113 protein-coding genes and 4 tRNA genes (1 of these 117 cut by a window edge) are annotated in these 110693 nt (G+C 71.4%); 50 read left to right on the forward strand and 67 right to left on the reverse strand.

All coding sequences use genetic code 11. The annotated features are described in order from the left end of the window. Nucleotides 1-1084 carry the 3' portion of a 6-phospho-beta-glucosidase gene (locus ACIG36_RS02230; protein WP_399920458.1) on the forward strand. It extends 266 nt beyond the left edge of the window, so 1084 of the gene's 1350 nt are visible here — the last part of the coding sequence; its start codon lies beyond the left edge, outside the window; the stop codon is at nt 1082-1084. Between the two features lie 65 nt (nt 1085-1149). Here ACIG36_RS02230 and ACIG36_RS02235 read toward each other — a convergent pair whose 3' ends face one another. Continuing rightward, the gene (locus ACIG36_RS02235; protein WP_399920461.1) at nt 1150-2598 is read right to left on the reverse strand and encodes an MFS transporter; all 1449 of its coding nucleotides are present in this window, start codon (nt 2596-2598) and stop codon (nt 1150-1152) included. A gap of 46 nt (nt 2599-2644) precedes the next feature. Here ACIG36_RS02235 and ACIG36_RS02240 point away from each other — a divergent pair, with 46 nt between their 5' ends. The 3 genes from ACIG36_RS02240 to era are packed head-to-tail and all read left to right on the forward strand — an operon-like array spanning nt 2645 to nt 4927. After that, a complete protein-coding gene (locus ACIG36_RS02240; RefSeq protein ID WP_399920464.1) occupies nt 2645-3559 on the forward strand; it encodes a helix-turn-helix transcriptional regulator in 915 nt (304 codons plus the stop codon). 33 nt (nt 3560-3592) lie between these two features. Next, nucleotides 3593-3940, forward strand: coding sequence for a cytidine deaminase (locus ACIG36_RS02245; protein WP_399920466.1), 348 nt, complete (start codon nt 3593-3595; stop codon nt 3938-3940). A 45-nt stretch (nt 3941-3985) separates the two neighbouring features. Then, nucleotides 3986-4927, forward strand: a complete 942-nt coding sequence (gene era, locus ACIG36_RS02250) for a GTPase Era (protein WP_399920469.1) — start codon at nt 3986-3988, stop codon at nt 4925-4927. Between the two features lie 22 nt (nt 4928-4949). Here the strand turns inward: era and ACIG36_RS02255 are convergent, their stop codons facing one another. Together ACIG36_RS02255 and ACIG36_RS02260 are read right to left on the reverse strand one after the other, a co-directional pair. Further along, nucleotides 4950-5222 carry a protealysin inhibitor emfourin gene (locus tag ACIG36_RS02255; RefSeq protein ID WP_399920471.1) on the reverse strand — a complete coding sequence of 91 codons (273 nt, stop codon included), beginning with the start codon at nt 5220-5222 and terminating at the stop codon, nt 4950-4952. Between the two features lie 38 nt (nt 5223-5260). After that, nucleotides 5261-6334 carry a M4 family metallopeptidase gene (locus ACIG36_RS02260; RefSeq protein WP_399920474.1) on the reverse strand — a complete coding sequence of 358 codons (1074 nt, stop codon included), beginning with the start codon at nt 6332-6334 and terminating at the stop codon, nt 5261-5263. Nucleotides 6335-6648: 314 nt separating this feature from the next. On the opposite strand from ACIG36_RS02260, the gene leuA reads away from it, so the two are divergent. The 6 genes from leuA (at nt 6649) to ACIG36_RS02290 (ending at nt 12717) form a co-directional block, all read left to right on the forward strand. After that, on the forward strand, nt 6649-8421 hold the full coding sequence (gene leuA / locus ACIG36_RS02265; protein ID WP_399920477.1) for a 2-isopropylmalate synthase: 1773 nt from the start codon (nt 6649-6651) through the stop codon (nt 8419-8421). A 198-nt stretch (nt 8422-8619) separates the two neighbouring features. Beyond that, nucleotides 8620-9345: a TerB family tellurite resistance protein gene (locus tag ACIG36_RS02270; protein ID WP_399922146.1), complete on the forward strand. Its 726-nt coding sequence runs from the start codon at nt 8620-8622 to the stop codon at nt 9343-9345. Nucleotides 9346-9574: 229 nt separating this feature from the next. Further along, nucleotides 9575-10204, forward strand: a complete 630-nt coding sequence (locus tag ACIG36_RS02275) for a DUF4956 domain-containing protein (protein ID WP_399920480.1) — start codon at nt 9575-9577, stop codon at nt 10202-10204. Continuing rightward, the gene (locus ACIG36_RS02280) at nt 10201-11025 is read left to right on the forward strand and encodes a polyphosphate polymerase domain-containing protein (RefSeq protein ID WP_399920483.1); all 825 of its coding nucleotides are present in this window, start codon (nt 10201-10203) and stop codon (nt 11023-11025) included. Before ACIG36_RS02275 ends, ACIG36_RS02280 begins: the two co-directional genes overlap by 4 nt. Nucleotides 11026-11068: 43 nt before the next feature. After that, nucleotides 11069-11815 (forward strand): DNA repair protein RecO, encoded by a 747-nt coding sequence (recO, locus tag ACIG36_RS02285; RefSeq protein ID WP_399920486.1) that lies wholly within the window; start codon nt 11069-11071, stop codon nt 11813-11815. Between the two features lie 74 nt (nt 11816-11889). Continuing rightward, nucleotides 11890-12717: an isoprenyl transferase gene (locus tag ACIG36_RS02290; protein WP_399920489.1), complete on the forward strand. Its 828-nt coding sequence runs from the start codon at nt 11890-11892 to the stop codon at nt 12715-12717. Nucleotides 12718-12798: 81 nt separating this feature from the next. Here ACIG36_RS02290 and ACIG36_RS02295 read toward each other — a convergent pair whose 3' ends face one another. From ACIG36_RS02295 to ACIG36_RS02310, 4 genes are all read right to left on the reverse strand, one after another. After that, complete coding sequence (locus ACIG36_RS02295) at nt 12799-13218, reverse strand: Fur family transcriptional regulator (RefSeq protein WP_399920493.1); 420 nt, start codon at nt 13216-13218, stop codon at nt 12799-12801. Between the two features lie 91 nt (nt 13219-13309). Then, complete coding sequence (locus ACIG36_RS02300) at nt 13310-14218, reverse strand: metal ABC transporter permease (protein WP_399920496.1); 909 nt, start codon at nt 14216-14218, stop codon at nt 13310-13312. After that, nucleotides 14218-14985, reverse strand: a complete 768-nt coding sequence (locus ACIG36_RS02305) for a metal ABC transporter ATP-binding protein (protein ID WP_399920499.1) — start codon at nt 14983-14985, stop codon at nt 14218-14220. The genes ACIG36_RS02300 and ACIG36_RS02305 overlap by 1 nt, the downstream gene beginning before the upstream one ends. 20 nt (nt 14986-15005) lie before the next feature. After that, a complete protein-coding gene (locus ACIG36_RS02310; protein ID WP_399920502.1) occupies nt 15006-16061 on the reverse strand; it encodes a metal ABC transporter substrate-binding protein in 1056 nt (351 codons plus the stop codon). A 153-nt stretch (nt 16062-16214) separates the two neighbouring features. Here ACIG36_RS02310 and ACIG36_RS02315 point away from each other — a divergent pair, with 153 nt between their 5' ends. Beyond that, the gene (locus tag ACIG36_RS02315; RefSeq protein ID WP_399920505.1) at nt 16215-17597 is read left to right on the forward strand and encodes a glycine--tRNA ligase; all 1383 of its coding nucleotides are present in this window, start codon (nt 16215-16217) and stop codon (nt 17595-17597) included. Between the two features lie 79 nt (nt 17598-17676). Here the strand turns inward: ACIG36_RS02315 and ACIG36_RS02320 are convergent, their stop codons facing one another. Further along, a complete protein-coding gene (locus ACIG36_RS02320; protein ID WP_399920508.1) occupies nt 17677-18282 on the reverse strand; it encodes a Uma2 family endonuclease in 606 nt (201 codons plus the stop codon). A gap of 137 nt (nt 18283-18419) precedes the next feature. Between ACIG36_RS02320 and ACIG36_RS02325 the strand changes: the two genes are divergently transcribed. Next, nucleotides 18420-19601, forward strand: a complete 1182-nt coding sequence (locus ACIG36_RS02325; RefSeq protein ID WP_399920511.1) for a sensor histidine kinase — start codon at nt 18420-18422, stop codon at nt 19599-19601. After that, complete coding sequence (locus tag ACIG36_RS02330; RefSeq protein WP_399920514.1) at nt 19589-20233, forward strand: response regulator; 645 nt, start codon at nt 19589-19591, stop codon at nt 20231-20233. The genes ACIG36_RS02325 and ACIG36_RS02330 overlap by 13 nt, the downstream gene beginning before the upstream one ends. An 18-nt stretch (nt 20234-20251) precedes the next feature. On the opposite strand, the gene ACIG36_RS02335 is transcribed toward ACIG36_RS02330, so the two are convergent. From ACIG36_RS02335 to ACIG36_RS02345, 3 genes are all read right to left on the reverse strand, one after another. Further along, a complete protein-coding gene (locus ACIG36_RS02335) occupies nt 20252-20833 on the reverse strand; it encodes a TetR family transcriptional regulator (RefSeq protein ID WP_399920517.1) in 582 nt (193 codons plus the stop codon). Nucleotides 20834-20965: 132 nt separating this feature from the next. After that, nucleotides 20966-21970, reverse strand: coding sequence for an aldo/keto reductase (locus ACIG36_RS02340; protein ID WP_399920520.1), 1005 nt, complete (start codon nt 21968-21970; stop codon nt 20966-20968). A gap of 99 nt (nt 21971-22069) precedes the next feature. Next, entirely contained in the window at nt 22070-23551 is a 1482-nt protein-coding gene (locus ACIG36_RS02345) for an MFS transporter (protein ID WP_399920523.1), read from the reverse strand. A 103-nt stretch (nt 23552-23654) separates the two neighbouring features. Between ACIG36_RS02345 and ACIG36_RS02350 the strand changes: the two genes are divergently transcribed. From ACIG36_RS02350 to ACIG36_RS02365, 4 genes are all read left to right on the forward strand, one after another. After that, a complete protein-coding gene (locus ACIG36_RS02350) occupies nt 23655-24605 on the forward strand; it encodes a helix-turn-helix transcriptional regulator (protein ID WP_399920526.1) in 951 nt (316 codons plus the stop codon). Nucleotides 24606-24647: 42 nt separating this feature from the next. Then, nucleotides 24648-25784 (forward strand): tRNA dihydrouridine synthase DusB, encoded by a 1137-nt coding sequence (gene dusB, locus ACIG36_RS02355; protein WP_399920530.1) that lies wholly within the window; start codon nt 24648-24650, stop codon nt 25782-25784. Between the two features lie 405 nt (nt 25785-26189). Beyond that, nucleotides 26190-28907: a pyruvate, phosphate dikinase gene (ppdK, locus tag ACIG36_RS02360; protein WP_399920533.1), complete on the forward strand. Its 2718-nt coding sequence runs from the start codon at nt 26190-26192 to the stop codon at nt 28905-28907. Between the two features lie 521 nt (nt 28908-29428). Further along, a complete protein-coding gene (locus ACIG36_RS02365) occupies nt 29429-30478 on the forward strand; it encodes an ArsR/SmtB family transcription factor (RefSeq protein ID WP_399920536.1) in 1050 nt (349 codons plus the stop codon). Between the two features lie 37 nt (nt 30479-30515). Here the strand turns inward: ACIG36_RS02365 and ACIG36_RS02370 are convergent, their stop codons facing one another. From ACIG36_RS02370 to ACIG36_RS02385, 4 genes are all read right to left on the reverse strand, one after another. Continuing rightward, nucleotides 30516-31352, reverse strand: coding sequence for a carbohydrate ABC transporter permease (locus ACIG36_RS02370; RefSeq protein WP_399920538.1), 837 nt, complete (start codon nt 31350-31352; stop codon nt 30516-30518). Nucleotides 31353-31358: 6 nt separating this feature from the next. Further along, nucleotides 31359-32276 (reverse strand): carbohydrate ABC transporter permease, encoded by a 918-nt coding sequence (locus tag ACIG36_RS02375; protein ID WP_399920540.1) that lies wholly within the window; start codon nt 32274-32276, stop codon nt 31359-31361. Next, entirely contained in the window at nt 32277-33539 is a 1263-nt protein-coding gene (locus ACIG36_RS02380) for an ABC transporter substrate-binding protein (RefSeq protein ID WP_399920543.1), read from the reverse strand. Between the two features lie 155 nt (nt 33540-33694). After that, the gene (locus tag ACIG36_RS02385) at nt 33695-35575 is read right to left on the reverse strand and encodes an APC family permease (RefSeq protein ID WP_399920546.1); all 1881 of its coding nucleotides are present in this window, start codon (nt 35573-35575) and stop codon (nt 33695-33697) included. 222 nt (nt 35576-35797) lie between these two features. Between ACIG36_RS02385 and ACIG36_RS02390 the strand changes: the two genes are divergently transcribed. After that, complete coding sequence (locus ACIG36_RS02390) at nt 35798-36388, forward strand: hypothetical protein (protein WP_399920549.1); 591 nt, start codon at nt 35798-35800, stop codon at nt 36386-36388. Nucleotides 36389-36415: 27 nt separating this feature from the next. Here the strand turns inward: ACIG36_RS02390 and ACIG36_RS02395 are convergent, their stop codons facing one another. Continuing rightward, a complete protein-coding gene (locus ACIG36_RS02395) occupies nt 36416-37333 on the reverse strand; it encodes an oxidoreductase (RefSeq protein ID WP_399920552.1) in 918 nt (305 codons plus the stop codon). 123 nt (nt 37334-37456) lie between these two features. Between ACIG36_RS02395 and ACIG36_RS02400 the strand changes: the two genes are divergently transcribed. Together ACIG36_RS02400 and ACIG36_RS02405 are read left to right on the forward strand one after the other, a co-directional pair. Further along, a complete protein-coding gene (locus ACIG36_RS02400) occupies nt 37457-38242 on the forward strand; it encodes a sulfite exporter TauE/SafE family protein (protein WP_399920554.1) in 786 nt (261 codons plus the stop codon). 199 nt (nt 38243-38441) lie between these two features. Beyond that, complete coding sequence (locus ACIG36_RS02405) at nt 38442-39326, forward strand: trypsin-like serine peptidase (RefSeq protein ID WP_399920557.1); 885 nt, start codon at nt 38442-38444, stop codon at nt 39324-39326. A gap of 132 nt (nt 39327-39458) precedes the next feature. Here the strand turns inward: ACIG36_RS02405 and ACIG36_RS02410 are convergent. The 3 genes from ACIG36_RS02410 to ACIG36_RS02420 form a co-directional block, all read right to left on the reverse strand. After that, nucleotides 39459-39532, reverse strand: a tRNA-Ile gene (locus ACIG36_RS02410). 178 nt (nt 39533-39710) lie between these two features. Continuing rightward, nucleotides 39711-39783, reverse strand: a tRNA-Asn gene (locus ACIG36_RS02415). 5 nt (nt 39784-39788) lie between these two features. Beyond that, nucleotides 39789-39861 (reverse strand) — tRNA-Asn (locus tag ACIG36_RS02420). A gap of 189 nt (nt 39862-40050) precedes the next feature. Between ACIG36_RS02420 and ACIG36_RS02425 the strand changes: the two genes are divergently transcribed. Next, nucleotides 40051-40335: a YtxH domain-containing protein gene (locus tag ACIG36_RS02425; RefSeq protein ID WP_399920560.1), complete on the forward strand. Its 285-nt coding sequence runs from the start codon at nt 40051-40053 to the stop codon at nt 40333-40335. A gap of 90 nt (nt 40336-40425) precedes the next feature. Further along, nucleotides 40426-41862, forward strand: coding sequence for an FGGY family carbohydrate kinase (locus tag ACIG36_RS02430; protein ID WP_399920563.1), 1437 nt, complete (start codon nt 40426-40428; stop codon nt 41860-41862). Between the two features lie 21 nt (nt 41863-41883). Here the strand turns inward: ACIG36_RS02430 and ACIG36_RS02435 are convergent, their stop codons facing one another. The 5 genes from ACIG36_RS02435 to ACIG36_RS02455 all read right to left on the reverse strand — a co-directional run bounded on the left by ACIG36_RS02435 (nt 41884) and on the right by ACIG36_RS02455 (nt 48393). Next, nucleotides 41884-43092, reverse strand: a complete 1209-nt coding sequence (locus ACIG36_RS02435; protein ID WP_399922148.1) for a sigma-70 family RNA polymerase sigma factor — start codon at nt 43090-43092, stop codon at nt 41884-41886. Between the two features lie 113 nt (nt 43093-43205). Further along, nucleotides 43206-45107: a DNA primase gene (dnaG, locus tag ACIG36_RS02440; RefSeq protein WP_399920565.1), complete on the reverse strand. Its 1902-nt coding sequence runs from the start codon at nt 45105-45107 to the stop codon at nt 43206-43208. 9 nt (nt 45108-45116) lie between these two features. Continuing rightward, nucleotides 45117-45608, reverse strand: a complete 492-nt coding sequence (locus tag ACIG36_RS02445; protein ID WP_399920568.1) for a GNAT family N-acetyltransferase — start codon at nt 45606-45608, stop codon at nt 45117-45119. A gap of 10 nt (nt 45609-45618) precedes the next feature. Then, entirely contained in the window at nt 45619-46884 is a 1266-nt protein-coding gene (locus ACIG36_RS02450; protein ID WP_399920571.1) for an NAD(P)/FAD-dependent oxidoreductase, read from the reverse strand. Between the two features lie 156 nt (nt 46885-47040). Further along, the gene (locus tag ACIG36_RS02455; protein ID WP_399920573.1) at nt 47041-48393 is read right to left on the reverse strand and encodes a deoxyguanosinetriphosphate triphosphohydrolase; all 1353 of its coding nucleotides are present in this window, start codon (nt 48391-48393) and stop codon (nt 47041-47043) included. Nucleotides 48394-48497: 104 nt separating this feature from the next. Between ACIG36_RS02455 and ACIG36_RS02460 the strand changes: the two genes are divergently transcribed. The 4 genes from ACIG36_RS02460 (at nt 48498) to ACIG36_RS02475 (ending at nt 50844) form a co-directional block, all read left to right on the forward strand. After that, nucleotides 48498-49196, forward strand: coding sequence for a vancomycin high temperature exclusion protein (locus ACIG36_RS02460; protein WP_399920577.1), 699 nt, complete (start codon nt 48498-48500; stop codon nt 49194-49196). A 155-nt stretch (nt 49197-49351) separates the two neighbouring features. Further along, entirely contained in the window at nt 49352-49741 is a 390-nt protein-coding gene (trxA, locus tag ACIG36_RS02465; RefSeq protein ID WP_399920580.1) for a thioredoxin, read from the forward strand. Further along, complete coding sequence (locus ACIG36_RS02470; protein ID WP_399920583.1) at nt 49734-50360, forward strand: histidine phosphatase family protein; 627 nt, start codon at nt 49734-49736, stop codon at nt 50358-50360. Before trxA ends, ACIG36_RS02470 begins: the two co-directional genes overlap by 8 nt. Nucleotides 50361-50418: 58 nt before the next feature. Beyond that, nucleotides 50419-50844: an OsmC family protein gene (locus tag ACIG36_RS02475; protein ID WP_399920586.1), complete on the forward strand. Its 426-nt coding sequence runs from the start codon at nt 50419-50421 to the stop codon at nt 50842-50844. A 22-nt stretch (nt 50845-50866) separates the two neighbouring features. Here the strand turns inward: ACIG36_RS02475 and ACIG36_RS02480 are convergent, their stop codons facing one another. Beyond that, on the reverse strand, nt 50867-51445 hold the full coding sequence (locus ACIG36_RS02480) for a sortase domain-bontaining protein (protein ID WP_399920589.1): 579 nt from the start codon (nt 51443-51445) through the stop codon (nt 50867-50869). A 98-nt stretch (nt 51446-51543) separates the two neighbouring features. Continuing rightward, complete coding sequence (locus ACIG36_RS02485) at nt 51544-52140, reverse strand: hypothetical protein (RefSeq protein WP_399920593.1); 597 nt, start codon at nt 52138-52140, stop codon at nt 51544-51546. Nucleotides 52141-52309: 169 nt separating this feature from the next. Between ACIG36_RS02485 and ACIG36_RS02490 the strand changes: the two genes are divergently transcribed. Then, on the forward strand, nt 52310-52843 hold the full coding sequence (locus ACIG36_RS02490) for an isochorismatase family protein (protein WP_399920596.1): 534 nt from the start codon (nt 52310-52312) through the stop codon (nt 52841-52843). 64 nt (nt 52844-52907) lie between these two features. Here ACIG36_RS02490 and ACIG36_RS02495 read toward each other — a convergent pair whose 3' ends face one another. After that, nucleotides 52908-53357 carry a MarR family winged helix-turn-helix transcriptional regulator gene (locus ACIG36_RS02495; RefSeq protein WP_399920598.1) on the reverse strand — a complete coding sequence of 150 codons (450 nt, stop codon included), beginning with the start codon at nt 53355-53357 and terminating at the stop codon, nt 52908-52910. A gap of 88 nt (nt 53358-53445) precedes the next feature. Here ACIG36_RS02495 and ACIG36_RS02500 point away from each other — a divergent pair, with 88 nt between their 5' ends. The 3 genes from ACIG36_RS02500 to ACIG36_RS02510 all read left to right on the forward strand — a co-directional run bounded on the left by ACIG36_RS02500 (nt 53446) and on the right by ACIG36_RS02510 (nt 55833). Beyond that, nucleotides 53446-54465, forward strand: a complete 1020-nt coding sequence (locus ACIG36_RS02500; RefSeq protein WP_399920601.1) for an NADP-dependent oxidoreductase — start codon at nt 53446-53448, stop codon at nt 54463-54465. Between the two features lie 76 nt (nt 54466-54541). Beyond that, nucleotides 54542-54970, forward strand: a complete 429-nt coding sequence (locus tag ACIG36_RS02505; RefSeq protein WP_399920604.1) for an organic hydroperoxide resistance protein — start codon at nt 54542-54544, stop codon at nt 54968-54970. Between the two features lie 62 nt (nt 54971-55032). Next, the gene (locus ACIG36_RS02510; RefSeq protein ID WP_399920607.1) at nt 55033-55833 is read left to right on the forward strand and encodes an EI24 domain-containing protein; all 801 of its coding nucleotides are present in this window, start codon (nt 55033-55035) and stop codon (nt 55831-55833) included. Nucleotides 55834-55864: 31 nt separating this feature from the next. On the opposite strand, the gene ACIG36_RS02515 is transcribed toward ACIG36_RS02510, so the two are convergent. Together ACIG36_RS02515 and ACIG36_RS02520 are read right to left on the reverse strand one after the other, a co-directional pair. Then, nucleotides 55865-56593, reverse strand: coding sequence for a carbon-nitrogen hydrolase family protein (locus tag ACIG36_RS02515; protein WP_399920610.1), 729 nt, complete (start codon nt 56591-56593; stop codon nt 55865-55867). Nucleotides 56594-56600: 7 nt separating this feature from the next. Further along, a complete protein-coding gene (locus ACIG36_RS02520) occupies nt 56601-57908 on the reverse strand; it encodes a pyroglutamyl peptidase (RefSeq protein ID WP_399920613.1) in 1308 nt (435 codons plus the stop codon). Nucleotides 57909-57998: 90 nt separating this feature from the next. Between ACIG36_RS02520 and ACIG36_RS02525 the strand changes: the two genes are divergently transcribed. Beyond that, the gene (locus tag ACIG36_RS02525) at nt 57999-58796 is read left to right on the forward strand and encodes an MgtC/SapB family protein (RefSeq protein ID WP_399920617.1); all 798 of its coding nucleotides are present in this window, start codon (nt 57999-58001) and stop codon (nt 58794-58796) included. Between the two features lie 309 nt (nt 58797-59105). On the opposite strand, the gene ACIG36_RS02530 is transcribed toward ACIG36_RS02525, so the two are convergent. Further along, nucleotides 59106-59993: an SGNH/GDSL hydrolase family protein gene (locus tag ACIG36_RS02530; RefSeq protein WP_399920619.1), complete on the reverse strand. Its 888-nt coding sequence runs from the start codon at nt 59991-59993 to the stop codon at nt 59106-59108. A gap of 315 nt (nt 59994-60308) precedes the next feature. On the opposite strand from ACIG36_RS02530, the gene ACIG36_RS02535 reads away from it, so the two are divergent. Further along, a complete protein-coding gene (locus ACIG36_RS02535; RefSeq protein WP_399920622.1) occupies nt 60309-60803 on the forward strand; it encodes a DUF3145 domain-containing protein in 495 nt (164 codons plus the stop codon). Nucleotides 60804-60899: 96 nt separating this feature from the next. On the opposite strand, the gene fabF is transcribed toward ACIG36_RS02535, so the two are convergent. From fabF to ACIG36_RS02560, 5 genes are all read right to left on the reverse strand, one after another. Beyond that, entirely contained in the window at nt 60900-62162 is a 1263-nt protein-coding gene (gene fabF / locus ACIG36_RS02540) for a beta-ketoacyl-ACP synthase II (protein ID WP_399920625.1), read from the reverse strand. Nucleotides 62163-62227: 65 nt separating this feature from the next. Next, on the reverse strand, nt 62228-62476 hold the full coding sequence (locus ACIG36_RS02545; protein ID WP_399920628.1) for an acyl carrier protein: 249 nt from the start codon (nt 62474-62476) through the stop codon (nt 62228-62230). Between the two features lie 103 nt (nt 62477-62579). Beyond that, the gene (locus tag ACIG36_RS02550) at nt 62580-63584 is read right to left on the reverse strand and encodes a ketoacyl-ACP synthase III (protein ID WP_399920631.1); all 1005 of its coding nucleotides are present in this window, start codon (nt 63582-63584) and stop codon (nt 62580-62582) included. 14 nt (nt 63585-63598) lie between these two features. Further along, nucleotides 63599-64555 carry an ACP S-malonyltransferase gene (locus ACIG36_RS02555; protein ID WP_399920634.1) on the reverse strand — a complete coding sequence of 319 codons (957 nt, stop codon included), beginning with the start codon at nt 64553-64555 and terminating at the stop codon, nt 63599-63601. A gap of 98 nt (nt 64556-64653) precedes the next feature. Continuing rightward, a complete protein-coding gene (locus ACIG36_RS02560) occupies nt 64654-65829 on the reverse strand; it encodes a PucR family transcriptional regulator (RefSeq protein WP_399920637.1) in 1176 nt (391 codons plus the stop codon). A gap of 80 nt (nt 65830-65909) precedes the next feature. Between ACIG36_RS02560 and ACIG36_RS02565 the strand changes: the two genes are divergently transcribed. Beyond that, nucleotides 65910-66581, forward strand: coding sequence for a pirin family protein (locus tag ACIG36_RS02565; protein ID WP_399920640.1), 672 nt, complete (start codon nt 65910-65912; stop codon nt 66579-66581). Nucleotides 66582-66690: 109 nt separating this feature from the next. Here the strand turns inward: ACIG36_RS02565 and ACIG36_RS02570 are convergent, their stop codons facing one another. Next, the gene (locus ACIG36_RS02570; protein ID WP_399920644.1) at nt 66691-67515 is read right to left on the reverse strand and encodes a serine hydrolase domain-containing protein; all 825 of its coding nucleotides are present in this window, start codon (nt 67513-67515) and stop codon (nt 66691-66693) included. A gap of 118 nt (nt 67516-67633) precedes the next feature. Between ACIG36_RS02570 and ACIG36_RS02575 the strand changes: the two genes are divergently transcribed. Both ACIG36_RS02575 and ACIG36_RS02580 read left to right on the forward strand, forming a co-directional pair. Beyond that, nucleotides 67634-68083: a MerR family transcriptional regulator gene (locus tag ACIG36_RS02575; protein ID WP_399922151.1), complete on the forward strand. Its 450-nt coding sequence runs from the start codon at nt 67634-67636 to the stop codon at nt 68081-68083. A gap of 7 nt (nt 68084-68090) precedes the next feature. Next, the gene (locus ACIG36_RS02580) at nt 68091-69107 is read left to right on the forward strand and encodes an aldo/keto reductase (protein ID WP_399920647.1); all 1017 of its coding nucleotides are present in this window, start codon (nt 68091-68093) and stop codon (nt 69105-69107) included. Between the two features lie 20 nt (nt 69108-69127). On the opposite strand, the gene ACIG36_RS02585 is transcribed toward ACIG36_RS02580, so the two are convergent. The 5 genes from ACIG36_RS02585 to ACIG36_RS02605 all read right to left on the reverse strand — a co-directional run bounded on the left by ACIG36_RS02585 (nt 69128) and on the right by ACIG36_RS02605 (nt 74110). Beyond that, entirely contained in the window at nt 69128-69799 is a 672-nt protein-coding gene (locus tag ACIG36_RS02585) for a response regulator (RefSeq protein WP_399920650.1), read from the reverse strand. Continuing rightward, a complete protein-coding gene (locus ACIG36_RS02590; RefSeq protein WP_399920653.1) occupies nt 69796-71097 on the reverse strand; it encodes a sensor histidine kinase in 1302 nt (433 codons plus the stop codon). Before ACIG36_RS02590 ends, ACIG36_RS02585 begins: the two co-directional genes overlap by 4 nt. A 114-nt stretch (nt 71098-71211) precedes the next feature. Further along, entirely contained in the window at nt 71212-72072 is an 861-nt protein-coding gene (locus tag ACIG36_RS02595; RefSeq protein WP_399920656.1) for a DUF4429 domain-containing protein, read from the reverse strand. A 56-nt stretch (nt 72073-72128) separates the two neighbouring features. Further along, nucleotides 72129-73373, reverse strand: coding sequence for an alpha/beta hydrolase (locus tag ACIG36_RS02600; protein ID WP_399920659.1), 1245 nt, complete (start codon nt 73371-73373; stop codon nt 72129-72131). 98 nt (nt 73374-73471) lie between these two features. Then, a complete protein-coding gene (locus ACIG36_RS02605) occupies nt 73472-74110 on the reverse strand; it encodes a TetR/AcrR family transcriptional regulator (protein WP_399920662.1) in 639 nt (212 codons plus the stop codon). A gap of 113 nt (nt 74111-74223) precedes the next feature. Between ACIG36_RS02605 and ACIG36_RS02610 the strand changes: the two genes are divergently transcribed. Then, a complete protein-coding gene (locus ACIG36_RS02610; RefSeq protein ID WP_399920665.1) occupies nt 74224-75816 on the forward strand; it encodes an MFS transporter in 1593 nt (530 codons plus the stop codon). A 188-nt stretch (nt 75817-76004) separates the two neighbouring features. Next, nucleotides 76005-76364: a peptidase inhibitor family I36 protein gene (locus ACIG36_RS02615; RefSeq protein WP_399922154.1), complete on the forward strand. Its 360-nt coding sequence runs from the start codon at nt 76005-76007 to the stop codon at nt 76362-76364. A gap of 121 nt (nt 76365-76485) precedes the next feature. Here ACIG36_RS02615 and aceE read toward each other — a convergent pair whose 3' ends face one another. Next, nucleotides 76486-79218 (reverse strand): pyruvate dehydrogenase (acetyl-transferring), homodimeric type, encoded by a 2733-nt coding sequence (gene aceE / locus ACIG36_RS02620; protein WP_399920669.1) that lies wholly within the window; start codon nt 79216-79218, stop codon nt 76486-76488. Nucleotides 79219-79710: 492 nt separating this feature from the next. Between aceE and ACIG36_RS02625 the strand changes: the two genes are divergently transcribed. The 6 genes from ACIG36_RS02625 to ACIG36_RS02650 all read left to right on the forward strand — a co-directional run bounded on the left by ACIG36_RS02625 (nt 79711) and on the right by ACIG36_RS02650 (nt 84216). Continuing rightward, the gene (locus ACIG36_RS02625; protein WP_399920671.1) at nt 79711-80139 is read left to right on the forward strand and encodes a DUF3052 domain-containing protein; all 429 of its coding nucleotides are present in this window, start codon (nt 79711-79713) and stop codon (nt 80137-80139) included. 163 nt (nt 80140-80302) lie between these two features. Beyond that, nucleotides 80303-80761, forward strand: coding sequence for a peroxiredoxin (locus ACIG36_RS02630; RefSeq protein WP_399920674.1), 459 nt, complete (start codon nt 80303-80305; stop codon nt 80759-80761). Between the two features lie 159 nt (nt 80762-80920). After that, nucleotides 80921-81496 (forward strand): TerD family protein, encoded by a 576-nt coding sequence (locus ACIG36_RS02635; RefSeq protein WP_399920677.1) that lies wholly within the window; start codon nt 80921-80923, stop codon nt 81494-81496. 142 nt (nt 81497-81638) lie between these two features. Further along, entirely contained in the window at nt 81639-82214 is a 576-nt protein-coding gene (locus ACIG36_RS02640) for a TerD family protein (protein ID WP_399920680.1), read from the forward strand. 48 nt (nt 82215-82262) lie between these two features. Further along, nucleotides 82263-83363 (forward strand): DUF475 domain-containing protein, encoded by a 1101-nt coding sequence (locus ACIG36_RS02645; RefSeq protein ID WP_399920683.1) that lies wholly within the window; start codon nt 82263-82265, stop codon nt 83361-83363. Between the two features lie 100 nt (nt 83364-83463). Next, the gene (locus ACIG36_RS02650) at nt 83464-84216 is read left to right on the forward strand and encodes a Tellurium resistance (protein WP_399920686.1); all 753 of its coding nucleotides are present in this window, start codon (nt 83464-83466) and stop codon (nt 84214-84216) included. A gap of 16 nt (nt 84217-84232) precedes the next feature. Here ACIG36_RS02650 and ACIG36_RS02655 read toward each other — a convergent pair whose 3' ends face one another. Beyond that, nucleotides 84233-85132 (reverse strand): TerD family protein, encoded by a 900-nt coding sequence (locus tag ACIG36_RS02655; protein ID WP_399920688.1) that lies wholly within the window; start codon nt 85130-85132, stop codon nt 84233-84235. A 208-nt stretch (nt 85133-85340) separates the two neighbouring features. Here ACIG36_RS02655 and ACIG36_RS02660 point away from each other — a divergent pair, with 208 nt between their 5' ends. The 4 genes from ACIG36_RS02660 (at nt 85341) to ACIG36_RS02675 (ending at nt 90630) form a co-directional block, all read left to right on the forward strand. Beyond that, nucleotides 85341-86507 (forward strand): HpcH/HpaI aldolase/citrate lyase family protein, encoded by a 1167-nt coding sequence (locus tag ACIG36_RS02660; protein WP_399920691.1) that lies wholly within the window; start codon nt 85341-85343, stop codon nt 86505-86507. After that, nucleotides 86504-89059: a phosphoribosyltransferase gene (locus tag ACIG36_RS02665; protein WP_399920694.1), complete on the forward strand. Its 2556-nt coding sequence runs from the start codon at nt 86504-86506 to the stop codon at nt 89057-89059. Before ACIG36_RS02660 ends, ACIG36_RS02665 begins: the two co-directional genes overlap by 4 nt. 77 nt (nt 89060-89136) lie before the next feature. Continuing rightward, entirely contained in the window at nt 89137-89889 is a 753-nt protein-coding gene (locus tag ACIG36_RS02670) for an HAD family hydrolase (RefSeq protein ID WP_399922156.1), read from the forward strand. 78 nt (nt 89890-89967) lie between these two features. After that, the gene (locus ACIG36_RS02675; protein WP_399920697.1) at nt 89968-90630 is read left to right on the forward strand and encodes an O-methyltransferase; all 663 of its coding nucleotides are present in this window, start codon (nt 89968-89970) and stop codon (nt 90628-90630) included. A 52-nt stretch (nt 90631-90682) separates the two neighbouring features. Here the strand turns inward: ACIG36_RS02675 and ACIG36_RS02680 are convergent, their stop codons facing one another. Continuing rightward, nucleotides 90683-92050: a hypothetical protein gene (locus ACIG36_RS02680; protein ID WP_399920700.1), complete on the reverse strand. Its 1368-nt coding sequence runs from the start codon at nt 92048-92050 to the stop codon at nt 90683-90685. Between the two features lie 74 nt (nt 92051-92124). After that, nucleotides 92125-92901, reverse strand: a complete 777-nt coding sequence (locus ACIG36_RS02685) for a DUF4097 family beta strand repeat-containing protein (protein ID WP_399920702.1) — start codon at nt 92899-92901, stop codon at nt 92125-92127. 244 nt (nt 92902-93145) lie between these two features. On the opposite strand from ACIG36_RS02685, the gene ACIG36_RS02690 reads away from it, so the two are divergent. Continuing rightward, nucleotides 93146-93220: transfer RNA gene (locus ACIG36_RS02690), tRNA-Val, on the forward strand. A gap of 55 nt (nt 93221-93275) precedes the next feature. Here the strand turns inward: ACIG36_RS02690 and xerC are convergent. The 16 genes from xerC to ACIG36_RS02770 form a co-directional block, all read right to left on the reverse strand. Then, a complete protein-coding gene (xerC, locus tag ACIG36_RS02695; protein ID WP_399920705.1) occupies nt 93276-94421 on the reverse strand; it encodes a tyrosine recombinase XerC in 1146 nt (381 codons plus the stop codon). Further along, a complete protein-coding gene (locus ACIG36_RS02700; RefSeq protein ID WP_399920708.1) occupies nt 94421-94609 on the reverse strand; it encodes a helix-turn-helix transcriptional regulator in 189 nt (62 codons plus the stop codon). The genes xerC and ACIG36_RS02700 overlap by 1 nt, the downstream gene beginning before the upstream one ends. After that, nucleotides 94606-95991, reverse strand: coding sequence for a replication initiator protein RepSA (gene repSA, locus ACIG36_RS02705; protein ID WP_399920711.1), 1386 nt, complete (start codon nt 95989-95991; stop codon nt 94606-94608). The genes ACIG36_RS02700 and repSA overlap by 4 nt, the downstream gene beginning before the upstream one ends. Further along, nucleotides 95984-96406 (reverse strand): hypothetical protein, encoded by a 423-nt coding sequence (locus tag ACIG36_RS02710; RefSeq protein WP_399920714.1) that lies wholly within the window; start codon nt 96404-96406, stop codon nt 95984-95986. Before ACIG36_RS02710 ends, repSA begins: the two co-directional genes overlap by 8 nt. Beyond that, a complete protein-coding gene (locus tag ACIG36_RS02715) occupies nt 96403-96582 on the reverse strand; it encodes a hypothetical protein (protein ID WP_399920717.1) in 180 nt (59 codons plus the stop codon). Before ACIG36_RS02715 ends, ACIG36_RS02710 begins: the two co-directional genes overlap by 4 nt. After that, complete coding sequence (locus ACIG36_RS02720; protein WP_399920720.1) at nt 96579-98123, reverse strand: DNA cytosine methyltransferase; 1545 nt, start codon at nt 98121-98123, stop codon at nt 96579-96581. Before ACIG36_RS02720 ends, ACIG36_RS02715 begins: the two co-directional genes overlap by 4 nt. Before the next feature lie 274 nt (nt 98124-98397). Continuing rightward, nucleotides 98398-98724, reverse strand: coding sequence for a SpdD-like protein (locus ACIG36_RS02725; RefSeq protein ID WP_399920723.1), 327 nt, complete (start codon nt 98722-98724; stop codon nt 98398-98400). Nucleotides 98725-98747: 23 nt separating this feature from the next. After that, a complete protein-coding gene (locus tag ACIG36_RS02730; protein ID WP_399920726.1) occupies nt 98748-98933 on the reverse strand; it encodes a hypothetical protein in 186 nt (61 codons plus the stop codon). Nucleotides 98934-98954: 21 nt separating this feature from the next. Further along, entirely contained in the window at nt 98955-99146 is a 192-nt protein-coding gene (locus ACIG36_RS02735; RefSeq protein ID WP_399920729.1) for a mobile element transfer protein, read from the reverse strand. Nucleotides 99147-99160: 14 nt separating this feature from the next. Further along, complete coding sequence (locus ACIG36_RS02740; RefSeq protein WP_399920732.1) at nt 99161-99892, reverse strand: DUF2637 domain-containing protein; 732 nt, start codon at nt 99890-99892, stop codon at nt 99161-99163. An 85-nt stretch (nt 99893-99977) separates the two neighbouring features. Next, nucleotides 99978-100157 carry a hypothetical protein gene (locus ACIG36_RS02745; protein WP_399920735.1) on the reverse strand — a complete coding sequence of 60 codons (180 nt, stop codon included), beginning with the start codon at nt 100155-100157 and terminating at the stop codon, nt 99978-99980. 5 nt (nt 100158-100162) lie between these two features. After that, nucleotides 100163-100354, reverse strand: coding sequence for a hypothetical protein (locus tag ACIG36_RS02750; RefSeq protein ID WP_399920738.1), 192 nt, complete (start codon nt 100352-100354; stop codon nt 100163-100165). Nucleotides 100355-100402: 48 nt separating this feature from the next. Continuing rightward, complete coding sequence (locus tag ACIG36_RS02755) at nt 100403-100606, reverse strand: hypothetical protein (protein ID WP_399920740.1); 204 nt, start codon at nt 100604-100606, stop codon at nt 100403-100405. Between the two features lie 5 nt (nt 100607-100611). Then, a complete protein-coding gene (locus ACIG36_RS02760) occupies nt 100612-100803 on the reverse strand; it encodes a hypothetical protein (protein WP_399920743.1) in 192 nt (63 codons plus the stop codon). Nucleotides 100804-100894: 91 nt separating this feature from the next. Beyond that, nucleotides 100895-102250: an FtsK/SpoIIIE domain-containing protein gene (locus ACIG36_RS02765; RefSeq protein ID WP_399920746.1), complete on the reverse strand. Its 1356-nt coding sequence runs from the start codon at nt 102248-102250 to the stop codon at nt 100895-100897. Nucleotides 102251-102255: 5 nt separating this feature from the next. Further along, a complete protein-coding gene (locus tag ACIG36_RS02770; RefSeq protein WP_399920748.1) occupies nt 102256-102594 on the reverse strand; it encodes a hypothetical protein in 339 nt (112 codons plus the stop codon). Between the two features lie 154 nt (nt 102595-102748). On the opposite strand from ACIG36_RS02770, the gene ACIG36_RS02775 reads away from it, so the two are divergent. Next, nucleotides 102749-103480 carry an XRE family transcriptional regulator gene (locus ACIG36_RS02775; protein WP_399920751.1) on the forward strand — a complete coding sequence of 244 codons (732 nt, stop codon included), beginning with the start codon at nt 102749-102751 and terminating at the stop codon, nt 103478-103480. Between the two features lie 35 nt (nt 103481-103515). Continuing rightward, nucleotides 103516-103986 carry an NUDIX hydrolase gene (locus ACIG36_RS02780; protein ID WP_399920754.1) on the forward strand — a complete coding sequence of 157 codons (471 nt, stop codon included), beginning with the start codon at nt 103516-103518 and terminating at the stop codon, nt 103984-103986. Here the strand turns inward: ACIG36_RS02780 and ACIG36_RS02785 are convergent. From ACIG36_RS02785 to ACIG36_RS02810, 6 genes are all read right to left on the reverse strand, one after another. Beyond that, nucleotides 103974-104534 carry an HD domain-containing protein gene (locus ACIG36_RS02785; protein ID WP_399920757.1) on the reverse strand — a complete coding sequence of 187 codons (561 nt, stop codon included), beginning with the start codon at nt 104532-104534 and terminating at the stop codon, nt 103974-103976. The genes ACIG36_RS02780 and ACIG36_RS02785 overlap by 13 nt on opposite strands. A gap of 116 nt (nt 104535-104650) precedes the next feature. Beyond that, nucleotides 104651-105778, reverse strand: coding sequence for a twin-arginine translocation signal domain-containing protein (locus ACIG36_RS02790; RefSeq protein WP_399920760.1), 1128 nt, complete (start codon nt 105776-105778; stop codon nt 104651-104653). Nucleotides 105779-106158: 380 nt separating this feature from the next. Then, nucleotides 106159-107007 carry a nuclease-related domain-containing protein gene (locus tag ACIG36_RS02795; protein ID WP_399920763.1) on the reverse strand — a complete coding sequence of 283 codons (849 nt, stop codon included), beginning with the start codon at nt 107005-107007 and terminating at the stop codon, nt 106159-106161. 1595 nt (nt 107008-108602) lie between these two features. Further along, nucleotides 108603-108809 (reverse strand): hypothetical protein, encoded by a 207-nt coding sequence (locus ACIG36_RS02800; RefSeq protein WP_399920766.1) that lies wholly within the window; start codon nt 108807-108809, stop codon nt 108603-108605. Nucleotides 108810-108956: 147 nt separating this feature from the next. Next, nucleotides 108957-109343 carry a VOC family protein gene (locus ACIG36_RS02805; protein WP_399920769.1) on the reverse strand — a complete coding sequence of 129 codons (387 nt, stop codon included), beginning with the start codon at nt 109341-109343 and terminating at the stop codon, nt 108957-108959. Between the two features lie 54 nt (nt 109344-109397). After that, complete coding sequence (locus tag ACIG36_RS02810; RefSeq protein WP_399920772.1) at nt 109398-110606, reverse strand: amidohydrolase family protein; 1209 nt, start codon at nt 110604-110606, stop codon at nt 109398-109400. Between the last annotated feature and the right edge of the window lie 87 nt (nt 110607-110693).

Here is a 110693-nt window from a genome sequence, read left to right on the forward strand (position 1 = left end):
CACCGCCGGCCGGGTCATGGACGAGCGGATCCCCCTCAGCGAGGGGGTGTTGGGTCAGGAGACGGTGGGCGCCGGCGGGGTGCTGTACGGGCTGCGCACGGTCCTGGTGGCACTGGACATCGCGGAGCGGGTGGCGGCGGTGGCCCCCGACGCGTGGGTCATCAACTTCACCAATCCGGCGGGGATGGTGACCGAGGCGATGTCCACTGTCCTGGGCGACCGGGTGATCGGCATCTGCGACTCCCCGGTCGGCCTGGTGCGGCGCGCCACCCGCGCGCTGGGCGGTGCCGACCCCGACCGGGTGACGTTCGACTACGTGGGGCTCAACCACCTCGGGTGGCTACGGACGTTGACGGTGGACGGGCGGGACCGGCTGCCGGAGCTGCTGGCGGACGAGCGGGCGCTGTCCTCCTTCGAGGAAGGCAGGCTCTTCGGCGCCGAGTGGCTGCGGGCCCTGGGCTCGCTGCCCAACGAATACCTGCACTACTACTACTTCCGCCGCGAGACCCTGCGCTCGGTGCAGGAGGCCGCCAAGACCCGCGGCGAATTCCTCGACCAGCAGCAGAGCGGCTTCTTCCGGGACGCGGCGGCCGCGCCGCACCGCTCGTACGAGCTGTGGGAGCGCACCCGGCTGCAGCGCGAGGTGACGTACATGGCCGAGAGCCGCGCCGCCAGCGGCGGCTGGCAGCGCGACACCTGCGACCTCGACGGGGGCGGCTACGACCGGGTGGCCCTGGCCCTGATGCGGGCCGTCGCCGCCGACGAGGGCGCGCGCCTGATCCTCAACGTCCGCAACGGCCTGACCGTGCCGGCCCTGGACCCCGAGGCCGTCATCGAAACGGTCTGCGTCGTGGACGCCCGCGGCGCGCACCCGGTGGCCGCCACGCGTCTGCGCGAGGACCAGCTGGGCCTGATGCTGCAGCTCAAGGCGGTCGAACGGGCCACGATCCAGGCCGCGGTCCACGAGGACCGCGACGCCGCGCTGCGCGCCCTGGCGCTGCACCCGCTGGTGGACTCCCCGGCGGTGGCGGCACGGATCCTGGCACGGGCGCAGGGGGCGAAATCGGCGGCCGCGGTGGGGTAGTGACGCTGAGGCAGCGGGCGGGCGGGCCGGGAACACGCGCCGGACCGCCCGCACCGCCCGCCCGGTCAGCGCGCCGCGCGCGCCCGCGCCCCCCGCAGCCCCACCGCCGTCAGCACGGCCACCACCGTCACCACCGCCGCGTCCGTGCCCAGGGCCAGCTTGATGCCGCCGAGGGTGGCGGACGCGAAGGACGAGCCGTCCTCGCGCAGATCGGCGACCTGGGCCGAGGCCAGGGCGCTCAGCAGGGGGATGCCGATCGTCATGCCGATCTGCTGCGAGCTGGTGACCAGGCCCGTCGCCAGGCCCTGCTCCGCGTCCGACAGGCCCGACGTCGCCGTCACCCCGTAGGCGACGATCGCCCACAGGTGGCCGACGCAGCCCAGCGAGACCGCGGCCAGGGCCAGCCACGCGCCCGAGGAGACGCCCAGGCCCAGCAGGGCGGCGGTGAAGACCGCCTGCACCACCAGGCCGGTCACCAGCGTGCGGGTCGCGCCCAGGCGGGCGATGACCCTGGGCGCCGTCATTCCCGCGACCGCCGCGAGGGCGCCCTGGACGCCGAAGACCAGGCCCGTGCGGAAGGCCGACAGCTCGAGCACCTCCTGCAGGTACAGGGTCAGCAGGAAGATCACCGTGCTCATCATCGCGAACGTCATCAGCCCCGCCAGGTTGCCCCACGCCACCGTGCGCCGCCGCAGCATCGGCAGGGAGACCAGCGGCTCGGCCGCCCGGGACTCCACGACGACGAACGCGACGAGCAGCACCGCCCCCGCCACCAGCGTCACCACCACGTCCGCGCCGCCGAAGCCGCGCTGCGCCGCCGTGGACAGCGCGTAGATCACGGCCAGCAGGCCGCCGGTGACCGTCACCGCGCCCGGCACGTCCAGCCGGGGCCGGTGGGCGGGGCGGGACTCGGTCAGCAGCCGGGGCGCGGCCAGCAGCACGCCCGCGCCGGCCACCGCCAGCAGCCCCATCGTCGAGCGCCAGCCCAGCGAGTCGGTCATCACGCCGCCGAGCACCATGCCGACGGTGTAGCCCAGAGACATCAGCGTGCCGCTGATGCCCAGCGCCCGGTCGCGCGCGGGGCCCTCGGCGAACGTCGTGGTCAGCAGGGACATCCCGGTCGGCACGATCACGGCCGCGCCCAGGCCCTGCAGCGCCCGTCCGGCGAGCAGGGACGCCGGGTTCCAAGCCAGCGTGGCCAGCACCGAGGCCACGGTGAACAGCGCGAGCCCCGTCAGGAACAGCCTGCGCCGCCCGTACAGGTCGGCGATCCGGCCGAAGAACAGCAGGAAGCCGCCCGACGGCAGCGCGAACGCCGTCACCGCCCACTGCAGGTCGGCCTGGCCCATGCCCAGGTCCCTGCCGAGGACGGGCAGCGCCACGTTGAGGATGGAGAAGTCGAGCGCGACGATGAACTGCGCGGCGCACAGCACCAGCAGGATCAGCTTCGCGCGGGGGGAGAGGGAGGGCGGGGTGGTACCGGGTTCGGCCCGGACGGGGGAGTCGATCGCCATGCGCACACCCTCCGCTCCACGGAACAACCGTGGGGAGTGAGTGCTTATGGTGGTGGTGACACCACCACGAGGGGGAGAGTTGAGCGTCAGGACTCGCCGGCGGCAGGAACTGCGGGACTTCTTGATGAGCCGTCGGGCCAGGGTGTCCCCGGCCGACGCGGGCCTGCCCGACGGCGGCGCCCGCCGCCGCACGCCGGGGCTGCGCCGCGAAGAGGTCGCGGTGCTCGCCGGAGTCGGCGCCTCCTGGTACCAGTGGCTCGAGCAGGGGCGCGAGATCACCGTCTCGCCGCAGGTGCTCGACGCGGTCGCCCGGGTGCTCAGGATGGACGGGCCGGAGCGCCGCCACCTGTACATCCTGGCCGGGCTCAACCCGCCGCTGCCGGAGTCCGCGCACGACCCGGAGTACCTGTGCGACGGGCTGCGCCGGCTGATCGACGGCTGGCTGCCCGCACCGGCGCACATCATGGACCCGTACTGGAACATGGTCAGCTACAACGAGGCCGCCGGGCACGTCATGGGCTTCCGCCCGGAGATCCGGCAGAACTGCCTGATCGACTTCTTCACCGACCCCGTCTACCGCTCGCGCGCCGCGAACTGGCACGAGAACGCCCCGCGCGTCGTCGCCACCTACCGCGCGGCCTGCTCGGAACGCCCCGACGACGAGGGCTTCAAGGAGATCGTGGCGGAGGTCTCCGCCGAGAGCCCGGAGTTCGCCGAGCTGTGGGCGCGCGGCGACGTACGTCCCGGCGGCCTGCTGGTCAAGGAGTTCGAGCACCCGCTGGTCGGCACCCTCCACCTGGAGAGCACCCAGCTGCGGGTGCCCGCCCGGCCGGACCTGACGATCGTGCTGCACAACCCGGTGCCCGGCACCGGCACGGCCGCCAAGGTGAGCTGGCTGAGCACGCCCGAGGGCCGGCGCGGCAGCATGTACTCGCTGGGCGGCCTGCTGGCATCCGGCTGAGGCCCGCCGGGGCGCCGCCCCTATGCTCCGGGTATGACGGATGCCCTGGACCCCGAAGACCGCAAGCTGATCACCCTCGCCCGCGCCGCCCGCGCCCGCAACGCCGTCGCCGAGGGCGCGGCCGTCCGCGACGAGACGGGCCGTACGTACGTCGCCGGTACCGTCGCCCTCGACTCGCTGCGGCTGAGCGCGCTGCGGACGGCCGTGGCGATGGCCGTGGCCAGCGGCGCGAAGTCCCTGGAGGCCGCGGCCGTGGTCTCCGAGGAGGACGCGGTCCCCGACGCCGACCGCGCGGCCGTACGGGATCTGGGCGGCCCGGACACCCCGGTGCTGCTCGCGGGCCCGGACGGCACGCCGGGTCCGGTCGTCACCGCGGGCTGAGGCCGCTGGTCGGCAGGGGCCGGACGATCGGGGAGAATATGAGGCATGGACAACGCCTCCTCCCCCTCCCAGGCCCCCCACCGCGCGGGCTTCGCGTGCTTCGTCGGCCGCCCCAACGCGGGCAAGTCGACCCTGACCAACGCACTGGTGGGGACCAAGGTCGCGATCACCTCCAACCGTCCGCAGACCACCCGGCACACCGTGCGCGGCATCGTCCACCGCCCGGACGCCCAGCTCGTCCTGGTGGACACCCCCGGTCTGCACAAGCCGCGCACCCTGCTGGGCGAGCGGCTCAACGACGTCGTACGGACCACCTGGGCCGAGGTCGACGTGATCGGCTTCTGCCTGCCGGCCGACCAGAAGATCGGTCCGGGCGACCGCTTCATCGCCGGTGAGCTGGCCGGGATCAAGAAGACGCCCAAGGTGGCCATCGTCACCAAGACCGACCTGGTCGACTCCAAGGCGCTCGCCGAGCAGCTGATCGCCATCCAGAAGCTGGGCCAGGAGCTCGGTATCGAGTGGGCGGAGATCATCCCGGTCTCGGCCGTGGGCGACAAGCAGGTCTCGCTGCTGGCCGACCTGCTGGTGCCGCTGCTGCCGGAGAGCCCCGCGCTCTACCCCGAGGGCGACCTCACCGACGAGCCCGAGCAGGTCATGGTCGCCGAGCTGATCCGCGAGGCCGCCCTGGAGGGCGTCCGGGACGAGCTGCCGCACTCCATCGCCGTCGTGGTCGAGGAGATGCTGCCGCGCGAGGACCGGCCCAAGGACAAGCCGCTGCTGGACATCCACGCCAACGTCTACATCGAGCGCCCCAGCCAGAAGGGCATCATCATCGGCCCCAAGGGCTCGCGCCTGAAGGAGGTCGGCATGAAGTCCCGCAAGCACATCGAGGCCCTGCTGGGCACGCCGGTCTACCTCGACCTGCACGTCAAGGTCGCCAAGGACTGGCAGCGCGACCCCAAGCAGCTGCGCAAGCTCGGATTCTGAGCGTCACGCCCCTTCTTCGGCGTCACGCCCCTTCTTTGAGGACCGTGCGGATCAGCTCCCGCTGGTCCTGGGTGAGGTGCGGGTCCGCGAGGTGCACCGAGCGGCCGTCCACGTCGATCTCGTAGTGGAAGCCGTCCGGCACCCCGCGGTGCCGGGGCGGGACGTCCCGGCCGGGCGCGAGCGCCCGGTGGGCCAGGGCCTCCAGATGCGTCGCGTCGGGCCGGCCGCACGTGTCCAGCTCGGCCCGGCGCTCGATGCCGGCGAAACCGCCGGTACGGGTGATGACGATACGCATGGCCTCATCCCTACCCCGCCGGACGGCGTCCACCGCCCCTACGAGGTGGCGACCCCCACCTGGCTCCACGCCTTGAGTACCGCCTGCACCTCGTCCCTCTCCCCGAACAGGGACCGGGCCGCCGCCACCGTCAGCCGGGCGAAGTCCGCGAACTGGGCGTCGTCGGCCAGCTCGCCGCCGGTCAGCGTGGCGTACCAGATCTTTCCGGCCCGCTCCCAGGCGTTGCCGCCCAGGGCGGTGGCCAGCAGGTAGAAGGCGTGGTTGGGGATGCCGGAATTGATGTGCACCCCGCCGTTGTCGCGGTTGGTGCGGACGTAGTCGTCCATGGTGGCGGGCTGCGGGTCCTTGCCGAGGACGTCGTCGTCGTACGCGGTGCCCGGGGCCTTCATGGAACGCAGGGCCGTGCCACTGTCCACGCCCGGCCCCAGCAGCCCGGCGCCGATCAGCCAGTCGGCCTGGTCGGCGGTCTGCCCCAGGGAGTGCTGCTTGATCAGCGCGCCGAAGACGTCGGCGACGGACTCGTTGAGCGCGCCCGACTGGCCGTAGTACTCCAGGTTCGCGGTGTGCTGGACGACGCCGTGGGTCAGCTCGTGGCCGATGACGTCCACGGGGATGGTGAAGTCGAGGAAGACGTCGCCGTCCCCGTCGCCGAAGACCATCTGCTCGCCGTCCCAGAAGGCGTTGCCGTACTTCTCGCCGTAGTGGACGCTGGCGTTCAGCGCCAGCCCGCTGCCGTCGATGGAGTCCCGGCCGTAGATCTTCGAGAAGAGGTCGTAGGTGGCGCCGAGGCCGGCGTAGGCGCGGTTGACCGTCGCGTCCTTGCCCGGCTCGTCGCCCTCGCCGCGCACCTTGGTGCCCGGCAGCGTCTCGCGGTGCCCCGCGTCGTAGATCGTGCGGCGCGGGGTGCCGGAGCCGGTGGCGGCCGAGGAGTCCGCGAAGGCCATGCGGCGCGAGGTGACGCGGCGGCGGGTGCGCAGGAAGCCGTCGTGCTCGAGGGTGCGACGGGCGGGCTCGTGGAAGAGGGGGTCCTCGGACTGGGCGAGTCTGTCGAGGACGTGCGGCGGAACGATGGTGCAGAAAACCGTCTTCTCTGACTTCTCTGATTCGTCCATGCGTGCAATCTGGCACCGGCCCCCGCCCCTGTCATGGGCCGTTACTGCGATTAACACAAACGAGTGGGCGGGTTCCTCTCCCGGCCCGGCCGGCAAGAGCACCCCGTCCCGCATGCTGGAACGCCCCTGCAACGCCTCCCGGGCCTCGCGTAGTGTGCTGCGCATCATGCGTGACGTGCTGCTTCTTCTTAGCCGCCGCGGCGAGGGCCTGCAGATCTAGGCCGACCCCCTCCCCGCGGAGTTCGGTGTTGCCCAGACGCCAGGAAAGAAGCCCGTCGGCCGTATCACGCGGATCACCGAGGAGCCCTCCGCAGATGTCTTCCCCGATCACCCCCTCCGTCGGCCGTCCCACGCCCGTCACCGCGGCCGGCGTCACCCAGCGGCCCTCCGGGATGCCGGTCCACAAGTACCGCCCGTACGACGCCGTGGACATCCCCGACCGGACCTGGCCGGACAACCGCGTCACCGCCGCCCCGCGCTGGCTGTCGACGGACCTGCGCGACGGCAACCAGGCACTGATCGACCCGATGTCGCCAGCCCGCAAGCGCGAGATGTTCGACCTGCTGGTGCGCATGGGCTACAAGGAGATCGAGGTCGGCTTCCCCTCCTCCGGGGCCACGGACTTCCAGTTCGTGCGCTCGATCATCGAGGAGGGCGCCATCCCCGAGGACGTGACGATCTCCGTCCTGACGCAGGCGCGCGAGGAGCTGATCGAGCGGACCGTGGAGTCGCTGCGCGGCGCGCACCGGGCCACGGTCCACCTCTACAACGCCACCGCCCCGGTCTTCCGGCGGGTGGTCTTCCGCGGCTCGCGCGAGCAGGTCAAGCAGATCGCGGTGGACGGCACCCGGCTGGTGATGGAGTACGCCGACAAGATCCTCGGTGACGACACCGTCTTCGGCTACCAGTACAGTCCGGAGATCTTCACCGACACCGAGCTGGACTTCGCGCTGGAGGTCTGCGAGGGCGTCATGGACGTCTGGCAGCCCGAGGCCGGCCGCGAGATCATCCTGAACCTGCCGGCGACCGTCGAGCGGTCCACCCCCTCCACCCACGCCGACCGCTTCGAGTGGATGTCGCGCAACCTCTCCCGGCGCGAGCACATCTGCCTGTCGGTGCACCCGCACAACGACCGGGGCACCGCCGTCGCCGCCGCCGAGCTGGCGATCATGGCGGGCGCGGACCGCATCGAGGGCTGCCTGTTCGGCCAGGGCGAGCGGACCGGCAACGTCGACCTGGTCACCCTGGGCATGAACCTCTTCTCCCAGGGCGTCGACCCGCAGATCGACTTCTCGCAGATCGACGAGGTCCGCCGCACCGCCGAGTACTGCAACCAGATGGAAGTCCACCCGCGCCACCCGTACGCGGGCGACCTGGTCTACACCGCCTTCTCCGGCTCCCACCAGGACGCCATCAAGAAGGGCTTCGAGGCGATGGAGGCCCAGGCGGCCGCCGCCGGGAAGACCGTCGACGACATCGAGTGGGCCGTCCCCTACCTGCCCATCGACCCCAAGGACGTCGGCCGGTCGTACGAGGCGGTCATCCGCGTCAACTCGCAGTCCGGCAAGGGCGGCATCGCCTACGTCCTGAAGAACGACCACAAGCTGGACCTGCCGCGCCGGATGCAGATCGAGTTCTCGAGGATCATCCAGAGCAAGACCGACGCCGAGGGCGGCGAGGTCACCCCGCAGGAGATCTGGTCCGTCTTCCAGGACGAGTACCTGCCCATGGCCGGCAACCCGTGGGGCCGGATCGCCCTGCGCACCGCCCACACCTCCACCAGCGGCGAGGGCATCGACGCGCTGACCGTCGAGGCGGTCGTGGACGGCCGGGAGACGGTGCTGACGGGTACCGGCAACGGCCCGATCTCCGCGTTCTTCGACGCGCTGGGCGCCGTCGGGGTCGACGCCAGGCTGCTGGACTACACCGAGCACACCATGAGCGAGGGCGCCAGCGCCCAGGCCGCCTCGTACATCGAGTGCGTGATCGACGGCCAGGTGCTGTGGGGCATCGGCATCGACCCCAACACCACCCGTGCCTCGATCAAGGCCGTCGTGTCGGCGGTGAACCGGGCGTACCGCGGCTGACGCCGGGCGGCCCCGGTCGTCGGACGGTCCGTCCGTCAACGTCGCGCCACCGAAAACACCGCATCCGGTGGGCCCGGTGGCGCGTACGGCGGCCGGGTGCCGCGATGTACCGGACGAGGTACTGACGCCGCATCAAGGATGTGGCTAACATCACGTCAACGCGGCGACGAGGCCGTGGCGTTATGGAGGTGCGCCGTGATGCACGCGCAAGGCCGACACAGCCCGGACCGGTGTGTGGTGGGCGTACGCACCGTTTGGCGCACCGTCGGAGACGGCGACTTCTTCTGCCCCGGCTGCGGCGGCGACCGCAACTACCACCGCCGCACGGGCCGCCGGCGGCTCGTCGCCTTCGGGGTGCCGCTGCTGCCGCGCGGCCCGGTGGGGCCGATCGTCGAATGCACCGCCTGCCGGGGCCGGTTCGCCATGGACGTCCTCGACCACCCCACCACGACCCGTTTCTCGGCGATGCTGCGCGACGCCGTGCACACGGTGGCCCTGGCGGTGCTGGCCGCCGGGGGCACGGAGGCCCGTACGGTGCGCCGGGCGGCGGTCGGCGCGGTGCGGGCGGCGGGCTTCGCCGACTGCAGCGAGGAGCAGCTGGTCACACTGATCGAGGCGCTCGCCGCCGACACCGGGCGGCTGCCGGGGCGGTACGCGGGCCCGCCGGGCGGGGTGGGCCGCGACGGCTTCGACGCGTGCGGGACGGCGCTGGCCATCGAGCTGCACGAGGCCCTGGAGCCGCTGGCTCCGCACCTGGCCCCGGCGGGCCGGGAGTCGATCCTGCTGCAGGGGGCCCGCATCGCGCTCGCGGACGGTCCGTACCGGCCCGCCGAGCGCGAGGTACTGGCCACGGTGGGGCGGGCGCTGCTGCTGTGTCCCGAGGACACCGACCGGCTGCTGGCGGCCGCCCGGACGCCCTCGTGAGGCAGGCGTCGGCTCGTTCCTAGGGCGGGCGTCAGGCCGTTCGTGAGGCGGGCGTCCGGGCGCGGTCGCGTCCGCGCAAGACCGCGGATTGCGACGTGATCCCCCCGGTTCCGGCCATGACGTGCTCACGTTCGTCAAGGAATTGCATTGTTTCCCCGGCGGACACCCTCAGTTCATCCACAGTTTCCTCAGAATCTGTGATCGTCCGATCGCACAGAGAGAGGAAGCGATGGAAACCGTGCGTCACCTCGCCGCGCACCTGGGCCTCGACCTGGCCGCCGTGTGCCTGCTGACCTTCGCGATCTACTACCCGCGGCACCGGCGACGCGACCTCGTCCCCGCCTACCTCGCCCTGAACGTCGCGCTCTTCACCGTGGTCGCGGCCCTCGCCGAGGTCGGCGGCAACGGCGGCCTCGCCCTCGGGTTCGGCCTCTTCGGCGTACTGTCGATCATCAGGCTCCGCTCGGACGCCGTCCAGCACGAAGAGGTCGCCTACTACTTCACCACCCTGGTCCTCGGCCTGGTCTGCGGCCTGCCGCACCTCGCCATCGGCCTCGCCGCCGCCCTCAGCGCGATACTCCTGCTCGTGGTCTACGCCGCCGACCACCCCCGGCTGTTCGCCCGCGCCCGGCGCACCGTCGTCACCCTCGACACCGTGCACGCCGACCCCGCCGACCTGCGCGCCGACCTCGCGCGGCGGCTCGGCGAGCCGATGAACTGGACGGTCATGGAGATCGACTACGTCCGCGACCTGACGGTCGTCGACGTGCGCTACCGCGAGCCCCGGCCGGGCACCGTCCGGCAGGGCGCCGGCGAGCGGGCCACGGTCCAGGGCGCGCCCGCCTGGGAGACGGTGTGAGCGCCCCGGTCCTCGCCGGCGCGGCGGCGGCCGGAGCCGTCGAGGAGGCCGCCGCCGCGGCCCTGCCCATCCCGCTGGCCGAGGTGAACGCCCGCGCCGAACTGCTCACCCGCTTCGACCGCAGCTACCTCGTCCCCGCCCCCGCCTTCCACCGGCTCGCCGCCCGCCTCACCGACCCCCGCCGTCCCGGCGGCCCCTTCCGTGCCCTGACCATCGGCGACCGCCGCGTCTTCGGCTACCACTCCGTGTACTACGACACCCCCGGCCTGCGCTCCTTCCACGACCACCGCCAGGGCCGTCGGCTGCGCTTCAAGATCCGCGAGCGGGTGTACCAGGACTCGGGCGAGAGACAGTTCGAGATCAAGCTCAAGGGCCGGCGCGGCGACACCGTCAAGCACCGCCGCCCCCTGACCGGCGGCGACACCCCGCTGGACGCCCCCTACCGCGTTTTCCTCGCGGACACCCTGCGCGAGGCCTACGGCATCGACGCCCCCGGCGCGCTCGCCCCCTCCCTGAGCACGGACTACCGGCGGGCCACCTTCGTGGCCGACGGCGAACGCATCACCTGCGACACCGGCCTCCTGTGCACCGACCTGCGCACCGGACGCACCGCGCGCTGCGCCGACGGCCTCGTCCTGGTGGAGACCAAGAGCGCGGGCCACCTGACCGAGGCGGACCTGCTGCTGCACGCGTACGGGCTGCGGCCCGCCGTCTTCACCAAGTACTGCGCCGCCTACGCGGCCCTGCGGCCCGCCCTCCCCGCCAACCGATGGCGCCGCGCCGCCCGCCACGCGTTCCGGAGGGACGCCGGACAGCCCTGATCCCGGGCCTTCGGCACACCCGCGCGTACGGGAGAATGCATCCATGAGCCTCTTCCGCGACGACGGCATCGTGCTGCGCACACAGAAGCTCGGAGAAGCGGACCGCATCATCACCCTCCTCACGCGCGGCCACGGCCGGGTGCGGGCCGTCGCCCGCGGGGTGCGCCGCACCAAGTCGAAGTTCGGGGCGCGGCTCGAGCCGTTCTCGCACGTCGACGTGCAGTTCTTCGCCCGCGGCGGTGAGCTGGTCGGCCGGAGCCTGCCGCTGTGCACCCAGAGCGAGACCATCGCCCCCTACGGCGGCGCGATCGTCACCGACTACGCCCGCTACACCGCCGGCACCGCCATGCTCGAGACCGCCGAGCGGTTCACCGACCACGAGGGCGAGCCGGCGGTGCAGCAATACCTGCTGCTGGTCGGCGGCCTGCGCACGCTCGCCGCCGGGGAGCACGCCCCGCACCTCATCCTCGACGCGTTCCTGCTGCGCTCGCTGGCCGTCAACGGCTACGCGCCCAGCTTCGGCGCGTGCGCGAAGTGCGGAATGCCCGGACCCAACCGGTTCTTCTCGGTGGCCGCGGGCGGGGTGGTCTGCGGGGAGTGCCGGGTGCCCGGATGCGTCGTACCCTCCTCGGAGTCGATCGAGCTCCTGGGCGCGCTGCTGACCGGGGACTGGGCGACGGCGGACGCCTGCGAGGCACGGTACGTGCGCGAGGGCAACGGCCTCGTGGCCGCGTATCTGCAGTGGCACCTGGAGCGGGGGCTTCGCTCGCTCCGGTACGTCGAGCAGTAGGCGATCGTTCCAGGCAATCCAGAACAATCGCACCAGGCAATCCAGGAAACAGGGATCAAGGAGTAGTGGCATCCATGGCACGACGCGGGATTCTGGGCCGTTCCCGACGCGAGTACCGCACACCCACCCCGCACCCGTCGGGCGCGCGGCCGCCGAAGATCCCCGGTGAGCTGGTGCCCGAGCACGTGGCCATCGTCATGGACGGCAACGGCCGCTGGGCCAAGGAGCGCGGCCTGCCGCGCACCGAGGGCCACAAGGTCGGCGCCGAGCGCGTGCTGGACGTGCTGCAGGGCGCGGTCGAGATGGGCGTCGGCAGCATCTCGCTGTACGCCTTCTCCACCGAGAACTGGCGGCGCTCGCCGGACGAGGTGCGGTTCCTGATGAACTTCAACCGCGACTTCATCCGCAAGACCCGCGACCAGCTCGACGAGCTCGGCATCCGGGTGCGCTGGGTCGGCCGGATGCCCAAGCTGTGGAAGTCCGTGGCCAAGGAGCTCCAGATCGCCCAGGAGCAGACCAAGGACAACGACCGGCTCACGCTGTACTTCTGCATGAACTACGGCGGCCGCGCCGAGATCGCGGACGCGGCGCAGGCGATGGCCGCCGATGTGAAGGCGGGCCGGCTCGACCCGTCGAAGGTCTCGGAGAAGACCTTCGCGAAGTACCTCTACTACCCGGACATGCCGGACGTGGACCTCTTCCTGCGCCCCTCCGGCGAGCAGCGCACGTCCAACTATCTGATCTGGCAGAGCGCCTACGCCGAGATGGTCTTCCAGGACGTGCTCTGGCCCGACTTCGACCGCCGTGACCTGTGGCGCGCCTGCCTGGAGTACGCCCAGCGCGACCGCCGCTTCGGCGGCGCGATCCCCAACGCCGTCGAGGACGGTCGGTCGGCCGTCTGAGGGCAGCTGTGGATACGGCACTGCCCCGGGCATCGTCCGATGCCCGGGGCAGTGCCGTATCCACGGCCGTATCAGGTCCGGTCAGCTCTTCGAGCGCGCGCTCGCGCAGTCCCCGCAGGTGCCGAAGATCTCGATCGTGTGGGCCACGTCCACGAAGCCGTGCTCCTCGGCGATGGAGTCGGCCCACTTCTCCACGGCCGGTCCCTCGACCTCGACCGCCTTGCCGCACACCCGGCAGACCAGGTGGTGGTGGTGCCCGCTGGAGCAGCGGCGGTAGACCGCCTCGCCCTCGCTGGTGCGCAGCACGTCGACCTCGCCGGCGTCGGCGAGGGACTGCAGGGTGCGGTACACCGTGGTCAGCCCGACCGAGGCACCGCGGTGCCTGAGCATGTCGTGGAGTTCCTGCGCGCTGCGGAACTCGTCCACCTCGTCCAGCGCCGCCGCGACGGCGGCCCGCTGCTTGGTGGATCGCCCGCGTACCGGGGGTCCGGCGGTCGCCACAGTTGCCTCCTCAAGCCTGGCTCTGAACGCCCATCGCACGTGTTGCCACGCCAATTGTGCCAGGCCCGGCCGCCGGGCCCGGCAGGTCTCGTCAGACCCGGACGTCGTCCGCCGCCCCTGGCTTACCGGCGGTACCGGTGACCTCGGCGGTCTCCAGGGTGCAGTGCTCGGCCGCGGCGGCCCGTCCGGCCCGTCGTGCGGCCAGTGGGGCGGCCACCAGGGTCAGGGCGATGAAGACGCCGATGGCCATCAGCACGATCGTCGCACCGGAGGGCACGTCCACGTAGTACGAGGTGACGGTGCCCGAAAGAGTCACCAGCACGCCGATGGAGACGGCCGTGGCGAACGTCGTCGCGAAGCTGCGGGTGATCTGCTGGGAGGCGGCCACGGGGATCACCATCAGGGCGCTGACCAGCAGCAGGCCGACCACGCGCATGGCGACGGTGACGGTCACGGCGGCGGTGACGGCGACCAGCAGGTTCAGCAGCCGCACGGGCAGGCCGGTGACGCGGGCGAACTCCTCGTCCTGGCAGATGGCGAACAGCTGCCTGCGCAGCCCGACCGTGGTGACGATCACGAAGGCCGCCAGCAGGCAGATCGCCACGATGTCCTGCTCCGAGACCGTGGTGATCGACCCGAAGAGGTAGGTGGTGAGGTTGGCGTTGGAGCCGGTGGGGGAGAGGGCCATCAGCATCACGCCGCCGGCCATGCCGCCGTAGAAGAGCATGGCGAGCGCGATGTCGCCGCGCGCCTTGCCGTACGAGCGGATGAGCTCCATGATCACCGCGCCCACCACGCACACGGCGGTGGCCACCCACACGGGGCTGGTGTTGAGCAGGAAGCCCAGCCCGACGCCGGTGAGGGCGACGTGGCCGATGCCGTCGCCCATCAGCGCCTGGCGGCGCTGGACGAGGTAGATGCCGATGGCGGGGGCGGTGACGCCCACGAGGAGGGCGGCGAGCAGGGCTCGCTGCATGAAGGCGAGTTCGAGGATTTCCATCAGCTGAGCAGCCCTGTCCGGATCGGTTCCGCGGCCGGGTCGGCGTGCGGGTGTACGTGGTCGTGGCCGGGCAGCGCGTGCTGGCCCACGGCCTCGGGCGGCGGACCGTCGTGCACGACGCAGCCGTCGCGGAGGACGACCGCGCGGTCGATGAGCGGCTCCAGCGGGCCGAGCTCGTGCAGCACGAGCAGGACCGTGGCGCCGCGGGCGACCTCCTCGCGCAGGGCGGTCGCCAGCACCTCCTGGCTGGCGAGGTCCACGCCGGCCATCGGCTCGTCCATGATCAGCAGCTCGGGGTCGCCGGCCAGCGCGCGGGCGATGAGCACCCGCTGGTGCTGGCCGCCGGAGAGGGCCTCGACGGAGTCCTTGGCCCTGTCCGCCATGCCGACCAGTTCCAGGGCCTTGTGCACGGCCTCCCGGTCCGCCTTGCGGGTCGGCCCCAGCTTCGTGCGGGCCAGCCGCCCGGCCGAGACGACCTCGCGGACGGTGGCGGGCACCCCGCCGGCGGCGGTGGTGCGCTGGGGGACGTAGCCGACCCGGTGCCACGCGCGGAAGCGGCGGCGCGGGGTGCCGAAGAGCTCCAGCTCGCCGGAGATGAGCGGGACCTGGCCGACGACGGAGCGGACGACCGTGGACTTGCCGGAACCGTTGGCGCCGAGCAGCGCGACGACCTCGCCGCGCCGCACGGTCAGGTCGACGCCCCGCAGCACCGGGCGCGACCCGAGCGAGGCCGTGGCCCCGCGCAGGGATATGACGGGCTGCTCCATGGGGGTCTCCTCGGGGGTGCTCACTTGGTGCCGAGCGCCTTCTGCAGGGCCGTGAGGTTGGCTTCCATGACCTCGAAGTAATCGCGGCCCTTGGAATTGTCGGTGATGCCCTCGAGTGGGTCGAGCACGTCGGTCTTCAGACCGAGGTCCTTGGCCAGGGTCCGGGCCGTCTTGGGGCTGGCGAGGGTCTCGAAGAAGACCGTGCTCACCTTGTGCTCCTCGGCGATCTTGTGCAGGTCCTTCATCCGGGCGGCGCTGGGCTCGGACTCGGGGTCGAGGCCGCCGATGGCCTCCTGGTCCAGGCCGTAGCGCTCGGCGAGGTAGCCGAAGGCGGCGTGGGTGGTGACGAAGGTGTCCGAGGTGCGGTTCTTCAGGCCGGCGGTGAACTTCCGGTCCAGTGCGTTCAGCTTCTCGACCAGGGCGCCGGCGTTGTTGTCGAAGTCGGCCCTGTGGTCGGGGTCGGCCTCGCCGAGGGTCTTGGCGACGCCCTTGGCGACCTCGCCGTACTTCACGGGGTCGAGCCAGACGTGGGGGTCGGCGCCGCCCTCTTCGTCGTGGCTGTGGCCCTTGTGCTCGTCCTCGCCGCCCTTGGCCTCTTCCTTGTGCTCGTCGTGCTCGTCCTTGCCGTGGGCGTCCTTGCCGTGGCCGTGCTCGTGGCCCTCGACCTCGGTGCCGTGCTCCTCGAGGTCGGTCATCGTGGCCGCGTCGGCGACGTGCTTGTTCCCGGACTGCTTGATCGCCGTGTCGACGGCGGGCTGGAGGCCCTTGAGGTAGAGGATCGCCCCGGCGTCCTGGAGGGAGCCGGTCTGCTTGGGGGTGAGCTCCAGGTCGTGCGGCTCGACGCCCGGCTTGGTCAGGCTGGTGACGTCGACGTGGTCGCCGCCGATCTCCTTCGCCAGGAACTCCAGGGGGTAGAACGACGTGACGACCCGCAGTTTTCCGTCCTCGGTCCGGCCGTCGGAACCCGTGGCGGAGCAGGCGGAGAGGGTCACCAGGCCGAGCGTGGCGGCGAGGGCGACGGCGGCGGTGGTTATTCGGCGGCGGGACGGAAGGGGGCGGATCGGACGTACGTTCATGACACTCATTTTCAACAAAAATGGAAACGATTGTCAACAGCGTTCCGGTCCGGGGTCCGGGTCAAGCCAAGGCCAGAGCCGATTTGATGAGAGGGGGTGCAGCGCCGGTAACCTGAACCATTCGCTGTTCGTCGTCGCAATGAAGAGAGCACCGTGGCCGCCGACAAGATCGACACCATCGTCAGCCTGAGCAAGCGCCGTGGCTTTGTCTATCCGTGCAGTGAGATCTACGGCGGCCAGCGCGCCGCCTGGGATTACGGACCGCTCGGCGTCGAGCTCAAGGAGAACATCAAGCGCCAGTGGTGGCGCTACATGGTCACCTCGCGCGAGGACGTCGTCGGCATCGACTCGTCGGTGATCCTGGCCTCCGAGGTGTGGGTGGCCTCCGGCCACGTCGCCACCTTCTCCGACCCGCTGACCGAGTGCACCTCCTGCCACAAGCGCTACCGCGCCGACCACCTGGAGGAGGCCTACGAGGCCAAGCACGGCAAGCTCCCCGAGAACGGCCTGGCCGACATCAACTGCCCGAACTGTGGCAACAAGGGCCAGTTCACCGAGCCCAAGCAGTTCTCCGGCCTGCTCTCCACCCACCTCGGCCCCACCCAGGACTCCGGCTCGGTCGCCTACCTGCGCCCCGAGACCGCCCAGGGCATCTTCACCAACTTCGCCCAGGTCCAGCAGACCTCCCGGAAGAAGCCGCCCTTCGGCATCGCCCAGATGGGCAAGTCCTTCCGCAACGAGATCACGCCCGGCAACTTCATCTTCCGCACCCGCGAGTTCGAGCAGATGGAGATGGAGTTCTTCGTCAAGCCGGGCGAGGACGAGAAGTGGCAGGAGTACTGGATGGAGCAGCGCTGGAACTGGTACACCGGTCTCGGCCTGCGCGAGGAGAACATGCGGTGGTACGAGCACCCGCAGGAGAAGCTCTCCCACTACTCCAAGCGCACCGCTGACATCGAGTACCGCTTCCAGTTCGGCGGCAACGAGTGGGGCGAGCTCGAGGGCGTCGCCAACCGGACCGACTACGACCTCGGCGCCCACGCCAAGGCCTCCGGCCAGGACCTGTCGTTCTTCGACCAGGAGGCCGGCGAGCGCTGGACCCCCTACGTCATCGAGCCCGCCGCCGGTGTCGGCCGCACCATGCTCGCCTTCCTCCTCGACGCCTACGTCGAGGACGAGGCCCCCAACGCCAAGGGCAAGCTGGAGAAGCGCACGGTGCTGCGCCTCGACCCGCGCCTGTCCCCGGTGAAGGTCGCGGTGCTGCCGCTGTCCCGCAACCCGGAGCTGTCCCCGAAGGCCAAGGGCCTGGCCGCGGACCTGCGCCAGCACTGGAACATCGAGTTCGACGACGCCGGCGCCATCGGCCGCCGCTACCGCCGCCAGGACGAGATCGGCACGCCGTTCTGCGTCACCGTCGACTTCGACACCCTCGAGGACAACGCGGTGACGGTGCGCGAGCGCGACACGATGAAGCAGGAGCGGGTCTCGCTGGACCAGATCCAGGGGTACCTGGGCAGCCGTCTGCTGGGTTGCTGACGCGCTTGGGCTGACGCCTGAGCCTTGATGCCGGAGGCCCCGGTTCCCGCGCTGCGGGGGCCGGGGCCTCCGGCTGTTGTCAGGCCTTCCAGCCTGCGGTGTCGAGTTCGAAGTCGAACGGGACGGGGATGTGGACCTTGTCGCCGAACTTCACCTGGGTATGCGCCCGGTAGCCTTCATCGGGGGTCGGGTCGTGGTAAACGGTGACCATGCCCTTCTGCATGTCGATCAGGACGTACACCGGCACCTCGCCCTTCCCGTAGACGTTCACCTTGTCGGTGAGGTCGGTGCCCCTGGTCGAGGTCGATGTCTGCTCGGCGACGAGGGACAGGGCCGATCCGGGTAGGAGGATGGTGTCCAGGTCGACGGCTTCGTCATCGGCCACATGTAGGTCAGGGCCGTACCCCCGTTCCTGCTGAGGGAACACGAAGAGGTTCGGCGTCGTCATGGCCGAGTGGCCTGGAGGGGTGTGGCCGGTCAACTGGTTATGAAGGGACCGGAGAATCGAGAGGTACCGGCCCTTGGACCACGGCGACATGACGATGTTCCCCCCGATGATTTCCGCGCGGTAGCCCAGGGGTAGGTCCTCGTTGGACTCCTCCAGATCGCGGCACAGCTGCTCGAACTTGCTCTCCGGCTCGTCGTCGCTTATCGGCTGGAACGGGGTCTCCATCATGACTGCCATGATGCACCTCCCTGTTGGGTGAGCGTGTTGCCACACACCGTAGTGGCCCGCACTGACAACCGGTGGTGCTGCTTGCACCCAAGGACGGCAGCCAGTACCATCCCGCGCCGCTGACCAGCACGCATACCGTGTGACGCATGCGAATCCCCGCCCCCCTCCGCTGCCCATTCGACGGTGCCGGTCGTGCCGTCGCCCTCCTCGCCGCCGGCGTGCTCGTACAGCTCGGCCCGCTGCTCGTCATGGCGGTGCCCTGGCTGGACGGCGGACCCACGCGGGCTCTGAGCTGTGTCGTGGCCGTTGTGGGGATGGCCGGGGTTCTCGGGGCCGTCTGCCCCGTGTTGAGTCGCATGCAGCGGGCCCGTTTCCGGGCGTGGCCCGGGGTGGAGATACCGGCGCCGGGGCGGGGCTGGTCGTGGCGGCAGGTGGGGTACCACCTGGTGGTGGGGCCGCTGATCGCGTTGGGCGGGGCCTGTGTGCTGCTGCTGTGGGTGGCCGCCGCGGTGGCCGTCACCGCCTTTGCGTGGGTGTGGGCGCTGCCGGCCGATTACGCCGTCCAGGATGTGTACGTCACCGCCGCCGGGCTCGCCGGGCTGTACGCGGCGGCGTGGTTGTCCGGTGTGCTCGCCCGGCTCGACACCCGGGTGGCGGCCGACCGCCTCGGGCCCAGCCGGGCCGAACGGCTCGCGCGCCGCGTCGCGGAGGTCACCGAGAGCCGCGCCGGCGTCGTGGACGCGGCCGACGCCGAGCGGCGGCGCATCGAGCGCGACCTGCACGACGGCGCCCAGCAGCGCCTGGTCTCGCTGGCGGTCGGCCTCGGGCTGGCGAAGGTCACGATGCCCGACCTGCCCGACGACGCGCGCAAGGTGATCGACGAGGCGCATCGCGAGGCCAAGGAGGCCATCGCCGAACTGCAGGACCTCGTGCGCGGACTGCACCCTGCCGTGCTGGAGGACCGGGGGCTGGACGCCGCGCTCTCCGGGCTCGCGGGGCGGGCGCCGTTGCCCGTACGGGTGCAGGTCGACCTGCCGGTGCGGCCGGCGCCCGCCGTCGAGGCCGTCGCCTACTTCGTCGTCTCCGAGGCGCTGGCCAACGTGGTCAAGCACGCGCGGGCCTCGAAGGCGGATGTGAGCGTGCGCGAGGACCGGGGGATACTGCTCGTCGTCGTCTCCGACGACGGCGTGGGCGGTGCCGACCCCTCCGGCGGTACCGGGCTGGCGGGGCTGGCCAAGCGGGTCGCGTCGGTCGACGGCACGTTCTCCTTCAGCAGCCCCGCGGGGGGCCCGACCACAGTGACCGTGGAGCTGCCGTGCGCGCCGTGATAGCCGAGGATTCCGTCCTGCTCCGGGTGGGCCTGGTGAAGGTCCTGGAGACGGCCGGATTCGAGGTGGTCGCGGAGACCGGCGACGCCGAGTCCCTGCTGGCCGCGGTCGAGCTGCACCGGCCCGGCCTCGCCGTGCTCGACGTCCGGATGCCGCCCGGCTTCACCGACGAGGGCGTGCGGGCCGCACTCGAACTGCGGGCGCGCCGGCCGGAGACGGCGGTGCTGCTGCTGTCGCAGTACGTGGAGGAGCGGTACGCCACCGACCTGCTGACCGGTGACACCGCCGGTTTCGGGTATCTGCTCAAGCAACGGATCGCCGACGTCGAGGAGTTCATCGACGCGCTGCGGCGCGTGGCCGCGGGCGGCACCGCCCTCGACCCGCAGGTGGTCTCGCAGTTGCTCACCCGCCGGCACCGCGACCCGCTGGAGCGGCTGACCACGCGCGAGCGGGAGGTGCTCGCGTCGATGGCCGAGGGCCGATCCAACGCGGGGATCGCCGCGCAGCTGGTCGTCAGCGAGAGCGCGGTGGCCAAGCACATCAACAGCATCCTGGCCAAGCTGGACCTGCCGAAGGCCGAGGCCGACCACCGGCGGGTGCTGGCGGTACTGCGGTTCCTGGGCGTGGGCTGACCCCGCCGGACGTGGGCCTCAGGCGTGCAGGCCGCGTACCACCAGGTCGCACACTGCGTCGAACGCGCCCTCGATGTCCGGCTGCGACCACTCCGCCGCGTACGCGGGGTCGTGGAAGCGGTTGCTGGCGTCCCATACGGCACGGGCGGCGGTGGCCGGGTCCACGGGCCGGAACTCGCCCTCCCCGACGCCGCCTTCGATGATCCGGGCCAGCTGCTCGATCATCGTCTCTATGTGCCGTTCGACGGTGGTGCTGTTCTCGCCGACCAGCACCATGTACGTCGCGAACAGCTCCGGGTCGCCGCCGGCCTTGCGGCGCTTGGCGGCGAAGAGCGCCGCCAGCCAGTCGCGCAGCCGGCCCTCGGCCGGGCCCTGGGCGTCGGCCAGCGCGGAGAGCTCCGCGTGCGACTGGTCCAGCCAGCGCTCGGTCACCGCCTCCCGCAGGGCCGCCTTGCTGCCGAAGTGGCGGTAGACGCTGCCGTGGCTGACGCCGAGCGCGCGGGCGACGTCGACCACGGTGGCCTTGGCGGGGCCGTAGCGGCGCAGCACGTCCTCGGTGGCTTCGAGGATGCGTTCTGAAGTCAGCGGTTCGGGGGGCATCTGAGTGCGGTTCCCTTCCAGGGGGCGGGTGACTATACGACCGTACTCGGCTGCCGGCCGGTGGTCGGTTGTGCCCACCCGTTCCGCCCCAGCGGAACGACTGCCCACAACCGGCTCTACAAGCCACCTCCCTCAGTGCTCGCTGTCCAGGTGGGCCATCTGGGATTCGGGGTAGCGGGCGCCGGAGGCGGAGCCTGCGGGGATCGCCGCCTCGATGGCGGTGAGGTCGGCCGGGGTCAGGGTGAGGTCGAGCGCACCCAGCGCTTCCGTCAGGCGGTCTCGGCGGCGGGCGCCGACCAGGGGGACGATGTCCTCGCCGCGCGAGAGGACCCAGGCGATCGCGGTCTGCGCGACGCTCGCGCCGCGCTCCTCGGCGACCTTGCGCAGGGCGTCGACGAGGTCGAGGTTGCGCTGCAGGTTCTCGCCCTGGAAGCGCGGGCTCATGCCACGGAAGTCGTTCGCCGCCAGCTGCCGGTCGCGGGAGAAGTGGCCGCTGATCAGGCCGCGCGAGAGCACGCCGTACGCGGTGACGCCGATGCCCAGCTCGCGGCACGCGGGCAGGATCTGCTCCTCGATGCCGCGCGAGATCAGCGAGTACTCGATCTGCAGATCGGCGATGGGGGCGACGGAGGCGGCCCGGCGGATGGTGTCCGCGCCGACCTCCGACAGGCCGATGTGGCGCACGTGCCCGGCCTCGACCAGCTCGGCGATCGCGCCGATGGTCTCCTCGATCGGCACGGTCGGGTCGACGCGCGCGATCCGGTAGATGTCGATGTGGTCGACGCCCAGCCGCTGCAGCGAGTAGGCGGCGAAGTTCTTCACGGCGGCGGGGCGGCCGTCGTAGCCGGACCAGCCGCCGTCCGGGTCGCGCAGGGCGCCGAACTTGACGCTGGTGAGGGCCTTCTCGCGCCGCGCCGCGCCGGTGGAGCGCAGCGCCTCGCCGATGAGCATCTCGTTGTGGCCCATGCCGTAGAAGTCGCCGGTGTCCAGCAGGGTGACGCCGGCGTCGAGGGCGGCGTGGATCGTGGCGATCGACTCGGCCCGGTCGGCTTCGCCGTAGAGCGCGGACATGCCCATGCAGCCGAGACCGAGAGCGGAGACCTGGGGGCCGGTGGTGCCGAGAGTGCGGTTCAGCACGGGAACTCCTTGGGGGAGGAGGAGCGGGTACCCAAGAAGCGTGACACATGGACTGACAGATTTCAATATCTGTCAGTCCATTCATCGTGTCGGCTCGGCTCAGCGCAGCGTCCGCGGCAGTCGCAGGCTCAGCAGTACCGTCGCCGCCACCGCCACCAGCTGGGCCCCCAAAGTGATCGCCAGCGCCTCGCGCATGCCCGTCGACGGAGCCAGCGACAGGAACAGCGAGCCCATCGTGGCCACGCCCAGCGCCATGAACGCCTGCTGCGTCGTGACCATCACCCCGCTGCCGACGCCCGCCCGATCCACCGGCACCTCACTGAGCACGATCCGCAGCGTCGGCGGGATCAGCAGGCCCTGCCCCAGCCCCTGGATCGCCAGCCCCGGCCCGGGGCCGGCCGCCCCCAGCCCGTCCCAGCCGAACCAGAACGTCGCGACCACCGTGGCCAGCCCCACCAGCTGGATCAGCGACCCCGCCGTCACCAGCCGGCTCCCGTAGCGCGCCGCCAGCCGCGGGCTCGCCAGCGAGCCCGCGAAGTAGGTGGCGCACATCGGCAGCAGGGCCAGCCCCGCCGCCATCGGCCCCAGCCGCAGCCCCTCCTGCAGCACCACCGCCAGGACGAACATGAAGCCGCCCCAGCCGATGGAGAACGGCACGATCACCGCGAGCCCGCTGCGCACCGAGTGCACCCGCAGCAGCGACGGCGGCACCAGCGGCGTCCGCCCGGCCCGCTCCTCGCGCCGTTCCACCAGGACGAGCGCCACCGCGGCGAGCGGGAACGTCCCCAGCAGCACCCACGACCACAGCGGCCAGCCCGTCGACCGCCCCTCCGTGAGCGGCACCAGCAGCGACACCAGCGTCACCGTCAGCAGCACCGTGCCCCACGGGTCGATCCGCGTCGGATTCGCCGAGCGGGTCTCGGGCACCGAGCGCAGGGCCAGTACCAGCGCCACCGCCGCGATCGGCGCGTTGATCAGGAAGATGGACCGCCAGCCGGTCCCGGCCAGGTCCACCGAGACCAGCACCCCGCCGAGCACCTGCCCGACCGCACTCGCCACCCCGGCCGTGCCGCTGTACATGCTCATCGCCTGGGTGCGCCGCTCCCCGCTGGTCGTCGCCTGGATCGTCGCCAGCACCTGCGGCAGCATCAGTGCCGCTGCCGCGCCCTGCGCCACCCGCGCCGCCACCAGCGACCACGCGTCCGGCGCCAGACCGCACGCCACGGACGTCACTCCGAACGCGGCCGTGCCCCACAGGAAGAGCCGTCGCCGGCCCACCATGTCGCCCAGCCGCCCGCCGAGCACCAGCAGCACCGCGTAGGCGACGCCGTAGCCGCCGACCACCATCTCCAGCAGCGCGGGCCCGGCGTGCAGGTCGTGGTCGATCGTCGGCAGCGCGACGTTGACGATGAAGAAGTCCAGGAACGGCAGCGCGGCACCGATGAGCACGGTGAGCAGGCCCAGGCGGCCGATCGCGGGAGAAGCAGCGGGAGAGGCGGGGGAGGGGGAGTCGGAGGGGACGGAGGCCGGGCCCGCCGCCACGGCGGCGGGCGCTGGACGCGGTATTCGGGTTTCGCTCACAGGACAAGACGATGACAGCGCGCGGAGCCGGGTACCAGACGGTCCCTATCCTGGTACAGGAAGTACCTGGCAACCTGATCACGGGTACCGCACCCTGGAGCGCATGACCACGATGGTGATGGAGAGCACGGCCGCCGCCTACGCCGCGGCCCGGCCCGACGAGGTGCGCCGGCAGGAGCTGGCCGCCTTCCTGCGCAGCCGCCGCGAGCGCATCAGCCCCGAGCAGGCCGGACTCCCGCGCGGCCCCCGCCGCCGCACCCCCGGCCTGCGCCGCGAGGAGGTGGCACAGCTCGCCGCCGTGGGCGTCACCTGGTACACGTGGCTCGAACAGGCGAGGGACATCCAGGTCTCGGCGCAGGTGCTGGACTCCGTCTCCCGCGCCCTGATGCTCGACCGGGGCGAGCGCGCCCACCTCTTCGCGCTGGCCAACTCCGTCGACCCGCTGCCCGGCACCGAGTGCACGGGCGTCACCCACGCGATGCGCCTGATGCTGGAGGGGCTGGAGCCGTATCCCGCCTGCATCCAGAACGCGCGGTACGACATCCTCGCCTACAACAACGCCTACCGGTTCCTGATGTCCGACCTGGACGCCGTCCCGCCGGAGAACCGCAACTGCCTGTGGCTGTACTTCACCGACCCCGACTGGCGCGCCGGCATGGCCGACCGGGAGGACTCCACGCGCGCGATGGCCGCCAAGTTCCGGGCCTCGATGGCCGACCACCTCGCCGAGCCCGCCTGGAAGTGCCTGCTCAAGCGGTTGCAGGACGCCTCGCCCGAGTTCCGGCGGCTGTGGGAGCGGCACGAGGTCGTCCAGCCCAGCGTCTACCGCACGCGGCTGCTGCGACAGCCGCAGGTGGGCCTGCTGCGGCTGGACTACACCAGCCTGTGGACCGGCCCCACCCGCGGCGCCCGGGTGCTGACCTTCACCCCCGCCGACGAGGAGACCCACGACAAGCTGCTGCGGCTGCGCGCCCTGACCTCGGCCGGGGACCGGCGGCTCGGGGAAGGGGGACCTTCGGCGGATCGTCCGTTCGCCCGGATGAGGGACAATTAACGGTCCGCCCCATCATCCCCAGACTGCGAGGAAACTCCCTCCATGACGCTCCAGATCGGTCCGCACCCGGTGCAGCCGCCGGTGGTCCTGGCCCCGATGGCAGGGATCACCAACGCGCCCTTCCGCACGCTGTGCCGCGAGTTCTCCGGCGGCAAGGGGCTCTTCGTCAGCGAGATGATCACCACCCGGGCGCTCGTCGAGCGGGACGCCAAGACCATGCGGCTGATCCACTTCGACGGGACCGAGAAGCCGCGCTCGATCCAGCTCTACGGCGTGGACCCGGTGACCGTCGGCAAGGCCGTCCGCATGATCGTGGACGAGGACCTGGCCGACCACATCGACCTCAACTTCGGCTGCCCCGTCCCCAAGGTCACCCGCAAGGGCGGCGGCTCCGCCCTGCCCTACAAGCGGAACCTGCTGCGCTCGATCCTCCACGAGGCCGTCGGCAACGCCGGGGACCTCCCGGTCACCATGAAGATGCGCAAGGGCATCGACGACGAGCACATGACCTACCTCGACGCCGGGCGGATCGCCGTCGAGGAGGGCGTCACCGCCATCGCCCTGCACGGCCGCACCGCCGCCCAGCACTACGGCGGCACCGCCGACTGGGACGCCATCGCGCGCCTGAAGGAGGCCGTGCCGGAGATCCCGGTGCTGGGCAACGGCGACATCTGGTCGGCCGACGACGCCGTGCGGATGATGCGCGAGACCGGCTGCGACGGCGTCGTGGTCGGGCGCGGCTGCCTGGGCCGGCCCTGGCTCTTCCGCGACCTGGTGAACGTCTTCGAGGAGGGCGGGGACGGCACCGGCACGTACACCTCGCCGACGCTGCGCGAGGTGGCCCGCGTGATGCTGCGCCACGCGGAGCTGCTCGGCCAGTGGCTGGAGAGCGAGGAGCGCGGCGTCATCGACTTCCGCAAGCACGTCGCCTGGTACACCAAGGGCTTCTCGATCGGATCGGAGCTCCGTAAGAAACTGGCAATCACCTCATCTCTGGATGAATTGGACGCTCTTTTGAGCGAACTCGACCTGGATCAGCCCTGGCCGACGGGTGCCGACGGCCCCCGCGGCCGCACCTCGGGCCGCAACCGGGTGGTGCTTCCGGACGGGTGGCTGGACGACCCGTACGACTGCGCCACCGTGGGCGCGGACGCCGAACTCGACACTTCGGGCGGGTGACACGCCGTCGAAACGGCGTCGAACACGGCGTGATTCTCGCCACCTCTGATAGGGGGCACGCTCAGATGAGCAGCCAAATCGGGGGTGCACCTTTCCAAGGGGTGGCACTGCGTGCCACCCCTTTTGGCTTCACTTCTTGACGACGAGCTTCGCCGGACGGCGGGTTTTCTCGACAAGGCGTGATCGGACGATGATTTTCGGTCATCTTGATTTCACGACCCGAAGGAGGTGGCTTCAAACCTCATTTGAGCGCGCAACTTTCGATCTGCTGGCGGATGGGTGGTTGCGCCCCCAAGTTGGCGGAGTAGAGCTCCTCAGAAGCCTTCGATCTGGGTACGCTCCCCGCCGTCAGGGCAGCCCTCCCCCAACTGCGTCCCGGGAGGCCCCAGTGAGGAGTCGATTCCCGTGCCGGTATCCGAAGATCGCCAGAAGTTCGTCTACGACTTCACCGAGGGCAACAAGGACCTCAAGGACCTGCTCGGCGGGAAGGGGGCCAACCTCGCCGAGATGACCAACCTCGGTCTGCCCGTGCCCCCCGGCTTCACCATCACCACCGAGGCGTGCAAGGTCTACCTCGAGGGCGGCACGGAGCCGTCGTCGATGCGGGACGAGGTCACCGCCCACCTCGAGGCGCTCGAGCAGCGGATGGGCAAGAAGCTCGGCCAGGCCGACGACCCGCTGCTGGTCTCGGTGCGCTCGGGCGCCAAGTTCTCCATGCCCGGCATGATGGACACCGTCCTGAACATCGGCCTCTCCGACGAGTCCGTGGCCGGCCTCGCGACCCAGGCCGGGGACGAGCGGTTCGCCTGGGACTCCTACCGGCGCCTCATCCAGATGTTCGGCAAGACCGTGCTGGGCGTCGACGGTGACCTGTTCGAGGAGGCGCTGGAGGAGGCCAAGCGGGCCAAGGGCGTCACCACCGACGTCGACCTCGACGCCGCCGACCTGGGGCGCCTGGTGGAGGAGTTCAAGGCCATCGTCTCCAAGGAGACCGGCCGGGAGTTCCCGCAGGACCCGCGCGAGCAGATGGACCTCGCCATAAGGGCCGTCTTCGACTCCTGGAACGGCGACCGCGCCAAGCTCTACCGCCGCCAGGAGCGCATCCCCGGCGACCTCGGCACGGCCGTCAACATCTGCTCGATGGTCTTCGGCAACCTCGGCCCCGACTCCGGCACCGGCGTCGCCTTCACCCGCGACCCCGCCAGCGGCCACCAGGGCGTCTACGGCGACTACCTGCAGAACGCGCAGGGCGAGGACGTCGTCGCCGGCATCCGCAACACCGTGCCGCTCGCCGACCTCGAGCAGCTCGACAAGGCCTCGTACGACCAGCTGATGCAGATCATGGAGACGCTGGAGACGCACTACAAGGACCTGTGCGACATCGAGTTCACCATCGAGCGCGGCAAGCTGTGGATGCTGCAGACCCGCGTCGGCAAGCGCACCGCGGGCGCCGCCTTCCGCATCGCCACGCAGCTGGTGGACCAGGGCCTGATCGACGAGGCCGAGGCGCTGCAGCGCGTCACCGGCGCCCAGCTCGCGCAGCTGATGTTCCCGCGCTTCGACGACAAGGCGACCGCCGAGCTGCTGGGCCGGGGCATCGCCGCCTCGCCGGGCGCCGCCGTCGGCAAGGCCGTCTTCGACTCGTACACGGCCGTGAAGTGGTCGCGCTCGGGCGAGAAGGTCATCCTCATCCGCCGTGAGACCAACCCCGACGACCTCAACGGCATGATCGCCGCCGAGGGCATCCTGACCTCGCGCGGCGGCAAGACCTCGCACGCGGCCGTCGTCGCCCGCGGCATGGGCAAGACCTGCGTCTGCGGCGCCGAGGAGCTCGAGGTTGACACCAAGCGGCGCCGGATGACGGCGCCGGGCGGCGTGGTCATCGAGGAGGGCGACGTCGTCTCCATCGACGGCTCCACCGGCAAGGTCTACCTGGGCGAGGTCCCGGTCGTGCCGTCCCCGGTCGTCGAGTACTTCGAGGGCCGGATGCACGCGGGCGCCGACGACGCGGACGAGCTGGTCCAGGCCGTGCACCGGATGATGGCCTACTCCGACCGCATGCGCCGGCTGCGGGTGCGGGCCAACGCCGACAACGCCGAGGACGCCGCGCGCGCCCGCCGCTTCGGCGCCCAGGGCATCGGCCTGTGCCGCACCGAGCACATGTTCCTCGGCGAGCGCCGCGAGCTGGTCGAGCGGCTCATCCTGGCCGACACCGACGCCGAGCGGGACGAGGCACTGGGTGCCCTCCTGCCGCTGCAGAAGGCCGACTTCGTCGAGCTCTTCGAGGCCATGGACGGACTGCCGGTCACCGTCCGCCTGCTGGACCCGCCGCTGCACGAGTTCCTGCCCGACATCACCGAGCTGTCGGTGCGGGTCGCGCTCGCCGAGGCCCGCGAGGACGCCAACGAGAACGACCTGCGCCTGCTGCAGGCCGTGCACAAGCTGCACGAGCAGAACCCGATGCTGGGCCTGCGCGGTGTCCGCCTGGGCCTGGTCATCCCCGGTCTGTTCGCCATGCAGGTGCGGGCCATCGCCGAGGCCGCGGCCGAGCGGATCAACGCCAAGGGCGACCCCCGCGCGGAGATCATGATCCCGTTGGTGGGCACCGTCCAGGAGCTGGAGATCGTCCGCGAGGAGGCCGAGCGCGTCATCGCCGACGTCGAGGCCGCCACCGGCGCCGGCCTCAAGCTGCCGCTCGGCACCATGATCGAGCTGCCGCGCGCCGCGCTGACGGCCGATCAGATCGCCGAGGCCGCCGAGTTCTTCTCCTTCGGCACCAACGACCTCACCCAGACCGTGTGGGGCTTCTCCCGCGACGACGTCGAGGCCAGCTTCTTCACCGCCTACCTGGAGAAGGGCATCTTCGGGGTCAGCCCGTTCGAGACCATCGACCGGGACGGCGTGGGCTCGCTGGTGCGCGCCGCGGCCGAGGCCGGCCGGGCCACCCGGCCCGACCTCAAGCTGGGCGTGTGCGGTGAGCACGGCGGCGACCCGGAGTCGGTGCACTTCTTCCACGAGGTGGGCCTGGACTACGTCTCCTGCTCGCCCTTCCGCGTCCCGGTCGCCCGCCTGGAGGCGGGCCGCGCCGCGGCGCTGAACGGCACGGCCAGCGACACCCGCTGAGCCGGGCCGGCCGAACGCCGGAGCCGCTGTTGGGATGACCTCGACCCTCAGCCCCCTGCGGCTCCGGACACCAGGAAGGGGCGGCACCCGTGCGGGGGGCCGCCCCTTCCGCCGTGTGCGGCCGGGAACGCCGACCGGCGGGATCGTCGATCCGCGAGATCGTTAACCTGTTCGTAACGCGATGGGTACGCGATGATCACCCGGGCCGCTCCCGGCGGCCCCACGGCATGGCGAAGGGGCGGCGCCCGTGCGGGAGCGCCGCCCCTCTTTACTCCCCCACCGGGAGTTGTTGCCGCCCGCATCGGCTCGGGCGGCAACTCGCGTACTCAGCGGCCGCTTATTCGCTCGCCACCCCCCACGGGAACGAGCGGGGCGGCCCTGAGTGCGTGAATAGCATTTCGCTTCTGCGATGTTCGCCGCGAGTCCTTTCAACTGTGGCCAAAAGGACGTGGTAACACCTCGTATCGGTGTGCATACTCAGTGAGCGGGGGGTGGTTGCGGATGTCTCATGTGGGGGTTTGGTGCTGCGTGTCCATTTCACTGGACTCGATCTGGCCCGGTTGCGCCTGGCCGGCGACCCGGACGTGCTCTGGGAAACCGTATTGAGCCTGCACCGGCTTCGGGACAAACAAGGCGAGTCGATCTTCGGCGATTGGCGCTCGGAAACCCGCGCTCGGTTGAATGGTGAAACTCGGCTTCTGGCGCCGCTGGTTCCGTCCCGTGGTTATTTCCCGGACTTCCTGACACCGCCCGAAGGGTTAGACGGACTGGAGTCCGGCATACAGGCCCTGCGGGCCACCCCGGCCGACCGGGTCCACGACGAACTGAGCCGGCTGCCCACCGTGCGCACCCTGCCGGCTTGGATACGATCGCTCGCCGAGGGCGACGCCAGGGCCTTCGCCAAGCTCATCAACGCCCTGCACACCTACCACCAGGCCGCCATCGCCCCGTACTGGGCGCACATCCAGGCCCAGATCGAGGCCGACCGCGCCGTGCGCGGCCGGGCCCTGCTGGACGGCGGAGCGGACGCCCTGCTGTCCTCGCTGCCGCCCACCATGCGCTGGCGGGCACCGGTACTGGAGGTCGACTACCCCGTCGACCGGGACATGTACCTCAATGGTCGCGGACTGCTGCTCCTGCCCTCGTTCTTCTGCCGCCGCACCCCCGTGACCCTGCAGAACACCGAGCTCACCCCGGTGCTGGTCTACCCCGCGCGGGCCATGTCGGAATCGGCGCCCGCCGCCCCGGCCGCGCCGCGCTCGCTGGGCAAGCTGGTCGGGCACACCCGCTCGGCGGTGCTGGGCTCCATCGGCGGCGGCTGCACCACCAGCGAACTCGCCCGCAGGGTCGGGGTGTCGGCCGCCTCGGCCAGCCAGCACGCGGGCGTGCTGCGCGAGGCCGGGCTGGTGCTGACCCTGCGCAACGGCAGCGCCGTGATGCACACCCTCACCCCGCTGGGTGCCGCACTGCTGCGCGGCGGCCACCGGGGGACACAGGGCAGGGCCCGCAGCCAGCCGTCGCTGCCGGAGCGTTCCACCCCCGCCACGATGCTGCAGTTCCCCGGGGGGTGAGCTCCGGGGCCACGCGGGCCGGGCGGGGCCGGCCGTCTCAGTCGTCGATCCCCGAACGCTCGACTCCCGCCACGATGTAGCGCTGCAGCACCAGGAAGACCAGCAGCAGCGGCACGATCGAGACGGCGGCGGCCACGAACAGCTCGTGGATGTTGACGGTCTGCGCGGTCGTGAACGTCGACAGCGCGACCTGCACCGTCCACGAGCTGCGGCCCTGCCCGATGACCAGCGGCCACAGGAAGGAATTCCAGGCGCCGATGAAGACGATCGTGCCCACCGCCGCGAACACCGGCCGGGAGTTGGGCACCACGACCTGCCAGTACGTGCGCCAGTAGCCCAGCCCGTCGACCTGCGCCGCGTCCTCCAGCTCGCGCGGGAAGCCCAGGAAGTACTGGCGGAAGACGAAGCACGCGAAGGCGCTGAAGAGCGTCGGCACGATCAGCCCACGCAGCGTGGAGACCCAGCCCAGCGACGACACCAGCACGAAGGACGGCACGAACGTGACCGCCGCCGGCACCAGCAGGGTGCCCACCACCGCGTAGAAGACGGCGTTCGCGTGCCGGTAGGGGATGCGGGCCAGCCCGTACCCGGCGAGCGAGGCGAGCAGCAGGGTGCCGGCCGTGGTGACCACCGCGATCAGTGAGGAGTTCAGCAGCGCGTGCGCCATCGGCACGTCCGGGTCGGTGAACAGCTCGCGCACGTTCGACCAGTGCGGGTCGCGGGGGAGGAACGTCCAGCCGGGCGCGGTGATCTCCGCCTCGGAGGCCAGGCCGTTGCGGACGAGCAGATAGAACGGGACGAGGAACAGCACCGCCAGGGCGACCAGCAGCACCAGCCGCAGGGCCCGCCCGGCGCGTACCAGGGCGTTGTCCACGAAAGCTCACTCCTCCTTGCGGCCGAGCCCCGACCAGCGGGCCTGGACGACCGTGACCACCCCGACGACCAGCGCCAGGACCACCGCGCCCGCGCTGCCCAGCCCCAGGTTCTGCTCCTGCCCGAGCGCGGTGTAGTAGAGGTAGATCAGCGGAGGCCGGGCGTAGGGCGGGTAGCCGCGGGCGTCGGAGAGCAGGTTGTAGAACTCGTCGAAGGCCTGGAAGGCCGCCACCACCAGCAGCAGCACCACCGCGACGGACGTGGCGCGCAGCGCCGGGAAGGTGATGTGGCGGAACGTCTGCCACCCGGGCCGGGCGCCGTCCAGGGCCGCCGCCTCGTACAGCCGCACCGGAACCCGCTGCAGCCCGGCCAGGAAGAGCACCATGTAGAAGCCGGTCTGCAGCCAGAGGCGGACGGTGACGACGACGAGCCAGTACCAGGGCGGGTCGGTGGACGACAGCCAGGCCACCGGTTCCGCGCCGAACCATCCCAGCACGGTATTGGCCAGTCCGAACCGCACCCCGTTGAAGACCGACAGCTTCCAGATCACCGCCGCGACGACGTACGAGCAGGCGGTGGGCAGGAAGAAGACCGAGCGGAAGAACGCCTGGGCGACGCGCAGCCGGTTCACCGCCAGGGCCAGGCCCAGTGACAGCGCGTAGGTGGCCGGGACGATGAAGGCCGTGAAGACGGCGAAGGTCACCAGGGAGGACCGGAACGCGCCGTCGCCCAGCACGGCCGTGTAGTTGCCGAGGCCGGTGAACTCGGTGGGGGAGACGGTGTTGTGGGCGTCGAAGAAGCTGAGGTACACGCTCCAGGCGAGCGGGACGTACGTGAAGAAGACGAGCCCGGCTACGAACGGCCCGGTGAAAATCCAGAACCAGAGGGTACGGTTCCGCTGCCCGGAGACGCGCCCGGCGCCCACTCAGCTCTTCTTCCGCAGGCGCCGCAGCTCGCCCTCCGCCGCCCGCACGGCCGTCCGCACCCGGGCGGCGGGGTCGGCGCCCTCCCGGATGACGCGGTTGAGCGCGTCCAGATAGGCGGTCTGGCAGGCCGCCGTCCACAAAAGGGGCGGCGAGGCGAAGCCGTGCTCCCCGGCGAACCGCACCACCTCCGCCGCCGCGCCCTCCTGGAGCCTGTCCGCCCCGGCGACGAGGGAGGCGCGGGCGGGGATGTGCAGGCCGTAGGAGAGGGCGAAGTCCTTCTGGTGGTCGGTGCGTTCGACCCACAGCCACTTCACGAACGCCTTCGCCGCCTCCTGGTGCCCGCTGCGGGAGCTGACCGCCGCCGTCCACGCCCCGACCGGGACGGCCGGCCTGCCGGCCGGGCCGTCCGGCGGGAAGGGCAGCACCCCGAAGTCGTCCCCGAGCGCCTTCCTGATCTGCGGCAGCGCCCAGAGCCCGGTCCACTGCATCGCGGTGAGCCCCTGGGTGAAGGCCGCCGGGTTGAACCAGTCGGTGGGCGCCCCCAGCAGCAGGGACTTCTCCGCGTGCAGCCGGTGCAGCTTGCCGAGGGTACGGGCGGCGGCCGGTTCGTCGAACCCCACCGTGCCGCCGGCGGTCACCAACGAGAGCCCGGCGGCGTACAGCGGTGTTCCGCCGAGGGCGCCCGCGCCGCCGTCGTTGCCGAGGAACAGGCCCTTGGTGTTCCTGTCCGTGAGCTCGCGGGCGGCGTCCACCAGCTCGTCCAGCGTCCCCGGCGGCCGCACTCCGGCCTTGCGGAGGAGGCTCTTGCGGTAGTAGAGCAGCTGGGTGTCGACGAGCATGGGGATGCCCCACACGCGTCCTTCGTAGGTCTTGGTGGCCAGGACGTCCTGGCGGAAGTCGCCCCGCACGCCCTCCAGGAGATCGGTCAGGTCGACGACCTGACCGCCGCGGATCTGGTCCACCGTCGGGCCACTGGCCTCGAAGACGTCCGGGCCGGACGTGCTCAGCAGCGCGGCGGCCGTCTGCTGGTCGTAGTTGCCGGGCCGCCACTCCACCCGGACGTCGGCCTTCCGGTAGGCGGCGGCGTAACGGCCCACCGCCTGCCGGGTGCCCGGCTCACCGTACTGGTGGTACCACTGGGACAGCCGTGGCCCCGAACCCCCACCGCCGCGTCCGGTGTCGGATCCGCACGCGGCGGCGAGGCCGCCCGTCAGTGCCAGGCCGGCGCCGCCGGCCATGAGCTGTCTGCGGGTGATCGGCATGTCGGCTCTCCCCTCGCGGACCGGGATCGATGGGATCAACGATCAGCGATGGAAGGGGATTACGACAGAGGGCCTCCGCCTTCCGGCCGGCCCTCCGCCTTTCCGGCCGGCCTTCCGCTTGCCGATCGGCCCTCCGCCGTCGCCGGGCCCTCCGCTCAGCGCGGTGTCCCCGCCGCGATGCGGAACCGCAGCCGGCAGATCACCGCGTCCGTGTCCCGCCGCACCGCGTGCGCGACCACCGCGCCCCGCTGGTTCTGCAGCAGCCGCTGCCAGACGTGCGCGGGCTCCACCTCGGGGATGAGCACGGTCACCCGGTTGTCGGGGTGCCGGTCGGACAGCTCGCGCACGTACTCCACGATCGGGCGGCCCAGGGAGGAGCGCGAGGGCGCGGGCAGCTCGACCAGGTCGACGCCCGGGTTCCACAGCTCCCAGTCGCGTCGCAGCGACTCCACCGCGCGCCGGCCCTCCGCGTCGGGCTGGGCGACGGTCACGGCCACCACCTCGTCGCCCAGCGAGACGGCGGCGGTCAGCGCCTTGCTCGTCAGCCGGGACAGCGAGGAGACCGGCACCACGACCAGCGAGTGGCAGCGGCGCGGCGCCTCGGGCACCCGGCCCAGCCCCAGGCGCTCGCCGATCCGCCCGTACGCCCGGTGCACGGCCTCGAGGACCAGCACCAGCAGCGGCAGCGCCACGACGATCAGCCAGGCGCCCTCGGTGAACTTCGTCGCGGTGACGACGACGGCCGACACGCCCGTGAGCACGGCCCCGAAGCCGTTGAGCAGCGCCTTGCCCCGCCAGCCGGCGGATCGTTCCTGCCGCCAGTGACGGACCATGCCGACCTGGCAGATGGTGAAGCCGACGAACACCCCGATCGCGAAGAGCGGCACGAGCGTGTTGACGTCGCCGCCGGAGAACACCAGCAGCAGGGCGGAGACGGCGGCCAGGGCCAGCACGCCGTGCCGGTGCACCTGGCGGTCGGCCTTGAGGCCGAAGACGTGCGGCAGGTAGTTGTCCCGGGCCAGCAGGCTCATCAGGACGGGCAGCCCGCCGAAGGAGGTGTTGGCGGCCAGCGCGAGGAGGATCACGGTCGCGAACTGAACCACGTAGAAGGCCCAGTTGTGGCCGAGCGAGGCGTCGGCCAGCTGCGCGAGGACCGTGACGCCCTCGACCGGCTGCAGGTGGAAGCGGCCGATGAGCACCGACAGGCCGATCAGCATGGCGCCCAGCAGCGCGCCCAGCGCGACCTCCGTGCGCTGCGCGCGGCGGGTGGCCGGGGCGCGGAAGGAGGGCACGGCGTTGGCGACGGCCTCGACGCCGGTCAGGGCCGAGCAGCCCGCGGCGAAGGCCTTGAGCAGCAGCAGGGCGCCCACGGCGGTGGCGTTGTCGGACAGGACCGACGCGTGGCCGGCGGCGGCCTCGGTGCTCGCGGGCGCGGAACGGAACAGGCCGACCACGATCACCGCCAGGATCGAGCCGACGAAGACGGCGGTGGGCACGATGAACGCCTTGGCGGAGTCCACGATGCCGCGCAGGTTGACGCCGGTGACCAGCGCCAGCACGCCCAGGCAGATCCACAGCCGGTCGCCGTAGAGGGAGGGGAAGGCGGAGGTGAGCGCGGCGACGCCGGCGGTGACCGAGACGGCCACGTTGAGCACGTAGTCCAGGACCAGGGAGGCGGCGGTGAACAGGCTCGTGCGCCGCCCCAGATGCCGCTTGGCGACCGCGTAGGAGCCGCCGCCGTCGGGGAACGCCGCGATGACCTGCCGGTAGGAGGCGACGAGCACGGCCAGCAGCGCGGCGATCGCGAGCGTGACCGGCAGCGTGAAGCCCAGGCCGTGCGCCCCGGCGGCCGCCAGCACCAGGACGATCGCCTCCGGGCCGTACGCCACCGACGCCATCGCGTCGAGCGACAGGGCCGCCAGCCCCTGGGTGGCGGTGAGCCGGTGCCGGTCCTCGGCGGCGGGCCGGACGGCGCCGGTATCGGGCGGCTCCTCGCCCGTGCCCGCCGCGTGCTCCGAATTGGCCAGCATGGACATCTTTTGTCGTACCTCCGTTGGGTGGGAGGCTCAGCGTGCGCCCGCGCCGCCGGGGCGTCGCCGTCCCTTGGCGGCCTCTTGGCGCGTTTTGGCGGTTTCCATACGCGTTCTTGACGTCTGCGGGGAAGGGTGCGTCAGAGTGGCGCAAGGATTGGCCAAGACCCCGTCAGTGGGGCGTCAACACGGGGCACTTGACCATGAGGCCGGTTCTACCGTCACGGCATGGGACGGCGACAGACATTACGGGCGCGTACGCGCGTGCGCGAGGCGAACCGTCACGGCCGGGGCCCACGGGAGCGGCCGCCGGCCGGCGGCGTGCTCGCCCGGGACCTCGGCTGGCGGCGCGAGGCCCTCTCCGCGTGGTGGTGCGGGCTGGCCCTCGGCGGGGTGCTCGTCCTCGCCGACCTGGCCCGGGGCAGCCTCGACTGGCCGCGCGGCGGCTGCTGGGCGGCGATCGGCGGCGCCCTCGTCGCCGTCCTCAGGCCCGTGCGGGTCACCGCGGGAGCCGACTGGCTCGCCGCCCGAGGCCTGCTGCGCGAGCACCGGGTCCGCACCGACCTGCTCACCCAGGTGCGGCGCGCGGACGGCATCGCCCCGCGGCTGGTCCTGCGGGACGTGGGCGGCAACCGCGTCGAGCTGGACCCCAGGGTGCTCGCCGCCAACCCCCTGCTGTGGCACCACCTGGAGACCGGCGCGCGCCGCGCCCGCGAGCGCGGCCTGCTGCGCGAGGGCGCGGTGCCGCTGGCCGCCCTCGCGGACCGCATCGACGGCGAGGGCGCGCGGGCGGTGCTCAGGGCGTCGGGGCTCGACTAGGGCGTCGGGACGGACCCGAGTCCCCGCTCACTCGTACGTGACGCCCGTCAGCCGCTCCGAGACCGACCACAGGCCGGCGCTCGCCCGGTCGTCCCGCGTCCAGGGCGCCCGCGGCGAGCGCGCCGGGGCGCCGCGCCAGAGCAGGACGCGGGGCCCGATGAAGTCGTCCTGCCGCACGCCCGGCGCCGTCGCCGCGTACAGCGTCGGCAGGGCGCCGTCCTCCGCGCTCTGCGCCACGGCCCGGTTGAGCAGCTCCGCGGCCCGCTCGGCCCACGCCCGGCCCTCCATGCGCGCCCCGGCCGTCTGCAGGTTGGTCGCCGCGTACCCCGGGTGCGCGGCCGCCGCCACGACCTCCGACCCCTCGGCCGTCAGCCGACGCGCGAGCTCGTGGGTGAAGAGCAGGTTGGCGCTCTTTGACCGGCCGTAGGCGGTCCAGCGGCGGTAGCCGTTGTCCATCTGTACATCGCGCGGATCGACGTTCCCCAGGAAGTGCAGCCCGCTGGAGACCGTCACCACCCGCGCCCCGGCCCCGGCCTCGCGCAGCAGGGGCAGCAGCAGCCCCGTGAGCGCGAAGTGCCCGAGGTGATTGGTGCCCAGCTGCATCTCGAAGCCGTCGACCGTCCGGCGGTGCGGCAACGCCATCACCCCGGCGTTGTTCACCAGCAGATCCAGCCGGTCCTCCTTCAGCTCCCCGGCGAAGGCCCGCACCGAGGCCAGGTCGGCGAGGTCCAGCTCGGCCAACCGCACGTCCGCCCCGGGCACCTGAGCCCGCAACAGCTCCTCGGCGGCCTTCCCCCGCGTGGCGTCCCGGCACGCCAGCACCACCCTCGCCCCCCGCCGGGCGAGCTCCCGGGCGGTGACGAACCCGATGCCGCTGTTCGCCCCCGTCACGACGGCGGTACGACCGCTCTGGTCGGGGATGTCGCTCGTGTTCCAGGTGTTCATGTGTGCCGTGCTCCTCTGCGATCCGTGCGTGGTCGCTACGGGTGAGTAGCTAGCTCTCGGGAAAGGCTACGGGAGACAGCGGGACGGCACGCCGCCCGGGACCGACCCCGTACGATCGCGCCGGTGATCCCCGACATATCGCTGACGACGCTGGCCGTGCTCTGCCTGACCGCGGCGGCGGCCGGCTGGATCGACGCCGTGGTGGGCGGCGGCGGCCTCCTCCAGCTGCCCGCGCTGCTGGTGGGACTGCCGCATCTGCCGCCCGCTCACATCCTCGGCACCAACAAGGCCGTCGCCATCTGCGGCACGACCGCCGCCGCCGTCGCCTACACCCGCAAGGCGCCCATCGACGTACGGACCGCCGTGCGCATCGGACTCGCCGCGCTCGGCGGCTCGCTGGCCGGCGCGTTCTTCGCCTCCGGGATCAACAGCGCCGTGCTGCGGCCCCTGATCATGGCCGTGCTGCTGGCGGTGCTCGCCTTCGTGCTGCTGCGGCCCACCTTCGGCGCCACGGCCGGCGCCACCACCGCCCCGACCCGGCGCCGCGTGCTCACCGCCGTCCTCGTCGCCGGCCTCGGCATCGGTTTCTACGACGGGCTGATCGGCCCCGGAACCGGCACCTTCCTCGTCCTGGCGCTGGCCGGGATCCTCCACATGGACCTGGTGGCGGCCTCCGGCACGGCGAAGATCGTCAACGTCTGCACCAACGTGGGCGCGCTGGTCACCTTCACCGCGCAGGGCGCCGTGCTGTGGCAAATCGCCGCCCCCATGGCCGTCTTCAACCTCACCGGCGGCGCGCTGGGCGCGCGGATGGCCCTCAAGCGGGGCACCGGCTTCGTGCGCGGCGTGCTGGTCGTGGTGGTCCTGGCGCTGGTGTGCAAGCTGGCGTACGACCAGTGGGGCGGGTGAGCGGGGCGATGATTCGCCCTCCCGACCATGCGCCTGACCGACCATTCGTCCTACTGACCATTCGCCCTCCCGACCATGCGGAAAACAGCCCGGTGCACGGGATTCCCGCCGGTTGCGGTTAGCCTGTCGCTACCTTCCTGACGCGGTGGGGGTGCTTGTGCGTTTCTCCCGGTGGAGCCGGGCCCGTTGGGTCCGTTCCATGCTCGCGGGGCTGTATGTGGTCGCACTCGCGGCGGCCGTCCCCAGAGGGGCCGGCGGACACGGCCGCGACGGCACCTGGTCCAGCGAGGAGGCCCGGCGGTTCTGGGGGCCCGCGCGGATGTCCACGGCCACCCTGGACGACGCGGCCGACGGCGACGCGGCGAGCGCGGGCCGGGGCGTCACGAGCAGCGCCCGGCACTTCGACGGGATCCCGACCGTCGGCGTGCTGTTCTACGTCGGCGAGGATTTGAAGGACCATCACTGCACGGCGAGCGTGGTCCACAGCCCCAAGGGCAACCTCATCGTCTCCGCCGGTCACTGCGGCTTCGGCGACGACGCCGCGTTCGTCCCCGGCTACCGGCAGGGCGAGAGCAGACAGCCCTACGGGGTGTGGGCGGTGGATCGTTCCTTCGTCGACCCCCGCCGCGCGGACACCGGCGACGGCTCCGACCTGGACTTCGCCTTCGCCACCGTCAAGGCCGACAGCCGCGGTCGCCAGCTCGAGCGCGTCACCGGCGCCAACCGCCTGGCGCGCACGCCCGGCTACACCAACCGCGTCACCGTCATCGGCTACCCCAGCGCCGAGAGCGACCCCGCCGACCGCGCCATCCGCTGCACCGCCCTGACCTCCCGGCTGCCGGGCCACAAGCAGATGACCATGCGCTGCGACGGCTTCTTCTCCGGCACCTCCGGCAGCCCCTGGCTGGCCAACTTCGACGAGCGGACGAAGACCGGCGACATCGTCGGCGTCCTCGGCGGCCTGAACGGCGGCGGACCCGACGGCGAGGAGAGCGACAAGATCTCCTACAGCCCCCTGAACGACGACGAGATCTTCCGCCTCTACCTGGACGCCATAAACGGCCGCGAGCCCCAGCGGGCGTGAGCGCGGCAGGTGAGCGCACAGTGAGACCTGCGTCACGCGGCGGAGCGCTCAGCACTGTGCCCCGCCCGGCAGAGGCCGGTCGGGGCACTGAAACCCGCAGGTCGCATCGTTTCTGCGCCTGCGCGACGTGAGTGGGGCGGGTGGGACTCGAACCCACGGCCGACGGATTATGAGTCCGCTGCTCTAACCGGCTGAGCTACCGCCCCGTTCACGGCGCGTCGCGCACATCTGTGCGCGCCGTCTGCCGCAGCATAGCCGTTCATACGATCTGCTGCCCCGGTGGGGCCGTATCGTGTGATCGGTCTGACCATGAGGACTTCGATCACGGCCGTTCGGTTCCCCTCCGGCATGAAAAAAGGACCCCGAAGGGTCCTCGTCTCACAGCTCCCCCGACTGGACTCGAACCAGTAACCTGCCGATTAACAGTCGGCTGCTCTGCCAATTGAGCTACAAGGGATCGCGCTCCCCCGACTGGACTCGAACCAGTAACCTGCCGGTTAACAGCCGGCTGCTCTGCCAATTGAGCTACAGGGGATTGTCGCTGTGCCTCGAATGCACCTCCGACCGGTCTCCCGGGCGGCGTGCGCTCGCTGCGACACATACATTAGCGCAAGCAGGGGGGTGCTCCGCCAATCGGTATCCCCCCGGACCTCGGGAGTGACCTTCGGCGCGGCCGGGTAGGCGGGGCACAGCGGATCCGACGGAAGCGGAAGGACGGTGCGCGATGCGCTACCGGCTGACGTTCATCACCGGCGCGGCTGTCGGGTATGTGCTCGGCGCGCGGGCCGGGCGCGAACGGTACGAGGAGCTGCGCAAGGGCGCGCAGCGGGTCGCGCAGAATCCCGCCGTGCGCAACACGGTGGAGACCGCCGCCGTGAACGGCCGGGCGCTGGCGTCGAAGGCCTGTGACCGGCTGGGCGAGCGGCTGCCGGGCTCGGTGGCGGGCCGGATCCGTTCCCTGCGCGAGCAGCGCGCCGACGAGGACGAGTGGGGCACCAGCAACACCTGACCCGGCCCCCTGCCCCGTCCCCCGAGCGGCGCCTCCCCCAATGACCGACCGGATGCCGGGTCACCGGCAGGGGTTTGGCATCATCTCGGCATGGGCATAGTCGCCGGGTTGGACAGTTCTTCGGACAGCACGCGCATCGTCGTCTGTGACACGGACACGGGCGCCGTGCTCCGGCAGGGGTACGCACCCCATCCGTCGTCGCTTCCGGAGGGCGATCCCCAGGCGTGGCTGATGTCGCTGGGCGACGCGGCCACCGGCGGCCTGCTGGAGGGCGTCCAGGCCATCGGCGTCTCCGCGCAGCAGCACGGGCTCCTCACCCTGGACGCCGGCGGCGTGCTCGTACGTCCGGCCCTGCTCGGCAACGACAAGCGCGTCCAGGCCGCCGCGGCCGACCTCACCGACGCCCTGGGCGGCCGGGCCGCGTGGGCGGAGGCCGTCGGGGCGGTGCCCCAGGCGGCCCAGGCGGTGGCCAAGCTGCGCTGGCTGGCCCGCAACGAACCCGAGTCGGCCGCGCGCGTGGCCGCGGTGCTGCAGCCGCACGACTGGCTGGTCTGGCAGCTGCTGGGCCGCCCGCTGCGCCGGACCACGGACCGCGGCGACGCCTCGGGAACGGGCTTCTGGTCGGCGGCGACGGGCAGCTGGCGCCCCGACCTGGTGGAGCTGGCACTGGGCCGCCAGGCGGCGCTGCCGGACGTGCTGGCGCCCGCCGAGCCGGCCGGGCACACCCCGGAGGGCCTGCTGATCTCGGCCGGTACGGGCGAGACGATGGCGGCGGCCTTCGGCCTGGGCGTGGGCCTGGGCGACGCGGTGGTCTCGCTGGGCGCCTCCGGCTCGGTCTTCGCCGTGCACCACTCGGCGCTCGCGGACTCCACCGGCACCATCACGTCCTTCGCCGACGCCACCGGCATGCACCTGCCCGTCGTGCACACCCTCAACGCCACACGCGTCCTGCGCGGCACCGCCGAACTGCTCGGCACGGACCTGGGCGGCCTCTCCGAGCTGGCCCTGCTGTCCTCGCCCGGCTCCTACGGGATGGTCCTGCTGCCCTACCTCGAGGGCGAGCGGACCCCGCACCTGCCGCACGCCGCCGGCACCCTCTCCGGCCTGCGGCGCGAGAGCATGAAGCGCGAGCACCTGGCGCGGGCGGCCTTCGAGGGCATGCTGTGCGGGCTGACGGACGCGCTGGACGTGCTGCGCGGCCGCGGCGTCGAGGTGCGCCGGGTCTTCCTGCTGGGCCCGGCGGCCGAGCTGCCGGCCGTGCAGGCGATCGCCCCGTCGCTGTTCGGCGCGCAGGTGGTCGTGGTGCAGCCCGCCGACTACGCGGCGCTGGGCGCGGCCCGGCAGGCCGCGTGGGCGCTGGGCGTGCAGCAGGGCATGCTGTCCCCGCAGCAGCCCCCGCTGTGGCCCGCGGCCGCGGGCCAGGTGTTCGAGCCGACGGGCGAGGACCTGCCCGTGGGGCAGGCGGTGCGGCAGCAGTACGCGACCGTGCGCGAGCAGACCCACCCCGGGGCCTTCGACGCGGTGTGACGGCCGGCGCGCGGCCGTGCCTCAGTCCAGGTAGCCCCGGAGCTGGTCGGCGAAGGCGTGGTCGCGCAGCTTGTTGAGGGTCTTGGACTCGATCTGGCGGATGCGCTCGCGCGTGACGCCGAATATCCGGCCGATCTCCTCCAGCGTGCGGGGCCTGCCGTCGGCCAGCCCGTAGCGCAGCTGGACGACCTTGCGCTCGCGCTCGCCGAGGGTGGAGAGCACGGCCTCCAGGTGCTCGCGCAGCAGCAGGAAGGCCGCGGACTCCACGGGAGAGGTGGCGTCGCCGTCCTCGATGAGGTCGCCGAGCGCGACGTCGTCCTCCTCGCCCACCGGGGCGTGCAGCGACACCGGCTCCTGGGCCAGGCGCAGCACCTCGCTGACCCGCTCCTCGGAGAGGTCGAGCTGGACGGCGACCTCCTCGGGGGTGGGCTCGTAGCCGCGCTCCTGCAGCATCCTGCGCTGGACCCGCACCACGCGGTTGATCAGCTCCACCACGTGCACGGGCACCCGGATGGTGCGGGCCTGGTCGGCCAGCGCCCGGGACATGGCCTGGCGGATCCACCAGGTCGCGTACGTCGAGAACTTGTAGCCCCGGGCGTAGTCGAATTTCTCGACCGCCCTGATCAGGCCCAGGTTCCCCTCCTGCACCAGATCGAGCATGGTCAGGCCGCGGCCGATGTAGCGCTTGGCGACGGAGACCACCAGGCGCAGGTTGGCCTCGATCAGGCGGCGCTTGGCCATCCGGCCGAGCACCACCAGCCGGTCGAGGTCGAGGGCCAGCTGGGTGTCGAGGTCGGGGGTGCTGCTCAGCTTCTCCTCGGCGAACAGGCCCGCCTCGACGCGGCGGGCCAGCTCCACCTCCTCGGCCGCCGACAGCAGCGGGATGCGGCCGATCTCGCGCAGGTACTGGCGGAAGAGGTCGGAGGACGGGCCGCTGGTGTCGGCCCGCGCGGCCGGTTCCGGTGCCGGCTCCCGGACCGGATCCGGAACGGGCTCCACGGCGAAGGCCAGGGTCTCGGACGCGGGGGGCTCGGCCTGCTGCGGCACGGACGGTGCCGGATCGGCCTGGGCCTGTGGCAGTGTCGGGGTCCGGGTCTGCACGGGGGCGACCTCCAGGGTGATCGCTGCTGAGGCGGCAGAACATGCGGCAGAGCATTCGGGCGCGACGGCGGCCGTGCCGCCGCCCGTGCCGGGAGCTGGAGCGGCTTCGGGGGGAGTCCGGTCCAGCAGGCCGGACCTGCCGCGCTCCGGGACTCGGGCACCGCCCACCAGTGTGGGGCACGACGCGGGCCCGCCACGAGGGGCGTGCGGGCACTTTCTGAGCCCGTACGGTGACCGGACGATTACAGGGCGGCTGCGCCGCGGTCCTTCAGGGCACGGCCGTACTGCTCAAGCACCCAGAGCTCGTTGGCCACGGCGGCCAGGTGCTCGGGGTCGGCCTGGCTGCCCAGCCGGACCATGCCGGCCTGGACGTCCTTCACGCGCCGCTCCACGGCCCGCAGCCGGACCTGGACCAGTTGCACGCCCGCGTAGGCCTCGTCCACGTTCTTGGCGCGGATCGCCTCGACGGCCAGCTCGGTCACCAGGCGGCGCACGGTGTCGTCGGGGGCGGCGTCGCGGACCCGGGCGAGGTAGCCCGCGTCGGCCTGGGTGACGCCGCCGGCCTCCTCGACGGCGCGGCGGACGAGAACGTAGGGGGCGGCGGTGAACTCGTCCTCCCCGTAGGCGTCGAAGGCGGGGGCGACCAGCTCGGGGAACTGCAGGGCGAGCTTGAGCAGCTCGCGCTCGGTGAGCTGGGCGGGGCTGCGCAGGTTGAGTGCGGGGCCCCCACGGGGGGCCTGCGGGGCGGCAGGGGCGGCGGGCGGCGCCTGCCGCTGCTGTCCGCGGCCCTGGTCGGGCCGCTGCCCGCGCTCGCGCGCCCAGCGGGCCAGCTGGCCGACGCGGCGGACGACGAACTGGGTGTCGAGGATGCCGAGCATGCCGGCCAGCTGCACGGCGTACTCGTGCTGGATGGCGCTGTTCTTGATGTTCGCCACGATCGGGGCGGCGGCCTCCAGGGCGGCGGCGCGGCCCTCGGCGGTGTCCAGGTTGTGGCGGGCGACGACCTGGCGGATGGCGAAGGCGAACAGCGGGGTGCGGGTGTCCACCAGGGTCTGCACGGCGGCGTCGCCCTCGGCCAGGCGCAGCTCGCAGGGGTCCATGCCGCCGGGGGTGATGGCGATGGAGGTCTCGGCGGCGAACTTCTGGTCGTCCTCGAAGGCGCGCAGGGCGGCCTTCTGGCCGGCCGCGTCGCCGTCGAAGGTGAAGACGACCTCGGAGGCGGAGTTGTCCATCAGCAGCCGCCGCAGGATCTTGATGTGGTCGCCGGCGAAGGCGGTGCCGCAGGTGGCGATGGCCGTGGTGACGCCGGCCAGGTGGCAGGCCATGACGTCGGTGTAGCCCTCGACGACCACCGCGCGGTTGGTCTTGGCGATGTCCTTCTTGGCGAGGTCGATGCCGTAGAGGACGTGCGACTTCTTGTAGATCGCGGTCTCGGGGGTGTTGAGGTACTTCGGGCCGTTGTCGTCGTCGCGCAGCTTGCGGGCGCCGAAGCCGATGACCTCGCCGGTGATGTCGCGGATGGGCCACATCAGGCGGCCGCGGAAGCGGTCGATGGGCTTGCCGCTGCGGCTGTCCTGGGCGAGGCCGGAGAGCAGCAGCTCCTTGTCGCTGAAGCCCTTGCCGCGCAGGAAGCGGGTGAGGTGGTCCCAGCCGGCCGGGCTGTAGCCGACGCCGAAGTGCTCGGCGGCGGCCTGGTCGAAGCCGCGGAAGGCGAGGAACTGCCGGCCGATCTCGGCCTCGGGGCTCGCCAGCTGCTCGGCGTAGAACTTCGCCGCGATCTTGTGGGCCTCGACCAGGCGGATGCGTTCGCCCTGCTGGCGGCCGGGCGTGTAGCCGCCCTCCTCGTAGCGCAGCGTGATGCCGGCCTGGGAGGCGAGGCGCTCGATGGTCTCGGCGAAGGAGAGGTGGTCGATCTTCATGATGAAGTCGACGGTGTCCCCGCCCTCCTGGCAGCCGAAGCAGTAGAAGAGCCCCTTGGCGGGGCTGACCTGGAAGGACGGGGACTTCTCGTCGTGGAACGGGCACAGGCCCTTGAGGTTGCCGCCGCCCGCGTTGCGCAGCTGGAGGTACTCGGACACGACGGCGTCGATCGGGACCGCGTCCCGGACCGCCTTCACATCGTCATCGTTGATCCTGCCTGCCACGCGTGAATTCTACGGTGGCCCTCCGACATCCCCGGCCGCGCTGTCCGGAACCCCGATCGTGAAGACGAAGTGCGGGCCGACGCCCTCCACGACGAACTCCTCGCCGCGCGCCCGGAAGCCGTGGTGCTCGTAGAAGCCCCGGGCGGAGGTGCGGCCGTTGCACCACACCAGGGCGGCGCCGCGCGCGGCCGCCTCGGCCAGGCCGGCCCGCAGGACGGCGACGCCGTAGCCCAGGCCGCGCACGGCCGGGTCGCTGGCCATGCCGCGGAAGCGGTACGCCGGCCCGTCCGCGCCGGGCAGGGGCTCGGGCAGGGGCTCGGGGAGGAAGGTGACGCAGCCGCGGACGGCCCCCTCCTCGTCGTAGGCGGCGATGTGGAACGTGCCGGGGGCGTCGTCCTCGGGGAAGACGGCCGACCGGGCGGGCAGGCCGGGCCGCAGGACGGTGTGCCGCAGGGCGAAGATCTCCCCGACGGGGACCGGGGCGGTGCGGATCTTTCTCATGCCGTGGCCCTCATGCCGTCGCCAGCGCGTCCAGCGGCACCGCCGGGTCGGCGAGGGCTTCGGGGTCCAGGCGGGCGCCGGAGCGGATCAGCCGCTGGATCGGCTCGGTGACGTCCCACACATTGACGTTCATCCCGGCCAGCAGCCGTCCCTGGGACAGCCAGAAGGCGATGAACTCGCGCTTGCCGACGTCGCCCCGGCACACCACCTGGTCGTAGCTGCCGGGGGGCGCGTAGCCGGAGTACTCCATGCCCAGGTCGTACTGGTCGGAGAAGAAGTACGGCACCCGGTCGTAGGAGACCTCCTGGCCCAGCATGGCGCGGGCGGCGGCGGGGCCTTCGTGGAGGGCGTTGGCCCAGTGCTCGACGCGCAGCCGGGTGCCCAGCCAGGGGTGCTCGGCGGCGGCGACGTCGCCGGCCGCGTAGATGTCGGGGTCGGAGGTGCGCAGGGTGGCGTCGACGGCGATGCCGCCGCCGTCCTCGCGGTCGACGAGGGCGAGACCGGCGGCTTCGGCGAGGGCGGTGCGGGGGGCGGCGCCGATGGCGGCGAGGACGTCGTGGGCGGGGTGCTCCTCGCCGTCGTCGGTGCGGGCGGCGAGGACCACGCCGTCGTGCCCGGCGATCTCGGTGAGGCGGGCGCCGAAGTGGAAGCGGACGCCGCGCTCGCTGTGCAGGTCGGTGAAGAGCTGGCCGAGCTCGGGGCCCAGGACGGTGTGCAGCGGGGTGGGCTCGGGCTCGACGACGGTCACCTCGGCGCCGTAGCCGCGGGCGGCGGCGGCCACCTCCAGGCCGATCCAGCCGGCGCCGGCGATCACGAGGTGGCCGTTGTCGCGGCCGAGGGAGGACAGCACGCCGCGCAGCCGCTCGGCGTGCGCGAGGCGGCGCAGGTGGTGGACGCCGGCCAGGCCGGTGCCGGGGATGTCGAGGCGGCGGGGCTCGGAGCCGGTGGCCAGCAGCAGCTTGTCGTAGTGGACGAGGGTGCCGTCGCCCAGGCGGACGGACTTGGCGGCGCGGTCGAGGTGGACGGCGGGCTGGCCGAGGTGCAGCTCGACATCGGCCTTGGCGTACCAGTCGGGCTTGTGGACGAACACGCTGTCGCGGGCGTCGCGGCCCGTGAGGTAGCCCTTGGAGAGCGGCGGGCGCTCGTAGGGATGCTCGCGTTCGTCGCAGATGAGGATCACCCGGCCGGTGAAGCCCTCCGACCGGAGGGTCTCGGCCGCCTTCGCGCCGGCCAGGCCCCCTCCGACGATGACGAACGTCTGGTGTGCGTCCACCACTTGCTGCCTCCTCGCTGCGCGCGGTACGTCCCGTTCCGGCACGTCCGCGGTTGTCGTCCCCGGTCGAAAGAGCCACTGCCGAGAGTCCCGCACCCCGCGTGGCGCCGGTAGAGGGACTACCCCGGACGGGACGCCCACCGCAAGGGCCCCGCGGGGTCAGTCCCGGGGACCGTCCGGCCGCCCGGTGCCGGCCCTGCCGCGCGGGCCGGTGAGCCGGGCGTGCAGGGAACGCGCCGAGATGTCGGTCATGGCCGCGATCTGGTCGACGATCGCCCGCATCCGGCCGGTGTCGTCGGCGGCCTCGGTGAACAGGGTGCGGAACTGCGGGTCGAGCCCGTCGGGGGCGCGGGCGGCCAGCGCCGCGCCCAGCTCGGCGATGACCACGCGCTGTTCGGCGCGCAGCTTCTCCTGGTCCTCGCGCTGCATGACGTAGCGGTCGGCGACGGCCTTGAGCACCGCGCACTCCAGGCGCGTTTCGCGCGGGACGACCAGCTCGGCCCCGTAGCGGGTGAGCCGGCCGGGCCCCCAGGCGGCCCGGGTGGCCCCCTCGGCCGCGAGGCAGAACCGGCCGATGAGCTGGCTGGTGGCGTCCTTGAGGCGGGCCTGGGAGACGGCGGAGCCGTCGTAGCCGTGCGGCCACCACTCCTGCTCGAGGAGGCGGTCCAGCGCCTCGGCGAGCTCGTCGGTCCCGGCGCCCGGGGCGTAGCGGCCGGCGGCGACGGCGAAGACCTCGCGGCGCTCGGGCCCGGCCAGCAGGACGGCCGGGTCCAGGTGGCCGGCGTGCAGGCCGTCCTCGACGTCGTGCACGGAGTAGGCGACGTCGTCGGCCCAGTCCATGACCTGCGCCTCGAAGCTCTGGCGGTGGCCCGGGGCGCCCTGGCGCAGCCACTGGAAGACGGGCACGTCGTCGGCGTAGACGCCGAACTTGCGGGAGGCCGGGTCGGTGGGGTGGCCGCCGCGCGTCCAGGGGTACTTGGTGGCGGCGTCCAGGGCGGCGCGGGTGAGGTTGAGGCCGACACTGACCAGCTCGCCCGTGGCCGGGTCCGGCACGAAGCGCTTGGGCTCGAGCCGGGTGAGCAGGCGCAGCGACTGGGCGTTGCCCTCGAATCCGCCGCAGGACGCGGCTACTTCGTCGAGGGCCTGCTCGCCGTTGTGCCCGAAGGGCGGGTGGCCCAGGTCGTGCGCCAGGCAGGCGACCTCGACGAGGTCGGGGTCGCAGCCGAGGGCGGCGCCCAGCTCGCGGCCCACCTGGGCGCATTCCAGGGAGTGCGTCAGGCGGGTGCGGGGGCTGGCGTCCCAGGCGTGGTCGCTCACGCCGGGCGTGACGACCTGGGTCTTGCCGGCGAGGCGGCGCAGCGCGGCGGAGTGCAGCACGCGGGCCCGGTCGCGCTGGAAGGCGGTGCGGCCGGGCCGTTTGTCGGGCTCGGGCGCCCAGCGCTCCAGGTCCGGTTCCTCGTAGCCGGCGATGCCGTTCTGCTCCGACGCTGTCCGTGCTGTGCTGCCGTTCATACTTCTGACGGTAGCCGCAGGGTGTGACAGCAGCGATGCGCGTGCGGTACGGGAACCAGCCGGGAGCGCCCCGCGTTGGTCCATCGCGAAACGGGGGAGGTCACATGTTTTCTGCGGGTCCGGCGCGAATGATGCGCCCGGCGCTGCCCGCGACGAGGAGCGGCAGACGGCACCTGCTGTGGGCGGTGATGGCGGCGTGCGTACTGGCGCTGCTGCCCGCCACCTGGGTGTACGTATCGGGCACGCCGCGGGTGCGGGAGATCGGCGACGTGCCCCCGGCGCCGGTCGCGATGGTCTTCGGCGCCGGCCTGTGGCAGGGCAGGCCGTCCCCGTACCTGGCGCACCGCCTGGACGCGGCGGCCGAGCTGTACCGCGCGGGCAAGGTGCGCGTGGTGCTGGTCACCGGCGACAACAGCCGCGCCGACTACGACGAACCGGACGCGATGCGCGCGTACCTGACGGAGCGGGGAGTCCCGCAGGACCGGATCGTCGCCGACTTCGCAGGCTTCGACACCTGGGACTCCTGCGCCCGCGCCGAGCGGATCTTCGGGGTGAAGCACGCGGTGCTGATCAGCCAGGGCTTCCACATACGCCGGGCGGTGGCGCTGTGCGAGGCGGCGGGCATCGACTCCTACGGGGTCGGGGTGGCCGCCAAGCACGACGTCACCTGGTACGCGGGCGGCGCCCGCGAGGTGTTCGCGGCCGGCAAGGCGGCGCTGGACGCGCTGGTGCGCCCCAGCCCGACGTTCCTGGGGCCGCACGAGCCGGGCGTCGAACGGGCCCTGGCGGACGCGAGCGGGTAGCGGGGGCGCCGGCGGCCGGGCCGGAGGGAACCGGCCCGCGTCGTGTCGCTCTTGCGGGGTAGGGGCCGGGCCGCGTGGAATACGCCGTGCCGACGGGCGGTTACGGTGCCAGGGCCAGCAGTCGACGGACCGGACCGGAAAGCGGGTAGGCGCTCATGAGCAGCAGCACCGTGGAGCTCACCAAGGACAACTTCGACGAGGTGGTGTCCGGCAGCGGGTTCGTGCTCATCGACTTCTGGGCCGAGTGGTGCGGGCCGTGCCGGAGCTTCGCGCCCGTCTTCGAGCGTGCCGCGCAGACCCATGACGACCTGGTGTTCGCCAAGGTCGACACCGAGGCGCAGCCGGAGCTGGCCGCCGCCTTCGAGATCCGGTCGATCCCGACCCTGATGATCGTGCGGGAGAACATCGCCGTCTACGCCCAGCCCGGCGCGCTGCCCGCTGCCGCGCTGGAGGACGTCATCCGGCAGGCGCGCGAGCTCGACATGGACGAGGTGCGGGCCTCGGTGGCCGAGGCGCAGGCCAAGGCGACGAGCGGCGATGAGTGAGCTGCTGCTGATCCGGCACGGCGAGACCGAGTGGAGCCGTGACGGCCGGCACACCAGCTGGACGGACCTGCCGCTGACCGGGCGCGGGGAGCGCGAGGCCGAGGCGCTGCGGCCGTGGCTGGAGGGGCGGGACATCGCCGAGGTGCTGGTGAGCCCCATGGCCAGGGCCGCGCGGACCGCCGAGCTGGCGGGCCTGAAGGGCGCCGCGACCGAGCCCGACCTGCGCGAGTGGGACTACGGCGGCTACGAGGGCGTCACCACCGCCGAGATCCAGCGGGAGCGGCCCGGCTGGTTCCTCTTCGACGACGGGACGGTGCCGGGCCCGGCCGGGCACCCCGGCGAGAGCCCCGAGCAGGTCGGGGCGCGCGCCGACCGGGTGCTGGCGCGGATCGCACCCCGGCTGCGGGACGGTGCCGGTGGTGATGTCGTCCTGGTCGCCCACGCCCATTTCCTGCGGGTGCTGACGGCTCGTAGGCTCGGGCTGCCGCCGTCGGCCGGGGCGCTGTTCCGGCTGGACACCGGGACCGTCAGCCGGATCGGCACCGAGCACGGGCGTCCGGCGCTGCTCGCCTGGAACGGGCGTGTCGGCGCGGGGGGCGCACCGGCTGGGGCAGGATGATCGGGGCGCCGAGCGCGCCGATTCCGTATATGACCTGTTCTTCATGGGAGGAAACAGCGTGGCCACCAACCGCATCGCGACCACTGCCTGGGAGGGCGAGCTGCTCAAGGGCAGCGGCGTCGTCAACTTCGAGTCGTCCGGCATCGGCGAGTACCCGGTCTCCTGGCCCTCGCGCGCCGAGGCGGCCAACGGCAAGACGAGCCCGGAGGAGCTGATCGCGGCCGCACACTCCAGCTGCTTCTCCATGGCCCTCTCGCACGGCCTGACGGGCGAGGGCACCCCGCCCACCCGGCTGGAGACCAAGGCCGAGGTGACGTTCCAGCCCGGCGAGGGCATCACCGGCATCCACCTCACCGTCCGCGGTGAGGTGCCCGGCCTGGACGAGGCGGGCTTCGTCGCGGCCGCCGAGAACGCCAAGAAGAACTGCCCGGTCAGCCAGGCCCTCGCCGGTACGACGATCACGCTGGCGGCGGAGCTCGCCTGAGCCGGGCGGTGCCCCGGTCCCGTCAGGGCGCCAGCGTCGCGTAGACGATCAGCTTCTCCGTCCGGTGGCCGTCGTCGTGCGGGTCGCCGGCGCAGGTGACCAGGCGCAGCGCCCGCTCCTTGGTCTCCCCGTAGACCTTGCGGGCGGGGAAGGCGTTCCCGGCGACCTTCTCGGTGCCGGTGACGGAGAAGCGCAGGACCTTGCCGTCGCCGCGCCGGACGTCGATGGCGGTGCCCCGCGTGACCCGGCCCAGGTCGTGGAAGACGGCCTTGCCGTCCCGGGGGTCGTCGTGGCCGATGATCACGGCGGCTCCCGGAGTGCCGGGCGGGACGCTGCCGGTGAACCAGCCGGCTGTCATGCCCTTGTCGGCGGGCGGGAGCTGGACGGTCCTGTCCTCGTTCAGGCCCAGCCGGATCAGCGGGCTGTCCACGCCGATGGAGGGGATGGACACCCGCGAGGGCTCCTCGGCCCGCGCCGGGCCGCCGATGGGCTTGTCGGTCCCGGCGCCCAGCGCGGCGCAGCCGCCCAGCGCGCAGACGGCCAGCAGCACGGCCGCGAGGGCCGGCAGCAGGGCGAGGGCGGGGAGGCGACGGCGGGACATGGCGTCCAACCTAGGGAGCGTCCCGGCGCCCGCGCCTCGGCCGATCGGCCCATTCGCCTCCCCCTGTGGTGCGAGACGCGGCCGCCTCGCCCCGGATCTCAGGGCACCAGGCGCTGGAAGAGCCCCCAGGTGAACTCCGCCACGTACTCGCCCCGCCGCCCGGTGGCGTCCGGGGCCGTGAAGGCGAGCCGCCAGCGGGTGGGGGCCGTGCCCTCCATGGGCCGGGCGGGCGGGAACGCCCGCGCCACCTCGTCCACCGTGCACGACCAGGGCAGCAGCTCCTCGACCGTGCGCGGCACGGGGGAGTGCGCGCCGGGCGCGCGGACCAGCCATTCGTTCCAGACCACCCCGCCGGGCGCGGTCAGCACCTCGAACCGCAGGTCCGGCCAGAGCGGCACCGGCCAGGTCATCGCCTCGAAGGTCAGGTCCCCGACCCGGCGCTCGGCGAGCGTCTCGGGCGGCCCGAGCACGGAGCGGTAGCGGGGGCCCGCGCCGCGGCGGCGCGGGGCGTGCAGCATGGCCTGCCAGCGGCGGTTGGCCTCGCGCATCGCGGCGCGCGGAACGCCCAGTTCGCGCAGGGCGTCCTCGACCAGGCCGGGCTGGTGGTCGGCCATCCGGCGCAGCAGGACGAGCTGGAAGTCCAGCGGTCCGAAGGCCGCGGTGCCGCCGGGCAGGGGGTCAGTAGCCGGTCTCATGGGGGCCATCGTGGCGTACGCGCGCCCGGTCCGCGCGATCGATCGGCAAACGGCCGGAGTTGCGGCGCGGCCGCGTGAAGTCCCCCTTTCGCGCAAGCTTTACCTCCCGGCAGCCGTGAGCTGGTCCGGAGGCCGCCCACGCCGTGGTCGCGGCCGGTACGGTCTGGCCATGACGGAATTCGACCCCCAGCGCACCGCACTCGTCCTCGTCGATCTCATGGAACGCGTCGTGGCGTTGCCGCTCGCGCCACGATCGGGGGACGAAGTCGCAGGAAAGGCGGCGGAGTTGGCGCGGGTCTTCCGTGCGGCGGGGGCACCGGTCGTGGTCGTACGGGTGGAACGGCCCGGCCTCGCCGAGCAGCCGCCCGGCAGCGGGCTGCTCGAGGGGATCGCGGAAGCGGGCGACATCGAGATCGTCAAGCGGACCGTGGGCGCCTTCCACGGCACCGGGCTCGACGACCGGCTGCGCGAGCGCGGCGTGCGCACGCTCGTGCTGGCCGGGATCGCCACCAACCTGGGCGTGGAGTCGACCGGGCGGGCCGCGGTCGACCACGGCTACGAGGTGGTGTTCGTGGAGGACGCCATGGGCGCCCTGACCGCCGAGGAGCACCGGGCGTCGGTGACGCTGGACATGCCGCGCCTGGGCACGGTCGTGACGGCCGACGCGCTGCGGGCCCGGGGCGGGGTCGGGGCGCTGGGGTAGCGGCCCCGTCGCGGCCCGGAGGGGTCCGGTCGGCGGGGCTGGCCGACAGGGCCGGTCGGCGGGGCTAGATCTCCTCGCCCAGCATCCGGCGCAGCAGGTCGCGCAGGACGGTGCGCTCCTCGGCCGAGAGGCCGGCCAGCGGTTCGCGCGCGAAGTTCAGCGACTCCCGCAGCCGGCCGGCCGTCCCGCGGCCCTCGTCGGTGACGGCGGCGAGCTTGACGCGGCGGTCGTCCGGGTCGGGGCGGCGCTCGACCAGGCGGCGGGCCTCCAGCCGGTCGACGATCCCCGTGACGTTCGACGGCTCGCACTTGAGCTTCTGGGCGATGCGCCGCATGGGCATGGGCTCGCGGGAGAGCAGGGCCAGCACCCGCGCCTGGGCGCCGGTCAGGGAGTGCTTGGCCGCCGCCTCCTCGTACTCCTCGTAGTAGCGCGCCACGACCGTTCCGACGAGTTCGACCACCTCGAGGGTCAGGGCGTCGGGGCGGGCATCGGGCCGCGGAGTCTGGGGCGTCATACGAACCAGGCTACTCCTTTGCTTGACAATGTGAAATATCGAGGCGCATGGTTGTTTCAGTTCATGAAACATTGGAGGTCTCGGTCCCATGTCCGCCACGCCCGCCACCAGCCGTGAATGGCACCTGATCGCCCGCCCGCAGGGCTGGCCCACCCCCGAGGACTTCGCGCTGCGCGAGGTCGCCGTGCCCGAGCCCGGCGAGGGGCAGATCCTGGTCCGCAACATCCACCTGTCGGTGGACCCGTACATGCGCGGCCGGATGGACGACCGCCCGTCCTACATCCCGCCCTTCCGCCTCGGCGAGCCCATGGACGGCGGCGCCGTCGGCGAGGTCGTCGCCTCCCGGGCCGAGGGCTTCGCGCCCGGCGACCACGTCCTGCACGGCCTCGGCTGGCGCGAGTACGCGCTGGTCGACGCGGCCCGCGCGACGAAGGTCGACCCGCAGGCCGCCCCCCTCTCCGCCTACCTCGGCGTGCTCGGCATGCCGGGCATGACCGCCTACGCCGGCCTGCTGGAGGTCGCCTCCTTCAAGGAGGGCGACACCGTCTTCGTCTCCGGCGCCGCGGGCGCCGTCGGCAGCGTGGTCGGCCAGATCGCCCGGCTCAAGGGCGCCAAGCGCGTCATCGGCAGCGCGGGCTCCGAGGCCAAGGTCAGAGCGCTGACGGAGGAGTACGGCTTCGACGCCGCGTTCAACTACAAGGACGGGCCCGTCGTCGACCAGCTGAAGGCGGCCGCCCCCGACGGCATCGACGTCTACTTCGAGAACGTGGGCGGCGAGCACCTGGAAGCGGCCCTCACCGTCATGAACCCGCACGGCCGGATCACCGTCTGCGGCCTGATCGCCCAGTACAACGCCACCGAGCCGACGCCCGGCCCGCGCAACCTCGCCCTGCTCCTCGGCAAGCGCATCCGCATGCAGGGCATGATCGTCACCGACCACGGCGCGCTGCGCCCCCGGTTCGTCGAGGAGGTCGGCGGCTGGCTGCGCTCGGGCGAGCTCAAGAACCCCGAGACGTTCGTCCACGGCGTCGAGAACACCCTGGACGCCTTCCTCGGCCTGCTGCGTGGCGAGAACACCGGCAAGATGATCGTCAGCCTCGACCGCTGAACCGATTCCCCCTCTCCTGCTCCCCGTACTCCCCGTACTCCCCGTACTCCCCGTACTCCCCGTAAGGAAAGACAGCATGTCCGTTCAGCCCGTAGAGGTCGCCTACACCGCCGTCGCCACCGCCGAGAACGGCCGTGACGGCCGCGTCGCCAGTGACGACGGTCAGCTCGACGTCGTCGTCAACCCGCCGAAGGAGCTCGGCGGCAGCGGCGTCGGCACCAACCCCGAGCAGCTCTTCGCCGCCGGCTACGCCGCCTGCTTCCAGAGCGCGCTGGGCGTCGTCGCCCGCCGCGAGAAGGCCGACATCTCCGGCTCGACCGTCACCGCCCAGGTCGGCATCGGCAAGACCCCCGACGGCGGCTTCGGCCTCACCGTCGCCATCTCGGCCACCATCCCGGCCGTCGACCGGGCCACGGCGCTGGCCCTGGTCGAGAAGGCCCACCAGGTCTGCCCGTACTCCAACGCCACCCGCGGCAACGTCGACGTCACCCTCGACGTCGCCTGACGCCCGGCCGCCTCCGCGAACACGACGATCGCATTTCCGCCGAGCCGCTACGCTTTCCCGCCATGCGAGATCTTGTTGCGGGCATGACGTACCTGGCCAAGGGCCAGCGCTGGGTGGGGCGCAACCGCCGGCAATGGGGGTTCGGGCTGCTGCCCGGACTGATCACGCTGGTCGGGTACGCGGCGGCGATCATCGTGCTCGCCTTCTGGGCGGACGACTTCGTCGGCTGGGCCACGCCCTTCGCCGACGACTGGGCCTCGCCCTGGCTCGGGATCTTCCGCGGCACGCTGATGGCGCTGTTCTTCGGCGCCGGCCTGCTGCTCTCGCTGATCACCTTCACCGCGGTGACGCTGCTGGTCGGGCAGCCCTTCTACGAGTCGCTGTCCGAGCGGGTCGACCTGGCCGAGGGCGGCAGCGCCCCCGAGTCCGGCCTGCCGCTGTGGCGGGAGCTGTGGATCTCGGCCCGCGAGAGCCTCGCCGTGCTGCTGCGCGTGGCGGTGTGGGGCGTCCTGCTGTTCGCGCTGGGCTTCGTGCCCGTCATCGGGCAGACCGTCATCCCCGCCATCGGCTTCTGCGTCTCCGGTTTCTTCCTCGCCGAGGAACTGACGGCCGTCGCCCTGCAGCGGCGCGGGGTGCGGCTGGGGGAGCGGCTGCGGCTGCTGCGCTCGCGCAAGCTGCTGACCTTGGGATTCGGGGTGCCGTTGGCTCTGCTGTTCCTGGTGCCGTTTGTTGCGGTGTTCGTGATGCCGGGTGCCGTTGCCGGGGCGACGATGCTGGTGCGGGATCTTTTGGGGGAGGGCGGGGACGACGGGGCCGGTGGCGCCGAGAGGCAGTTTTCTCCCCCACCCCGCCCCTTCCCGTAACCGGGGGGCTCCCCCCCCGGACCCCCGGTCCTCAAACGCCGGACAGGCTGTGGAGCACCAACTCCACCCCCGCCTCCGACCCCTCCGCCAGAACCGCTCCGTCCGGCCCCCACACCGCGCTGCGCCCGCACGCGTCGTACGGGCCGGCCGGGCCCACGTGGTTGGCCAGGAGGACGCGCAGTCCGTTGTCCCTCGCCAGTGCCGGGAAGATCTCCCGGCGTTCGGCCTGCCCGGCGCCGCGTCCGTACAGGGAGGAGGCCAGCAGCACCCGGCAGCCGTCCGCGGCCGCGCGGGCCGCTAGGTCGGGGAAGTGGGCGTCGTAGCAGACGACCAGGCCGAAAGCGGTGCCGTGGAGGGTGAAGCGGCCGTCCGTCGTGCCCGCCACGAAGCCGGCCGCGGTCTCCGTCCCCGTCGGCCGCACCTTGTCGTAGCGGGTGAGCACGGCGCCGTCCGGCCCGTACACGAACGAGCTGATCGTCGGCCCGGCCGGCACCCGGCCCGCGCAGTTCACCACCGCCGCGACGCCCGCCGCCCGGCAGGCGTCGCGGACGGGGGAGAGCCGGGGGTCGTCCGGCGCCATGGTGAGGGCGTCCGGGTCGCCCGCGACGGCGGCCGGCTCGTAGCCGGTGACGGCCAGTTCGGCGAAGACCACGAGCGCCGCACCCCGCTCGCCGGCCTCGGTGACGAAGCCGGCCATGCGCTCGACGTTGGCGGCCACGTCGAGCGGCCGGGCGGTGAACTGTGCCGCTGCGATGATCACCGGCCCATCATGACCGAGTGCCGCTGCCCACGGCCACCGCGATCACCGACCGGATCTGTGCGGTGATCGCCAGTCGCTCCCGCACGAACTCGGGGTCGGTGACCTGCCCCGTCGCCGGATCGGTGTTGCCCTGCCCGAACCTCAGCACCGGCGTGTGCAGGTGCCCGCCCGGAACCTTCAGCCGCACCGCGTCGCGCAGCAGGGTCGCCCGGTAGGCGATCTCGTTGGAGAGGTAGTCGCCCCCGCCGCCCGCGCGGGCCGTCGAGCCCGGCGTCGGCCCGTCCGGGCGGTCGACCTCCTGCGTCCCACCGGCCGGGATCTCGGTGACGGCGGTGTTGTCGAGGACCGGGAACGGGCCGGTCCGCGCGGCCGTGATCGCGCCGTACGGCAGCGAGGTCGTCGTCCACTGCGGCTGCGGCGTCACCGTCGGCACGCCCGGCGGCACGGGTACGGTCTCGGTGCGCGAGACGTTCGCGTTGTCCGGATAGCCGCCGCGCCAGGCGCCGTTGGTGCGCTCCACGTCGAAACGGCCGGGACGGCCCTGGCTGATGGTCGTGAACAGGTCCACCCGCCGCGGTCCGGGCCGGAAGTGGGGCAGCAGCGTCCGTTCGACCGTGCCGTCCGCGAAGTCCGCCCAGCGCACCGGGAAGACGACCGCCTCGACGCGCGCCGGGCCCGCCGGGGTCTCGACGGTGGTGCCGTCCAGCGCCAGCGCCGCCGCGCCCGAGGGATTGGAGCGACGGGCGTCGGCGTCGAGCTGGAACGGGTCGAAGCCGGTGATCAGCACGCGCTTGACCGCGTTCCCGGCGGGCAGGGCGATGGCGTCCTGGCCGCGCGTGGTGCGCTCCGCCTTCGCCAGCAGGGCGGCGCGCGCCCGCTCGTCCAGGGCGAACGCGGGCCGCCACTCGCGCAGCGCCCGCGTCATGCCCAGGCGCGCCCAGTACAGCGGGCGGTCGTCGTCGCGGCTCAGGTCCCCGCCGGCCGGACCGCGGCCCTGCGCCCGGTCCACGGCGCGCCGCCACAGCCGCCGCCCGTCGTCCGTCACCAGCCGCTCGGCCTGCGCCGGACCGCGCGTACGGGCCAGGGCGCGGGCGAAGCCGGGCGCCACGTCGTCGAAGCCGCTGCGGCGCAGGATCTCCCGCGGCACGGCACCGGTCAGCCGCTGCTCCTCCACCGTGAGGGCGGGGGCGGCCGGGCCGGCGGGAGCGGCGCCGGCCGGGGCGGCCAGGGCGAGCGGGACGCAGGCGAGCAGGGTGACGCCCAAGGTGCCGAGACGAGCCCTGCGGGATATCGGGAGGAAATTATCGGGTCTCATGGTGCGGAAGGAAATCACCGTGACCGCCTTCGGCGATAGGGGCATGTCAACTCTCTTCGTTCACAGGTGATTTCAGGCCACAATGGCGGGATGGATGCAGCGCAGCTCTTCATGGACCCGCTCATATCCGCCGGACACCTCATGGCCGCTCCGCTGTTCGACCCCGGCGCCGGGCAAGGCATCAGGGAATTCACCGAGTTGGCCCTCGCGCTCCTGCTGTCCTCGCTCATCGGCCTCGAGCGCGAGCTGCAGCAGAAGAGCGCGGGGCTGCGCACGCACACCCTGGTCGGGGTGGGCAGCGCGCTGTTCATGGAGATCTCGATCCACGGCTTCGGCGCATTATCCGATCTGGAGGGCGACACCCGCCTGGACGGGTCGCGGGTGGCGGCACAGATCGTCTCCGGAATCGGCTTCATCGGCGGCGGTCTCATCTTCGTCCGCCGGGACGCGGTGCGCGTCCTGACGACGGCCGCCACGATCTGGCTAACCTGCGCGGTCGGCATGGCGTGCGCCGGCGGGCTGCCGCTGCTCGGGGCTGCCGCGACCGGGGTGCACTTCCTGGTGGTGCGCGGCTTCACGCTGGTGACCCGGCAGCTGGTGAGCACCGAACGGGTCGAGCTGAGCCTGTCCTACCGGACGCGCCGAGGGCTGCTGGGCAGGGTGCTCGAGCTGTGCACGAGGCACGGCTTCCGGGTCACCGAAGTGCACGTCGACGCCGACCCGGCCGCCCGGGAAGGGCCCGGCAAGGGCGGGAGCAGGGGCAAGGAGGCCGGGGTCGTGCTGAGTCTGGAGGGCAAGAGCTCGGCGCACCCGCTGGTGGAAGTGCTGACGGACTGGGAGGGCATCACCGGCGTCGGCCTCCGCTCGGCCGCCGACAGCGGCGAGTGACGGCCGCCGTCCCCGCTGCGGGTGAACTCGCTTAGGACATCGGCCCGTTCATCGGATAGCGTGCGGGCAGGCGGCGGGCGCGGGATTCCGCGTCCGCCGCCTGCCACGGCCCGCGCCTGCGCGCGGGCGCGCGCGGCACCGGCTGTCCGGGGCGAGGGTACGGGCGCCGGTGCCTTGGTCGCGTCCGCGACGCCTGCAGGGGCTCGGGCCGTGTGCGGCCGGCTCTCCGGCCGTCACCCGGGCAGGGGCGGGGCCACCTGACAGGCCCCGCTCCTTCTCCCGTCCGTCCGCCGAACCGCCCGGTACGCCCTAGGCGTTGGGCTTCCGGGTCGCCGTGATCGTGCGGTAGGCCAGCGTGGCCAGCTCGGCCTGGCCCTCCTTGCTGGGGTGGAACCAGTCCCACTTGCTCAGCTGCTGCCCGGTGAAGCCGTAGGCGTGCACGGTGCCGTCGTAGCGGCACAGCTCGTCCTGCTCGCAGACGTCCCTCAGTACGGCGTTGTACTCGCCGACCCGCTTGGCGACCTGCTCGCGGCGTTCCTTCGCCGCCGCGTCCACCGCCTCGGAGTCGGCCAGCATCGACGGGCAGACGGACCCCAGCTTCCATATCTGCCGGCCCATCACGCTCTTGCGGCCCTCCGACCACAGCCGCATAAGGTCCGGGACGCCGGCCACGTACACCTGGGTCCTCGGCAGGGTGCGGCGCAGTTCGTCGAGGGAGCTCTTGAAGTCCGCGCGGAAGGACTCCACCGGCGTCATCTCGGCCACATTCCTGCGGCAGGCGTCATTGGCGCCCAGGAGCACGGTCACGAGCTGCGGCCTGTGCCCGACGGCGGAGCGCACCTGGCCCGGCAGGTCCGCCATGCGGGCGCCGGTACGGGCGTAGTTCCAGCTGCTGGTCTGCGGGGACGCCAGCAGGCGGCGGGCGAGGCTGTCGACGGCGGTGCCGGTGGCCCAGGAGACCTCGGGGCAGTCCTCGAGCACCGAGCAGGCGTCGAAGCCACGGGTGATGGAGTCGCCGAGCGAGGCGATCGATGTGGGCCTGGTGTTCCAGGCCGGGCGGGTGGGGCTCGGCTTCGCGACAGCGGCTTTGCTCTCGGTTCGGCCGTCGTCGCAGCCCGTGACCAGCAGTGCCGCCGAGAGCAGGGCCACCGCCGTCCGTACGATTCCGGACCGCCTTCGCCTGGTGCTGGCGCCCATCGTGATTCCCCCTCCGGCCGGGTGATATCTGTCCGGGACCGACGGTACGTCACCCCGGGCGGGTCGCCGCACGGTAGCTTTTCCCCGGGTGATCGGGTCCGCCCGGCATCTTTCGTACGGCGGCGCCACCAAATCACAACACGTCACATCCTGTCCCTTTTCAGGAGAAATGCTCCCGATGGTGTTTACTGTTGGTAACCTCGCGAGCTGGTGCGGGAGTGGCCATTGGGGCAGAATGTCTGCTGCCCCGGGCGGGACCGGTACGGGTGCGAGGCCGCTGGGGAAGGCGAACCTCGAACCGCACGGGAGGTCCAGGTGACGACACGTGGAGTTCTGTACGTGCACTCCGCGCCGCGCGCGCTGTGCCCGCACGTCGAGTGGGCGGTAGCCGGCGTCCTCGGGCTGCGCGTCACCCTCGACTGGATCCGCCAGCCGGCCGCCGCCGGTACCTGGCGTTCGGAATTCTCCTGGCAGGGCCGGCCCGGCACCGCCTCCAAACTCGCCTCCGCGCTGCGCGGCTGGCACCTGCTGCGCTTCGAGGTGGCCGCCGAGCCCTGCGCCACCGCCGAGGGCGAGCGCTACAGCTCCACGCCCGATCTGGGCATCTTCCACGCCGTCACCGGCATCCACGGCGACATCCTGATCCCCGAGGACCGGCTGCGGGCCGCCCTCGCGCGGGCCGGCCGGGGCGAGAGCGACCTCGAGGCCGAGCTCGCCAAGCTCCTCGGCAAACCGTGGGACGACGAGCTCGAGCCCTTCCGCTATGCCGGCGAGGGTGCGCCGGTGCGCTGGCTGCACCAGGTGGTCTGAGGGGCTCCCGGGAGCCCCTCGAGGAAACGCGAAGGGCCCGGCCCGGTCACCGCGGTGACCGGGCCGGGCCCTTGGTTACGCTCGCGCGCTCGCGGATCAGACCGTGCGCAGCGCCAGGACCACGTTGTGGCCGCCGAAGCCGAACGAGTTGTTGATCGCCGCGATGGAGCCCTCGGGCAGCGGGCGCGGCTCGTTGCGGACGACGTCCGCGTCGATGTCCTCGTCCAGGTCGTCGACGTTGATGGTCGGCGGGGCCGTGCGGTGGTGCAGCGCGAGGACGGTGGCGACCGTCTCGATGCCGCCGGCGCCGCCCAGCAGGTGGCCCGTCATCGACTTCGTGGCGGAGACCGCGACGTGGTCGAGGTCGTCGCCGAGGATCTTGCGCAGCGCCTTGATCTCGGCCGCGTCGCCCTGCGGGGTGGAGGTGGCGTGCGCGTTGAGGTGCACGACCTCCGACGGCTTGAGGTCGGTGGTGTCGAGCAGGTTCTGCAGCGCCGCCGCGATGCCGCGGCCGGTGGGCTCGGGCTGGGCGATGTGGTGGCTGTCCGCGGACAGGCCCTGGCCCAGCACCTCGCAGTAGACGCGGGCACCGCGCTTGGCGGCGTGCTCGGCCGACTCGAGGATGACGATGCCGGCGCCCTCGCCGAGGACGAAGCCGTCACGGGCCTTGTCGTAGGGGCGGGAGGCCTTGGTGGGCTCGTCGTTGTTCTTGGACATCGCCATCATGCTGGCGAACGCCGCGACGGGCAGCGGGTGGATGGCCGCCTCGGTGCCGCCGGCGACCACGATGTCGGCGCGGCCGGAGCGGATCATCTCGTAGGCGTAGCCGATGGCCTCGGCGCCCGACGCGCATGCGCTGACCGGGGTGTGCACGCCCGCCTGGGCGTTCACCTCCAGGCCGACGTTGGCGGAGGGGCTGTTGGGCATCAGCATCGGCACGGTGTGCGGGGAGACGCGGCGGGCGCCCTTCTCCCGGAGCACGTCGTACTGGTCGAGGAGGGTGGTCACGCCGCCGATGCCGGAGGCGACGACCGTGCCGAGGCGCTCGGGCACCACGGAGGTGTCCTCGCCGGCCTTGGCGGTGAAGCCCGCGTCCGCCCACGCCTCGCGCGCGGCGATCAGGGCGAACTGCGCCGAACGGTCGAGCTTGCGGAGCAGCGGGCGGGGAAGGACGTCGGCGGGGTCGACGGCCACGGGCGCGGCGATGCGCACGGGCAGCTCGGCGAACCGCTCGCCCTCCAGGGGCTTGACGCCGGAACGCCCGGCGAGCAGCCCTTCCCAGGTCGATGCGCTGTCGCCACCCAGCGGTGTGGTTGCGCCGATACCGGTGACGACCACGGTGCGATTGGTCGGATTCACAGGAATTGTCTCCACGTGTAGAGGTGCTGGAACCGCCACCGCCGGGGTGGCGACGAACGCTTGGATCAGTCCTGGTGCTTCAGGATGTAGTCGGCAGCGTCACCGACGGTCTTGAGGTTCTTGACGTCCTCGTCCGGGATCTTGACGTCGAAGCGCTCCTCGGCGGCGACGACGACCTCGACCATGGACAGCGAGTCGACGTCCAGGTCATCGGTGAAGGACTTGTTCAGCTGAACGTCCTCGACGGGGATGCCGGCGATCTCGTTGACGATCTCGGCGAGACCGTCGAGGATCTCCTTCTCGGTGGCGGCCATGTGGCGCTCCTTCTATCGATAGTGCGGTGGAACTGCTCAAGGAAACTGCAGAGGCGGTGAGCCGTGCGGTGACCGGACGGGGGCCCGGTTCCGTGGATCTCGCCTAGGGGAGGGTAACGACCGTGGCGGCGTACACGAGACCCGCCCCGAAACCGATGAGGAGCGCGGTGTCCCCGCTCTTCGCCGCGCCGGTGGCCAGCAGGCGCTCCATGGCCAGCGGAATGGAGGCCGCGGAGGTGTTGCCGGTGGTCTCCACGTCGCGGGCGACCGTCACGCTGTCGGGCAGCTTGAGGGTCTTGACCATCGAGTCGATGATCCGCATGTTCGCCTGGTGCGGGATGAAGACGTCCAGGTCCTCGGGGCTGACCCCGGCCTCGTCCAGCGCCTGCTGGGCGATCTTCGCCATTTCGAAGACGGCCCAGCGGAAGACCGCCTGACCCTCCTGGGTGATGGCGGGGAAGCGGACGTCCGTCTCCTCGCGGTAGACGTCCCAGGCCACGGTCTGCTTGATGGTCTCGGCCTTGTCGCCCTCCGAGCCCCAGACGACGGGGCCGATGGACGGCTCGTTCGCCGGGCCGACGACCACGGCGCCGGCACCGTCGCCGAACAGGAAGGCCGTCGCGCGGTCCTCCAGGTCCGTCAGGTCCGACAGCCGCTCGACGCCGATGACCAGGACGTGCTCGGCGGAGCCGCCGGTCACCATGTCCTTGGCCATGGTCAGGCCGTAGCCGAAGCCGGCGCAGCCGGCCGAGATGTCGAAGGCGGCGGGCTTGCCGGCCCCCACCTTGTGGGCGATCTCGGTCGCGACGGCCGGGGTCTGCTTGAAGTGCGACACCGTCGAGACGATCACGGCGCCGATCTGCTCGGGCGCGATGCCCGCGTCGGCGATGGCCTTGCCGGCCGCCTCGAGGGACATGGCGGTCACGGTCTCGTCCGGACCGGCCCAGTGGCGGGTGGCGATGCCCGAGCGGGAGCGGATCCACTCGTCGGAGGAGTCGATGTGCTTGAGGATCTCCTCGTTCGGCACCACCCGGGTGGGGCGGTAGCCGCCGACGCCCATGATGCGCGCGTACGCGGCGCCCTTCGCGGGCTTGATCTTCGAGGTCATGCTCTCGGGACTCCTTATTCGGCCGGGGACACGGCGGCGCCGGCGGCGTGCTCGGCGATGAGCGCGCGGGCGGCCTCGAGGTCGTCCGGGGTCTTGAGCGCGAGCGTCTTCACGCCCGGCAGGGCGCGCTTGGCCAGCCCCACGAGGGTGCCGCCGGGGGCCACCTCGATCATCGCAGTGACGCCCAGCTCCTTGAAGGTCTCCATGCAAAGGTCCCAGCGGACCGGGTTGGCCACCTGGCCGACCAGGCGCTCGACGACCTCGGAACCGCGGGTCACGACCCGGCCGTCCTTGTTGGAGACGTAACGGGTGTGGGGGTCCGCGGCGTCCAGCTCCTTGACCGCGGCCTCCAGGGCCGAGACGGCCGGGGCCATGTGGTGGGTGTGGAACGCGCCCGCCACCTTCAGCGCCACCACGCGGCGGGTGCCCTCGGGCTTGTCCGCCTCCAGGGCGGCCAGCTGCTCCGCGGTGCCCGCGGCCACGATCTGGCCGGCGCCGTTGACGTTGGCGGGGGTCAGGCCGAGCTTCTCCAGGTGCGGCAGGACGACGTCCGGCTCGCCGCCGAGCAGCGCCGACATGCCCGTCTCAGTGACGGCGGCGGCCTCGGCCATCGCCAGACCGCGCTTGCGCACCAGCTCCATCGCCGACCGCTCGGAGAGCACACCGGTCAGCGCGGCGGCGGCGAGCTCACCCACGCTGTGCCCGGCGGCGGCGCCCACGAGGCGGGCGAAGTCGTCCCGGGAGGGGAACAGCTGTCCGGCCGACACCAGGGCGGACGCGACGAGCAGCGGCTGGGCCACGGCGGTGTCACGGATCTCGTCGGCGTCGGCGTTCGTGCCGTAGTGGACGAGGTCCAGGTCGATGGCGGCCGACCACTCCCGAAGGCGGTCCGCGACGCCGGGGAGGTCGAGCCAGGGGGTCAGGAAGCCGGGCGTCTGAGCGCCCTGGCCGGGAGCGACGAGTACGAGCACCCTCACACTCTCTCTCGGGGACGGTATCGGCCACCCGTGGGGACAGGGACCAAGAACCGTCAGGGGAATTGTGGACGTTCGACAAAAGCCTAAGGGGGCTACTCGGCGTCGGCCAGGCGCCCGAGGATCAGGGCGATCCGCAGCGTAAAGGCCGAGCGGACATCGGAGGGTGACCATCCGGTGACATCCGTCACACGTCGGAGGCGGTATCGCACGGTGTTGGGGTGGACGAACAACATCCGCGCCGCCCCCTCCAGACTGCTCGCCTGCTCCAGGTAGACGCTCAGCGTCTCCAGCAGGGCCGAGCCCGCTTCCTCCAGTGGTCTGTAGATCTCCTCCACCAGCTGCTCACGGGCAGCCGGGTCGCCGGCCATCGCGCGCTCGGGCAGCAGGTCGTCGGAGAGCACCGGACGAGGAGCGTCCGGCCAGGCCGCGCAGGCCTTCAGCCCGGCCGCCGCGGCCTGGGCCGAGCGGGTCGCCGCCAGCAGGTCGCCGACCACCGGGCCGGCCACCACGGGTCCGGCGGCGAACGGGCCGATCAGCGCCTTGGCGGCCTGCAGCGGATTCTCCGCACCGCCCGCGATCACCACCAGCCGGGCCCCCAGCACACCGGTCAGGACCTGCAGCTTCGCGTGCCGCGCGGCCCGGCGGATCGCCTCCACCGTCAGCTCGCTGTCGCCGTTGGGGGCGGTGCCCAGCACCACGCAGACGTGCGCGGGGGCGTTCCAGCCCAGGGCCGCGGCCCGGGACAGCGCGCCCTCGTCGGCCTCGCCCGAGAGCACCGCGTTGACCACCAGCGACTCCAGCCGGGCGTCCCACGCGCCGCGCGCCTCCGCGGCCTGCGCGTACACCTGGGCGGTGGCGAAGGCGATCTCCCGGGCGTACACCAGCAGCGCCTCGCGCAGCGCCGACTCGTCGCCGGGCGCGGCCACCTCGTCGATGGCCGACTCCATGACCTCGATGGTCGTGCGGACCATCTCCACGGTCTGGCGCAGCGTGATCGCCCGGGTCAGCTCCCGCGGGGCGGTGCCGAACACGTCGGTGCTGATGGCCTGCGGGGTCTCCGGGTGCCGGAACCACTCGGTGAACGCCGCGATGCCGGCCTGGGCGACCAGGCCGATCCAGGACCGGTTCTCCGGGGGCATCGCCCGGTACCACGACAGCTGGGCGTCCATCCGGGCGATGGCCGCGGCGGCCAGCGTTCCGGAGGACTTCTCCAGGTTGCGCAGAGTGGCGCTGTGCGGGTGCGGGGTGTCAGCAACTGGTTCGGGCACGGGGACAAGCCTGCCTTATTCGGGTGCGGTACGGGGCCGCCGGGCCCCTGCGGGGCGCTCCACGGGGCTACGGTGGGCCGATGATGTACGTGCAACGAGCGGCCGAGAGGTTCCGCGGCGGGGATCCGGCGGCCGGCATCGAGACCTGGCACGCCTTCTCGTTCTCGGGCTTCTACGACCCCGACAACGTGCGCTTCGGTCCGCTCGCCGCCTGCAACGAGGAGCGGCTGGCGGGTGGCGCCGGCTTCGAGGAGCACCTGCACCGGGATGTGGAGATCGTCACCTGGGTGGTGGAGGGCGAGCTCACCCACGAGGACTCCGCCGGGCACGTCGAAACGATTCGCCCCGGCGACGTCCAGCGGCTCGGCGCGGGCTCGGGCGTGCGGCACGTGGAGCGCAACGCCGGGTCCGCTCCGCTGCGGTTCGTCCAGATGTGGCTGACCCCGTCCGAATTCGACGGGGAGCCCGCGTACGAGGTGGTGCGCGGTATCGCCGACAACACGCCGTACGCGCTGGCGCGGGCGGAGGCGGTGCTGCACGTGCGGCGCCTGCGGGGTGCGGAGCGGACGGCGCTGCCGGATGCGCCGTGGTTGTACGTGCATGTGGTGCGGGGGGTTGTGCGGCTGGGTGGGGAGGTGCTGCGGGAGGGGGACGCGGCGCGGGTCCTGGACGCGCAGGGGCTGACCGCCGAGGCCATTGGTTCGGCCGAGCTGCTGGCGTGGGAGATGCATGCCGAGCCGCACTTCGGGTGAGGTCAGGGCTGTTTCCCCCACCCCGCTCCTTCCCGTAAGGCCTCAAGCGCCGGCCGGGCTGGTGTGCTCTGGCCTCAGGCGCCGCCGGCCGGGCTGCTGTGCTCTGGCCTCAAACGCCGGCCGGGCTGATTTCGGCTAGCACCGCGTCCGTCAGTGACGGCCAGGCCTCGATCGCCCAGGAGCCGAAGGGGCGGTCCGCCAGGGCGACGCAGGCCGCGCCCGCGTCCGGGTCCACCCACAGGAACGTGCCCGCCTGGCCGAAGTGGCCGTACGTGCGGGGCGAGGACGACGTGCCCGTCCAGTGCGGGGACTTGCCGTCGCGGATCTCGAAGCCCAGCCCCCAGTCGTTGGGGCGGTGGTGCCCGTAGCCGGGCAGTACGCCCGTCAGGCCGGGGAAGGCCACCGTCGTCGCCTCGTCCAGCGTCTCGCGCGACAGCAGCCGCGGTGCCTGCAGCTCGGCCGCGAAGCGCGCCAGGTCGTCCACCGTGGAGACGCCGTCCTTGGCGGGCGAGCCCGCCAGGTGCGTCGACGTCATGCCCAGCGGCTCCAGCACGGCCTCGCGCAGGTACTCGGCGAAGGGGATGTCCGTCGCCTTGGCGAGGTGGTCGCCCAGCTGCTCGAAGCCGGCGTTGGAGTACAGGCGGCGGGTGCCCGGCTCGGCCATCGAGCGGTGCTCGTCGAAGGCCAGGCCCGAGGTGTGCGCCAGCAGGTGGCGGACGGTGGATCCGGGCGGGCCCGCCGGCTCGTCCAGCTCGACCGCGCCCTCCTCGACGGCGATCAGCGCGGCGTACGCGGCCAGCGGCTTCGTCACGGACGCCAGCGCGAACCGGTGCCCGGTCGGGCCGTGCGTACCGGCAAGCGTGCCGTCGGCCCGTACGACGGCCGCCGCCGCGGTCTCCACCGGCCAGTTCTCGATCCTGCGCAGGCTCTCCATGGCCAGGAGCCTAACGCGCTTGTCGGATCACGCCGGATCCCGCTTGCTTCGAGTGCACTCCAACTCTCTAGCGTGGGAGACCACGCAGAGGTTGGCGAGGGGGAACGGCATGACAGTGATGGACAGCCGGCCGGTCGAGACGCCCGGGTGCCTGGAGCTCGACCGGCAGCGTCAGCGGCGGCCGGAGGGCCGGGAGCGCTACACGATCAGCGAGGTGGCCGAGTACGCGGGGCTGTCCGCGCACACCCTGCGCTGGTACGAGCGGATCGGCCTGATGCCGCACGTCGACCGCTCCCACACCGGACAGCGCCGCTACACCGACCGCGACCTCGACTGGCTGGACCTGGTGGGCCGGCTGCGGCTGACCGGGATGCCGGTGGCCGACATGGTCCGCTACGCGGAGCTCGTCCGCCAGGGCGACCACACCTTCCCCGAGCGGGAACGGCTGCTGAGCGCGCACCGCGAGGACGTACGGGCGCGCCTCGCCGAGCTGCGCAGCACGCTCGAGGTCCTCGACTACAAGATCGACATCTATGCCGACGCCCGCCGGGCGTCCGAAAGGGCATGACGGACACATGACCAACGACACGATCGCACGCGTCACCCTCGGCAACGACGGACCCGAGGTCGGCGTCCAGGGCCTGGGCTGCATGGGCATGAGCTTCGCCTACGGCCCCACCGACGAGGCCGAGGCCAGGGCGACGCTGGAGCGGGCGCTGGAACTGGGCGTCACGCTCTTCGACACCGCCGACATGTACGGCAACGGCGAGAACGAGAAGTTCCTCGCGCCTTTCGTACAGGCCCACCGCGAACAGGTGGTGCTCGCCACCAAGTTCGCGATCGACGCCAACCCCGACAACCCCGCGGACCGCGTCATCCGCAACGACCGCCCGTACCTGCGCAAGGCGATCGAGGGCAGCCTGCGGCGGCTGGGCGTCGACGAGATCGACCTGTACTACATGCACCGCCGCGACCCCGCCGTCCCGATCGAGGAGTCGGTCGGCGCCATGGCCGAGCTCGTCGCCGAGGGCAAGGTCAGGCACCTGGGCCTGAGCGAGGTCACCGGCAACGAGCTGCGCGAGGCGCACGCCGTGCACCCGATCGCCGCCGTGCAGTCGGAGTGGTCGCTGTTCAGCCGGGACATCGAGGCGGGCGTCGTGCCGGCGGCCCGCGAGCTGGGAGTGGCCCTGGTGCCCTACTCGCCGCTCGGCCGCGGCTTCCTGACGGGCACGTTCACCGACGCCGTCAAGGAGCTGTCGAGCAACGACTGGCGCCGGACCCTGCCGCGCTTCAGCGGCGACAACGCCGAGGCCAACGCGGCTCTGCTCGCGCCGGTGCGGGCCATCGCCGAGGCGCGCGGCATCTCCCTCGGCCAGGTCGCCCTGGCCTGGGCCCAGCAGCGGGCGGCCGTCCACGGCCTGACGGTCGTTCCGATCCCCGGCACCCGGCGCCGCTCCCGCCTGGAGGAGAACACCGCGGCCACCCGCATCGAGCTGACGGCCGGTGAACTCGCCTCCCTCGAGCCGGTCGCGGGCAAGGTGGCCGGCGACCGCTACCCGGACATGGCCTTCACCTCGGCCGGCCGCGAGTAGCCCGCGGGCGGCGCGGGCGGTCAGTCGCCAGGGGTCACCAGACCGGACTCGTAGGCGAAGATGACCGCCTGCGCCCGGTCGCGCAGGCTCAGCTTCGCCAGGACCCGGCCGATGTGGGTCTTGACCGTCTGCTCGGCCAGCACCAGCCGCGCCGCGATCTCCTGGTTCGACAGCCCCCGGGCGATCAGCTCCAGCACCTCCGTCTCCCGGGGCGTCAGCCCGTTCAGCCGCACCGACCGCCTGCGCCGCGGCGCGGGCCGCGCGGCGAAGTCGGCGATCAGCCGGCGGGTGACGGAGGGGGCCAGCAGTGCCTCGCCCGCCGCCACCACCCGCACCGCCGAGATCAGGTCGGCGGGCGGGGCGTCCTTGAGCAGGAAGCCGGACGCGCCCGCGCGCAGGGCCTCGTAGACGTAGTCGTCGACGTCGAACGTCGTCAGCATCAGCACCTTGGGCCGGTGCGTCACCCCGGCGGGCGGTTCCAGGATCCGCCGGGCCGCCTCCAGGCCGTCCATCTCCGGCATGCGGACGTCCATCAGCACCACGTCCGGATGGGCGCGGCGGCTCAGCTCCACCCCCTGCCGGCCGTCCGCGGCGTCGCCGACGACGTCGATGTCGCTCTGCGCGGCCAGCAGCGCGGCGAAGCCCGCCCGCACCATGGCCTGGTCGTCGACGATGATCACCTTGATGGTCATGCGGTGGGGGATTCCTCTTCTGTCTCGGTACCGAACGGGAGCCTGGCCGCCACCCGGAAGCCGCCGTCCGGCAGCGGGCCGGTGTCGAGTGTGCCGCCGACCAGGCGCACCCGCTCCCGCATGCCCACCAGGCCGTGGCCCGTGCCGCCGGTCTCCAGCGGCGGCGCGTCGCCGTCCGGCGCGGGGGCGTTGACCACCAGGACCATCAGGCTCCCGCCCTCGTCGTCCACGGACACCGACACCCGGGTGGCCGCGCCCGGGGCGTGCCGGACGACATTGGCCAGCGCCTCCTGCGTGATGCGGTACGCGGACAGGTCCACGGTCTGCGGCAGCGCCCCGGGCAGCGGATCCGGCATCGACAGCTCCACCGGCAGCCCGGACCGCACCGTCGCCTCGACCAGTTGGGGGATCCGCGCGACGCCCGGCTGCGGTGCCCGCCCGTCGGCCTCCGCCGCGCCGGAGGGCTCGGCGCTGCGCAGCACGCCCAGCAGCCGGCGCATCTCGGTCAGCGACTCCCGTGCGGTGGCGGCGATCGTGCCGAACTCCTCGCGCGCCTCCTCGGGCAGCCCGGCGATGCGGTACGGGGCGCTGTCGGCCTGCACGGTGATCACGGACATGTGGTGGGCGACCACGTCGTGCAGCTCGCGGGCGATGCGGGTGCGCTCCTCCAGCAGGGTGCGGCGAGCCCGTTCGGCCTCGCTGATGGTCTCCTGCTCGGCCAGCGCCCGCTGGGCCGTGCTGCTCTTGCGCAGCGCGCCGCCCAGCAGCATCAGCATGCCGCCGAGGACGACCGGCAGCACCCACGTACCGGTGCCACCGCGCGGGGAGACGACCGATTCGAGGACGGCGCCGGCTCCTGTGACCAGCCCCCAGACGGCGACGGAGGTCCGCGGGCGCTCGCGCAGGCCGACCGCGAACATCAGCAGCAGCAGGCCGATGATCACCGGCGGCGACCACGGCCAGGCGATGCCGCCCGGCAGCTCCGGCCGCGGCGGCGTCGCCATCGCGCACGCCACGTCGGCCCAGAACGCGATCGCCCAGGCCAGCAGCGGCCTGCGCACGGCGACCAGCAGCGGCACGGTCTGCGCGACGGCGAACGCCAGGGCGAGCGCGGTGTTCATCCCGTACTCGCGGAAGAGCAACGACGCGGTGACGGGCAGCAGGATGACGACGAACAGGAACGCGACCCCGTACGGCAGCCGCCGCACGAAGACGCGCCCGGACCGGCCGAGCAGTGGCTCCGGCGGTCCGGCGGGCGTGAAGAGATCGCGTACGAAGGCGAGGGGCGTGTGGCGCATGGCCCGTCCAGCCTAGGTCCGCCCCGGGACCGGGGCGTCACCCCAGGGTGCCGTTTCCGCGGGTCATACCGGGGTATCACAGACCGTCCCGCGCCGTGCCGGGGACGGTGCGCCCTACAGCTCCGCCAGCAGCTCGGCCTTCTTCGCGCTGAACTCGTCGTCCGTCAGCAGCCCGGCGTCGTGCAGCTCGCCGAGGTGGCGGATGCGTTCGGCGATCCCGCCCGGGTCGGGCCGGGCGGCGGGCACCGAAACGACGGGCGGGGCGGGCGCCTTGGCCCGTACGGCCGCCAGGACCGCGGCCGCGAACGGCAGCGACTCGTGGACGAGGCCGTAGCCGGTGCCGAAGACGACGGCCGCCGGGTCCTGGTCGGCGGCGCCCGGCCGGGTGCCGTGGCCGTCGCGGCGGACGAGCCGCAGATGGCCGCCGGGGGCGTCGGGGGAGCGCCAGTGGACGCCGGTCAGCTCGTCGACGGCGAAACGCTGGTCGCCCGCCCGCCACTTGGCGGAGGAGGCGCCGGTCCTGAACCAGCGGAAGGAGACGGCCCGGCCGTCGAAGGACGCCTTGCCGTCGTAGGCCTTGAAGGACGGCGGCGGCACCGGGGCCGCCACCAGATGACGCTCGGCCGGCTCGCCGGCGGCGGGGCCGAGCTCGGCCCGTATCCGCTCGGCGTAGTACTCGGCGAGCAGTTCGCGCTCGGCCGGCAGGACCAGCCGGTAGGGGTCGCTGCCCTCCCTGAGCTGGCCGTCGGCCGCCTCGACCAGCGGGTCGGCGCCGGGTCTGGGCACGGCGCGCAGCACCACCGTCCCATGCCTTCCCTGGGCCTGTTCGACGGCCGAGAGCGCTTCGTAGGGGATGCGCCGCTCGCCGAGCACCTGGAGCAGCTTCGGTGTGCGGATCCCCCGTTCGAAGCGGATGAGCACGGAGTCGGTGTCGAACTCCCAGACGGTGTGGAAACCGGCCAGCACATCACCCATGCCGCTCATCGTAAGCGGCGCCCGTCCGCCCGTCCCCCCTCCCGGCGCTACGCGCGTCACGCGACGGGGACGGAACGCCCCTGGTCCAGACCGGCTGTGCAGTCACTGGTGTCACCCGCGCACCGGAGGGAGCCGGCCGCGCCCACGCCGATGCCGGCGAAGTTGGCGAGGCTGGTGGTGCCGGGTTCGAAGTAGCCGGTGTGGCCACGGGCACCGGAGGCGGACAGCACCCGGGCGCCGAAGCCCGCGGAGACCGGGTCGGCGCCGTGGCCGAGGCCGCCGACCTCCATGTGGGGCACGCCCTGAATCCAGTCGTCCGGGTCGCGCATGGCCCAGACGCGGGCGCTGGTGCGCAGGTCGGAGACGTGCTCGGCGCGCATGCCGGGGCTGCCGGCCACCGCCACGTCCGTGACGCGCGGGGAGAGTTCCCGGGCGGCCACGCCGCACACCACCGAGCCGTAGCTGTGGCAGAACAGCGAGACGCGGGAGTCGCCGGGCAGGGTGCGCACCAGCTTGCGCAGGCGCAGCGCGCCCTCGGCGGCGAGCTTGCCGGTCGCGGCGTCGATGCCGACGCCGACGGGCGAGGTGTAGTCGGCCCAGGCGATGACGGCCGTTCTGGTGCCGGGTCCGGCCTTCCCCTCGGCGGCGTAGAGGGAACGGGCCATGCCCACCGGCGCGCTGTAGGCGCGCTGGGAGCGCTCGAAGGTCAGGACGTTGGTGTCGACGCCCGGGACCACCACCGAGACGCGCTCGGCGCGGTCGAGGTCGCCGAAGACCTCCGCGACGCGCCCGGCGCCGCTCGCGTCGAAGGCCAGGATCTGGCGGCCGTCGGCCAGCAGCGAGGCGAAGCGGTGCATCCGGCGGCCGGCCTCGAAGCGGCCGGCGGGGGTGAGCCCGCTGTCGTGGGTGCGGTGCTCCTCGGTCCTGCGGGCCTTGGCGAGGGCGATCCGGTTGGCCTGGTAGCGCAGCTCGACGGGGGCGCCGGCGAGGTTGCCGACGACCAGGGGGTAGTGCTCGGCGAGCCGTTCGCGCTGGGCGCCGGTGAGGGAGGTGAAGAAGCGCGTCACGGTCGTGGCGTCCGCGGTGGGGGAGGGGAGCGGCCGGCCGCCTATGGAGCCGTGCCGCCATTCCTTGAGCGAGGCCGCGCGTGGGTCGGCGCCCGCCGCGTGGCTTCTGACCGCCGTCCAGCCGGTCGTGGCGAGCATGACGAAGACCACCGCCAGCGCGAGCAGCGCACGCCAGACCGTGGTCGCGTTCGTCCAGGGGATGGAGGAGGAGTCGAGCTCCGGGAAGGAAGTCACCGCGGACCACACTAGGAGAAATCCGCTTGCGCCCGCGAAGTCGGTGAGCTATCTCACGTTTGAATCCCCGGCAATTGGGCGCACTCGAAGCCTTCCGATCAAGAACGCCAGTTTTCGGCCAGGGCCGGGCCGATCCAGTCCAGATAGGCCGCGGTGGTCCGCCGGAGGTCCTGCAGGTCGCCGCCCTCGGCGTCGGCCCAGAGCTTGCTGGTCTCCCGCATCACCCCGCTGAACGCCGCGACCAGGATGCGCGGCCGCGGGTCCTCGGCCGGCAGCCCCTCCCGGTGGGCGATCTCCAGCGCGAGCCGGTCCTCCAACTCGGCGAGCCGGCGCAGATGGGCGGCCAGCAGCTGCGGTGTCGACTGGATCATCCGGTACGTGCGCACGTACAGCTCCAGCGGGACCACCGACTGGACGGCCTCCTCGGTGGTGTCCCAGGAGGCGAGGACCGCGGTGCGCAGCGCGGTGAGCGGCGGCTCGGCGGCCGGGCGCGCGCGGACGGCGGCGAAGAAGTGCGACTCGGCCATCTCCTGGACGGCGAGGGCGGCCTCCTCCTTGCCGGCGAAGTAGCGGAAGAAGGTGCGCTGCGAGACGTCCGCGGCGGCGGCGATCTCGTCGACGGTCGTGCCCTCGTAGCCCTTGAGGGCGAACAGCTCCAGGGCCGACCTGATCAGTGCGTCCCGTGTCCGCCGCTTCTTGCGCTCACGCAGTCCGCCGGCGTCCTCGGTCGCGTGCATCGTTGCCTCTTCTCGCCGTGTTTGCGCTGCTCAGGATAGCTGTGGGCAAAGTGACAGATCATGACGATCGAAGTCGATGGTCAAGTGTCAGTGACTGACATAATCTCGGACGCATGACTCGGACCACCGTCACCGAGGCGACATCGGACCTCGGGCCCGGCAGCACAGGACTCCGGGGCCATCCCTGGCTGACCCTGATATCCGTCGCGATCGGCGTGATGATGGTCGCGCTCGACGGCACCATCGTCGCGATCGCCAATCCCGCCATACAGAAGGACCTCGGCGCCTCGCTCGCCGACGTCCAGTGGATCACCAACGCCTATCTCCTCGCCCTCGCCGTGGCGCTGATCACCGCCGGCAAGCTCGGTGACCGCTTCGGGCACCGGCTGATCTTCCTTATCGGTACCACCGGATTCGCCCTGTCCTCCGGGCTCATCGCCCTGTCGGGCAGCGTGTCGGCGGTCGTCGCCTTCCGGGTGCTGCAGGGCCTGTGCGGGGCGCTGCTGATGCCGGCCGCGCTCGCGCTGCTGCGCGCCACCTTCCCCGCCGAACGGCTCAACATGGCCATCGGCCTGTGGGGCATGGTCATCGGTGCCTCCACCGCGGGCGGGCCGATCGTCGGCGGGCTGCTGGTCGAGCACGTCAACTGGCAGTCCGTGTTCTTCATCAACGTGCCGGTGGGCGCGGCCGCGCTCGCGCTCGGCGCGGTCATCCTCAAGGACCACCGGCCCGAGCGCCGGCCCGGGTCGTTCGACGTGCCGGGCATCCTGCTGCTGTCCGGCGCGATGTTCTGCGTGGTCTGGGCGCTGATCAAGGCGACCGACTGGTCCTGGGGCGATGCCCGGACGCTGGGCTTCCTGGGCGCGTCCGCCGTGTGCTTCGTGCTGTTCACCGCCTGGCAGGCCAGGGCCCGCGAGCCGCTGCTGCCGCTGGGCCTCTTCCGGTCCGTACCGCTGTCGGCCGGCACGGTCCTGATGCTGCTGATGGCGTTCGCCTTCATGGGCGGCGTCTTCTTCGTCACCTTCTACCTGCAGAACGTCCACGGCATGACGCCCGTGAACAGCGGCCTGCACCTGCTGCCGCTGACCGGCGTGATGATCGTGGCCGCGCCGCTCGCGGGCGCCGTCATCACCAAGGCCGGCCCGCGCGTGCCGCTGGTCGTCGGCATGCTCTGCACGGCCGCCGCCTGCTTCGGGATGGCCACCCTCGAGCCCGGCACCGGCACGCTCACCATGTCGGTGTGGTTCGCGCTGCTGGGCCTCGGCCTGTCCCCGGTCATGGTCGGTGCCACGGACGTCATCGTCGGCAACGCCCCGCTGGAGCACGCGGGCGTGGCCGGCGGCCTCCAGCAGGCCGCCATGCAGGTGGGCGGCTCGCTCGGCACCGCGGTGCTGGGAGCGGTCGTCGCCACGCGGGTGGACAACCTGCTGCCGGAGAAATGGGCGGAGGCCGGGCTGCCACCGGCGCGTCCGGAGGAGTTCTCGCGCGCCGCCGACGCCGTCCAGGTCGGCGTCGCCCCGGTGCCGCCGGGCACGCCGCCGGAGGTTGCGGCGCGGATTTCGGCCGTCGCGCATGACACGTTCGTGGCAGGAATGAACGTTGCCTTCACCGTCGCCGGGTGTGTGGCGGTGTCCGCGGCGCTCGTGGCCCTCTTCACCAAGCGGGGCGAGAACGCCGGTGCCGGCGTGGGTGCCGGCCACATCTGAGGCACGGGCCGCGGGCGACGGGCGGGCGGCCGGCGGGGGCGGCGGTACCTCGGTACCAGCCCCACCGTCGGCCGTCTTCCCCTATCAGGGCATGGCCTGCCCGGCGGCCTTGGCAGCGCTGATCACCGCTCGCAAGACTCCTGTCCGTCCGGACACCGGACCATCGACAGGGGGAGGAACCCATGCGTATGCGCATCCGCTTTGTGGCCGTGACTGCCGTGGCCGCTGCGCTCGGCCTCGTGGGCGCGCCGGCCGCCGGCGCGAAGCCGGCGAAGGCCTGCGCCGCCGGGCAGCTGTGCCTGTGGCCGAAGACGGAATTCCGCGGTGAGCGCCATGCCAGTGAGCTGGCGGGCATCGACATCGAGAGCTGCACGGCGCTGCCGGACGGGGTGACGGCGGCCTCACTGGCCAACCGGACGGGCAGGCCCGTCACCACGTACCAGAGCGCCACGTGCGCCGAGACCGGCGAGTTCGACACGTACCCGTCGGGGAGCTGGGTACCCGAGTCTCCCTACGTGGTGCGGGCGTACAAGGTGTGGGAGCGCTGACGTCCGTTGACGTCTGCGGGCCGTTTGTGCCCACCCGTTCCGCCCTGCGGAACGACTGCCCACAAACGGCGATGGCCCCGCCCCCGCCTCTGAGAGGCGGGGGCGGGGCCATCGTGGCTGATCAGGCGTCGCCGCCCGCGGCACCGGGGTCGGCCGCGGCCACGTCCAGGAGCTGGTAGCGGTCGATGGCCTGCTTCAGGGCGGAGCGGTCGACCTTGCCCTCCTTGGCGAGCTCGGTGAGCACCGCCAGGACGATCGACTGCGCGTCGATGTGGAAGAAGCGACGGGCCGCGCCACGCGTGTCCGCGAAGCCGAAGCCGTCCGCACCCAGCGACTGGTACGTGCCCGGCACCCAGCGCGAGATCTGGTCCGGAACCGCGCGCATCCAGTCGGACACGGCGACCTTCGGGCCCTCGGCGCCGGCGAGCTTGCTCGTCACGTACGGGACGCGCTGGTCCTCCTCCGGGTGCAGGAGGTTGTGCTCCTCCACCGCGATGGCGTCACGGCGCAGCTCGTTCCAGGAGGTCGCCGACCAGACGTCCGCCTTGACGTTCCACTCCTCGGCGAGGATCTTCTGAGCCTCGAGCGCCCACGGCACGGCCACACCGGAGGCCAGGATCTGCGCCGGGATGGCGCCCGCCTCGCCCTGCTTGAAGCGGTACAGACCCTTGAGGATGCCCTCGGCGTCCACGTTCTCCGGCTCGGCCGGGTGCACGATCGGCTCGTTGTAGACGGTGAGGTAGTAGAAGATGTCCTCTGCGTTCTCGCCGTACATGCGGCGCAGACCGTCCTGGACGATGTGCGCGATCTCGTAGCCGAACGCCGGGTCGTAGGAGACGACGCCGGGGTTGGTCGAGGCCAGCAGGTGCGAGTGGCCGTCGGCGTGCTGCAGGCCCTCACCGGTCAGGGTCGTACGACCCGCCGTGGCGCCGAGGACGAAGCCGCGGGCCAGCTGGTCGGCCATCTGCCAGAACTGGTCGCCGGTGCGCTGGAACCCGAACATCGAGTAGAAGACGTAGATCGGGATCAGCGGCTCGCCGTGCGTGGCGTAGGCGGAGCCGGCGGCGATCAGCGAGGCGGTGCAGCCCGCCTCGGAGATGCCGTCGTGCAGCATCTGGCCGGTCGGGGACTCCTTGTAGGCGAGCAGCAGCTCGCGGTCCACGGCCTCGTACTGCTGGCCCATCGGGTTGTAGATCTTCGCCGACGGGAAGAACGCGTCCATGCCGAAGGTGCGGTACTCGTCGGGGGCGATCGGCACGAAGCGCTTGCCGATCTCCTTGTCCCGCATGAGGTCCTTCAGGATGCGGACGAACGCCATGGTGGTGGCGATCGACTGCTGGCCGGAGCCCTTCTTGGCGGCCGCGTAGACCTTGTCGCCCGGCAGCGTCAGCGGCTTGGAGCGGTCCACACGGGTCGGTACGTAGCCGCCCAGCGCCTTGCGCCGGTCGTGCATGTACTGGATCTCCTCCGAGTCGCGACCCGGGTGGTAGTACGGCGGCAGGCCGGACTCCAGCTCCTTGTCGGCGATCGGGATGTGCAGCCGGTCACGGAAGCGCTTGAGGTCCTCGACCGTGAGCTTCTTCATCTGGTGGGTCGCGTTGCGGCCCTCGAAGTTCGGGCCGAGCGTCCAGCCCTTGACCGTCTGGGCCAGGATCACGGTCGGCTGGCCCTTGTGGGCCTTGGCCGCCGCGTAGGCCGCGAAGATCTTGCGGTGGTCGTGGCCGCCACGGCCCAGGTGCAGGATCTGGTCGTCGGTCATGCCCTCGACCATCTTGCGGAGACGGTGGTCGTCGCCGAAGAAGTGCTCGCGGATGTACGAACCGGTCTCGGTGGCGTACGTCTGGAACTGGCCGTCGGGGGTGCTGTTGAGCTTGTTGACCAGGATGCCGTCCCGGTCCTGGGCCAGCAGCGGGTCCCAGGAGCGGTCCCACACCAGCTTGATCACGTTCCAGCCGGCGCCGCGGAACTGCGACTCCAGCTCCTGCATGATCTTGCCGTTGCCGCGCACCGGGCCGTCGAGGCGCTGCAGGTTGCAGTTGACGACGAAGGTGAGGTTGTCCAGGCCCTCGCGAGCGGCCAGGGACAGCTGGCCGAGCGACTCCGGCTCGTCCATCTCGCCGTCGCCCAGGAACGCCCAAACGTGGGACTTGGAGGTGTCGGCGATGCCGCGCGCCTCCATGTAGCGGTTCATCCGCGCCTGGTAGATCGCGCCGAGCGGGCCGAGGCCCATCGAGACGGTCGGGAACTCCCAGAAGTCCGGCATCAGCCGCGGGTGCGGGTAGCTGGACAGGCCGTAGGGGGCCTTGGACTTCTCCTGGCGGAAGGCGTCCAGCTGCTGCTCGGACAGTCGGTCCAGCAGGAACGCGCGGGCGTAGACGCCCGGCGAGGCGTGGCCCTGGAAGAAGATCTGGTCGCCGCCGTCGCCCTCGTCCTTGCCGCGGAAGAAGTGGTTGAAGCCCACGTCGTACAGCGAGGCCGAGGAGGCGAAGGTGGCGATGTGGCCGCCGACGCCGATACCCGGGCGCTGCGCGCGGGAGACCATGACGGCCGCGTTCCACCGGGTCGCGTTCAGGACCTTGCGCTCGATCTCCTCGTTGCCGGGGAAGAACGGCTCGTCCTTGGTCGCGATGGTGTTGACGTAGTCCGTGCTGCGCATCTCGGGCACGGCGACGCGCTTCTCGCGCGCCCGCTCGATCAGGCGAAGCATGAGGTAGCGGGCACGTTCCCGGCCTCGCTCATCGACGGCTGCGTCGAGCGAGTCGAGCCATTCCTGGGTCTCTTCGGGATCGAAGTCCGGGACCTGGCTGGGAAGGCCGCCAATGATGATCGGGTTGCGATCGGATCCGGAAGCCACGCTGTTCCTTCGCTGTTCGGGGCGTGTCGTGCTCGGCACGCGGGTCATGCTGCGCACCCGCCCTGGGCACTGGGTCAAATACTTCTCTGCTTTTATGTCGCGCCGGCTCCCATCGTGGACCGCGGCGGCGGAAACGTCATCTCTACTGGGCGGTAACCACCACTCGCGAGACGAAGCGTCGAAGGTTGGTCGCCTGGGGCGGCCAAATCGCAACCTTACGCCCCCGCGAGAGGTCCTCCGCGTACGGCCGTTCGGGCGCGATCGCCGTAATCGCACGGAGTAACTTCGCAAACCCGGCGGAACGCTGTGGCGTGAATCACTCGCGCCTGCTGCCTCATGGTTGGAGTTGCCATGAGACGTCCGCGTCCGTCAACGTTTCGGCGGTGCCGTGGGTCGGGTACTTGCGCGATCGGTCCGGCACGTGTGGACTACGCCCATCGTTTCGCGTACACGCGGAGCGCAACTTCTTCGAAGAATGACAGGAGGAAATCCGTGAGCGCGACCGCGGACCACGCGGAGGAGCGGACCAATCCGGCCGGAAGGCTGGGTTTCGAGCCCGGACAGGTGGTCCAGGAGATCGGCTACGACGACGACGTCGATCATGATCTCCGTGAAGGTATCGAGTCCCTCATCGGCCAGGATCTCGTCGACGAGGAATACGACGACGTGGCCGACGTCGTCCTGCTGTGGTTCCGGGATGAGGACGGCGACCTCACGGACGCGCTGGTGGATGCCATCGGTCTGCTCGACGAGGGCGGCGACATCTGGCTGCTGACCCCGAAGACGGGCCGTGACGGCTACATCGAGCCGAGTGACATCCAGGACGCCGCGCAGACCGCCGGGCTCTCCCAGACCAAGAGCATCAGCGTGGCCAAGGACTGGAGCGGCACGCGCCTGAGCGCGCCCAAGTCCAAGCGCTAGCCCTCGCTCGTTCCCGGCTGCCGCGCCGCCACGGCGCCGCACCCGGGCCCCTCCGCACCCCCGGCGACCCCCGGTCACCGGGGGTGCGGTGTTTCCCCGCGGGGCACGGTGACAGACTGGGGCGCGCCGACAGGCCCGCCCAGTCACCAGAAAGGTGTTCCCCATGGCTATCGCCGTAGGCGACAAGGCTCCGGACTTCGCGCTGAAGAACCAGCACGGCGAGACCGTGCGGCTCTCCGACTACCGCGGTGAGAAGAACGTCGTCCTGCTCTTCTACCCCTTCGCCTTCACCGGCGTGTGCACCGGTGAGCTGTGCGCCCTGCGCGACGAGCTGCCGAAGTTCGCCAACGACGAGGTGCAGCTGCTCGCCGTCTCCAACGACTCGCCCTTCTCCCTGCGCGTCTTCGCCGAGCAGGAGGGCCTGGAGTACCCGCTGCTGTCCGACTTCTGGCCGCACGGCGAGACCAGCCGCGCCTACGGCGTCTTCGACGAGGAGAAGGGCTGCGCGGTGCGCGGCACCTTCATCATCGACAAGGAGGGTGTCGTCCGCTGGACGGTCGTCAACGGTCTGCCCGACGCGCGTGACCTGAACGAGTACACCGCGGCGCTGGCCGCCCTCTGAGCCGCGCTCCGGGGCAACCCTGACCGTCGCCCCGGACGTCCTTCGCGCAAGACCCTGTAATCGGTGGGAACCGGTCACTAGGATCAAAACGTTGATCGGATGCCATCGCACAACCGGGGGCACGGGTCGGACCTGGCCCCTCGAACCAATGGAGGACTCGTGGGAGTCAGTCTCAGCAAGGGCGGCAACGTCTCGCTGACCAAGGCGGCCCCGAACCTGACCGCGGTCGTCGTCGGTCTCGGCTGGGACGCCCGTACCACCACCGGTACGGACTTCGACCTGGACGCCAGCGCCCTGCTGACGAACGACCAGGGGAAGGTCGCCAACGACCAGAACTTCGTCTTCTTCAACAACCTCAAGAGCCCCGACGGCTCCGTCGAGCACCAGGGCGACAACCTCACCGGTGAGGGCGAGGGCGACGACGAGGTCATCAAGGTCAACCTGGCCGGTGTCCCGGCGGACGTCCACAAGATCGTGTTCCCGGTCTCCATCTACGAGGCCGAGTCCCGCCAGCAGAGCTTCGGCCAGGTCCGCAACGCCTACATCCGCGTGCTGAACCAGGCCGACGGCGCCGAGCTGGCCCGCTACGACCTGAGCGAGGACGCCTCGACCGAGACCGCCATGGTCTTCGGCGAGCTCTACCGCAACGGCGCCGAGTGGAAGTTCCGGGCCATCGGCCAGGGCTACGCCTCGGGCCTGCGCGGCATCGCCCAGGACTTCGGCGTCAACGTCTGACGGTCGTCACCAACGCCCGGCGTCCGCAAGGCCGCCGGGCGCCGTCCGCTCGCGAGCAGTCCGTCCGGCGCCGCACACCCTCGGGAGTGCGGCGCCGGACGCGCACGGGCGAATCGTCTGAACTCGGGGAGGAAGCAAGATCATGGGTGTCACGCTCGCCAAGGGGGGAAATGTCTCCCTTTCCAAGGCCGCGCCGAACCTGACCAATGTCACCGTCGGTCTCGGCTGGGACGCGCGCTCCACCACCGGAGCCCCCTTCGACCTCGACGCCAGCGCGCTGCTCTGCGCCGCGGGCCGGGTGCTGGGAGACGAGTACTTCGTCTTCTACAACAACCTCAAGAGTCCCGAGGGATCCGTCGAGCACACCGGTGACAACCTCACCGGCGAGGGGGACGGCGACGACGAGTCCATCCTGGTGGACCTCACCAAGGTGCCGGCCACCTGCGACAAGATCGTCTTTCCGGTCTCCATCCACGAGGCCGATCTGCGCGGCCAGAGCTTCGGCCAGGTCAGCAACGCCTACATCCGCGTGGTCAACCAGGCCGACGGCGCCGAGCTGGCCCGCTACGACCTGAGCGAGGACGCCTCCAGCGAGACCGCGATGATCTTCGGCGAGGTCTACCGGTACGGCGGCGAATGGAAGTTCCGGGCCGTCGGACAGGGGTACGCGTCGGGCCTGCGCGGCATCGCCCTAGACTTCGGGGTCAATGTTTCGTAAAGCCGCGTCCGCGCGGGTCTTCCCCGAAAGCGAAGGATTGGGTAGCCAGTGCTCCTGAAAACCTTTGGTTGGTCGTTCGCCGTCACGGCGGCCGGACTGGCCTTGGCCGGCGTTCTCTGGGGGTGGCAGGGGCTGGCGATCGTCGCGATCCTCTCCGTCCTGGAGATTTCGCTCTCGTTCGACAACGCGGTCATCAACGCCGGAATCCTCCGGAAGATGAACCCGTTCTGGCAGCGGATCTTCCTTACCGTCGGCATCCTCATCGCCGTCTTCGGCATGCGGCTGGTCTTCCCGGTGCTCATCGTGGCCATCACGGCCAAGCTGGGCCCGATCGAGGCGGTCAAGGTCGCCGTCCAGGACCCCGATCGCTATGAATCCCTGGTCACCAGCGCCCACCCGGCCATCGCCGCCTTCGGTGGCATGTTCCTGCTGATGATCTTCCTTGACTTCATCTTCGAGGACCGGGACATCAAGTGGCTGGAGTGGCTCGAGAAGCCGCTGGCCCGGCTGGGCAAGCTGGAGACGCTCTCCACGGTCGTCTCGCTCGTCGTCCTGATCGTCGTCGCGTCCACCCTCGCCACGGGCGTCCCGCTGCACGACGGCGAGGGCACGGTCGACAAGGCGGCCACGGTGCTGCTGTCCGGCATCGGCGGACTGGTCACCTACCTGGTCGTGGGCGGCATCTCCGGGTTCTTCGAGGACCGCCTGGAGCACGACGAGGAGATCGAGAAGGCCGAGGAGGCGGCCGAGAAGCGGAAGAACGGCTCGGCCGTCGGGCTGGCCGGCAAGGCCGCGTTCTCCCTGTTCCTCTACCTCGAGGTCATCGACGCGTCGTTCTCCTTCGACGGTGTCATCGGCGCCTTCGCCATCACCAACGACATCTTCGTCATGGCGCTGGGCCTGGGCATCGGTGCGATGTACATCCGTTCGCTGACGGTCTTCCTGGTCCGCAAGGGCACCCTGGACGACTACGTCTACCTCGAGCACGGCGCGCACTACGCCATCGGCGCGCTGGCCGTCATCCTGCTGATCACCATCAAGTACGAGATCAACGAGGTCATCACCGGCGGCATCGGCGTGCTGCTGATCGCCCTGTCGTTCGCCTCCTCCGTGGTGCGCAACCGCAAGGAAATCTCCTCCGGGGTGTGACCCCGGCACATTTGAGGAACGCTCTCACCGGGGCGGTCGCGAGGATCATCCTCGCGGCCGCCCCGCGGCTTGTGCGCTCGTCATGTGGGGGTTTTCGGCAATGTCGATACGGGAGAAGCTCTTCGGCAACTGGGGCGGCGCGGCGGCGCGCCAATTCGATTCCGGCGGGGTCAACGGCGCGGTCGAGCTGACCAAGCGGCATCCCACGTACTCGCTGACCAAACAGGGTGCGGCCACCGGCAATCTGCGCGTCAACCTGTCCTGGCGGATGCGGTCCTCGGACTTCGGCGAGCGGTCCTCCGCGGGCCTGGGGCTGTCCGGGCTGCGGCATCCGCTGCGCAAGTTCACCCCCGAGGTGGTACAGGCGCAAGGACCGGCCATGGTCAATGTCGACCTGGACCTCGCCTGTATGTACGAGCTGCAGGACGGGTCCAAGGGCGTAGTCCAGCCGCTCGGGAACCTGCTCGGCAGCGTCAACTCGCCGCCGTATGTTCAGCTCAGCGGCGACGACCGGTTCGGCTCGGGGTCGGGCGAGACGATCTACATCAACATGGACCACCGCGACGACTTCAAGCGGCTGCTGGTCTTCGTCTACATCTACGACGGCACCCCGGCGTTCGACCGTACGCACGCGATGGTGACGCTCTACCCGGGCAGCGGCCCGCGGCTGGAGGTCTCGCTGCACGAGCGCGCGCCGGAGGCACGCTCGTGCGCCGTGGTGCTGATCGAGAACGTCAAGGGCGAGATCGTGGTGCGGCGCGAGCTGAAGTACGTCTACGGCTTCCAGTCCGAGCTGGACCGGCTCTACGGCTGGGGCCTGCAGTGGGGGCGGGGCTACAAGACCAAGGTCTGAGGGCCGCCGCCGCGCCTCACCGGTTGGGCTGGAACTGCGGGCCCTGCGGCGGCAGCCGGAAGGCCGGGTCGGGCACGGGCTGCTGCTGCGGCGGGTAGCCGTAGGACGGCTGGGGCGTCCCGTGCTGCGGATAGCCGTACGAGGGCTGGGCGGCCGGGGCCGGCGGGTACTGCGGCGGATAGCCGTACGAGGGCTGCGGCGGGATCGTGGGCGGCGCCGGGGGCGGCGGGGGGTACGCGAAGCCGGGCTCGGGGCGCGGTGCCGGGGGAGCGGCGTCCGGCACGGGCTCGGGGGCGGCTTCCGGGGTGCCGCTCTCCGGGGCGTCGGGGACCGGCGCGGAGGCGTTCTCCTCCGATTCCTCCACCGAGATGCCGAACTCCGTGGCGAGCCCCACCAGGCCCGAGGCGTAGCCCTGGCCGAGCGCGCGGAACTTCCAGCCGTCGCCGCGCCGGTAGAGCTCGCCGCAGAGCATCGCGGTCTCGTCGCCGGTCTCGGCCCGTACGTCGAAGCGGGCGACGGGCGCGACGTCGGTGACGGTCGCGGTGCCGCCGCCGCGCGAGGCGTCGTACAGCAGCACGCACAGGTCGCGGACGAGCCCGAAGGTGCCGCCGTCGGCGGAGGCGGCCAGCACGACGCGCGTCACGGAGGCGTCCAGCGCCGACAGGTCGGCCTCGACGGAGTCCGTGGCGCCCTCGACCAGCCGCTTCTTGGGCAGGTGGCGGACCAGGCCGGAGGGGTGGCGGGGCTGGTTGTAGAAGACGAAGTCCTCGTCGGAGCGCACACGGCCGTCGTCGCCCAGCAGGAGGGCGGAGGCGTCCACGTCGGGGATGCCCGGACCGGGGGTCCAGCGCAGTACGGCCCGCACGGTCGGGGCGTCCAGCGGGATGTTCGACCCCTTCAGCATGGCGTGCGTCATGTCCGCAATCCTGCCCTCTCGTGCGGCCGGCGGACAACGCGGGGTTCGGCGGCCGCACGTCGCTTACCGGACGGATCCATGGCGGTCATGAGTTTTTCATGTACTTGGGGAACTCTTGACCCGCCCCCGGACGTACGATAATCGGCCACACTTCCGCGCCGCTCGTGCCGGCGGGAAGGCGCCCAGGCCGCGGCAATCGGGGAGAGCAATGAGGCATTTCGGACACCTTGCGCCTGCCGTGCGGAATGGGTTGTTCCATAGGGAGCCGGGCGAGTTCACCGCCGCCTCCCCCGCCGGCACGCTCGCGGTCGCCCTCGGCGCCACCCTCTACAGCCCCGCCACGCGCACCACGCTCGCCCAGGACGTACGGAAGCAGGCGCGGCGCGGGACGGTCTCCATGGTGCTGTGCCTGGAGGACGCCATCGGCGACGCCGACGTCACCGGCGCCGAGGAGAACCTCGTCCGGCAGCTCACCCTGCTGGCGGACGACGCCGGCGAGGACCACCCGCTGCTGTTCGTCCGCGTCCGCGAGCCCGCCCAGATCACCGACCTCGTGCGCCGCCTCGGCCCCGCCGGGCGGGTGCTGTCCGGATTCGTCCTGCCGAAATTCACCGAGGAACGCGGCCTGCCGTTCCTCGAGGCGCTCGCCGACGCCGAAGCCGCCTCCGGACGGCGGCTGTTCGCCATGCCCGTCCTCGAATCGCCCGAGCTCCTGCACCTGGAGACCCGCACCGAGACGCTCGACGGCATCGCCCGCACGGTCGACAAGTACCGCGACCGCGTCCTGGCGCTGCGCCTCGGCGTGACCGACTTCTGCTCCGCCTACGGGCTGCGCCGCGCGCCCGACATGACCGCCTACGACGTCCAGCTCGTCGCCTCCGTCATCGCCGACGTCGTCAACGTCCTCGGCCGCGCCGACGGCAGCGGCTTCACCATCAGCGGCCCGGTGTGGGAGTACTTCCCCCAGCCCGAGCGGATGTTCAAGCCCCAGCTGCGCCGCAGCCCCTTCGCCGGCCCGGCCGAGGCGCTGCGCACCGCGCTCATCGAGCACGACATGGACGGCCTGCTGCGCGAGATCCAGCTCGACCGGGCCAACGGCCTGCAGGGCAAGACCTGCATCCACCCCTCCCACGTCGCCCCCGTGCACGCGCTCTCGGTCGTCAGCCACGAGGAGTTCAGCGACGCCCAGGACATCCTGCGGCCGGAACGCGACGGTGGCGGAGTACTGCGCTCCGCCTATACGAACAAGATGAACGAAGTGAAACCGCACCGCGCCTGGGCAGAACGGACCATGCGGCGCGCCGAGGTCTTCGGCGTCGCACGCGAGGACGTCAGCTTCGTGGAGCTGCTGGCGGCGGGACTGCAGGACGTATGAGCAAGGAGAGCACTGACGTGGTGTGGTCGGGACAGTGGGTCGCGCAGCGGCTGGGCGTCGGCCTGGAGGGCGACGCCCGGCTGCCGGAGCTGCTGGGCCTGGCCCTGCGGCGGAACCCCCGACGGGCACACCTGCTCGTCTCCAACGTGCTGGGCAAGCATGTGCCGGCGTCCCCGGCGGTGGTGTACGAGGCCGGCGCGGCTCTGGGCCGCCGGGTGCGGGAGCTGCTGGGTGACGCGGACGCGGCACGGGCGGTGGTGCTCGGCTACGCCGAGACGGCCACGGGCCTGGGCCACTCCGTGGCGGACGGCCTGGGCCTCGCCCCGTACCTCCACTCCACGCGGCGGGCCGTGCCCGGCGTGGCGCCGGTCGGCGGCTTCGAGGAGGAGCACAGTCACGCCACGTCGCACCTGCTGCTGCCGGAGGACCCGCGCTTCTTCGAGGGCGACGGGCCGCTGGTGCTCGTCGACGACGAGTTCTCGACGGGGCGTACGGTACGCAACACGATCGCGGCGCTGCACGCGCGGTATCCGCGGGAGCGGTACGTGGTGGTGGCGCTGGTCGACATGAGATCGGCCGCCGACCGGGCCGGGCTGGACGACTTCGCCTCCCGGCTCGGCGCCCGCGTGGACCTCATCGCCCTGGCCTCCGGCACCGTGCGCCTGCCGGCGGATGTGCTGGAACGGGGGCAGGAGCTGGTGGCCGAGGCGTTGTCGGCGCCGCCTACGGGTGCCGGTGCCGGTGCCGGTGCGGATGCCCGCCGTGGGTGCGGGGCGCCGTCGCCGACCGCGGGTGTGCCGGTGCCCACCCGTGCCGCCCTGCGGCACGATTGCCCACCGGCGGTGGGGAGGGTGGAGCTTTGGTGGCCCGACGGGGTGCCTGACGGGGGGCGGCACGGCTTCACCCCCGAGCACCGGGCGCGGCTGGAGGCGGCGCTGCCTGCCATCGCGCAGGAATTGGCGGCGGTTGTGGGCAGTCGTTCCGCTGGGGCGGAACGGGTGGGCACAACCGCACCCGCAGACGGCAACGCTCCCCAGCCCCCGCGGCGCGTCCTCGTCCTCGGTACCGAGGAGCTGATGTACGCACCCTTGCGCATCGCGCAGACGCTGGAGGCCGAGATGGCCGACGCGGCGAGCGTCCGGTTCTCCACCACCACCCGCTCACCCGTCCTCGCCCTCGACGACCCCGGCTACGCCATCCGCTCGCGCCTCGTCTTCCCCGCCCCGGAGGGGCCCGGCGAGCGCTACGCCTACAACGTCGCCGGCGCCGGCTTCGACGCCGTCGTCGTGGTCGTCGACTCCACCGCCGACACCCCCGAACTGCACACCCCCGGTGGCCTGCTGGACCAGCTGGCCGCGCACACCCGAAAGGTGCTGCTCGCCGTGATCCCCTCCTACCGTCCCGGAGGCGAGCCCCTGCGCGGCCCCGCGTTCTCCTCGTACGCCCCCGACGAGGTCGGCTGGCTGCTGAAGGACCTGTCCGCCGTGGACCTCGAGGCGCCCACCGAGGAGCGCGAGGAGGCCATCCAGAGCGGCGGCGCGCACTACGCGGAGTCGCTGCCGGTCGAGTACCAGCCCAGCGAGCGCTACCAGGCGCTCTACCGCGGCGCGCTCGAGGCGTCGGCCGGCCGCATGGCGCACGCGGTCGGCGTGGTCACCGAGACCGTGCTCGCCGAGCGCTCGCCGCGGCCCGTCCTGGTATCGCTCGCCCGCGCCGGAACGCCCGTCGGCGTGCTGATGCGCCGCTGGGCGCGGCACGCGCACGGCCTGGACCTGCCGCATTACGCCGTGTCCATCGTGCGAGGCCGCGGCATCGACCCCAACGCTCTGCGCTGGCTGGCCGACCGGTACGACCCCGCCGACGTCGTCTTCGTCGACGGCTGGACGGGCAAGGGCGCCATCACCCGCGAACTGGCCGACGCCCTCGCGGACCCGGCCGCCCCCGCCGGCTTCGACCCGCGCCTGGCGGTCCTCGCCGACCCCGGCCACTGCGTGGACACCTACGGCACCCGGGACGACTTCCTCATCCCCTCCGCGTGCCTGAACTCCACCGTCTCCGGTCTGGTCTCCCGCACGGTCCTGCGCGCCGACCTCGTCGGGCCGCACGACTTCCACGGCGCCAAGTTCTACCGCGAGCTGGCGGACGCCGACGTCTCGGGCGCCTTCCTCGACACCGTCTCGGCGCGCTTCGCCGGCGCCGAGGAGGCCGTCGCCCGCGCGGCCAAGGAGCTCGCCGCCGCCGACCGGACCCCCACCTGGGCCGGCTGGGCGGCCGTCGAGCGCATCAGCGAGGAGTACGGCATCGACGACGTCAACCTCGTCAAGCCCGGGGTCGGCGAGACCACGCGCGTCCTGCTGCGCCGCGTCCCCTGGAAGATCCTCGCGGGCCGCGGCGCGGGCGCGGACCTGGACCATGTGCGGCTGCTCGCCGAGCAGCGCGGCGTCCCCGTCGAGGAGGTGGACGGCCTGCCGTACAGCTGCGTCGGCCTGATCCACCCCCGCTACACCCGCGCCGCCACCGGCACCGACGGCAAGGCGGTGGCCGCCAAGTGACCGCCGCCGCCCGCGTCCTGGTCGCCAGCGACCTCGACCGCACCCTGATCTACTCCACCGCCGCCCTGGCCCTGTCCATGCCGGACGAACGGGCGCCGCGCCTGCTGTGCGTCGAGACGTACGAGCGGAAGCCGCTGTCCTACATGACCGAGACCGCGGCCGCCGCCCTGGCCGAACTGGCCGGTGCCGTCACGTTCGTACCGACCACCACGCGCACCCGCGAGCAGTACGGCCGCATCCGCCTGCCCGGCCCCGTGCCCGAGTTCGCGATCTGCGCCAACGGCGGGGAACTGCTCGTACGGGGCGAGCCCGACCCCGAGTGGCGGGCACGGGTGCGCGGCGCGCTGGACGCCGAGTGCGCGGGCCTGGCCGAGGTCCACGAACGGCTCGTGCGCACCGCCGATCCGGCCTGGCTGCTCAAGGCGCGCACGGCGGCGGACCTCTTCTCCTACCTCGTCGTCGACCGGCCGCTGCTGCCCGACGCCTGGGTGAAGGAGCTCACGGCCTGGGCCGGGGAGCGCGGCTGGACGGTGTCGCTGCAGGGCCGCAAGGTCTACGCCGTGCCCAAGCCGCTGACCAAGAGCGCGGCCGTCGCCGAGGTGGCGCGCCGCACGGGAGCCACCGAGGTGCTCGCCGCCGGCGACTCGCTGCTCGACGCCGACCTGCTGCTCGCGGCGGGCCGCGGCTGGCGGCCCGGCCACGGCGAGCTTGCCGACGCCGGGTTCACCGCGCCGCACGTCACCGCGCTGCCCACGCGCGGCGTGGCGGCCGGCGAGGAGATCATCGGGGCCTTCGCGCGCGCGGCGGGGGTCGCGACGACCCTCTCGTGAACCCCGGGCCCGGCCCGTAGTCTCGTGGAACGTCAACGCCCGTCAACCCCATTGGTGTGGACCGACCGAGGAGACCTCGTGGCCGAGCCCAAGACCCCGCTCACCCCCGAGCTGTACACGTACGTACTCGCCCACAACCCACCGCTCGACCCGGTGCAGCAGGGCCTGGTCGAGATCACCCACGCCCGCTACCCCGACCACGCCATCAAGCAGATCGCGCAGGAGCAGAGCGCGCTGCTGGCGTTCCTGGTAAGACTCACCGGCGCCCGGCAGGTCGTGGAGGTCGGCACCTTCACCGGGCTCTCCGCGCTGTCCATGGCGCAGGCGCTGCCCGCGGGCGGGCGGCTGCTCACCCTCGACATCTCGGAGGAGTGGACGGCCGTCGCCCGCGAGGCCTGGGCCAAGGCCGGCCTCGCCGACCGGATCGACCTGCGCATCGCCCCCGCCCTCGACACGCTGCGCGCCCTGCCCGCCGCGCCGCACATCGACCTGGCGTTCATCGACGCCAACAAGGACGGATACATCGACTACTGGGAGGAGATCGTGCCGCGTCTGAACCCCGGCGGACTGATCGTCGCCGACAACGTCTTCTTCCTCGGTGAGGTCGTCGACCCGGAGGTGACCAGCGGTCCGGGCGTCGACATCAGGGCGTTCAACGAGCATGTGCGGGCGGACGCGCGCATGGAGTCGGTCATGCTCACCGTCGCGGACGGGCTGACGCTGGCACGCCGGACGGTCTGACGCCGGCGCGCCGGACGGGCTGACGCAGGCTTCCCGCGCGCGGCGTGGCCCGTCAGCGCGCCGCGCCGCCGCCGCGCTCCTCGCGGATGTCGCGCACCACGTCGGTGACGGTCCGCCGCACCGCCTCGGTCTCGGTCAGGAAGTGCCACCAGTCCGGATGCCGGCCCTCCAGGCCCTCGACCGCCCGCTCCAGACGGGCCACCGACTCGTCGAGCGGGCGGGCGTGCCGGGGGTCGGGCGTGCTGCGCCCGTCCATCGCCAGCCGCTGGGCGTCGCGGATGGCGAACCGGGTGCGGTCGACCTCCTTCCGGTGGTCGAAGGACACCTCGTCCAGCCGCCGCAGCCGGTCGCCGGCCGCCGAGACGGCCTCGTCGGTGGTGTTGAGCAGCGCCCGCACGGTCGCCAGGAGCGCGGTGGCGTCCGCCCAGCGCTGCTCGTCGCGGGCCGCGCGGGCCTCGCGCAGCTTCTCCTCCGCCTGGGTGACGGTCCGTTCCGCCTCCGGCGGCACCTGCTGCAGGTCCTGCCAGCAGGCGGCGCTGTAGCGGCGGCGCAGCTCGCTGAGGACGGGGGCCACGCCCGCCGCCCTGGTGGCCAGCGCCTGGGCGCGGGTGCGCAGCGAGACAAGCCGCTTGTCGATCTCGGCCGCCCTGCCCGGCAGCTGCTCGAGCTCGCCGCGGATCGCCCCGGCCTCCCGCTGCACCCGCTCGGCGCGGTGCACGGTCTCCTGCACACCGTGCTGCCCGGCGCCCTGGTTGAGCTTGGTCAGCTCGGGGGAGAGCGCGGCCAGCCGGGCGGCCAGGTCGTCGGCCCGCAGGCCGGTCGCCCGGACGGCGTCCAGGGCCTCGCCGGCCGCCCGCAGGGACTGCCGGGCCCGCTCCACGGCGGGCGCGAGCTGCGCCAGCTGGTTCTCGGCCCTGGTCAGCAGCGGGCCCAGGCTCTGCGCGAACCGGTCCAGGTCGGCCTTGGCCCGCACCAGCTCGTCCTTGGCCTTGGTCAGCTCCGTACGGGCGCGCTGGGCGGCCGCGGCCTCGAGGTCGTCGCGGTCCAGGTCATGGGCGTCGACGGCGCCGATGTAGGCGCCGGAGACCTCGTCTATGCGCCGCCCGAACGCCTCGAAGTCGGCGGCCGCCTTGCGGGCGGCGGGCGAGGAGTCGACGGCCGTGATCGTCTCGATGGAGATCCGCAGGTCACGCTGTGCGGTGTCCAGCTCGTAGAACGCGGCCGCGGCCGCGTCCTTCGCGGCCTGCGCCTCCGCCCGCTGGTCCTCCCCGCGCCCCCAGCCCCAGCGGCGCGTGCCGCCCCCGGCGAAGGCGGCGGGCACGGCGGCCGCCGCGGCGGCGAGGAGGGGAAGGGGCAGCAGGACGAGGGCGAGGGTCTCGCGCGCCGTAGCCGTCACCGTACGTGCGAACGTCGCCGTCACTTGCCCACTCCCGATGGATCGCCCCAGGCCCGGGTGCCATTCTCCCATCCGGCGGGGGCGAACACACGGGCCGGTCAGCCCGTGGTGCGCACCTCGATGGCGCCGTTGCCGCTGCGCGCGCTCACCAGGCGAGGGGCGGCGTCGTCGCGCGGGACGTCCACGCTGACCTGGCCGTTGTGCGAGCGGGCGTCGACCTTGTAGGGGGTGCGGGGGAGGGTGATGCGGGTGGCGCCGTTGCTGGTGCTGGTGCGGACCTCGTCGGGCGCCTTGTCGAAGCCGAGGCGGACCTCGCCGTTGGAGGTGGTGGCCTTCACCTTGGGCGAGCGCAGGTTCTTGGCGGTGATCTGCCCGTTCGACGAGCGCAGTTCCACGGCGCCCTTGGCGTCGCGGACGTCGATGGCCCCGTTGCTCGACCTGATCCTCAGAGCGGTCTCGAGGCCGCGGGCCGTGACGGCGCCGTTGTCGTCCTTGACGGTCACGGCCACCCCGCGCGGCACCTCGATCCGGTGCTTGGCCTCGCAGTCGACGCTCAGGCCCGTGCACTTCATCCGCAGCCTGAGCGTGTCGTCGTCCGTCATGCTCCAGGTCACGTCGGCGGACCCGGCCATCACCCGGCCGTCGAACCAGCGGGTGACCTTGACCTCCTTGCCGTCCCCGGCGGCCGGGACGAGCTCGATCGCCGAGTTGTCGGTGTCCACGGTCAGCTCCCGGCCGCTGATCGAGAACGACCGGTGCTCGGGGGTGGCGTCGTCCGCGTCGGCCGAGCCGCAGCCGGTCAGGACGACCCCGGCGATCAGGGTCGCGCCCGCGAGGGCGGACACTCGGGCGGCGCGGCGGGCGCGGGAAAGCATGCTGATCGTTCTCCGTTTCGGCTGGTGGGGCCGTTTCTCGGCCGGTACTGCCAGGCGGTGGCGCCTGCGGTGCCGAGCCTACGGAGCACGCTGCCGGGCCGGGCATCCCGCCTGCTACCGATTACGGGGTGGGGTTAACCCCCGGAGCCCCGGACCCTCGGAGCCCCCGAAGCCCGCGGGATCACCGGATCTCCAGGGTTTGCGGGCACCCCGGGCGGGCCATGTAGGCTGTCCTTTCGTGCCGGGGCGCATAGCTCAGCGGTAGAGCGCCGCTCTTACAAAGCGGATGTCGGCGGTTCAAATCCGTCTGTGCCCACCAGCACGAAGGCCCCCAGGCGATCACGGCTGGGGGCCTTCGACATCTGCGGATGACATCAACGGCGGGGGCGGCCGAGCATCCGGTCCATGTGCGCGACGGCTTCACGCTTCAGCGCGTCCGGCACGTGCGTGTAGACATCCATCGTCACGCTGATCTTGCTGTGCCCCAGGATCTCCATCGCGACACGCGGGTGAACGTTGCCCGCGGCGAGCAGGGTGGCCGCTCCATGCCGAGCGTCGTGCACCCTGATCCGGGGGACGCCGGCCTGAGCGCTCAGCCGGTGAAACGACCGTAGGACGTTGCTTCCCTCGATCGGGCGACCGGTGCGCGTGGTGAACACCAGGTCGCTCTCCTGCCACGAGTCGCCCGCCTTTGCTCGCATGGCTTGCTGGCGCAGGCGCTGCCAGCGGAGAGGCGCGATGCACAGGAGCGGAAGCGGCAAGGTGCGCTTACGGCGGTTCTTGGTGTCGTCCTCGTAGTTCTCCCCGCCGACCCGCTGACGCTGCTTGCGCACCTGGACTGTTCGGGCGTCGAGGTCGATGTCCTGCCAGCGCAGACCGACGAGTTCGCCGCGGCGCAGGCCGAGGCCGACAGCCAGCATGAAGGCCGCGTAGAGAGGGTCACGGCGAGCGGTGAAGATGAACCTCAAGGTCTCCTCCAGCGTCCACAGGCTGCCTTCGTAGGCGGGCACTGTCGGCGCCTCGACCAGCTTCACGACGTTCCGGGTGATCAGTTCCTCTCGGCATGCCGCTGACAGCGCCGAGCGCAGAACACGGTGCGACTCCTTCGCGGTTGCTGCCGTCGTGGCTTTGGCGATCCGCGTCAGAGCTGTCCGGACGTCCCTCACGCTCAGCTTTTCCAGGGTCTTCGTGCCGAGTTGAGGGTTCAGGTAGAGGCGGGTGTGCATCTCGTACTTCGCGTACGTCGTGCGCTTCCGCCGGGGCTTGACGATGTGCTCCAGCCAGTAGGGGAGCCACTCGGAGAGTTTTGCCGACCTGGTGGGGACCGGAACGCCGTTGTGGACCTTGTCGAGGAGATCGCGTCTCTTGACGTCGCACTCCGCCCAGGTCTTGCCGTAGGCGAACTTGCGGGCCCGAGTCCCGTCCGGCTGGAGTACATAGACCGCGGCTTGGTAACGGCCGTCCTTGCGCTTGGTGATCGTGCCCGCGCCGTTGGGGTTGCGTTTGCGCTCGGCAGCCATCAGGCGGCCTCCTCGATGCGGCCGGCGATGAAGCCGCGCACGGCACCCGCAGGGATACGCCGCGAACGATCGATGGTGATGGAGGCAAGGCGTCGGGTGCGGATCAGGTCGTAGACCTTGGAGCGTCCGACCTTGAGAAGGGCCATGACCTCCGGCACGGTGAGCAGTTCCTCGGCGGCGGTGGTCATGGTTGTTCTCCCTTCTCGGCCTGTTGGTCCTGCCGGGCTTCTCGGGCGGCCTCGCGATTGATGCGGATGTCTTCGGCGATGGTGGCGGCGAGCGCGGATTCGCCGGGGGTGTGGCCGTGGCCCGCGTACTGCCAGTCGGCCAGGACGAGAACGGTGTCGGGTTCGGTCTCGGGGAGGCCGAGGGCTTGTCGTTGCTGGACGGCGCGGTAGTCGGCTCGGGCCTGCCGGAGCGCGCCGAGAGTGGTGGAGTACTGGCGGGACTTGGTGGAGAAGTGGCCCCGGAAGCCGAGCATGTGGGCCCACGCCCAAAGCCGCCGTTCGGGGTACAGCTCGTCAAGGTCCCAGCAGGCGCGGATCAGCCGGCGGGCGTGCTCGGGGACGTGGTGCTGGTCGAGTTCGGCGAGTTCCCCGAGGCGGCGGTCGAGGGTTCCGGTCACTTCGGCGGCCTTGGTGGCGTACTTGGCGACGTAGGAGGCAACGGCCTCTTCGCTGATCTCCTGACCATCGCCGAAGGCCCGTATGGGGCGGATGTCGAGTTGGGTGCCCCAGCGCAGGGACCAGCCGTAAACGTAGCCCGCGTCATGATGAGGCGGGACCTTGACGGTGGTGTACGGGTGGGCGACGGCAGCGCGGATGGCGTCGGTGAGCAGGTCGAGGGTGGCCCATGCGGGTGGGGCTTCGTCGGCGCCCCCGGGGCCGTCGAGGCGGATCACCGCGTGGAAGTGGACGGCTCCGCGCTTCTGGAATTCGGCGACCTTGCCGAAGGAGAGGCGCAGAAACCATCGAAACTCACGCTGAGTGAGTCCTGCCCGTAGGGCGATCTCGCGGCGGAGGCGGCGAGTGAAACGCGCCCACAGCTCTCCGGCGTGGTTGTTGAACATCACGGCAGCGGCGTAGTCGTACTCCGCAGGGTTCAGGGGCGTGCCGAGTGTCGGGTCATCGTCGCGGTGCCGGATGCCACAGCGGCAGCGCCCGCCGGCAGGGCGGTTGTGGACCGGGCCGAAGGATGGGGCAGTGAGAGTCAGGAAGACCCGGGGGTGTTCGCGGACGGTGGTGGCGATGTGCTTGTGCTCATCGCCGACGAGTCCGGCGCGGATCAGGTGGAAGGTGTCGCCCGCGTAGAGCCAGGCGCAGGCGGGGCAGCGGGACGCTCGGCGGTTGCCGCAGGCGATGCGCAGGCGTCCGCCAGGCTCGGTGTCGGTGCTGTAGCGATGGAGGATCTCTCCGGTCGCGCGGTCTCGGGTGACCGTCCAGCCGCGCAGGTGGATGGGATCGGCGCAGCCTCCGGTGTGGCGGATCTGTTCTTGCCAGCGGGCGAAGTCGGGGGCCGAAGCCACCCTGAGCAGGTCGCCCAGGGTGGTCGGGTCGAGCAGGTCAGGCACGGGCCGCCTCCAGCGCTTCAGCGACGCGTGGGTTGGCCAGCAGGGGCGCCGGCGGGATCCACAAGGCGCTGCTGCCACCGGGCCAGGGGACGGGCTTGTCGAGGGCGACCACGTTGGTCAGGCACCAGTGCGAGTAGCCACGGAGAGACCACAGCGAGCAGTAGCCGTCGTCCGCGTGGCAGTCGTCCAGCCGGGCGACGGCCAGGACCGCCGACATGGGCAGGGGACGGAGCAGAAACGGACGGGTCATCGGCAGGTTCCAAGCACTGTGGTCGGTGGCGCTCCCCGCATGAATGAGGACGGGGCCACGGTGGCCGGTCAGCCGGACATGGCTGTGGACCCTGCGTGTGCCGTAGGCCATGCAGCTTGCCCACGGCTGCGACATGGTCAGCCCCCGGACGTCAGCGGTGTTCATCGGTGGTTCCCCTTCTTCTCATCGGAGCTGTGGGTGTCGTGCCAGTCCTCGGCGCAGACCTTGTGGACGGGCTTGCCGCGGTCGGAGCGGAGCGGGGTGGGCTTGCCGCAGCACACGCACGGCTTGTCGCCGCTGGCGTCGAAATGCTTGGGGTCGTGCCAGTCGAGGAGGGTCACCGGGTCACCTCCTGGCGCTCGCGCGGGGTGCCGGTGATGGCTTCGACGAGAGCGGAGACAAGGATTTCGGCGACGGGCGGGGTGACGGCGTTGCCGTACTGGCGGACCTTCTCGCGCTTGTTGCCGAGGACGCGGTAACCGTCGGCGAAGGCCATGGCACGGCCGATCTCGCCGGGCTCCAGCATCCGGAAGCGCACATCGTCCAGCGCAGTGGTTCCGCCCGTGGTCAGGGCGTAGCGATCACGGGTCGTGAGTGCGCCGATGGGGGCGCCGGTCGGGCGGGCGGCTCCGTTGCCGTAGTACGGGACCAGCAGGTACGCGTCCTCGGGCGTGAAGCCGGGGCCGGTGACGAGTCCGTGGTGGTTGCCGGAGGCGGTGACGGTGGTGAGTGCGTCGGTGACGGGGCGGGCGCGCTCCTTGTCGCCGCCGCCTCGGAGCGGGATGAGGTAGGGCAGCCAGGCCAGTCCAGTCTCGTTGCGGGCGGTCTGGGTGCGCAGGGGCACGGTGGCGGGGGCAGCGTGCTTGCCGTCCCGGCCCTCGACCGGGATCAGGAGCGGGGGCACCGCCAAGCCGTCGTTCTCCCGGGTCGTGCGTGTGGGCATGGGTGCGGTGACGGGGGCGGCATCGGCCCGCCACGTTCCGCCCGCCGGGGCTAGCAGCGGGGCTCCGTACTTGGCCAGTCCGGACCGGATGCGGTTCAAGGTGGCCGTGGCGAGCGGTTTGGTGCGGTCGCCGATGCGCTCTGCGGGCAGGCTCCAGTCGATCGCCGTCGCGGCCGGCCGGGCCTCAGGTTCCACGATGGTGTTCCGGCAGGAGACGCGGGGGCAGCGGAAGACGTACTGCTGGCGGTAGCGGCCCATGTCCCGGCGCGGGTTCTTGAACGCCTGCACCGCGGTCACGGTCTCCTCGCAGACAGGGCACCAGGCCTGGGGCCGTAACCACTTGTCCCAGTCCGGGGCCCGTCCGAGGGAGCGGTGCCAGTAGGTGAGATAGAGGCGGTCGCGGGACTGCGGGGCCCAGGCGGTGGCGACCGGGCGGGCATGCATGGAGTTCAGGGCGATCAGGCGGGTGTCGTAGCCCAGGTTGCGGATGTCGTCGCGCCAGGACTGCCACAGGTCCCAGGACCGTACGTCGATGACGTTCTCGACGATCCCGGCCAGGACCGGGCGGCCGCGACGATGGGTGCTGGCCAGGTAGCGCGGGACGTCCCACATCAGGGCACGGGAGCGATCGGCGGCAGCGTCCGGAAGGGTCTCGCCGAAGAGGTCGGGCTGTTTGTCGAAGTCGCGTCGCTTGCCTCGGGCGTTGGACCACTGAGGGCACTCCGGTGAGGCCCAGAACAGGTCAGCGGCCGGAAAGCGGGCGACGTCCGCGTCGTGCAGGTCGCCGGTGAAGTGCTCGGCGTCGGGGAAGTTCGCGGCGTGCGAGGTGATCGCCCGCTCCCAGTGGTTCGCCGCCAGCACGGGCCGGACACCGGGGACAGCGGCAGCGCCGGAGGAGGAGCCGCCCGCGCCACAGAAGAAGTCGATGTAGGTCAGCACGCCGCACCTGCCTTGATCCGGTACGGAAGGTGCACGGTGCCGGTGCCGCGGCATGCAGGGCACGTCGCGGGGATCGTCTCGCGGTGCCCGGCCGTGGTGCGCTGCCCAGTGGTGACGGCTACGACGGGGAAGCCGTCGCAGTGGGTGCAGCGGCGGAGACGGGTAGGGGTGATCTCGGGCATGATGATGCTTCCCTTTCGGGTCAGTTGGCCTGGAGGGAGTGCGGGCGCCCGGGGCGGCGGAAACTTGGCGGTAGAGGCCGCCCCGGGGCCTTTCAGCGCTGGTTGTGGGCGGAGTTCAGGAGCGAACGCGCGACCAGAGCGACGATGGCGAGCGAGCCGGCCGTGATGGACACGGCCAGGAACATGCCGACCAGGACCGCGCCGATGACGAGCACGGCGACAGTTCCCGCGCCGATGGCCGCGACCGTGGCGCCCGCCGAGAGCTGCACCCCGCTACGAACAGGAGCCGCAGGTTCGGCAGAGTGCTGACAGGCAACCGACGCCGGGGGCGTAAAGGTCTGCCTCTGGACGGGCGCCTCGGGGGCGGGGGCGACGACCGGGGCGGGGAGCGGATTGGTCGGTACGCGGGGGCGGAGCATGATGGTTCTCCCTTCTCTGGTGGTTACTTGGATCCGCCGATGACGGTGGCGCCGCCGTTGATGCCGGACTTGATCGGCCCGCCCAGGAAGCTGTCGGCGAGCAGAACGCCACCGATCAGGAGGACGAGGACGACCCACATCGGCGGGCGGGTGAGCTTCACCCCGAGGTAGGCGACGACAGCGACGGCGAACCAGAGCGGGACGTTCACGGCTGATCTCTCCTTCTGCCGTTATCGGGGGTCGCAGCGATGGGTCTGGGCGGCGAGTTCGGCGGCCGCGGGGTTCAGGTAGTCAGCCGACCAGTTGCATCCCGGGGAGGTGCAGGCGACCGCGTGAGCGGTGCGGCCGAGGCGGTCGGTGTGGGTTGCGATCTCGACCTTTCCGATGCGGTCGCGGTTCCAGAAGCGTTTGTTGCGCGGCATGGCCGGATCTCCAGTCAGGCGAGTTGGGCGGCGATGGCTTCGGCCATCGAGGCGGGTACGCCGAGGCGTGCGCGCAGGGTGTCGGGGTCGATGTCGTGGCCCGTCGAGGCCCGGTGAGCGTCGGCGAGCTTGCGGGCGTGCGCCACCAGGGCGGCGGGTGCGGGGGCCGGATTCGTCGGAGGCTCCGGAAGGGCCGGGGCAGTTGCGGAGTCGTCTTCACCACGCGGGTCTGGCTGCGATGGCTCGAGCTCCTGCCGGGGTTCGGCCGGGGGCGCTGCTACGGATTCCGGGACCTCGACCACAGGGTCGGGCTGTACTTCAGGCTCGGCAGCCGTAGGTGCATCCTGGAGCGGTTCCGGCTCAGAGGCCGGGACTGTCGCGGTGTGTTTTGGACCGTGGGCAAGGAGGGTGCCGCCGAGGAAGGCGGCGGCGGGCCAGCCGGCGACCAGCATCCGCAGCCAGGCCGGAGGGTGGCCCAGGTCGAGGAAGCCTGCGGTCGCGACGTTGGCGCCGAGCGATGCGATGAGCGCGATGAGGAACCAGACCCAGCCCAGCCGGACCCCGTGCCCGGAGCGCAGACGACGCCAAGCGGCGACCAGGAGCAGGTCCACGGAGACGGGATAGGCCCAGCCCTTCCAGCCGTCCTGCCCGGCGGCTTGGGCGATGTCGTGCAGGTGGGCGAAAGACAGGGCACCGGCGATCACGGCTTGCACCAGCACCGGGTCACGGTGTGCGAGGCGTTTCATCGCGCTGTCCTCCTTTCAGGGCATGGCGGGGAGGGAGGGGGGTCGGGCGGAGCTCGTGGGAGCGTGGCGCCCGGCCCCGGGCGGATCAGTTGCCGTTGGGTGCTTCGCCGGTGCCGAGGCACGTCAGGCACAACGCCTCTTGGCGATCCGGGCTCTCCTGCTTCTTGCGACCGCCGACCTTGAAGGTCGCCGATACCTGTCCTTGCTGGCAGTCCGGGCATTTCTTCGCTCGGGTCTTGCGCTGCGTGGTCCTCTTCGTGGACACGGCGCTTACCGGATCTCGGTGCAGTTGCTGCGAATCAGGCGCCCATCACGCAGCTTCGGGTCGTCGGCGAGCATCTTCATCACCATGACTCGCGCCATCGAACGTTCGGTCTCGCCGTCGTTCGAGTGGGTCTCTCCCTGAATGACGAAGGTCTCGTTGTCGAGCTCAATCGCGACGTCGTACTTCCAGCGGCGCATGGGATCTCCTTTCATTGTGTGCGGTTGGCCTGGGGGTGGAGTGGTTGGTCAGTGCCCCGCTCGGGGGTAGCCGTGTCCTTCCGGCGGGTACTCGCCCGCGCGCTTGGCGCTGTGTTCGGCCCTCAGCGATGTGTAGAGGACCGAAGCGAACTCCGGGTCGTGGCCCGGATCGGCTACGTATTCGTCCATTCCGTGAGCGATCAGGTGCGTCACATGGGCGTCGGCGTGCCGGGGGTCGTCGCTGCACGTCATGGCGATCACCGGCCCGAATTGGGGTAGTCGTGCCCGGCCGGCGGGTACTGGCCGAGGCGTTCACGGCGAGCCTGTTCCAGCATCGAGTCGACGACCACCTTGGTGAACTCGACATCGGCATCCTCGCGCTCGGCGTATTCGCAGACGTCCTGGGTGAGGCGGGCACTGCGGTCGAAGTCCTCGGTACGTCGGGACATGTCTGTTCCTCTGTGTCTGGCCCGGTTTCGGGCATGGGTTGGGTAGGGACTTGGCGCGTTGGAGGCCGCGCCGACCGGGGTGCAGGTGGGGTCAGGCCGGTTCCGTGACCGGGACCGGTGCCTCGACGGGCACGGGTGCCGAGTCTGGTCGGAAGGCAGCCAGGGCCGGGATATCCGGCGTGATGTGCGCGAACTCGTTGCAGGCCGCTACGGTCTCGTTCAGGCTCGTGAGGGGCGTACGGATCACGGTCCAGCCGTCGGCTGTACCACCGACCACGGCCGTTCCGGGGCGGTCTGCGGGAATCGTTGTTGCGGCAGTCATGGCCATCGGGCTGATATCGCCGAGAGCCATCTTCGCGGAGCCTTCATCATTCACACGGTGCGCGACGCGTCCGGTGAGCTGTGCGCGGAGCGTCGTGGCGCCATTGCCGAGTTCGGATCCGAACCGTTGGCCGCAGACCTCGAGGTAAATCCCACTGGCGCGGCCGAGTTGGGCAAGTCGGATCATCTGAGTGACCATGTGGTCACGGCGCTTGGTATCCGCTGAGGAGGCGGTGAGGAAGAGTTCCGCCACTTCGTCGACGATCACGACGATCGGTACCGGGCGGATGTCTTCGGAGAGGCCCCAGATATCGGAGGTGATCTCCTCCAAGGGCAGGTCAGGCGGAAGGTTCTGTGCGGCGCGGATCAGCTCGTACCGGTCGCTCATTTCCTGAACCAACACGTCCAGGAGTAGGGCAGCCTCCTCCGGGGTGTAGGCCAGGGCCGAGAACCTGCGGGCAAGCGGCGCGAGCTCCACGCCCCATTTGCAGTCGATGCCGACCAACGCCACTGGTTGCGGAGCCAACGCTTTGACCAGACGACGCAGGTAGACGGACTTACCGGATCCGACCGCACCGACGACCAGTTCGTGAGCGGCGGTACGGAAGTCCCGCATGTGGACCAGCCCGTCTGATCGCAGCGACACTGGCACCCGAAGCAATTCGGCAGTCTCACCGCGTGGCATAACCACTCGCCGCAGCAGGTCGTAGGCGATGAGTCGGATCTCGAGCCATCCGGGCTTCAGGGCCCGCATGTGCACCCCATGAGCCCGCCACGCGTGACGTAGGCGCTCGGCCGCCACTTCGAAGTCACGGACCTCCTGACCGGGCTGCATCTTGATCCGCAGCACCAGACCCGCGCGGGTGACCCTGCATCCTCGCAGCCGAGGGATCATCCGTGTCGGCTCACGATCCATGGCCCTGGCCAGCCACAACCGAGCACGGGAGGGGCGTTCGGTCAGGTCACACGCTTCCATCACGGACCGGTACGTGAGCTGAACCCGGACGATGGCGACCACGGCACCGATGCCGATCCAGTACCAGAAGGGACGATGCCGCCGCAGCAGCGCGGCCCCAGCGACGATCAGACCTAAGCCGATGAGTAACCCGGCCTGCCCGAAAGTCATCGCGATCAACCCTTGCCGGTCAGCGCCGTGACCGCGACAGCACGGAAGCTGATCCCGTGCCGCTTCTGCCCGTTGAACTCGTTCTCCCATGGCCGGGCGACCAGGCTGGTCAGCGCGACCGGGGTACCCATGACCAGGTCCGGGGAGACGCCCGTCTCCGGAACGGTCAGCGTGACCACGTCGGCGTTGCCGTCCATGACGAACAGCACGTCGACGGTCATCAGAGCAGCACCGGTCTCACGGTCGGTCGCGACAAGACCGGACTGGCGGTCGGCCATCTTCTTCTGGGGAGGCTGCGCGACCATGACCGTCGCTGCGGTGGTGTCCACAGGGATCTGACGCATCTGGCTTCTCCTGCTTTCGAGGGAGTGCCGACCTTTCGTCGACACCATCAGGAAACCGTCGGAAGTAGTGGACGCATCACGGTCCGTATGGACGTTTGGGGACGTCTTCGCTACCGTCAAAACATCCCGGCGTCCCTCGAAAGGACACGGCACGATGGCGAACGAGCGTTTACGCGCGGCGATCTCAGCCAAGGGCGAGACCATTCAGTCGTTAGCCCATCACGTGGGAGTTGATCCAAAGAGCGTCGAACGCTGGATCACAACAGAACGCACACCACACCGGGGACACAGGTGGAAGGCCACCAGCTTCCTTGGAGTCGACGAGCTGTACCTATGGCCGAGCGTTGAGAAGCAGGTGGAAACGGCCAGCTCATCAGAGCTCGTCACCTACTACCCTCACCGAGGGGCGGTACCCGCTCAACTCTGGTCATCGCTGATCGATAAGGCCAAGAGCCAGCTGGAGATCCTTGTGTACGCGGGGCTCTTCCTCTTCGACAGCCATCCAGACCTGCCTGATCAGCTCGCGGAGAAGGCCAAGGTCGGCGCAGCGATTCGTATCCTCCTCGGCGACCCCGACTCGGAGATGGTGCGCCAGCGCGGTGAAGAGGAGGGCATCGGAGGAGACTTGGCTGCCCGTGCCCGCATTACGCGGCGTTACCTCCAACCAGCCATGACAACGCCAGGGGTGGAGGTACGGCTGCACGACACCATCCTCTACAACTCGATCTACCGGTTCGACGACGACGTCTTGGTGAACCCGCACGTCCTCGGAGCGCCAGCTGGTCAGAACCCCGTGCTGCACTTTCGCTACATCCCCGGAGCCCGCACGTTCCGCCACTACTTGAAGAGCTTCGACTACGCGTGGGATCGGGGGACGCCGGCCTAGGGTTGTGGCTTCGTGGTTCGTGGGACGCTAAGCACATGGCTCGTGTCGACTACTTCAATGATCCAAACGCTCCAAAGGCGAACAGCATCGTTCCTTCGGTGACCGTTATCGCGCGGAACGACGCTGGGGAAGTCCTACTGATCCACAAAACCGACAACGATCTATGGGCACTGCCAGGCGGCGGGGTGGACGTAGGGGAATCCGCTCCGGAAGCCGCCGTTCGAGAGACCTGGGAAGAGACCGGGTTCAACGTCGAAGTGGCCGGACTCGTCGGGCTGTACACCAACCCGGCCCATGTCATGGCCTACGACGACGGGGAGGTCCGTCAGCAGTTCTCCATTTGCTTCACCGCGCGGATCACCGGTGGAGCGCTGCGGACGAGCAGCGAAAGCAAGGAAGTCGCTTTCGTTCACCCTCGCGAGTTGGACAAGCTGAGCATCCACCCGTCCATGCGCATGAGGATTGATCACGGTCTGTCGGACCGCTCCACCCCCTACTTGGGCTGATCTGCGAGGCGCTCGTGGGTCCGTTCAACAGCGGCAGCGAGGTAGGGGCGAGCGTTACTGATCGCAGTGTGGACCACACTTCCGGGCTCGTAGCGAACCAGGATCTCCCGCATGCGCTGATCGAAGGAGAAGCGCTGCCCGGCGGGGCCCGTGGTCATGTCCGCGAAGATCAGCGCATCCAGAAGCGGGCTGTCTTCACGTTCGTACTCCGCCAGTTCTACAGCCAGGCCGCGTTGTTCGGCTTCGTAGACCGCCCCGGAGTGATGGGCAACGAGCTGGACCAAGCGGATGGGGGCCCCAAGCGCTTCCAGATGGCGGGCACCATCGAGGGGATGGAACCCGGTCTCGCGTAGCTCTGGCGCGTACCCGATGTCGTGCAGCCAAGCCGCAGCGACTAGCAGGTCACGCTCGTCCGCGGGAACGGCTGGACTTGCCTCACTAGCGCGCTTCGCCACAGCCTGGGTGTGAAGCCATCTGTTCCCGAGCGGAGGCAACATCGATCCGGCCAGTTCAGTGGCCCCGAGTGGTGTGTCCAGAGCAAGCGGCATGAGCCGCACCGTAGCTTGGAAGATGGGCTCAGGCCAGCCGACCTTGAACGGCCTAGCCCGAGACGCCTCGCGTAGGTGCACGCCCGAGGCGCCTGGGGCAAGCGGCTCCGGGGAACTCAGAACGACACCATGTAGTCCCAGCTGCCGGTCGGATCGTGACGCCCACCAGCGGGACACGCTCCAGGTATGTCCGCGAAGAAGAGACCTTGGCACCTACTACAGGACTTCCATCGGCCCTGTTTGCTATTGAATACCCCACTCCCCGTAAAGAGGGTGTAGGCAAAACTTCCCCCGAAGTCATGGCCTCCCCCTGCCAGACACATGTTGATCGTGGGAATGCCGCTGAACGTCATCCGATGACACCGACGGCACGAACGCCAGCCCGTTTGGAGTCCCGCACGCCCCTCTTGGATCCCCTCAGGCAACGGATTGTAGGCAAACATGATGTACTTGTGGCTTCCAGCGAAATTGTGGTTCCTCCGGTCTGCCGGACACTGGCCGGGGGTCGGAAGGCCGGCGAAGACAAGGCACTGACACTTGCGGCACGACTTCCACCCCCCTTGCGTCATCACGGTCCGGTCCTTGACGGTTTTCCACACTGGGCCTACCTCGGAACTCTCCTCGTTCAGGCTGAATCGGTGGGCCGGATCTCCGGAGACCCCCAGCAGTTCTTGCCAGCGGGAAAGGTCTATGTCCGATACCTCTTCGGGGAAAGTGGCGTGAGGATCTATCGGATAGAGGACGTGAAGGGATGACATATCCCAGTTGTCAGCGAAGACGCTGCCCCCGGCGGACTCCAGCTGGAGTTCGAACTTGGCAACGTGGTCGACGACGATTGGGCCAATCGGCTCGAGGGCTCGACGATCGAACTTGAACCAACTCCGGACGGTAGACCCTCTACGGAAGCCGTCGTTGCCGGCGGTCACTGCATGTGTAAGAGTCTTCGAACCACGCGGGTTCTGGAATTCAACAGACGCAGTAAGCTTGCTGCCATCCAGGCCCGGAAACCATTGGTAGCCTCGCAGGTCGTCTTCGCCGGTCTTGATGACGAGGACGAACTGATCCAGTCGAGTCCCCAGAGTTGTCAGCGTCAGCGCCTTCCAGTCCGCGTCCTTGGCGTGCGCTTGTTGACTTACCGTCAAGCCCAATACCCCACCCGTAGCTGCCGTGGCGACCCCTTTCAGTACCGCCCGTCGCGACACGGATGTCTTGAACAGCTTGGCACCATCGCCGTGTTCCATCATTCGCCCCCTGCCACGGTTCCCCAATTACAAGCCGCAGTGTAGGGCAGGGCTCTCCCGATGTCTCCTATCAGAATGAAATAACATTTCTCCTTGCTTTACCCCAGTTCACAGCGCCAACACTGGCCCCGCACTCACGCTGGGCACCAAGAGGTCCCGAATGGACTGGCTATTTAGAAAAGCTCTTACGAAAACTACTCGTAGACGCGCAACACCGCGCGGCGCGCCGCCCTGCACAGGCTTGGCCCTATTGCGCCGACGGCTTCGTCGTGCTGTGCCCGGTGGGTTCGATGACGCAAGTTGCGTTGGTGTCACTTCGGTCGGCCGGTCGGCCCAGGCTGTTGCAGCAGGTCGGGGCGGCATTGACTAGTGCAGAGAAGGCATCAAGCCTCTGTCCAGGCCCGTCGGTGGCGGGCGATGGCGTATAGGGTCTCGGCCTCTCCTGGCGTCAGCTCTCCAGTCACCGGGCCCAGGCTCGCAACCTCCCGTTGACGCCAGACGCGCACATCACTGAGTGTGGATGCGGTCTTCAGATCAGATACCCCCACGAAGACCAAGGCGGGTTGAACATGGACAGCTCTGCCGCTGTACCGCGCCAGAACGCCCTGGACATGGTGTGCTTCCGCCCTGACCTTGCGGGTATAGGGGCGAGGTGGTCCGTGGTTGACCCTCACGGAGTCGTTGCCTACCCATACGTTCTTGTCCGGGCAGTGCTTGGTGTTGATGTTGAAGACCCCGCCGGGGCCTATCAGCAGGTGGTCTATGTCGACCGAGTTCGGCAGCAGGATGGAATGAAGCACATGCCAGCCCTGGTTGGATAAGCGATCAAGCTCAGCTCCTACTCGACGCTCGCCTACCAGTCCCCTGCGCCAGGAAGTCCACTCGGAGTCGCGCCGCAGTAGCCAGGTGATCAACCGATCGACGGGGCCGGGCCCCTCGGCATCCAGCTTGGCTTTGAGGGACGCCCCAGGGCGATTGAGCGCGAGGTCATCAGCCGGCGTGAGCGGTGTCAGGGACAGAACCTTCGGTCGAGGCTTCGCCGCAGGGTGCCCATTCGGCTGTGGCAGGTAGGGGGCGAGAACTTCCAGGACGGCGGCTCGATGTTCCTCACGTATAACCGTCAGCTTGCCGGTCACGCGATCAAGCCATGCCACGACCAGGCCATCAAACGTTTCCACATAGAGTCGATCTCGCCCGGAACCGCCCCGCTCCGTGACCTTGAGATCGCTCAAGCCAGCCCCCCGGCATCTGTGTCATCCCCGCCTATATGGCAGCAGCCTCGGCACATGACCACAAGACGGCCCGTGCGGTCAAAGTTTCTCTACCTCATCAAGGCTCGCTTCGCTCGCTGCGCGGCATGACCCGCGCAGGCTCACCCCCCAGCTCGAGCATCTGTGCACGGATAGGCCTCGCGGTCCTTCCCCGCCTCGAGCCCTGTCCCGGGTACGTGGGCGTGGCCGAAGCCCACGAGCAGAAGCCGACCGGGCCCGCCACCTACGCCGCAAACATCCGGATGCCTTTGGATCTGAAGCCGCTCAACGCGGCGGCGTCGCCCGGCGCCGCCGCCCGGCCCCTCCTGTCTCCGCCCCGGGGCCGGTCGCCGTCGCCGGCCGCGCCCACAAGTGGGCCAAAAACCGGGCCGGTGGGGGGTCCGGGCGGCTCTGCGGCTTTACCCACCTCCCCGGGCCGGGGCCCGCGTCGAGCAAGGCCAGGGGGCCACTCGTGCACATTGCGGGCAGGGGTAAAGCCTGCCCGAGTTGCCAACCAGCGTACGGCCCCCTGACCATGCTCGACCCCAACCCGGGCAGGACACCGGCCAAAGCCGCAGAGCCGCCCTCGCGTCGGTTAGCCGAGGTCGATGGTCCCGCGAGCGGTAAGAACAAGCCAATGCAGGCCGGTGACTCATGGTGAGGAAGGCTGCTGAAAGGTCGTCGAACACCGCTGAACGCGCCGGTAAGTTGCTAACGGACGCAACTCTTAGGTCACCTATCGTAACGGTGTCTATTGATTGGATATCCGAGAGTAATCGGATGCGGCTAGCCCTATGGCTTGCCTCCGCTACCGTCCTGATGACAACGCAAAGCCCACCTAACCGCTGATGCTTGGTAGGCGCGAGCGGTAGGTGGGCGATGGAACCAGGAGGTTCACGTATGAGTGTGTCCCTACCCTGCGGGGGTCTGTCAATTCCACGGCGGCGCCAATGGGTCGTCATCACGATCGTCGTGGTTGCCCTTCTTGTGGCCCCTGCTTACACCGAGGCCATGCAGGCATGCGCAAATGCAGCAGTAGTCGCTACGCTGCTGCTTGGGCTCAGCGGTACCGCAACGAAGCCCAGCAACCCGGCCTCCCTTTAGGCGCCGCCCAGGTAGCTTGGGGCTAAGGGGCCCGCCGTTAAGGTGCGTCGTATGAGCGACGACGCGCCGGCCTGTCCCACGTGTAGCCAGCCCATGAGGCCCGGCGGCTTCGTACTCTCCCAGCGGGAGGACGATGGCCGACGGGCCTGCCGGGCGCTGTGGAAGTGCGGTGGTCGACATGTCTGGTGGCGCTGGACAGACCAGGCCGACGGGACATGGGAGGTCTGCCCGGTACCGGAGTTGTTCCGCTGACATCCATCGGTGACATCAACGAGTGCGGACAACCGCGACCACCAGCAACCACTTTTGCCAGCCCTACGGGCGGCGGATCGCAGCTACACCGGATCGAGATTGAACTTACAAAGCGGATGTCGGCGGTTCAAATCCGTCTGTGCCCACCAGCAGTAACAGGCCAAAGGCCCCTTCGTCGGTGACGAAGGGGCCTTTGCCGTGTTCCGTGTCCGGGGCGGTGCTCAGGAGCGGGGCGCCGCGGTGCGCTTGCGGTGGCTTTGCCAGAGGGCGCCGCTGGCGGCTATGAGGACCACGGAGGCGGCGATGAGCACGGCCCGCGGGCCGGGGCGCTCATGCAGGACGGCCGCGCCGATCGCCGTCACCACTCCGGCCAGCGCCGCGATCGCGCTCAGTAGGGAACGGCCGCCCGTTGATGCCTGCTGTTCCATGTGCACCCTCCTGCTCCGGCTGTCGCCGGCCTGTCTGCTCTCGCTTCCGCTGGGACCTGCCGTCGCCTGTCCGGGGGCAGCAAGCCCAGCCGACTGCTCATCATATGTTCCTGACGGGAAGCCAGATGACCGGTGGGGTTGGTGCGGTCAGCGTAGTTCGATGAGGTCCCAGCGGTTGCCGTACAGGTCCTGGAAGACGGCGACGGTGCCGTAGGGCTCGTGGCGGGGCGGCTCCTCGAAGCGGACGCCGGCCGCGCGCATGCGGGCGTGGTCGCGCTCGAAGTCGTCGGTGTTCAGGAACAAGCCGACGCGCCCGCCGGTCTGATCGCCGACGCGCGCCTCCTGGCCGGGACCGTCGGCCCTGGCCAGGAGCAGCGCCGTCTCGCGGGAGCCCGGCGGGGCGAGGACCACCCAGCGTTTGCCGTCGCCCAGCGGGGTGTCCTCCCGGAGCTCGAAGCCGACGGCGTCCACGTAGAAGGCGATGGCCTCGTCGTAGTCGCGCACGACGAGGGTCACCAGTCCGAGATGAGGCATTCGCGGATCATCCCTCATCGGCGGCGGACACGCCGCCCCGGGGCCCGTGTCCGTTCAGTGACGCGCTATCGCGTGCTCCGGGATGTGGGGGCGGCCCGCCGCCAGGACGAGGCGGACGTCGCGCAGCGCGTCCAGGTCCTCCAGGGGGTCGCCGTCGACGACCAGGACGTCGGCGCGGTAACCGGCGGCGAGGCGGCCGGTCTCCTCGGCGATGCCCAGGGCCCGTGCGGCGTCGACCGTGGCCATGTCGATGATCCGGTCCGTGCCGAAGCCCAGGTGACGGTAGAAGTCGAGGCTGCCGGTGAAGTTGTCGAACACCGCTCGCGGCACGCCCGCGTCCGTCCCGGCGATCAGGTGGACGCCCTGCTCGGCCATCCAGCGCACCCGGGAGAAGACCGCGTCGGCCCGCTCGTAGCCGAACCGCTCGGCGAACACCCGCCAGTTGGGGCTGGCCGCCGGGCAGACGTGGATGCCCTTGGCCGCGATCTCGGCCACCAGGTCCTCGCGCGCGTCGAAGCCGCCCTCGGCCATCCAGGTGCAGTGCTCGATGGTGTCCACGCCCGCCGCCACGGCCGCGGCGATGCCCTCGGTGCCGTGCGCGTGCGCGGCGACGGGCAGGCCCAGGCGGCGGGCCTCGTCCACGACGGCACGGAGCTCGGCGGGCGTGAACTGCGACTCCCAGGTGGCGGGGCCGCCGGGGGTCAGTCCGCCGCCGGTGGCCATGACCTTGATGACGTCGGCGCCGGCCGCCGCGTTGCGCCGGACCGCCTCACGCAGGGCGTCCTCGCCCTCCACCTCCCCGCCCAGGAACCAGCAGTGCCCGCCGGGCGCGGTCAGCGGCGCCCCCGCGGCCAGGACGCGGGGGCCGGGCAGGGCGCCCTCGGCGATCGCGTCGCGCAGGCGGAAGGCCAGCCCGTCACGGTCACCGAGGTCGCGCACGGTGGTGACACCGCTGTCCAGCAACTGCCGCGCACGCCGGGCCATGCCCAGCAGCAGACCGGGGGCGTCGCTCTCCTTGACGGACCCGACGGGGTCGTCACCGGCGTCGAAGGCGAGGTGCACATGGCAGTCGATCAGCCCAGGGAGCACGGTGGCTCCCGGCAGCGACATCCGTGGCACGTCGCGCGGAGCGAGCGCCTCGACCTCCTCCCGTGGCCCCGCGGCGACGATGTCGCGCCCCTGGACGAGGACCGCGCCATCGGTGGTGCCTTCGCCGCCGGGGCCTGTGAGTACGCGTCCTGCCGTGATCAGTAGGTCCGTCACGTCACGTCACCATTTCCGTGCTGGTTCGCTTGCTGATTCGCTTGTTGAATTCGCTGGTTGATTCGCTTGTTGGTTTGCTTGCCTGTT

It is taken from the genome of Streptomyces sp. NPDC053048, assembly GCF_044547045.1.
In the GTDB taxonomy this organism is placed as follows: domain Bacteria; phylum Actinomycetota; class Actinomycetes; order Streptomycetales; family Streptomycetaceae; genus Streptomyces.

Coding starts and splice junctions, on each gene's coding strand:
- ACIG36_RS02305 (WP_399920499.1), bottom strand. CDS start 14,985: ATGGAGCAGCCCGTCATATCCCTGCGCGGGGCCACGGCCTCGCTCGGG.
- ACIG36_RS02485 (WP_399920593.1), bottom strand. CDS start 52,140: ATGAGACCGGCTACTGACCCCCTGCCCGGCGGCACCGCGGCCTTCGGA.
- ACIG36_RS02670 (WP_399922156.1), top strand. CDS start 89,137: ATGCCGGACGAACGGGCGCCGCGCCTGCTGTGCGTCGAGACGTACGAG.
- ACIG36_RS02595 (WP_399920656.1), bottom strand. CDS start 72,072: ATGGGTGATGTGCTGGCCGGTTTCCACACCGTCTGGGAGTTCGACACC.
- ACIG36_RS02665 (WP_399920694.1), top strand. CDS start 86,504: ATGAGCAAGGAGAGCACTGACGTGGTGTGGTCGGGACAGTGGGTCGCG.
- trxA (WP_399920580.1), top strand. CDS start 49,352: ATGAGCAGCAGCACCGTGGAGCTCACCAAGGACAACTTCGACGAGGTG.
- ACIG36_RS02765 (WP_399920746.1), bottom strand. CDS start 102,250: ATGACTTTCGGGCAGGCCGGGTTACTCATCGGCTTAGGTCTGATCGTC.
- ACIG36_RS02470 (WP_399920583.1), top strand. CDS start 49,734: ATGAGTGAGCTGCTGCTGATCCGGCACGGCGAGACCGAGTGGAGCCGT.
- ACIG36_RS02565 (WP_399920640.1), top strand. CDS start 65,910: ATGATGTACGTGCAACGAGCGGCCGAGAGGTTCCGCGGCGGGGATCCG.
- ACIG36_RS02270 (WP_399922146.1), top strand. CDS start 8,620: ATGCACGCGCAAGGCCGACACAGCCCGGACCGGTGTGTGGTGGGCGTA.
- ACIG36_RS02255 (WP_399920471.1), bottom strand. CDS start 5,222: ATGCGTATCGTCATCACCCGTACCGGCGGTTTCGCCGGCATCGAGCGC.
- ACIG36_RS02800 (WP_399920766.1), bottom strand. CDS start 108,809: ATGGAACAGCAGGCATCAACGGGCGGCCGTTCCCTACTGAGCGCGATC.
- ACIG36_RS02750 (WP_399920738.1), bottom strand. CDS start 100,354: ATGCGCCGCTGGAAGTACGACGTCGCGATTGAGCTCGACAACGAGACC.
- ACIG36_RS02320 (WP_399920508.1), bottom strand. CDS start 18,282: ATGGCAGTCATGATGGAGACCCCGTTCCAGCCGATAAGCGACGACGAG.
- ACIG36_RS02520 (WP_399920613.1), bottom strand. CDS start 57,908: ATGAGACCCGATAATTTCCTCCCGATATCCCGCAGGGCTCGTCTCGGC.
- ACIG36_RS02405 (WP_399920557.1), top strand. CDS start 38,442: ATGCTCGCGGGGCTGTATGTGGTCGCACTCGCGGCGGCCGTCCCCAGA.
- ACIG36_RS02610 (WP_399920665.1), top strand. CDS start 74,224: ATGACTCGGACCACCGTCACCGAGGCGACATCGGACCTCGGGCCCGGC.
- ACIG36_RS02740 (WP_399920732.1), bottom strand. CDS start 99,892: ATGAAACGCCTCGCACACCGTGACCCGGTGCTGGTGCAAGCCGTGATC.
- ACIG36_RS02525 (WP_399920617.1), top strand. CDS start 57,999: ATGGATGCAGCGCAGCTCTTCATGGACCCGCTCATATCCGCCGGACAC.
- ACIG36_RS02310 (WP_399920502.1), bottom strand. CDS start 16,061: ATGAACGTACGTCCGATCCGCCCCCTTCCGTCCCGCCGCCGAATAACC.
- ACIG36_RS02380 (WP_399920543.1), bottom strand. CDS start 33,539: ATGCCGATCACCCGCAGACAGCTCATGGCCGGCGGCGCCGGCCTGGCA.
- ACIG36_RS02575 (WP_399922151.1), top strand. CDS start 67,634: ATGGACAGCCGGCCGGTCGAGACGCCCGGGTGCCTGGAGCTCGACCGG.
- ACIG36_RS02770 (WP_399920748.1), bottom strand. CDS start 102,594: ATGCGTCAGATCCCTGTGGACACCACCGCAGCGACGGTCATGGTCGCG.
- ACIG36_RS02545 (WP_399920628.1), bottom strand. CDS start 62,476: ATGGCCGCCACCGAGAAGGAGATCCTCGACGGTCTCGCCGAGATCGTC.
- ACIG36_RS02325 (WP_399920511.1), top strand. CDS start 18,420: ATGCGAATCCCCGCCCCCCTCCGCTGCCCATTCGACGGTGCCGGTCGT.
- recO (WP_399920486.1), top strand. CDS start 11,069: ATGAGCCTCTTCCGCGACGACGGCATCGTGCTGCGCACACAGAAGCTC.
- ACIG36_RS02510 (WP_399920607.1), top strand. CDS start 55,033: ATGCGAGATCTTGTTGCGGGCATGACGTACCTGGCCAAGGGCCAGCGC.
- ACIG36_RS02550 (WP_399920631.1), bottom strand. CDS start 63,584: ATGACCTCGAAGATCAAGCCCGCGAAGGGCGCCGCGTACGCGCGCATC.
- ACIG36_RS02760 (WP_399920743.1), bottom strand. CDS start 100,803: ATGTCCCGACGTACCGAGGACTTCGACCGCAGTGCCCGCCTCACCCAG.
- ACIG36_RS02245 (WP_399920466.1), top strand. CDS start 3,593: ATGACGGATGCCCTGGACCCCGAAGACCGCAAGCTGATCACCCTCGCC.
- ACIG36_RS02790 (WP_399920760.1), bottom strand. CDS start 105,778: ATGATGGAACACGGCGATGGTGCCAAGCTGTTCAAGACATCCGTGTCG.
- ACIG36_RS02500 (WP_399920601.1), top strand. CDS start 53,446: ATGTCCGCCACGCCCGCCACCAGCCGTGAATGGCACCTGATCGCCCGC.
- ACIG36_RS02570 (WP_399920644.1), bottom strand. CDS start 67,515: ATGGAGAGCCTGCGCAGGATCGAGAACTGGCCGGTGGAGACCGCGGCG.
- ACIG36_RS02605 (WP_399920662.1), bottom strand. CDS start 74,110: ATGCACGCGACCGAGGACGCCGGCGGACTGCGTGAGCGCAAGAAGCGG.
- ACIG36_RS02390 (WP_399920549.1), top strand. CDS start 35,798: ATGGGACGGCGACAGACATTACGGGCGCGTACGCGCGTGCGCGAGGCG.
- ACIG36_RS02240 (WP_399920464.1), top strand. CDS start 2,645: ATGGTGGTGGTGACACCACCACGAGGGGGAGAGTTGAGCGTCAGGACT.
- ACIG36_RS02590 (WP_399920653.1), bottom strand. CDS start 71,097: ATGCGCCACACGCCCCTCGCCTTCGTACGCGATCTCTTCACGCCCGCC.
- ACIG36_RS02735 (WP_399920729.1), bottom strand. CDS start 99,146: ATGCCGCGCAACAAACGCTTCTGGAACCGCGACCGCATCGGAAAGGTC.
- ACIG36_RS02725 (WP_399920723.1), bottom strand. CDS start 98,724: ATGCTCCGCCCCCGCGTACCGACCAATCCGCTCCCCGCCCCGGTCGTC.
- ACIG36_RS02780 (WP_399920754.1), top strand. CDS start 103,516: ATGGCTCGTGTCGACTACTTCAATGATCCAAACGCTCCAAAGGCGAAC.
- dusB (WP_399920530.1), top strand. CDS start 24,648: ATGACGCTCCAGATCGGTCCGCACCCGGTGCAGCCGCCGGTGGTCCTG.
- ACIG36_RS02495 (WP_399920598.1), bottom strand. CDS start 53,357: ATGACGCCCCAGACTCCGCGGCCCGATGCCCGCCCCGACGCCCTGACC.
- ACIG36_RS02290 (WP_399920489.1), top strand. CDS start 11,890: ATGGCACGACGCGGGATTCTGGGCCGTTCCCGACGCGAGTACCGCACA.
- ACIG36_RS02480 (WP_399920589.1), bottom strand. CDS start 51,445: ATGTCCCGCCGTCGCCTCCCCGCCCTCGCCCTGCTGCCGGCCCTCGCG.
- ACIG36_RS02260 (WP_399920474.1), bottom strand. CDS start 6,334: ATGGACGAATCAGAGAAGTCAGAGAAGACGGTTTTCTGCACCATCGTT.
- ACIG36_RS02755 (WP_399920740.1), bottom strand. CDS start 100,606: ATGACGTGCAGCGACGACCCCCGGCACGCCGACGCCCATGTGACGCAC.
- ACIG36_RS02445 (WP_399920568.1), bottom strand. CDS start 45,608: ATGAGAAAGATCCGCACCGCCCCGGTCCCCGTCGGGGAGATCTTCGCC.
- ACIG36_RS02455 (WP_399920573.1), bottom strand. CDS start 48,393: ATGAACGGCAGCACAGCACGGACAGCGTCGGAGCAGAACGGCATCGCC.
- ACIG36_RS02615 (WP_399922154.1), top strand. CDS start 76,005: ATGCGCATCCGCTTTGTGGCCGTGACTGCCGTGGCCGCTGCGCTCGGC.
- ACIG36_RS02580 (WP_399920647.1), top strand. CDS start 68,091: ATGACCAACGACACGATCGCACGCGTCACCCTCGGCAACGACGGACCC.
- ACIG36_RS02395 (WP_399920552.1), bottom strand. CDS start 37,333: ATGAACACCTGGAACACGAGCGACATCCCCGACCAGAGCGGTCGTACC.
- ACIG36_RS02275 (WP_399920480.1), top strand. CDS start 9,575: ATGGAAACCGTGCGTCACCTCGCCGCGCACCTGGGCCTCGACCTGGCC.
- ACIG36_RS02505 (WP_399920604.1), top strand. CDS start 54,542: ATGTCCGTTCAGCCCGTAGAGGTCGCCTACACCGCCGTCGCCACCGCC.
- ACIG36_RS02430 (WP_399920563.1), top strand. CDS start 40,426: ATGGGCATAGTCGCCGGGTTGGACAGTTCTTCGGACAGCACGCGCATC.
- ACIG36_RS02460 (WP_399920577.1), top strand. CDS start 48,498: ATGTTTTCTGCGGGTCCGGCGCGAATGATGCGCCCGGCGCTGCCCGCG.
- xerC (WP_399920705.1), bottom strand. CDS start 94,421: ATGGCTGCCGAGCGCAAACGCAACCCCAACGGCGCGGGCACGATCACC.
- ACIG36_RS02640 (WP_399920680.1), top strand. CDS start 81,639: ATGGGTGTCACGCTCGCCAAGGGGGGAAATGTCTCCCTTTCCAAGGCC.
- ACIG36_RS02630 (WP_399920674.1), top strand. CDS start 80,303: ATGGCTATCGCCGTAGGCGACAAGGCTCCGGACTTCGCGCTGAAGAAC.
- ACIG36_RS02710 (WP_399920714.1), bottom strand. CDS start 96,406: ATGAACACCGCTGACGTCCGGGGGCTGACCATGTCGCAGCCGTGGGCA.
- ACIG36_RS02585 (WP_399920650.1), bottom strand. CDS start 69,799: ATGACCATCAAGGTGATCATCGTCGACGACCAGGCCATGGTGCGGGCG.
- ACIG36_RS02385 (WP_399920546.1), bottom strand. CDS start 35,575: ATGTCCATGCTGGCCAATTCGGAGCACGCGGCGGGCACGGGCGAGGAG.
- ACIG36_RS02650 (WP_399920686.1), top strand. CDS start 83,464: ATGTCGATACGGGAGAAGCTCTTCGGCAACTGGGGCGGCGCGGCGGCG.
- ACIG36_RS02700 (WP_399920708.1), bottom strand. CDS start 94,609: ATGACCACCGCCGCCGAGGAACTGCTCACCGTGCCGGAGGTCATGGCC.
- leuA (WP_399920477.1), top strand. CDS start 6,649: ATGTCTTCCCCGATCACCCCCTCCGTCGGCCGTCCCACGCCCGTCACC.
- ACIG36_RS02775 (WP_399920751.1), top strand. CDS start 102,749: ATGGCGAACGAGCGTTTACGCGCGGCGATCTCAGCCAAGGGCGAGACC.
- ACIG36_RS02490 (WP_399920596.1), top strand. CDS start 52,310: ATGACGGAATTCGACCCCCAGCGCACCGCACTCGTCCTCGTCGATCTC.
- ACIG36_RS02235 (WP_399920461.1), bottom strand. CDS start 2,598: ATGGCGATCGACTCCCCCGTCCGGGCCGAACCCGGTACCACCCCGCCC.
- ACIG36_RS02350 (WP_399920526.1), top strand. CDS start 23,655: ATGACCACGATGGTGATGGAGAGCACGGCCGCCGCCTACGCCGCGGCC.
- ACIG36_RS02655 (WP_399920688.1), bottom strand. CDS start 85,132: ATGACGCACGCCATGCTGAAGGGGTCGAACATCCCGCTGGACGCCCCG.
- ACIG36_RS02805 (WP_399920769.1), bottom strand. CDS start 109,343: ATGCCTCATCTCGGACTGGTGACCCTCGTCGTGCGCGACTACGACGAG.
- ACIG36_RS02530 (WP_399920619.1), bottom strand. CDS start 59,993: ATGGGCGCCAGCACCAGGCGAAGGCGGTCCGGAATCGTACGGACGGCG.
- ACIG36_RS02300 (WP_399920496.1), bottom strand. CDS start 14,218: ATGGAAATCCTCGAACTCGCCTTCATGCAGCGAGCCCTGCTCGCCGCC.
- ACIG36_RS02425 (WP_399920560.1), top strand. CDS start 40,051: ATGCGCTACCGGCTGACGTTCATCACCGGCGCGGCTGTCGGGTATGTG.
- ACIG36_RS02785 (WP_399920757.1), bottom strand. CDS start 104,534: ATGCCGCTTGCTCTGGACACACCACTCGGGGCCACTGAACTGGCCGGA.
- ACIG36_RS02660 (WP_399920691.1), top strand. CDS start 85,341: ATGAGGCATTTCGGACACCTTGCGCCTGCCGTGCGGAATGGGTTGTTC.
- ACIG36_RS02335 (WP_399920517.1), bottom strand. CDS start 20,833: ATGCCCCCCGAACCGCTGACTTCAGAACGCATCCTCGAAGCCACCGAG.
- era (WP_399920469.1), top strand. CDS start 3,986: ATGGACAACGCCTCCTCCCCCTCCCAGGCCCCCCACCGCGCGGGCTTC.
- ACIG36_RS02685 (WP_399920702.1), bottom strand. CDS start 92,901: ATGCTTTCCCGCGCCCGCCGCGCCGCCCGAGTGTCCGCCCTCGCGGGC.